Genomic DNA, 115,343 nt, shown 5'->3' with positions numbered 1-115,343 from the left:
ACCTAGCTTTTCTGCCAAAGCGTAACAAAGCGTCCCTTTCCCAGCACCACTAGGACCATCAACAGTAATAATCATTCCCATACAAATTATCCTTTCATTCTCAAAATTTTGCGCATTATAGTGAGAATTTGGTAATCCTGCTAATGTTAATATGGTATTAAAACAATCTTTATCATATTCTATATTCTTCTATTAAAACTATAACTAAACACAAATAGTAATAAAAATGTAAAAATGAAAACAAAATGTTAAATTTTATGAGACATTGATTCACATTTTCTTAAAATAGGTATATGCTTTTGTATATAAATCTATAAAATCATCACATCTTTTACTCTAACTCTGAGGGTATTTTATGCTGTCTCTTATTCTAAGTATTTTTCCTATCGTTTTACTGATTTATCTTATGGTAAAAAGAAATGCGCTACCTTCTTATGTTGCCTTACCTTGGATTGCGACATTAGTTATGGGTGTTCATCTTTTACACTTTAATACAGATATTGTCACTATTAGTGCAAATGTTGTTTCTGCAATTATTGCGGTACAAACACCTATTACAGTAATTTTTGGTGCGATTCTCTTTAACCGTTTCTCTGAAATTTCAGGCGCAACAAATATTATGCGAAAATGGCTAGGAAATATTAATCCAAATCCCGTTGCACAATTAATGATTATTGGTTGGGCGTTTGCTTTTATGATCGAGGGAGCAAGTGGTTTTGGTACACCAGCGGCAATTGCTGCACCTATTTTAGTGGGATTAGGTTTTCATCCATTAAAAGTGGCGATGTTGGCACTTATTATGAACTCAGTTCCCGTATCCTTTGGTGCGGTAGGTACACCAACTTGGTTTGGTTTTGGTGCTTTAAAATTATCAGAAAATATGATTTTAGAAATTGGGTCTATTACAGCATTTATACACTCCGTTGCTGCACTTATTATCCCATTATTAGCACTTCGTATCTTAGTAAATTGGGATGATATTCGTAAAAACATCGTATTTATCTATATTAGCGTACTGGGTTGTGTAGTACCTTATTTCTTGATTGCTCAAGTCAATTACGAATTTCCATCACTAGTTGGGGGGGCAATCGGCTTATTTATTTCTGTATGGACTGCTAATCGCAATATTGGTTTAGCAAAAGTAACAAATAACCTTGATAATAATGCGGTAAGTGCGGGAGAAATAGTTAAAGCATTATTCCCTACAGGTTTACTTATTGCATTTTTAATTGTGACTCGTATTCATCAATTACCATTCAAAGCAATGATGAATGACGCAACTATTTGGTTCTCAACCACATTAGGTTCGTTAGGATCATTTGAAATTAGCAAAGGTTTAATCTTTAGCTTAAAAAATATTTTTGGCTCAAATGTTTCATCAAGCTATAAACTTCTTTACGTACCCGCATTGATTCCATTTGTCATTACAGTACTAATTGCGATTCCTTTCTTTAAAATTTCCAGTTCAAATGTTAAACAGATTTTTGTATCAAGTTTACAACAATCTAAAAATCCATTTATTGCCTTAGTTGGTGCCTTAGTGATGGTAAACCTAATGTTAGTGGGTGGCGAACATTCAATGGTAAAAATTATAGGTAGAACTTTTGCTGAAATTTCTGGTAGTAACTGGACTATTTTCTCCTCTTTCTTAGGTGCGATTGGATCCTTTTTTTCAGGTTCAAATACCGTATCCAACCTAACATTTGGTAGTGTTCAACTTTCTACCGCAGAAACAACTGGCATTTCTGTCGCACTTGTTCTTACTTTACAATCTATTGGTGGGGCAATGGGGAATATGGTATGTATAAATAACATTGTAGCGGTAAGTTCAGTGTTAAATATTTCAAACCAAGAAGGCACAATTATTAAGAAAACCATTATACCTATGATCATTTACGGTATCATTGCTGCACTTGGCGCGCTGTTCTTAGTACCTTTATTTTATAATCTATAAAATTTACTCCAAAAATGACCGCACTTTTGCGGTCATTTCCTATTTTTTCTCTTTTTTACAGCAATTAAAAATTTAGTTGAAACCTTTGAAATGAACAATGACTCCAATCGTGGTTCTTATGTTTCTACTATCAAAACTAACCTTTAACCCATTAAAGTGCGGTTGATTTAGCGAATGAATTTATCCATTTAGCGAAAACTAAACTTTCTTTTTCTTTATTCCCCCGACATCTTTTCTCTCTAAAAAATTAATTTTTTTTCATTTTTTTAGAGTTTTATATTAACTTTAATAAAAAACTATTGAGTTTCACAAAATACAATAAGATAATGCGAATCTTTCTCAAAAAAAACAATAAGGATATGTAATGAAGAAGGTTATTAAATTAAATTTAATCACACTCTGCTTAATCAATACCCTTAGTGTTTCTATCGTTGATGCAAAAGCTGAAGAAACATTAGAGCAAATTGATGTAGTAGAAAAAAATGTCGCTAACGATAAAAAACCTTTTACGGAAGCAAAAGCGAAAAGTACCCGAGAGCATATTTTTAAAGAAACCCAGACTATCGATCAAGTTATTCGAAGTATCCCTGGGGCATTTACTCAACAAGATAAAGGCTCTGGCGTAGTTTCTGTTAATATTCGTGGCGAAAATGGGTTAGGTCGTGTTAATACGATGGTCGATGGAGTCACACAAACTTTTTACTCTACAGCCATGGACTCAGGTCAATCAGGTGGTAATTCTCAATTCGGTGCATCGCTTGATCCTAACTTCATTGCTGGTGTCGATGTCAATAAAAGTAACTTTTCAGGTTCTAATGGCGTAAATACCTTATCTGGTAGTGCTAATTTTAGAACATTAGGTGTTAATGATGTTATTACCGATGACAAACCATTTGGCATTATTCTGAAAGGAATGACAGGGAGCAATGCCACTAAATCCAATTTTATGACAATGGCTGCAGGCAGAAAATGGCTTGATAATGGTGGTTATGTTGGTGTGGTATATGGTTACAGTCAACGTGAAGTTTCACAAGATTATCGTATTGGCGGAGGAGAACGATTGTCTTCGCTAGGGCAAGATATTCTTGCTAAAGAAAAAGAAGCCTATTTCCACAATGCAGGTTATGTTTTAAATTCAGCTGGACAGTGGATTCCTGATCTAAAGAAGAACATTTGGTCTTGTAACCAGACAAAGCCTAAGTTAGCAGAGAACATAGGTGATGGTGTTAACTGTACATTTTATAATCGTTTTGATCCTAGCGCAAAAGATAGACAAGAAATTCTCAAAAAATTAGAACAACACGTAAACCCAGAAAATATACCAAAATTACAAGATGACATAAAAAAAACTGACAAATCATTTGAAGATAATAAAGATCAATATAGTGTTGCACCAATTGAACCTGGTAGTTTGCAATCACGCTCGCGTAGCCATTTGTTAAAATTTGAATATGGCGATGATAACCATACCTTAGGTGCACAAATACGTACCCTTGATAATAAAATTGGTTCTCGAAAAATCGAAAATCGTAATTATCAATTAAATTATAATTTTAATAATAATCGCTATCTTGATTTAAATCTAATGGTAGCACATAACTTAGGTAAAACCATTTATCCTAAAGGCGCATTCTTTTCTGGTTGGCAAGTAGAAGATAAATTAATTACAAAGAATTTGGCAAATATTATTGATATTAACAATAGCTATACTTTTTTATTGCCAAAAGAAATCGATTTAAAAACCACATTGGGCTTTAACTACTTTATTAATGAGTATAGTAAAAACCGTTTTCCTGAAGAATTAAGTTTGTTTTATAACAATAAATCACACTCCCAAGGAAACTATAGCTATTTAGGTCGCTTCCAAGGAAGCAAAAGCGGATTACCACAACGTTCAGTGATCTTACAACCTTCCGGTAAACAAAAATTTAAAACTGTTTATTTTGATACCGCACTTTCTAAAGGAATTTACCATTTAGACTATAGTGTCAATTTTACGCATTATGCATTTAACGGTGAGTATGTAGGTTACGAAAATACACCAATACAAATTAATGAACCTATTTTGCATAAATCAGGTCATAAAAAGGCATTCAATCATTCTGCTACATTAAGTGCAGAACTGAGTGATTATTTTATGCCGTTTTTCACCTATTCGCGCACACATAGAATGCCAAATATTCAAGAAATGTTCTTCTCTCAAGTATCTGATGTTGGCGTAAATACGGCATTAAAACCTGAGCAAGCTAAAACTTATCAACTTGGATTTAATACCTATAAAAAAGCTGTTTTTACAGAAGAAGATGTTCTAGGTTTAAAACTAGTGGGCTATCGTAGTTTCATCAAAAATTATATTCATAATGTATATGGTGTATGGTGGAGAGATGGCGTTGTTCCTGACTGGGCAGCTAATAATGGATTTAGATTCACCATTGCTCATCAAAATTATAAGCCTATTGTGAAAAAGAGCGGTGTTGAGTTAGAAGTAAATTATGACATGGGACGTTTCTTTACAAATCTGTCTTATGCATATCAACGAACAAATCAACCAACCAATTATGCAGATGCAAGTCCACGTCCTAATAATGCGTCAAAAGAGGATATTCTAAAACAAGGTTATGGTCTATCTCGTATCTCAATGTTACCTAAAGATTATGGAAGATTAGAACTTGGCTCTCGCTGGTTTGATCAAAAATTAACTCTTGGTATCGCAGCACGTTACTATGGGAAAAGTAAACGAGCAACCATTCAAGAAGATTATATTAACGGTTCTCAATTTGAATTAAATACGAGCCATAAACGAACTTATTATGCAATCAAGAAAACAGAGGAAATTAATAAACAACCGATTATTTTAGATTTGCATGTAAGTTATGAACCTGTTAAAGATTTAATTATCAAAGCTGAAGTACAAAACCTACTAGATAAACGTTATGTTGATCCTTTAGACTCAGGGAATGATGCTGCTTCACAGCGCTATTATTCAAGCTTAAATGATTCAATTTGTAGTAAAAATAATACTTGTGAAGATGGAGGAAAAGATAAATCTGTACTTTATAACTTTGCACGTGGAAGAACTTATATTCTGAGTTTAAATTATAAATTCTAATTAGCTCATATAAAAAGGCATAGCTTATTAGCTATGCCTTTTTAAATAATGATTAGGATTCAATTTTAGGATTTATTATCTTATTAAAAGATTATTACTACAGTCTATCAATCATCCCCAACACTAACACCGAAGACTGTTTTGCGGCCAACGGTAAGAACTCTTCAAAAGACATACTTGCTTCACCATCTCCTCCATCAGAAATTGCTCGAACCACCACAAAAGGCACATTAAACGCATAGCAAACTTGTGCAATTGCAGTGGCTTCCATTTCAACACCTGTCACATTCGGGAAATCTGCTTTTATTTGTGCAATTTTGTCTTCGCTATTAATAAAACTATCTCCAGAGCAAATTAAACCACGTTTTACTGATTGTCCTTGCTTTTCTGCAATTTCTTGAGCGAGATCTGCTAATTTTTTGTCGGATAAAAATGCCGCAGGATTAGCAGGCAACTGACCTTTTTCATAGCCAAAAGCGGTCACATCCGCATCGTGATAGCTTGTTTCATCAGAAATCACAATATCCCCCACTTTCAAGCCTTTTGCTACCCCACCTGCAGAACCAGTATTGATCACAAAATCTGGTTTGGCTAATTGCAATAATGCCGTCGTGCCAATTGCAGCGGCCACTTTGCCAATTCCTGATTGCAATAATGCAACATCTTTACCATTAATTTTGCCTTCAAAAATTACCGCACTTGCTACTTGAGTTTCAGTTATCTCTGCCATTAAATTTTTTAAAATTTCTACTTCTTGCGCCATTGCGCCAACAATTCCGATTTTCATCACTTTTGTCCCTGTTCTATTTTATTTACCAAAAAATCTAGCACAGCCACGCTATAGTCATCATTATAAAGCGTACTCGCAGTGAGTACATATTTTCCCCCAATGACAACGTAAGGATAGGTAAACACACCATATTCTTCCGTCAATTCAATCGCATCTTGAATTTGTTCTTTTACTCTTTCTGAATTTTCAGCCTGAATAAATAACTGTTTATCTAGACCTTGTTCTTCCGCCCATTGTTGAATTTTATTTGTCGAAGACAACTCTGCATAACGGGATTTTTCTGAAGTTTCAAACAATAAAACATTAGATAATTCCCCCGCACTTAATGCTTGCAAAGTATAAAAAATACGTGCGCTAAACTGGCTATCCGCAGTTGCAATAGGATATTGTTCCAACGCAACTTTATTTGTACGCATTTGACTATAAAGCTCCAAAATATCTTGCGCTGAAGAACATACGCGGCAATCGTAATCAAAAAAGAATTGAATCCGTATTTTTTTATCCGCTCTAAGTGCTTGTTCAATGGGTTCTTGATAAGAAAAATAATCCCGCCCATCTTCAAAATAAATTGTGTCCCGTGATGGCAAGTACGGAGAATTTTGTACTGAAAATTCTTTCTGATTGACTTCTGCTAAAACAAACGACGATAAAAAAAGCAAACAAAATGCCAACAGCCCTTTTAATTTCATTCTATCACTCATCTATCGGCTCAATATAATCTACCAATAATTGTACGCTACGATTGCCACGAAATTCGTTAATCTCTAATTTATAGGCTAAACGAGCCTGTTTAATTGAAAGATCAGGATACAATCTTGTATCAATATTAAACGCAACCGCATCTAATAAAACCCCGCCCTGTTTCGGTTCTAGCAACATTTTTAGATGATTTTTATTTTGCCCAATCGCGCGCTGATCCAAAATTTTAAATTCACCATCAAAGCAAGGCTCTGGGAAAGCTTGTCCCCAAGGGCCTGATGATTTTATCAGTTCCGCCGTTTCAAGATTAAATTCATTTGAATTTAATTCGCCATCGGTCCAAATTACACCTTGTAAATGTTCTTGATCAAGCCAATCGGCAACGGTTTGATTAAAAATATGTTGGAAATCGTCAAAGTGTTCTTCTCGAAGGCTTAAGCCCGCAGCCATCGCATGGCCACCAAATTTTAAAATCATATTAGGATATTGCGAATGAATACGCTCTAAAACATCACGCATATGCAAACCTTCAATAGAACGCGCAGAACCTTTCAAGACTCCCTCACCATCTTTCGCGAAGGCAATCACAGGACGGTGATATTGTTCTTTAATTCGAGAGGATACTATTCCCAACACACCTTGATGCCAATCTGGTTGATAAAGTGTAATCCCCGAAGGTAACTCTTTAAAAAGTGCGGTGAGATTTTGGCAAATTTCTAACGCCTCAAGCTTCATACCAGCTTCAATTTCTTTACGCGTTTGATTGAGTTGGTCAAGATCTAAAGCGAATTCTCTGGCTTTTAGCATATCATCCGCCAGTAAAAGCTCTACCCCAATCGACATATTGTCTAAGCGCCCCGCTGCGTTTAAACGAGGTCCGATACAAAAACCGAGATCACTTGAAGTAAACTGTTCAACATTACGGTTAGCCACTTCAGCCAACGCAACAATACCTGGACGGCAACGCCGTGCACGAATCCGCATTAAGCCTTGATAAGCAAGGATACGATTATTCTGATCTAAAGGCACTACATCCGCGATAGTACCCAATGCCACCAGATCGAGCAAGTCAGTAAAATTAGGTTGTGTTTCTGCAGTAAAAATACCGAGTTCTCGAAATTTTGCTCGTACGGCTAACATCAAATAAAACGCAACACCAACGCCCGCTAAGGATTTTGAAGGAAAACCACACTGACTTAAATTAGGGTTAACAATGGCATCAGCTGGCGGCAAAATTTCCGGTGGTAAATGATGATCCGTCACTAAAACTCGGACACCTTTCTCTTTCAAAAATGCAACACCGTCAAAAGATGAAACGCCATTATCCACCGTCATTAACAGCTGAACACCCTTTTCAATCACCATTTCAGCCACAGGAATACTCAAACCATAACCCTGTTCAAATCGATTTGGTACAAGATAATCCACATCCGCAAAACCAAGTTGTCTTAAAGCTAGCACACTCAATGCTGTACTAGTTGCACCATCAGCATCAAAATCCCCAACAATCACTATTTTTTGCTGTTGTTGGTAAGCTTCCACTAATAAATTTACCGCTTGCTCAATACCATATAGCTGATTTGGATTCAGCATTGATTTTAAAGTACGGTCTAATTCTTCGGTGTTTTGAATATGGCGTGCGCGATAAAGGCGATCTAATAACGGATGGTTTGAAACAGAATTTCCAATTGGAATTTCACGGCGTTTTATAAGTTTTTTCACTGGATATTAATTCATATCTAAAAGCAAAAAGCTGTTGAAATCAACAGCTCTTTTATCTATACTTTTCCCGTCGGTCAGGGCTTTTAACCCTGAATGCTGACAGGGGTTAAAAGCCCTACTGACCATTAGTCTAACTATTGTGTCAGCTAAGGATTTTAATAATGCCTAAATTATGTAGTTATATCATAGTCTTCGTATTGTTAATGCTTTTAAGCTCCCCAGCATATTGAGCATAACCGACTAAATACAAGGGGTAGGCATCTGCCCCTTGCTTTTCATTATAAAATCATTTCGCTGTTTCTTCAAGTGCGCTCAACAAATCAGCTGGTTTTAAATAACCGCCAATAAGCTCACCAGTTGAGGTAACAATACTTGGTGTGCCATTTACGCCAAATTGCGCGCCTAATTCATAATGCTTTTTCACAACATTTGGGGTTTTAACTTCTTTCGGTAAATTGCCTTTTTCTGCTTCATTTAAAGCAAAAACAGGATCTTTAGCCGTCCAAATTGCTTCCATTTGTTTTGCAGTTTGGTTATTCATACCCGCACGAGGGAAAGCTAAATAACGCACGGTAATACCAAGATCGTTATATTCTTTTAATTGCTGATGTAATAAATGGCAATAATGGCAAGTAATATCCATAAATACCGTCACAACATGCTTTTCATTTTTAGCGGGATAAACAATCATCTCATTTTTATAAGAATTAAGTTTATCTACTAAAATTTTACCCGCCACATCAACAGGGCCATTATTTGTGAGTTCGTAAAGTTTACCTTGGAAAGCATATTTTCCATCTTCCGTCACATAAAGTACGCCTTGATCTGTTACGGCAGTTTTGATACCTGAAATTGGCGAGGATTTTACATCAATATTTGATGCGCCAAGAGACTGTAATTTGCTTTTAATCGTGGCATCGTTTGCCATTGCATTAGCCGCAGCCATGCACAAAAGTGCGGTAAGAATTTTCTTCATTTTTTGTTCCTAAATTAGCTTAAGTAAGAAAGCCTGAAATTATAGAGAGATTGCTAATTTCTGCAAGGTCAAACTATCCAAAAATCAGAAAATAGCATATAATTCCACACTTTATTACACAGTGAATTTATTATGTTTGAAATCAATCCTGTAAAAAATAAAATCACCGACTTATCCGACCGCACTTCGGTGCTTCGGGGGTATCTTTGACTTCGATGCCAAAGTTGAGCGTTTAGAAGAAGTCAATGCGGAATTAGAACAGCCGGATGTTTGGAATGATCCAGATAAAGCCCAAGCGCTTGGTAAAGAACGCGTTTCTTTAGAACAAGTTGTAAATACCATCAAAAATTTAGAACAAGGCTTAGAAGATGTTGATGGGTTGTTAGAACTTGCCATCGAAGCAGAAGATGAAGACACCTTCAATGAAGCAGTTGCTGAATTAGATGAACTCGAACAACAACTCGAAAAATTAGAATTCCGTCGAATGTTTAGTGGCGAACACGATGCTTGCGATTGCTATGTGGACTTACAAGCAGGTTCTGGCGGTACGGAAGCTCAAGATTGGACAGAAATGTTGCTCCGTATGTATCTCCGTTGGGCTGAAAGCAAAGGTTTTAAAACAGAACTGATGGAAGTCTCTGACGGTGATGTAGCTGGATTGAAATCGGCAACGATTAAAGTGAGCGGTGAATATGCCTTTGGTTGGTTACGAACAGAAACGGGTATTCATCGTTTAGTGCGTAAAAGTCCATTTGATTCCAATAACCGTCGCCACACATCATTCAGCGCAGCATTTGTCTATCCTGAAATTGATGACGATATTGATATTGAAATCAATCCTGCTGATTTACGTATTGATGTTTATCGAGCATCGGGAGCAGGTGGGCAGCACGTAAACAAAACTGAAAGTGCGGTGCGAATTACCCATATGCCAAGTGGCATAGTTGTGCAATGTCAAAACGACCGTTCACAGCACAAGAACAAAGATCAAGCGATGAAACAATTAAAAGCGAAATTGTATGAGCTTGAATTACAGAAAAAAAATGCGGATAAACAAGCAATGGAAGATAATAAATCCGACATTGGTTGGGGAAGCCAAATTCGCTCTTACGTATTAGACGATTCACGCATTAAAGATTTGCGCACTGGTGTGGAAAACCGTAACACCCAAGCCGTATTAGACGGTGATTTAGATCGATTTATTGAAGCGAGTTTAAAGGCTGGGCTTTAAGCATGATTGGCTGGATAAGTAAAGACGCGTTACTTATCCCATCATAAGAAATAACCCCAAAGCGCGGTTATTTTTGAAGATATTTTTAAAGTTAAAATTAAAGGTAAACAACATGTCAGAACAAGAAGTTAAAGAATTAGATCTCAATGGCGAAATGCTCGTTCGTCGTGAAAAATTAGCTGCATTACGTGCAAAAGATAATGCATTTCCAAACAAGTTTCGTCGTGATGCTCTCGCACAAGATTTACACAATCAATATGATGCAGAAGAAGGTGAAATCTTAAAAGAGAAAGGCGTTGAAGTACAAGTTGCTGGCCGTATTATGACTCGCCGTGCAATGGGTAAGGCGACGTTTATCACCATTCAAGATATGAGCGGTAAAATTCAGCTTTATGTTGCACGCGATAATTTGCCTGAAGGCGTTTATAAAGATGACGTTGGTACTTGGGATTTAGGTGACATCATCGGCGTTAAAGGCACTTTATTTAAAACAAAAACCGATGAACTCACAGTGAAAACCACTGAAGTTCAACTTTTAACTAAAGCTCTTCGCCCATTACCAGATAAATTCCATGGTTTAACCGACCAAGAAGTTCGTTATCGCCAACGTTATTTAGATTTAATTTCTAACGAAGAATCTCGCCGCACTTTTATTATTCGTTCTAAAGTTGTCGCGGGTATTCGTGAATATTTCATTTCTAAAGGATTTATGGAAGTGGAAACACCAATGTTACAAGTGATTCCTGGAGGTGCATCTGCACGTCCTTTCGTGACCCATCACAATGCATTAGATGCGGATATGTATTTACGTATCGCACCTGAACTTTATTTAAAACGCTTAGTAGTGGGTGGCTTTGAACGAGTATTTGAATTAAACCGCAACTTCCGTAATGAAGGGGTTTCTGTTCGTCATAATCCAGAATTTACCATGCTTGAATACTACCAAGCTTATGCGGACTACCATGATTTAATGGATAACACCGAAGAACTTCTTCGTAAATTAGCAATTGATATTCTTGGTACTACTATTGTGAAATACGGCGAATACGAATTTGATTTTGGTAAACCATTCGAACGTATTACGTTACACGATGCAACGATTAAATATGGTGCAGACAAAGGTATCGTAAAAGAAGATTTATATGACTTTGATCGTGCAAAAGCCACGGCAAAACGCTTAGGTATTGAAGTACAAAAATCTTGGGGTTTAGGCAGCATTGTGAACGCAATTTTTGAAGAAGTGGCTGAACATCACCTAATTCAACCAACATTCTTAATGGCTCACCCTGCGGAAATTTCTCCACTAGCACGTCGTAATGATGAAAATCCAGATGTAACAGATCGTTTTGAGCTCTTTATCGGTGGTCGTGAAATCGGTAATGGTTTCTCAGAGTTAAATGACGCGGAAGACCAAAATGAACGTTTTGATGCACAAGTTGCAGCGAAAGAAGCGGGTGATGATGAAGCGATGTTTAAAGATGAAGACTTTGTTGTTGCGCTAGAACACGGCTTACCACCAACTGCTGGTGAAGGTTTAGGTATCGACCGTTTAGCGATGCTTTATGCAAATGCACCATCAATTCGTGATGTTATCTTATTCCCTGCAATGCGTCAGAAATAATAAAGATATAAACAAAAGCCACCATTTGGTGGCTTTTTTATCGAAACATAAAAAAGGGAGCTAATGCTCCCCTTATTTTTTAATGATTAACCATTAATAAATTTTTCACCTAATTCAATATCTGCACGTAAAGTCGGCAACATATTTTCTAAGGCTTGTTGTTCAAAATTGCTTAATGGGCCAATTGGTAAAATTTCTTCTACACCTTCTTTACCTAAACGAACTGGCTGAGAGAAGAAACGAGCATATTTTCCATCGCCTTCAACATAAGTACATTCAACAACTGTCTCGCCACTCAATCCTTTCACTAAAGAACGAGCGAAACGCGCTGCAGCTTGCGCCATTGAAAGCGTTGCAGAACCACCACCCGCTTTAGCATTGACCACTTCTGTACCAGCATTTTGGATACGTTTTGTTAATGGTTCGATTTCTTCTTCATTCCATTCAGAATATTGAACTTGAGAAAGTAATGGAAGAATAGTCACACCTGAGTGACCACCAATAACAGGAACGCTCGTACGAGAAACATTTAAACCTTTTAATTCAGCCACAAAAGTTTCAGAACGTAACACGTCTAAAGTTGTCACGCCAAATAATTTACGTTTGTCGTAAACACCTGCTTTTTTCAATACTTCTGCAGCAATCGCAACGGTAGTATTTACTGGGTTAGTGATGATACCAACGCACGCTTTCGGGCAAGTAATCGCGACTTTCTCAATTAAACCACGAACTATGCCTGCATTAATATTGAATAAATCTGAACGATCCATACCAGGTTTACGCGCAACACCAGCAGAAATTAATACAACATCCGCACCTTCAAGTGCAGGCGTTGGATCTTCACCAGAAAAACCTTTCACATTCACTGCAGTTGGAATATGGCTCACATCCACTGCCACACCTGGGGTAATAGGGGCAATATCATATAATGCTAAATCTGAACCAGCAGGCAACTGAAGTTTTAGTAATAACGCTAATGCTTGACCAATACCGCCTGCGGCGCCTAATACTGCAACTTTCATAAATACTCCTTATGTGTTAGTTAATTTAAGATGACCTGATTTTAAAATTTTCATCTCACAATTACAAACAGAGAAATATCATTCTATGATCTAGTTCACATTTCTGAGGTAATTTTTTCCTTCTCTTTGCTTTTATTCACATTCAAGTTGATGAAAATGAATTTTTATGCAATTCTTATGCAAATTTTTGACTATTGAAAAATAAAAATGACTGACAATTTAACTCGCGCTTTTAAAGAATTACTTAATCAAGAACGCTTTGGATCTCAAAGTGAAATTGTCGATGCCTTAAAGAAACAAGGCTTTACAGGCATTAATCAATCAAAAATATCAAGAATGCTCACCAAATTTGGCGCTGTTCGCACCCGTAATACCAAAATGGAAATGGTCTATTGCTTACCGGGTGAATTAAGTGTTCCTAATACCAGTAGTCCATTAAAAAATCTTGTATTAGACGTTGATTACAATGATATGTTAATTGTCATTAAGACTTCTCCAGGCGCAGCACAACTCATCGCTCGCTTACTTGATTCAATTGGAAAATCAGAAGGCATCTTAGGCACTATCGCAGGCGATGACACAATTTTTATCACACCAACACGTGGCACAAAAATTGTCGATTTACTCAAAAATGTTCAACGTTTATTTGAAAACGCGTTGTAATGAACATTTTATTAACTGGAGGCACGGGACTTATCGGTAAAGCACTTGTTGAGCAACTCTGCTTACGCAATGAACAAGTGACGATCTTAACGCGCTCAAGTACACCACACACCATCCCAAAGCAAAAAAACATCAAATTTATTACCGCACTTTCAGAACTCGATTTACAAGAACAGTTTGATGCCATCATCAATCTTGCTGGCGAGCCTATTTTTCATAAAGCTTGGACGACAAAGCAAAAATCGATTTTACGAGAAAGTCGTTTAAGCCTCACTACTCAACTGGTTGAATTCATTAATCAATATCAGCAACACCCTATTTTTATTTCAGGTTCAGCGAGTGGAATTTACGGCGATCAAGACGAACAAATAATTACCGAAGCAAGCAAAACAGCAAAAACCTTCACCGCACAATTATGCCAAGATTGGGAAGATATTGCGCGACAAGCTAATGCGAGGGTTTGTTTGATTCGAACAGGCATGGTCTTTTCTAAGAAAGGAGGCGCGCTTGCTCAAATGTTGCCTTTATACAAATGGGAACTTGGCGGCAAACTGGGCAATGGAGAGCAATATTTTCCCTGGATTGCTTTGGAAGATATGGTAAATGGCATTTTATTTTTACTCGATCATTCAGAGTGCCAAGGCTCATTTAACTTCACCGCCCCGAATCCCATAAAACAATATAAATTTAACCGCACTTTGGCTCGAATATTAAAACGTCCTGCCTTTGCAACCATTCCAAAATGGATATTACATTTCATTCTTGGCGAAAGAGCGAATCTATTACTCGAAAGCCAAAATGTGGTGCCTGAAAAATTACTCAACGCAGGATTCAAATTTAAATATTCTGATTGCGAAAACTATCTAAAAGACATCCTAAAAAACAAATAAAAAAATCACCGCACTTTTTTAATGCGGTGATTTTTATCGGACTAAATATCTAGCCTTATCGAAATTTATTGTTCATTATAAATTTCAAGATTAGATGCTTGTTTTTCTCGTTTTTTCTTTGCACTATCGTTCCGTTGACTTGCGATTTTCTCCAAATATTCTGGCGTGATGTCACCTGTAATATATTCGCCTGTGAACACTGAACAATCAAACCCTCGAATAGCCAGATTTTCTAATTGAACAGATTCGGTAAGTGCGGTCAAATCTTGGAAAATTAGTTTATCTACGCCAATCAAATGCGCAATTTCATCAACATTTCGACCGTAAGCGATCAATTCATTGCGACTCGGCATGTCAATACCATATACATTCGGATAACGAATTTCTGGAGCAGCAGAGGCGAAGTAAATTTTCTTCGCGCCAGCTGAACGAGCCATTTCAACAATTTGCTCAGAAGTTGTACCGCGAACGATAGAATCGTCCACCAATAAGACGTTTTTATCTTTAAATTCAGCTTTAATGGTATTCAATTTACGACGAACAGAACTAATACGCTGTGCTTGTCCTGGCATAATAAACGTACGACCAACATAGCGATTTTTCACAAATCCTTGGCGGTAAGGTTTCCCTAGTACGCGAGCAATTTGTAACGCAATATCTGTGGAGGTTTCAGGAACGGGAATCACCACATCAATATTATCAATTTCATCCGCCCATTCTTTTGCAATTTTTTGTCCGAGTTTTTCACCCATGTGAACACGTACAGCATAAACAGAAACGCCATCAATCGTTGAATCTGGGCGTGCAAAATAAACATACTCAAAAATACAAGGATTTAGCACCGCACTTTCGGCACATTGTTGCGAATAAAGCTCGCCATCAAACGTTACATAAACGGCTTCACCAGGGGCAATATCACGAACAAAGTCAAAACCCACAATATCTAAGGCTACTGTTTCAGAGGCAAACATATAATCAGTTTTGCCATTTTCTTCGCGTTTACCAAACACCAAAGGACGAATACCAAAAGGATCACGAAAAGCAATCATGCCATGCCCAATAATCATCGCTAAACAAGCATAAGCACCACGAACATCGTTGTGAGTTTTACGAACGGCATAGAAAATATCTTGTGGGTCGAGGTGATCTTGAGGAATATGATCGAGATGGTTAGCGAGAATATTAAGAAGAAGTTCAGAATCTGAATTTGTGTTTACATGATGGCGGGCAGTTTTAAAGACTTTTTCTTTTAACTCCACTGAGTTGGTTAAATTGCCGTTATGCACCAAAGTGACACCATAGGGAGAATTCACATAAAAAGGCTGAGCCTCTGAGACGCTAGAACTCCCCGCTGTAGGATAGCGAACATGCCCCAACCCAGCATTTCCTTGCAACCGTAGCATATGCTCTTGATGGAACACATCACTCACTAAACCGTTAGCTTTGCGTAAGCGGAAACAATTTTCATCGTCAACCGTCACAATGCCCGCAGCGTCTTGCCCACGATGTTGCAAAAGAGTTAATGCTACATAAATAGATTCATTAACCGGACTTTGGCTAACAATACCGACAATACCACACATTTTGTGTTCCTTATTGATTAAGCGTTGGATTTAAAAAACTTGAACTAGCCTGAAGTTGTTGAAAGAACCATTCAATAATAAAACCAAAGTGCGGTATTAATTGAGATTCTTTCCACCAATCAGTTTGTTCAAAATTGGTGAAGGTATCCATGAAAAATAATAACGCAGCGACAATCAGTGCACCGCGCACTAAACCAAAAGCCGCACCTAAAACACGATCGGTGCCACTTAAACCCGTCTTATCTACTAATTGACTAATCACATAATTTACTATGGCACCCACGATTAAAGTCAGTACAAATAAAATCCCGATTGCGGTTCCATTACGAATATAAATTGATTCAATTTGCGTAAGATAAGCGGCAAGATAAGGATAGAACTGACTTGCTACAATAAATGCCACAACCCAGCTACCGAGTGAAAGCACTTCGCGCACAAAACCACGTAATAAACTGACAAGAATAGAAAAAGCGATAATGCCAATAATAATGTAATCGATCATTAAAAAATCTCTCAATGAAAAACGGCCGTTTAAAACGACCGAGGTATTCTACAAAAACAAAGCCAAAAAGAAAACGTTTGCGTAAACTAAATTTCCTGCCAAAAAGCACGTTCAAATTTGCTTTGAGCTTTCTTTAAGACTTCTGCTAAATGTTGGTATGTCGGTTGATCTTGCACAAGAGGCAAGGGTTCATGTAGTTGTTTTAAGCGTTCGCAAATATCATAAAACCATACCGCACTTTGTTTTTCTAATGGCGAATTCGCACGCTTACCAAGCCAATAAAGACCTTGAAAAAGAATAAGCAAGGAAAAAAGTGCGGTCAAAACGGCAATAGAAAAGGCCATCAAATCATTTTTTGCATAAATCTGTTGCCACACCACTGCAAATACAGCAACAAAGGGCATGAATTTTTGTGCAAAATTCGTGGCTTTCATAATGCGGTTTTCTGGAAAAATAATCCCTAACTTAGCCTCCTGTGGCCAAGTATTAAGATAAATTTGTCCCTGTTTTAAAATGGAAAAAAATGCCATAAAAACACCTTTAAAAAACAACCGCACTTATCATACCCCAGTTTGCCTGAAATTGTCACCTTACTGAAAAAGTTTAATTTTTCAAAAAGTTCCATAAATCGTTGTCTTTTTATGCTGGGATGAATTTATTTTGTTTATCAAAAGGTGTATCCTATGCTAGTTTTTTTCAGTCCATCAGCAAGGTGGATTTCCATTAACTTTAATCAAATATAGGGTTCCCATGTCAAAACTTGTTCTTATCCTTAACTGTGGTAGTTCTTCACTAAAATTTGCAATTCTTGATCCTGCAACAGGTGAAGAAAAATTATCTGGCTTAGCGGAAGCATTTTTCTTACCAGAAGCTCGTATCAAATGGAAACTCAATGGCGAGAAAGGTAACGCAGATTTAGGCGCAGGTGCAGCTCATACTGAAGCACTTAACTTTATCACGTCTAATATCATGACAGATGAGCTTAAAAACTCTATCGCGGCAATTGGTCACCGTATCGTACATGGTGGTGAAAAATACACCCAATCTGTTATCGTAACTGATGAAGTCGTTAAAGGTATTGAGGATGCTGCACAATTTGCACCACTTCACAATCCAGCACACTTAATCGGTATTCACGAAGCATTCAACGCATTCCCGCACTTAAAAGATAAAAACGTAGTAGTTTTTGATACAGCATTCCACCAAACCATGCCTGAAGAAGCATTCCTTTATGCCCTTCCATACTCTTTATATAAAGAACATGGCGTTCGTCGCTACGGTGCACACGGTACTAGCCACTACTTCGTTTCTCGTGAAGTCGCTGAATATGTAGGAAAACCTGCAGACCAAGTCAATACGATTATTTGTCACTTAGGTAATGGTGGTTCTGTTTCTGTTGTGCGTAACGGTAAATGTATCGATACATCAATGGGCTTAACTCCGTTAGAAGGTTTAGTCATGGGCACTCGTTGTGGTGATATCGATCCTGCAATCGTATTCTACCTATACAAAACTTTAGGTATGTCTATGGAACAAATCGAAGAGACTTTAGTGAAAAAATCTGGTCTTTTAGGTTTAACTGAAGTAACAAGCGACTGCCGTTATGCTGAAGATAACTACGATGACGCATCTAAACCAGAAGCAAAACGCGCTTTAGATGTATACAGCTATCGTTTAGCGAAATATATCGGTGCTTATATGGCTGTATTAGGTGATGATCACTTAGATGCGATTGCTTTCACGGGTGGTATTGGTGAGAACTCAGCGCACGTTCGTGAATTAGCATTAAATCACTTAAAATTATTCGGTATTAAAGTGGATAACGAACGCAATCTTGTGGCACGTTTCGGTAAAGATGGCGTCATCACTACTGATGATTCCGCATTTAAAGCAATTGTTCTTCCAACTAACGAAGAATTAGTTATCGCACAAGATACCGCAAAACTTTGTTTCTAATTTAACAACAAGCTGCCGAATTTTTCGGCAGTTTTTATTTATAACATATACACATTAAGGTTTAACTATGTCTCGCACGATTATCCTTATCCCTGTAAGCACAGGCGTGGGTTTAACTAGCATTAGTCTAGGATTAATCCATTCTCTTGAACAAAAAGGCGCAAAAGTTGGTTTTATGAAACCAGTTTCTCAACCAAGCACAGGTGAAGATAAACTGGATCGCACAACCTCTATCATTCGCACCAGCACTAACCTTGAAACTTCTGAACCGTTTATGTTAAGCGTTGCGGAATCATTGATTGGCCAAAATCAGTCTGATGTGTTGTTAGAAAAAATTGTGGCAAATCACCAACAATTAACTAAAAACAACGATATCGTTGTAGTTGAAGGCTTAATTCCCACAAGAAAACACGGTTACGCAAATAGCATCAACTATGAAATTGCACAAGCATTAGATGCGGAAATCGTATTAGTTGCAGCACCTGCAACTGAAACCCCAACAGAATTAAAAGATCGTGTAGAAGCTGCAGCCTCTCTATTTGGTGGTAAAAACAATCCAAATCTTTTAGGCGTAGTTGTAAATAAATTTAATGCACCTGTTGATGAATCTGGTCGTACACGCCCTGATCTTACTGAAATCTTTGATTCATTCCAACACAGCCATGCTTGTGAAGCAGAAGTGAGCAAATTATTTGCAAATAGCTCAATCAAATTATTAGCTTGTGTGCCTTGGTCTGCAGATTTAATCGCAACACGTGCGATCGATTTAGTGAAATACTTAGGCGCATCAATTATCACTGAAGGAGATATTAACCGTCGTATCCGTGGTATCACTTTCTGCGCAAGAAGTTTACCAAATATGGTTGAACATTTCCGTGCAGGTAGCTTATTAGTCGCCTCAGCAGATCGTCCAGATGTACTTGTAGCAGCTGCTCTCGCAGCGTCAAATGGTATTGAAATCGGCGGTCTCTTATTAACTGGCGGTTACAAAATTGATGCTCAAATCAATAAACTTTGCCAACCAGCTTTTGAAAAAGCAAAATTGCCAATCTTCCGTATTGAAGGTAATACTTGGCAAACAGCATTAAATTTACAAAACTTCAACCTTGAAGTGCCCGTTGATGATAAAGAGCGTATTGAAAACATCAAACAATACACTAGCCAGCACTTTAATGCTGACTTTATCAATAACTTAGTTGCGGATTCTACTCGTTTACGTCGTTTATCCCCACCAGCGTTCCGTTTCCAATTGACTGAACTTGCTCGTGCGGCGAAAAAACGTATTGTGCTTCCTGAAGGCAATGAACCTCGTACAATCAAAGCAGCCGTACTTTGTGCAGAACGTGGCATTGCGGAATGTGTGCTTTTGGCAGATCCGTCATCAGTTCAACGTGTAGCTGAAGCACAAAGTGTTAAACTAGGTAAAGGGATTACAATAATTAACCCAGCAGACGTTCGTGAAAACTATGTTGCTCGTTTAGTTGAATTACGTAAAGCTAAAGGTATGACAGAAACCGCGGCTCGTGAACAACTAGAAGACACCGTCGTGCTTGGTACCATGATGTTAGAAGCAAATGAAGTGGATGGTTTAGTATCTGGGGCCGTTCACACCACTGCAAACACCATTCGCCCACCAATGCAAATCATCAAAACTGCACCGGGTAGTTCAATTGTTTCTTCTATCTTCTTTATGTTATTACCAGATCAAGTGCTTGTTTATGGTGACTGTGCGGTAAACCCAGATCCAACTGCAGAACAACTTGCTGAAATCGCAATTCAATCTGCTGATTCTGCGAAAGCATTTGGTATTGATCCAAAAGTCGCGATGATTTCTTACTCAACGGGTACATCTGGTAGTGGTGCTGATGTTGAAAAAGTGAAAGAAGCAACTCGAATTGCGAAAGAAAAACGCCCTGATTTATTAATCGATGGTCCATTACAATACGATGCGGCTGTGATGGAAGATGTGGCTCGCTCTAAAGCACCAAATTCACCAGTAGCAGGTAAAGCAACGGTATTCGTATTCCCTGACTTGAATACTGGTAACACGACTTACAAAGCAGTACAACGTTCTGCAGATTTAGTGTCTATTGGTCCAATGCTTCAAGGTATGCGTAAACCAGTCAATGACTTATCTCGCGGAGCCTTAGTTGATGATATTGTGTACACAATTGCCTTAACCGCAATTCAAGCAACACAATAGTTCAAGTAAAAACATAAAAGAAAATACCGCACTTTGCCCTAGGCAGTAAAAGTGCGGTATTTTTTTATAACGTTTTCTTACAAATCAACTAAAATCAAAATTGCGGCTTCGCCACCCCACTCCCTTGGCGCTTGACGTAATGCCCGCACTTTAGGATGTTGTACTAGCCAACGTGGAATTTGTTTTTTCAATGTAAAGGTGCCATAGCCCGTCATGATACTAGCACAATCAATATGCTCATTTTCACAAGCCAGTAAAAGTGCGGCTAATTCTTGCTTAGCTTGTTCACGGGTTAAACCGTGTAAATCTAAAAACAATTCTGGCGAAAAATCTCCACGACGAAGTTGTTTTAATAAATGGGAATCTTCCCCATCACGTAAATATTTCACAACACCATCATGCTCATTCAGTAACGGCTCATATTCATCAGAAAAATAGAACAATGTATCTTCTTTTGCTCGTAATTCTTTCAATTCTATTTTTTTCTGATCACGTTTTTGGCGTGGGGCAACAAAAGTATCTTGTTTAATTGGCTTAATGCCTTTGGTTTCCGCTCGGAATAAATCAAATTCGTCTTGCATTTTTTCTCATTAATTTCAAATTTTGCGTATCATATCATAGTTCTACATTCTCATCTGTGGTATAACTACGCCAAATTTTCATACCGAATTTTATGCTAACTTTTCTACTCACTTTTATGGAGAAATGCGATGGAAACCTCACATAACCAAGAATTAGTTGCAACTATCTTGGAAGATAATGTTGCAAACGAACTGCAAACCATCCAAGATTTTCTGCGTTGGACGTATAGCATTCTCAATCGATCTGATATTTACTTCGGGCAAGGGCACGATAATCCTTGGGATGAAAGCCTACAACTCGTTTTAAGTGGCTTACATTTACCCATTGATTTACCTACCGAATTATTTAACAGTCGATTAACCCCATCTGAAAAAGAAAGCTTAGTTCAACTTGTATTAACCCGAATCGAACAACGCGTACCAGTGGCATATTTAACAAATAGCGCGTGGTTCTGCGGTCACGAATTTTATGTCGATGAACGAACCATTATTCCGCGTTCTCCAATTAGTGCTTTAATTCAAGATCGCTTTGAAGATTTAATTTCACAAGAGCCGAATCATATTCTCGATCTATGCACAGGCAGCGGTTGTATTGCTATTGCTTGTGCTTATGCTTTCCCGAATGCGGAAGTGGATGCGGTAGATTTATCAGTTGATGCACTTAATGTCGCGGAGATCAATATTTCACGTCATCAATTAGAACATCGCGTATTCCCTATTCAATCAAACTTATTTGAAAATATTTTGGGACAAAAATACGATCTTATCGTGACCAATCCACCTTATGTGGACGCAGAAGATCTCGCCGATATGCCAGAAGAATTCCATTTTGAACCAGAGTTAGCCTTAGGTTCTGGCCATGATGGCTTAAACATTACCAAACAAATTTTGAAACAAGCGCCAAATTACTTAACTGAAAATGGCGTCTTGGTATGTGAAGTGGGCAATAGCATGGTAAGCTTAATTGAGCAATATCCTGATGTTCCATTTGAATGGGTAGAGCTTAAAAATGGCGGACTAGGCGTATTTGCTATTCAGCGTAAGGATTTAGTGAAATATCACGATCTGTTTTAATCTTTCAAGTGCGGTAAAATTTTAATATCAATTTCAACCGCACTTATAAAATTTATGGCGCGCGTTATTCAACGTGTGCTTTTCTTTTTTATCCTTTGGCTCTATGAATTTACAAAAACTTTTACTTACTCGGCGTTTCTTTTCCACCCTTGCTTTTTTTCTGTGCAAACGGTATTTCTGATTTATCTACAAAGTAAAGGATTAAGCAACAGCGAAATTGCCTTTTCCTTATCACTACTCTTTTTCTCAAACCAAGCCCTTTCCATTCTTGCTGGTATTTGAGGCAATCGTTATGGTTTAGCCAAAATGATGTTGCTCGGCTGTTTTTTAGATGTGATAGCTTATATTTTCTTTCTCGCAGCAGATAATTATTTATTACTTCTTATTGCGACCACTTGTTTTGGTTTAGGCAGTTGCTTATTTGGAACCAATGCCAAAGCCTGCTTACTTGTGTTGGCAGGAGATGAATACAAAGAAAAAACTCGCTTGCAAGGGAAATATCTAAAAGTGACCTCCATGTCATCCATGTTTGCGCCGCTTTTAGTCATCCCATTTATTAAATACGAACATATCGACTTGCTCATTTGGGTCTGTTTTTCAATGGAAGCCGTATTATTCGCCTTAATGGTGAAACCTTTCTATCAAATTCAAACCTTACAAACGTTGGTAAAATTTCGCTTTACACAAATCAAAGAAATTATTACAAAAGAATTTCTCATGGTGCATTTAATGCTATTTTTACCTCTTGCCATTGCAAGCTCTTTCTTTGTCATTTTCCCATTTTTATTTAACAATAAACTTGGCATGCCTGAACATTCACCGATAGCATTATTTGGCAACGGATTACTCACCGTGCTATTACAAAGCTATTTTTCCCGAAAAATTAATTTAACAATCAAACAAGCAACATGGGTTGCCCCTCTGTTGGCTATTGGAATTATCGTGCCTTGGTTTATCACCTTAAGTTATCTTTCCATATTTTCCGCCTATGCCTATCTCGTCATTTTTACAGTCATTGAAGTGTATGCCCTCACGGCGATGGCAAACTTATTAGTTAAATTTGATAATGGCACTAATCGTGGTTTTATTCTTGGTGCATCAAGATTATTACTTTCTATCGCAACAGTGATCGTCATGAACTTGGTACCATATTTATTTTTATTGTAACAAGTGCATTAATCAAATATACACAATACACCTTTATACATAAATAAATTGCACTTATTTACGATGTAAGTTAGACTGAGGAAGACTATAAATTCAAGAATAAGGAGATACCATGTCATTTTTATCTAAGACTCTTGGTGGATTATCAAAAGCTTACTATACTCGACAATTTCTATTTGGTTTAATATTCTTTATATTTATAGTTGCTATAAGCTATAACGGATATAATCACACTGGGAAAATATCTATTCTTGTAACAAATGCAATCCTAGGATTAATCTGCTTATTATTATATCCTTATTCTCGATTCGTTTATGAAAGTATTATCGAATATATTTTAGGTGATAATGTTTTTTCGTTAATGCACCTTTAATGCTTGTAACAAAACTAATCACAATGGCGATTTGTTTCATATTCTCAATTTTTATTGCACCAATTGGTTTAATATATCTTTATTTTTATCATTCAAAACAAGAAAAACTTCAAAATCAGAATGAACAATAAGAGTAAGAAAGGACGTTTAACGTCCTTTTCTCTATCACTTAATTTCAACAACTAATTTATCTAACGTCTAATTTCACGTTATCAAATAATTTTTTCACTGAATTGTTATCACGCAAACGCTCGGTTTTTTCCACGACGCTACGAGTTAAGTGCGGTGAAAAATATTCCATGAAATCGTACATATAATTGCGTAAGAACGTGCTATGTTTAAATGCAATATTCGTCATACTAGGGCGGAATAAATGACTTGCATCAATCGCCACAAGATCTGTATCTGATGGCGTATGAGCCATAGATGCCATAATGCCCACCCCTAAGCCTAAGCGCACATAAGTCTTAATGATATCGGCATCGGTAGCCGTAAAGACTATATTCGGCAAAATGCCTGCGCTATTAAAAGCGTAATCTAAATCAGAAACACCTGTAAAACCAAAAGTGTAAGTCACAAGCGGATATTTACCTAATTCCTCAATCGTCAATTCTTTCACTTTGGCAAGCGGATGCTCGGGCGTAACAATCACTGCACGATTCCACCAATAACATGGAATCTGAACCAAATCATCAAATAAATAAGGCGCTTCGGTAGTAATCGCCAAATCCACTTCACCTGACATTAATGCATCATGAATTTGTGTTGGCGAACCTTGGTGAATATGCAAACTTACATCAGGATATTTTTGGGAAAAACGTTCAATCACGCTTGGCAGCATATAACGTGCCTGAGTATTTGTCGTCGCAATACGTAACACACCGTGATTTGGCTGAGTATATTCATCCGCAATAGCACGGATACCTTGCGCTTTAACAAGTAACTCGCGTGCAATCGAAATAATCTTTTTTCCCGCCGGAGTAATCGATTTTATATGCTTGCCATGACGTTCAAAAATTTCTAGACCTAATTCATCTTCCAGCAACCGCACTTGCTTACTAATTCCAGGCTGTGATATATAAAGCGCATTAGCCGCTTCAGTTACATTTAAATTATGGTTAGCAATTTCAACAATATAGCGCAGTTGCTGCATTTTCATAAAAAAAGTCCTTATTTTTTATAACGTTTTCTAAGTTCAGAATAACGTTTTACCGCTTTACGAATTTGTCCAGATTTTGGACGACGACGTGGCTGTGTAACATCTAATTTCGTTTCAGTCTCAGCCGGTAATCCCACAAGCTCGCGCAAGTAATTGACGTTTTCAAGATCCATTTCTTCCCAGCCACCACGAGGCAAACCTTTCATCAGTTTGATATTACCGTAACGAATACGAATCAAGCGGCTGACTTGAATCCCTTGTGATTCCCACAAACGGCGAACCTCACGATTACGTCCTTCCATCAAGGTTACGTCATACCATTGGTTAATACCCACACCACCTGTAAATTTAATTTCTTTAAAATTAGCAGGACCATCTTCAAGCTGAACGCCCTTACGTAAACGCGCTAACATTGCATCATCCACTTGACCAAATACACGCACGGAATATTCACGTTCAACTTCACGGCTTGGGTGCATTAAGCGATTTGCTAATTCACCATCAGTAGTGAAAAGCAACAAACCCGATGTATTAATATCTAAACGCCCCACCGCAATCCAACGAGAGCCTGTTAAACGTGGCAAACGATCAAACACTGTGGCACGCCCTTCTGGGTCGCTACGAGTACAAAGTTCACCTTCAGGTTTGTAATACATTAACACGCGGCAAATTTCTTTTTGTGCGTGGCTAAGATTAATGATTTGACCATCAATACGCACTTTCACGCCAGAATGTACATCAATGCGATCGCCTAAAGTCGCAATTTTACCCTCTACGCTCACTCGGCCTGAGGCAATCATCGTTTCAATTTCACGACGAGAGCCTTGTCCAGCACGCGCTAAAACTTTCTGTAATTTTTCGCCCTCTACTTTAGGTTGATTCGAGGCTTTTACAACAGGTTTCGCTTTTGGCTTAGATAAAAATTTGTTGTCAGAATTAACCGCACTTTTTTTCGTATTTGTCGTTTCTACTCGTACGGTACGAGACACTGAACGTCTATCATTTTTAGCTGGAAAATCACTTTTCTTTGCTGAATCTTTGGAAAAGTGCGGTTGTCTTTGAGTTTGTTTTTGACTAGGTTTCATTGTTTTCCTTAAATAATGGAAAGGTCGCTTTCACAAGCGTCTATAAGTTAAATAAAAGGAGCAGTACTTCCACTTCCTTCGCGCAAAATCACTGGCGATTCTTCCGTTAAATCCACCACTGTTGTAGGCTCTTGTCCTAAATATCCACCATGAATAATTAAATCGACTTGGTGTTCCAAACGATCTCGAATTTCCTCAGGATCAGATTGCGTGGTATGTTCTTCACCTGGCAACATTAACGAACAAGATAAAATCGGCTCACCTAACGCTGAAAGTAAATCTAAAGCGATCTTATTATCTGGTACGCGTAAACCTATGGTTTTACGTTTTGATGTCATTAAACGACGCGGTAATTCTTTCGTTGCAGTAAGAATAAAAGTATAACGCCCTGGCGTATTATTTTTAATCAAACGATAAGCGGTATTGCTCACCGTTGCGTAAGTTGAAAGTTCCGACAAATCACTACACACCAACGTAAAATTATGTCCTTCAGGCAATTTACGAATCGCCACAATGCGATCCATTGCATGTTTATCGCCCATCATACAGCCTAAGGCATATCCCGAATCAGTCGGATACACAATCACACCGCCTTTTTGTAAAATCTCTACGGCTTGATTAATCAGGCGCGCTTGTGGATTTTCAGGGTGGATATAAAAAAATTGGCTCATCTGTTTCTTCCTTAAAAAGTGTGCGCTGATTATAGCAGTTTTGCGCGCACTTTATAATGGCGAGCATATAAAAATAAAGGCGTAGAGAGTCAATCTACGCCTTGTCAAACCAAAGTGCGGTTAATTTTCTAAAGTTATTTTAATACCTTTCTCAAGGCTGCACCAATTTCAGCGAGACTTTTTACACAGGTTACGCCTGAGGCCTCAAGTGCTGCAATTTTTTCTGCAGTAGTGCCTTTTCCGCCACTAATAATCGCACCCGCATGTCCCATCCGTTTGCCTTTTGGCGCCGTAATACCCGCAATATAGGCTACCACTGGTTTAGTGACCTTATCTTTTATGAAGGTTGCCGCTTCTTCCTCTGCGGAACCACCGATCTCGCCAATCATCACAATGGCTTCTGTTTCGGGATCTTGTTGAAATCTTTCGAGAATATCAATAAAACTAGAACCTGGAATAGGATCGCCACCGATACCCACACAAGTAGATTGTCCAAAGCCTTCATCTGTAGTTTGTTTTACCGCTTCATACGTTAAAGTACCAGAACGAGAAACAATCCCCACTTTGCCTTTTTTATGTATATGTCCCGGCATGATGCCGATTTTACATTCATCAGGCGTAATCACCCCCGGGCCATTTGGCCCAATCATCACAACGCCAGTTTCATTTAATTTTTGTTTTACCTTAAGCATATCCAATGTAGGGATGCCTTCAGTAATACAGACAATTAACTGAATCCCTGCATCAATGGCCTCAATTATGGCATCTTTACAAAATGGTGCTGGCACATAAATGACGGTCGCTGTTGCTCCTGTATTTTCGACGGCTTCACGAACCGTATTAAATACAGGCAAACCAAGATGAGTAGTTCCACCTTTATTTGGTGATACGCCACCGACTAATTGCGTTCCATAGGCTAATGCTTGTTCAGAATGAAAAGTCCCTTGTCCACCAGTAAAACCTTGGCAAATCACTTTGGTATTTTTATCAATTAAAATCGCCATTAGTGTTCTCCTTTTGCTGCATTCACGGCTAATTCTGCGGCTTGTTGTAAACTGTGTGCGGTAAGAATATTAACGTCGCTTTCCGCTAAAATTTGGCGACCGATTTCAGCATTCGTTCCTTCTAATCGTACAACCACAGGCACTCTCACGCCCACTTCATTTACTGCAGCAATCACGCCTTCAGCAATCAAATCACAACGAACAATGCCACCAAAAATATTCACTAAAATCACCTTCACTGAAGGATCGGTTAAAATGATTTTGAACGCTTCAGCAACCCGCGCTTTCGTTGCACCACCACCCACATCAAGAAAATTCGCAGGTTTCCCACCATAGAGTTTCACAATATCCATGGTTCCCATTGCAAGCCCTGCCCCGTTTACCATACAACCAATGTCGCCTTCTAAAGCCACATAGTTTAACTGGAATTTTTCAGCTTCTGCTTCACGAGCATCATTTTGAGTTAAATCTTGCAGAGCTAAGAGATCTTTATGGCGAAATAAAGCGTTATCATCAACAGATATTTTGGCGTCGAGACAAACCAAATTGCCTTGTTTAGTTAGAACAAGTGGATTGACTTCCACTAAAGATAAATCTTTTTCTAAAAACAAACGAGATAAGCCCATAAAGATATCGGTAAACTGTTTGTTTTGCGTACCACTTAACCCTAATTTAAACGCTAATTCACGGCCTTGATAAGGCAATCCTCCAAATAAAGGATCAATGGTGACTTTGTGAAGTAAGTGCGGTGAATTTTGCGCGACTTCTTCAATATTCATTCCACCGGCAGGAGAAACAATAAACACCACTTTTTGAGAGGCGCGATCAACAACCGCACTTAAGTAAAATTCTTTATCAATATCGCAAGTTTCTTCAAAATAAATCTGGTTTACTGGCTGACCCAATTTATCCGTTTGAAAAGTGACTAAACGTTGTCCTAGCCATTTTTCTGCAAAAGATCTTGCTTCCTCTACATCCTGTACCAATTTAACGCCACCTGCTTTACCACGCCCACCCGCATGAACTTGGCATTTCGCTGCCCACTTATCGCCTGAAAGTTGAGCCAGTACCAAATCTACCTCATCAACAGATTGATAAACCGCCCCATTTTTTACGGGTAATCCATAATGCTCAAATAGTTGTTTTGCTTGGTATTCGTGTAAATTCATTCGCGACATCCTTTTGGGTTATGAAAACAATTCACTCAAGGTTTTAATGCTATATGTACCGTGATTTCTTCACGATCGTGATATAAATGTTTTGCTTGAATATCAAAATTTAAATTCTGCTCAGCCAACATAACAGCCAAGTTTTCTAAACATAATATCACTTCTTGATAGCGTTTTTTCATGGGTAATTTTAAATTGAAAATCGTTTCTCGGCACCAACCATTCAGCAACCATTTGCCAATCAATAAAGAAATACGACTTGGTTGTTCCACCATATCACAGACTAACCAATCCACTTTTTTCCTTTTAGGCGGCTGAAATTTAAAACCATCTTCCGCGCAATGTTCAATGCGCCCCGTATCATGCAAACTCGCCGCCATTTTTCCGTGATCAACTGCATAAACAAATAAACCGCGTTTGACTAATTGATACGTCCAACCGCCTGGGCAAGCCCCTAAATCAACACCAATCATATTTTCATTTAAACGTTTATTCTCTTCTTTACGCGGAATAAAAGTCAAAATAGCTTCTTCTAGTTTTAACGTAGATCGACTTGGTGCATCTGCCGGAAATTTTAAACGAGGGATTCCCATAAAATGAGAGGAATGATTATCTACATAAGAATATCCCACATAACAGCAATTCGGTTTTACAAAAAAACAATGTAAAAATTGACCGCACTTTTGAGTCGCCTTTGCAGAAAGCCAACCTTGTTTTTTCAATGCCTGACGTAAAGGCACGGTAAATTTACGACAAAAAGTGGAAAGCTCCTTCGCTTCATTTGTGTCTGCAGTTTCTACAAAAAGCTCGCTAGATTGAGCAAAATTAATTTGTTGTGATAATTCTTCAAACGCAGCCACGATGGGACTAATACGATCAGCGGGATCTAAATCTTCCAATAAATCGGAAATAACCATCATCTGACGAGCAAAAATCAAACGATTAAAAGGAATGTCTCGAGCAAGGCGATCAGCCTCATCAGGTTGATAACATTCAAAAATGACATAGCCCGAATTATCTTGTACTCGTGCAAAACCAAATACACCTAAATTGCTTGCTTGATCGGTGATCTCTGCGGCGACTTCTTTCTCAAAACCAGGGCGACAATATAATGCGAGTTTATTCATTTTCTTCTTGTTTAATTGAGTTAATAATCCACTGACGGAATGCTTGAATTTTTTGGTCATCAAGGCGATCAAGATGATTGACCACATAAAATGATTTTGGATCAGGCAAATTGGTTGGCAACACCACTGTTAAGGAGCCATTTTCAATTTCTTGCAAGGCTAATAAGCGATTAGCTAATACAATGCCTTGCCCATGAATTGCTGCCTGTAACGCCATAAATGTATGGCTAAATAACGGCCCTTGCTGAATATTTAAATCATCTAACTGTAAATGATTTGCCATCGCTTGCCAATTATCACGTGTATGAATGTGAATTAATGTGTGTTTTTTTAAATCTTCAGGCTGAATAATTGGATTTTCGGCTAACAATTCGGGTGAGGCTAAAATCAATAAATTTTCTTCGCCAAGACGATCCACTTGGAGATTCTGCCAATTTCCTAAACCATAATAAATAGCAAGATCAATTTCTTTATTTAACAAGCCTTCATCTTGATCCACGCCTGTTAAACGAACCTCAATTTGCGGATAAAGCTGATTAAATTCACTTAAATGTGGCACGAGCCATTGGATACCAAAAGTTTGTGGCACGCTAATATTTAAATGCGGATCCGTTTTTAACGTTAACAATCGTTCTGTTGCTTCATTTAAGCGGCGCAGAATTTTGTTAATATCAACAAAATAAGCTTTTCCCAGCTCTGTTAATTCTAAAGAACGATTCTTTCGCTTAAATAATTCAATTCCTAAGAACTCTTCTAATAATTTAATTTGATGACTAACGGCCGCTTGTGTCACACAAAGCTCATCTGCCGCTTTAGTAAAACTTAAATAGCGAGCAGCTGACTCAAAAGCTTTTAACGAATTCAACGGTGGCAAACGTTTATACATAAGTATTTCCATTCATAAAATTTTTGTCTATAATAGACAAGATTTAATTCGGATTAGTTTTTCTAATACTTCAAATAAAAAAACGTCATTTGTCCTTTCCTACCCTTTTTCCTTACAATACAACCATACTTAATGATTGGTAATTCCTTACTAGTTAATGAGTTTCGGACTTAAGTATGATGTTGTGTTTGCATATAGTTCGGGTAACCGAACTTGAGTAACAAAATCAAGTTACTCATTTACTTCCTGTATATTTAAACCTTATTGGTTAAACGCTGCTATTCTTGAGTAGCGTTTTTTCTTCCTGATTCTATCACAGTTACATCTTGATTTTCTGATCGACTTCACAAATTTCACAATTATTAGTTAATTTTCTAGAAATTAACCAATTTTGAAAATTTAAGATTCAAATTCCCATAATAATGATGTAGATTAACCCCTATTTCATTCATAAAAATAAATTAAGGAAGCAAAATGAAAGACTTAGACTGGAATAACCTTGGTTTTAGTTATATCAAAACAGATTATCGTTTCATCGCTCACTGGAAAGATGGCAAATGGGACGAAGGCAAACTCACCACAGACAATACCTTACATATTCACGAAGGTTCTACCGCACTTCACTATGGTCAACAATGCTTTGAGGGCTTAAAAGCTTATCGTTGTAAAGACGGCTCAATCAACTTATTCCGTCCACAAGAAAATGCAAAGCGCATGCAGCATACTTCGGATCGTTTACTCATGCCACAAGTGCCAACAGAATTATTCATCCGTGTATGTAAAGAAGTAGTGAAAGCAAACGAAGAATGGGTCGGACCTTACGGCTCTGGTGCAACCCTATACTTACGCCCATTCTTAATTGGCGTAGGTGAAAACATCGGTGTGAAAGCTGCGCCAGAATTTATTTTCTCTGTATTCTGCTGCCCTGTTGGCGCCTATTTCAAAGGTGGTTTAACACCATCTAACTTTATTACCACAGAATACGATCGTGCTGCACCAATGGGAACAGGTGGCGTAAAAGTGGGGGGTAACTACGCTGCAAGCCTTCTGCCACATGTATTAGCGGCAGAACAAGGTACGCCAGAACGTAAATTCGCTGATGCCATTTATTTAGATCCAAAAACTCACACTAAAATTGAAGAAGTCGGTGCGGCAAACTTCTTTGGCATCACAAAAGACAATAAATTCATCACACCAAAATCAGAATCTATTTTACCAAGTATCACCAAATACTCTCTTTTACATATCGCAAAAGAACGTTTAGGTATGGAAGCAATTGAAGGCGATGTTTATATCGATCAGCTAGATCAATTTGCTGAAGCGGGTGCCTGTGGTACTGCAGCAGTAATTTCACCCGTTGGTGGAATCCAACATAAAGGCAAATTCCACGTGTTCTATTCTGAAACTGAAGTGGGTCCAGTAACACGTCGCCTTTATGAAGAGCTCACAGGCATCCAATTCGGTGATGTCGAAGCGCCTGAAGGCTGGATTGTGAAAGTAGAATAATAACAATCCGCACGTAAAACGTGCGGTTTTTAGGCTCCTCTATAAGGGCCTATACTTCACAAGCCCCTCAAGGGGCTTGTGAGAACTGACAACCGCGTCTAATTATTTCCTTGATTACCCCTTAAAGGGGTCAACATGTTCTTTCGTTGATAAATTATCTTGAACCATATCTTCTTTTTCTTGGTTTCTTATATAATCCTCTACCACTTTTGTATTTAACCCTACTGTGCTTACAAAAAATCCTTTCGCCCAGAAATGCCTATTTCCATATCTATATTTTAAGTTCGCGTGTCTTTCAAAAATCATCAGCGCTGACTTCCCCTTCAGATAGCCCATAAAACCTGATACTGATATTTTAGCTGGGATTTTTAAGAGCATATGGATATGGTCTGGCATTGCATGCGCTTCTATTATCTCCACATTTTTATAGTCACATAACTGCCTCAATATTTGACCTATATCTGCTCTTAACTTTCCATAAATTGCTTTTCTTCTATACTTCGGGATAAATACAATGTGATACTTACAGTTCCATTTTGTGTGTGATAGACTTGAATCGTCACTGGTTTTACTTACCATGATAATCCTCCTATATGTTGAATTTTGGTTGTCAGCCTTGTTCATTATATAGCGAGGATTTTTTCTGTTCATCGCTTAAGCTATTTGGCTCCATACGCATAGTGTATGGTTTTTATAGCCAGACTTTTGGCTGGCTATAAGAAATAAATGCGGTGAATTTTCACCGCATTTTCTTTTTTCATCTTATTCCATTTTACTATAAATCATTCGTTTCAATTCTTTTTCAACATAAAAAATCTCTTTTATTATCTTTTTACAGACAATGCTTTCATAAAAAGAAAATGAACTGGGATTATATCATTAACGTTTTTCCGCGATTTGTACATGCAACATTAATGACACTTTCTCTCTCCTTTTGGGGAATCTTACTTTCGCTGATTATCGGCACAATTTGTGCAGTGATAAGTACTTACCAAGTGAAATCATTAAATTGGCTAGTTAAAAGCTACATTGAGCTTTCTCGTAATACCCCACTTTTAATTCAAGTGTTTTTCCTTTATTTCGGCTTATCTAAAGTTGGCATTAAATTAGATGGATTCACTTGTGGTGTGATTGGATTGGCTTTTTTAGGTGGGAGCTATATGGCTGAGGCCATTCGCGAGGGATTAGAAGCAGTCTCAAAAGGGCAAATAGAATCTGCTCTCAGCATCGGTTTAACACCTTTTCAAGCTTTCCGCTATGTGATTTTACCTCAAGCCTTTGCCATTTCTATGCCAGCTATTGGAGCAAACTGTTTATTTTTAATGAAAGAAACCTCCGTTATCAGCGCAGTTGCTGTCGCAGAATTAATGTTTATTGCAAAAGAAATCATTGGTATGGATTACAAAACAAATGAGTCCTTATTTTTATTGATTATATTTTATCTAATTATTTTATTACCTATGTCAATTTTGATTCGCTATTTAGAAAAACATACTCGGAGAGCAAAATATGGGGCTTGAATTATTATTCCAAGGTAACCAATTAAACCGCTTACTCCATGGGCTTTGGATTACCGCTGAAATTGCATTTATTTCAGTATTTTTTGCTTGCTTCTTAGGGATTATTTTAGGCGTACTCATGACAAGTAAAAACAACCTTATCAAAGCAATTACAGGCTTTTATCTTGAATTTGTACGCCTTATTCCATTATTAGTGTTTCTGTTTCTTGCCTATTTTGGATAGGCAAAATGGTTTGATATCCATTTAGATAGTGTCACTGTTTGTATTCTTGTCTTTATTTTTTGGGGAACTGCAGAAATGGGGGATCTCGTGCGTAGTGCGCTTACTTCCATTGAAAAGCATCAAATTGAATCGGCTTACGCCCTAGGCTTAACGCCCTTGCACACTTTCATTTATATTTTACTTCCTCAAAGCCTAAAACGAGTGACACCAAGTATGATTAACTTATTCACACGTATGATAAAAACCAGTTCACTTGCCATGTTAATTGGTGTGGTTGAAGTTATCAAAGTTGGCCAACAAATTATTGAACATTCTCTTTTCACTAATCAATCCGCTGTCCTTTGGATATACGGTGTAATTTTCTGTTTATATTTTGTAATTTGTTATCCACTTTCATTATTTTCTCGTTACTTAGAAGCGCGTTGGGAAAATTAAGGAACCAAAATGGCATTACTAGAAATCAAAAATCTTGTTAAAAATTATGGCGATGTAGAAGCATTAAAAGGAATAAGTTTTTCTGTCGAAAAAGGGGAAGTTGTCGTAATTTTAGGACCATCTGGCTGTGGGTAAAGCACTTTTTTACGCACACTAAATGGCTTAGAACCAATAAAGAGCGGTCAATTATTACTGCAAAATGCAGGCATACTTGGCAAAGACATCAGTTGGGTAAAAGCGCGCCAACGTATTGGTATGGTGTTTCAAAGTTATGAATTATTTGCTCATTTATCAGTGATCGACAACATTCTACTTGGACCATTAAAAGTACAAAAACACGATCGTGCTGAAGCAGAAAAACAGGCAGATGAATTACTCAAACGAGTGGGATTATATGAGCGCAAAAATTCCTATCCACGCGAGCTTTCAGGTGGGCAAAAGCAACGCATAGCCATTGTGCGCACCTTATGTATGAATCCTGAAATTATTCTATTTGATGAAGTGACCGCTGCATTGGATCCAGAAATGGTACGCGAAGTACTCGATGTTATTTTAGGTCTAGCCAAAGATGGCATGACAATGTTGATTGTGACACATGAAATGAATTTTGCACGTCAAGTCGCACATCGCATTGCATTTATGGATAAAGGTCAAATCATCGAACAAGCCAAGCCTGAAGATTTCTTTACGAATCCGACCACGGATCGGGCGAAAACATTCTTAAATATCTTAAACTATGAACCAAGAGGGACAAACTATAAAGAAAACATTTAAAAAATTAACCGCACTTTTTGCCACGGCAGCACTTGCTTTCGGATTATCGGCCTGTAACGATAAAGAACAAACCAAAGAGACGAAACAGGCTTCTGTAATTGAACAAATCAAACAAGCAGGCAAAGTACGCATTGGCGTATTCAGTGATAAACCACCATTTGGCTATGTGGATGCCCAAGGAAAAAGCCAAGGGTTTGATGTGGAAATCGGTAAAGCGATTACGAAGGATCTATTAGGCGATGAAAATAAAGTGGAATTTGTGCTTGTAGATGCAGCAAACCGCGCTGAATATTTACTTTCCAAGAAAGTAGATATTATTCTAGCGAATTTTACTGTCACCGCAGCACGTAAAGAAGTGGTTGATTTTGCGAACCCTTATATGAAAGTTGCACTTGGCGTGGTGTCTAAAAATGGTGAGGTCATCACAAACCTTGAACAATTAAAAGATAAAACCCTGATTGTGGATAAAGGGACTACCGCTGATATTTTCTTTACTAAAAATTATCCCAATATCAAATTACTTAAATTTGAACAAAATACCGAAACCTTTGAAGCATTACGTGACGGACGTGGTGATGCACTTTCTAATGACAACACCTTCTTATTTGCTTGGGCAAAACAAAATTCAGGCTACACAGTAGGCGTAAGAAGTTTTGGCGATCAAGATGTTATTGCTCCTGCAGTACGCAAAGATGCGTCAGATTTACTCAATTGGTTAAATACTGAAATTGTGAAACTTTCTAAAGAAGGCGTATTAAAACAAGCCTATGAAAAAACATTATTGCCAGTTTATGGCGATAGCGTCAGCGAAAGCGATATTGCGGTTCAGTATAAATAATAGATATGGATAAAAGGTGCTGGGAAACCAGCACTTTTTTGAATAGAAATTAGACTAAAATCAACCGCACTTTTTTATTGATTTAATCCCCATTGACGAGAATCTTTATCAAATTTAACACCTGAATGAGAATCTTCTGCGCCGTTAAAATACACATCTTTATTCGCACAAGCTGAAATAATCAACACGCCTGCGATAATGAATAACCATTTTTTCATAAGTAAACCTTTTTGCTAAATTAAAAAACGTGCGAATTGTAGCACAACGACGCCACATCCCAACGAAATATTTTGCTTTCCTTGCCATCATTGACCCCTCTCACCAAAGCCAAGCTCCCCTTCTTTACTGATAAATTTGACTTATTGAACTATTAAAAAACGTAAGAAATTTAAACCGCACTTTAAATTAAATAAAAAATTTCTTATTACCTCTTGATCGATATAAATTTATGTATATAATGAATCTTGTTTTAGATACTAGATAGTAATTTAATAGTAATGAAACTTGGCTAGTGCATTCCCCCACTCCTTCGCACTAGCCATTTTTTTTAGAATTTTGTACCATATCCCAACTTTTTCCAATCAACGATTCATTATGAATAATCTCGAACTTGAACAACTCATTAATCAAAAACTTTCTTCTGATAAAATCAATGACTATGCGCCCAACGGCTTACAAGTAGAAGGTAAAACAAAAATCAAAAAAATCATTACTGGCATAACGGCGAGTCAGGCTCTAATTGATTACGCAATCAGTCAAAACGCCGATGCGATTTTGGTTCATCATGGCTATTTTTGGAAAAGTGAAAACCCTTGTATTCGAGGAATGAAAGGCAAGCGAATTAAAGCCCTTTTAGTGAACGACATTAATTTATATGGCTATCATTTGCCATTAGATGTGCATCCAGAATTAGGCAACAATGCGCAATTATCCAAACTGCTCGACATTGAAAATTTACAACCATTAGAAAAAGGTGCTGTAAGTATTCCTGTTTGGGGCGAATTAAAAGAACCGATGACAGGTAAAGACTTTGCAGAAAAAATAGAAAAAGTGTTAAATCGAAGACCGTTAATTTGCATTGAAAACGGACCGCACTTAATCCGAAAAATTGGTATCTGCACCGGTGGCGGACAAGGTTATATTGATCTTGCGGCAGAACAAGGCTGCGACGCATTTATTACCGGTGAAGTGTCAGAGCAAACGATTCATTCTGCCCGTGAGCAAGGATTACATTTTTTCTCTGCAGGTCATCATGCAACAGAACGATATGGCATCAAGGCATTAGGTGAATGGTTGGCGAAAGAATATGGCTTTGATGTAGAATTTAAAGATATAGATAATCCAGCGTAAAATACAAAAGTGCGGTAAAAATATTTCTTTTTTAACCGCACTTTTATCTTCTGAAATTATCGTTTAAACATTCCGCCTAAACCGCCAAGACCACCTCCTAAGCCTCTTCCCATTAAGCCTTGCATTCCACGCATCATTTTAGCCATACCGCCTTTACGCATTTTCTTCATCATGCGTTGCATTTCGTCGAATTGTTTAAGTAATTTATTAACATCTTGCACTTGAGTGCCAGAACCTAATGCAATACGACGACGGCGAGATCCTTTGATAATATCTGGGTTGGCTCGTTCTTTTAAGGTCATGGAGTTAATGATTGCTTCCATTTTGACAAACATTTTGTCATCTACTTGATTTTTAACGTGATCAGGCAAATTTTTTGCACCCGGTAATTTCTCAAGCATAGACATCATGCCGCCCATTTTTTTCATTTCAATAAGCTGCTCACGGAAATCATCTAAAGTGAAATCATCGCCTTTCTTGAATTTTTGCGCCATTTTTTCGGCTTTTTCACGATCAACAGAACGTTCAAGATCTTCGATAAGGGAAAGCACATCGCCCATGCCCAAAATACGGGAAGCGACACGGTCTGGATGGAACGGCTCAAGCGCTTCCGTTTTCTCACCCACACCCAAGAATTTAATTGGTTTACCTGTGATTTGACGAATCGATAACGCCGCACCACCACGCGCATCACCGTCCACTTTCGTCAAAATAACCCCTGTAAGCGGCAATGTTTCATTAAAGGCTTTTGCCGTATTGGCGGCATCTTGACCAGTCATCGCATCAACAGTGAAAAGGGTTTCGATTGGATTTAACGCTGCATGGACTTGCTTGATTTCGTCCATCATTTCTGTATCAACGTGTAGGCGACCCGCCGTATCCACAATCAACACATCATAGAATTTCAGTTTAGCATCAGCAAGTGCCGCTTTAGCAATATCAACTGGGTTTTGTTTAACATCCGATGGGAAAAAATCCACGCCAACGGATTGAGCCAAGGTTTCAAGTTGCTTAATCGCAGCAGGGCGATATACGTCGGCAGACACCACTAACACTTTCTTTTTATGGCGTTCACGCAAGAATTTTGCTAATTTACCTACGCTGGTGGTTTTACCCGCACCTTGTAAACCCGCCATTAAGATAACCGCTGGTGGTTGGGTTGCAAGGTTTAAACTCTCATTCGCTTCGCCCATGGCTTTTTCAAGCTCACGCTGAACGATTTTTAAGAACTCTTGCCCTGGCGTTAAGCTTTTATTGACTTCTTCCCCAAGCGCGCTTTCTTTTACTTTTGCGATAAATTCACGCACCACAGGTAAAGCAACATCAGCTTCAAGTAATGCCATACGCACTTCGCGCAAGGTTTCTTTAATATTATCTTCCGTTAAACGACCTTTTCCTGTGATATTACGTAAAGTTTTGGAAAGGCGATCCGATAAATTCTCAAACATGGTTAACAATCCTGTTTTTCTTAAAAAATTGCGCTGATTATACCGAAATTTAGGCGTTTTTCATCATTTCAAATGAAAATGGCTTTTTGAGTAAGCAATTTCATAAAGAAAGCATAGGAGATAAGGAAAAAGAATGATTATTTAGCCAATTTCGGGTATCATCCTACCCACTCTTGGCTATTTGAGTAGCCATTTGATTTAGCAAAATCAAATAACAGGTAAAAAGTGCGGTGAAAAATGACCGCACTTTTTGTTGATTAACGAACAAAAGGATTTTCCCTTGGACAGTATTCCCCTTAGTACTTTATTTATTATTCTCATTATCTGTTTAGTGTTATCTGCATATTTTTCTGGCTCAGAAACTGGGCTACTCTCTCTCAATAAATATCGTCTTCGTTTTCTATCTGAACAAGGCAATAAAGGCGCCCAAAAAGCAGAAAAACTGCTAGAAAAGCCAGATACCTTGTTAAGCTTTATTCTTATTTTTAATAACCTTGTGAATATCAGCGCATCGGCGATTGCGACCATGATTGGTATGCGTTTATACGGTGATGCAGGCGTAGCGATTGCAACGGGGTTACTCACTTTCGTGATGCTTGTCTTTTCTGAAATTTTCCCTAAAACGGTGGCTGCAATGCATGCGGAAAAAGTCAGTTTTGTGTCCAGCCATATTTTGACGGTATTACTTAAAATCTTCTACCCGCTAGTTTGGTTGATGAATATTTTTACCAAATCATTAATGCATTTGGTGGGATTAAAACCCGATATGCAAAAACAAGTAATTAGCCGTGAGGAACTTCGCAGTATCGTATCAGAAGCGGGTGAAGCCACACCTGATGAACAACATCCACAAATGTTGCTTTCTATTTTAGATATGGAAACCGTCACCGTTGATGACATTATGGTTCCGCGCAACGAAATCGGCGGCATTGATATTGATGATGACTGGAAAGCCATTATGCGCCAGCTCAATCACGCAGCACACAACCGCGTGGTGCTTTACAAAGGCAGCCTTGATGAACAAGTGCTTGGCATTTTGCGCGTGCGTGAAGCATTCCGCTTACTACTTGAAAAAAATGAATTTACCAAAGAAACCTTAATTCGTGCTACGGATGAAGTGTATTTCATTCCTGAAAGCACGCCATTAAAAACGCAACTTGCTAACTTCCGTGCAAATAAAGAACGCATTGGCTTAGTGGTGGACGAATACGGTGATATTAAAGGTCTTGTAACTTTGGAAGATATTTTGGAAGAAATCGTTGGTGATTTTACCACTTCCACTGCCCCAAGTATTGACGAAGAAGTAACTCAACAATCTGATGGTTCCATGATTATTGATGGCTCTGCCAACCTACGCGATCTCAACAAAATGTTTAACTGGGAATTGGATACAGAAGATGCCCGTACATTTAATGGTTTAATCCTAGAACACTTAGAAGAAATTCCCGATGAAGGCACGGTTTGCGAAATTGATGGCTTGCAAATTACCATTCTTGAAGTGGGCGATAATATGATTAAACAAGCGAAAGTCGTCAAACTTTAATCATAAAAACTCAGACAAATTGAACCGCACTTAGAGTTAAATATCTCTCAAAGTGCGGTTTGTTTTTAAAAGTTTTTCTCAAATTTCAATACCACTTCATTCTGTTTATAGCGATATAACATTTCTACGTTACTCCGATGATTTGTATGAATAAAATTGACACTAGGCAAAATATTGTAAAATTTGAATTTAGGAATGGCAAATGTAAACAAATATTTTTGTTCATTGTCTTTTCTTGTTTTTCCTAAAAGTGCATTATAATCTTGATAATCTATTTTTCTAAAAATACCTTGCGCAGTAATATCAATTCCGCTTTCAAAACTTTTATTAATACCTATTCTTACCCCCTTTCTAGCATATTGATCAATTTTTGATTCTGTTGAAAACTTTTTCGCATAATCCAATCCACCAAATAAAATCCAATCATTTGGTAAGCGATAAACTAAAGTAGAAAAGAAAGAGAACATTTTTCCATCTTGATAAGATAAATTACGATCTTGATATTTTTCCCATTTATATTCTGTTTGCAAAGAAAAGTATAAATTCGGATTAAAAATCTTTGAATAAGAAATATTAAACCCTTTTCTTTCGCTATACCAATGATGATAGGCTCTTGTTTTTTCAATTAAAGGATAAAGATCTAATTGATTTTTTTGATCTTTAAAACGGTATCCTAATCCAAGTGATATATTATGTTCCGTAAATTCTGATTTTTTAGGGTAAAACTCACCATAAGCTAATCCTTTAAAAATAATGCCTTGATTATTTAATATTTCAGTATATTTATTTAATACAGCTTCATAACTAAATCCCGTGCTTTTTTGAATAGTTGGTCTAGTTCGTGTAAATTCTAATGTACCAAGATAAGAATTTTCGACAATTTCTTTACTAGTTTCATTGCCAGATTGATTTAAATTAGAATTATAAATTGTGCCAAAAGAAAGGGAACCTTGCCACGATTGGCGATAATCAAGTTGTGATAAATATTGGTTTACTCGTGCCATTACATTTGGTTGTTGTGGCAATGCTATCTGATTAAAAAGAATTTTAGATTGATTGTTTTGCCAGTTTAGAAAATAGAGTTTAGCTAAATCTAATTTTCCGCGTGTGAAATCGGGTTCTTGTTGAACAAGTTGCTCGTAAAGTTGAATGGCTTTTTTGGTATTTCCTTGATTAAATGCAATATTCGCTTCTGCAAATAAAATCATTCCTTGTTCTGCTTGTGGAAATTGTTTATAACGGATTAATAAATGTTGAATATCATTCGTTTGTTTGTGATTAATTGCGAGAAAAAGAGCGGTCATTATTTCTTCTATATTATTACTCACCTCAAATTCTTGGTTGTTTATTGTTAATGTAGTAAAGAATTTATCTTGTTGAATAAATTGTTGTTCTTGTCGTTGTTGATTTAATTGAGATTGTTGCTGTAAGCGGAAATCTTTTTCTTGATTTTCGGCAAATACCAAGAAAGGAATAAAAAGAAAAATAAAAGGGAATTTCGACATAAAACATCCTGTTTACAGTAAGGCTTGCTTTCGCAAGCCTTTTGTTTATTAAACTTAATTTTTAGTACCGCCAAAGGCTGTATTGTATTCAGGTTTTGAAGCAAAGGTTGCCATACCTGCTAAGCCTTCAGCTTTCGCACCATAGAAACGACCTTCTGATTTACCAGTTACTCCTTCAGCTTTAGCTATTCCTTCAAAAGTTGCATTTGTTTTATCAATTTTACTCTCAATAGAAAGAGATAAATTAGGTTTGCTTAAATAACCACTAATACTAGCTCTTTCAAAATCAACATCAAATGTCCCCTTCATTAATCGACTATTAAAGTTTCCGTACTTATTAATACCTTCCACTGTATAAGTGGCTTTACCACTTGGTAAGGTTTTTGTTGGATCTGAACCAGCATAATAAACACTGACATTTTTAGCCGCACTTGTTGCTGCATCTACATTTTCCCATTCACCATAGTAAGTATCTTGATTTCCCACTTGCTTAAAGGATAAACGACCTAATCCACGATGATCCGGCATAATAAGTGTTAGATTTGGCATTTTATTCATTTTAGCCACAATTACACCATTTTTATCTTTTTTCGCTACCCCTGTAAGGTGTGAAATCCATTTATCGGCACGTTCTGCCATTTTTTCAAAAGATTGTCCTTTATTATTTGCTGTTTTACTTAAGGCAGCTGGATCATTAGGAATACGACTGTCATATATCTCAACGCCAGACTTTCCATCTTTTTCTCCCGCCTTGATTTTTATATATCGAGTTTGATTTGTATCAGTTGATGCATTTCCCACTACTTGTGCTTGCGCAACGCTTACTACACCACATACTACCGCTGCTAAAATTGTCTTATTAATTACAGACATAGTTTTTCTCCTACTTGAGATGTTGATATAAATGAAATTCTTTTGAATTTCACGGTTTAGAAATAATTAAAATCTTGCGGTCATACCTAATTTTATAGTTCTTCCTGGAGCTGGCATTGTTGAACGAGTAATAGGGTCAAGATAATATCGATCAGTTAAATTTGTTCCAACTAATTCAATTGTGAAATTATCATTCACTCGATAATTAATATAAGCATCAACAACTAATACTGGATTCCAGCGATTAGTTTCTCCACTTGCCCACGTAATTCCTGCTTTTCTTAATGACTTAGCACGAGTATCCTTTACTTGAGAATGATATAACCAGCGTGATCCAAGTTCTAATTTTTCATCTAAAAAACGTAATCCTAAATTAGCTGTAATTGAATATTTTGGCAGTATAGTATTCTTTAAATACCCACTTCCATTTCCTCCATTAACACAATAAGGTATTTTTTTAGAGACTCCTTGATTTTCATGATAATTAAATATTTCAAAACTATTATCACAAAATTTATTTTTTAAATTATAAACTACGCCTAAAGTTGCGAATAAATTGCCTTGATCGTAGCGAGATTGAAATTCTATTCCTGACAAAATTCGCTTATCAAACTGTTGCAAAGTATAATTTGAATCTCTATCAAAAATATTTTTTGTCAAATTATGAAAATAGTTTAAACGAACATCAGCACGTCTAGCGTTAGGTAGAAAACCTTTTAAATCATGGACATATCCAATTTCAATATTTTTACTATGCTCAGGTTTTCTTTTATATAATGGAGTAATTGCATCAAGAGAATATCCTATAGTATCCTCAAAAATACTTGGCATACGTTTTGTTTCAGTATAGCGGGTATATAAACGAATATTATCTGTAATAAATGCAGTTATTCCAAAAGATGGAGACCAAGCGTGAGCTGTACGTTGTGCCTTTTTCATTTTTTCCCATTGCTCTAGTGTAGGTGTAATCTTGTTAATTTCTGAATTTACTCTTTTAATAACTTTTTCCATTTTTCCTGTATATGCGTTATATTGCTCTTCAGTTAATTTATCTTGAATCAATTGTTTAGCCTCTTGATTACTTTCTAAATCAAATTTACCATACGCATTTCTCTTTATAGAAAAGGTTTCTTTCTTTTCTTTATTATTATCTATAATATCTAATATCATTGGATCAACATTAACATCTTTAGGCTCCTCAGGTTTCGTTATATTATTTTCCTTTAGTTTATTTTCAACATATTCTTTTTCTTTTTTATGATAAATCTTATAATCCTCATCATATTTTTCATTAAGGGGAAATTCACCTGTATCAGGATCAATCTCACAGGTTCCATCATCTTCAAGTAAACAATATTTAGGATCCTTATCATTTGGTTGATTTGGTCGATACTCCTTAGTAAATTCGTATTCTTTTTTATTATAATATTCGAGAGCTTTATTATATTCTTCTTTTGATTTTTTATATTTATTATACTCATCAACCATTTCTTGTGTTATTTTATGTCTCTTTACTACTTCTAATAATATCTCTCCGCCATATTTCACATCTCCTCTCATCTTATCCTGTAATAACTTAATTAATCCATCATCTCGAGATTTATAATGAGTATATTTTGCTCCAGCATCTAAAATTAACCAATCTACTGGGTTATACTGAAAATTAAATCCTATATTTAATTCTTTTCGTTTCCCCATCCGTTCTCCACTAATATAGTTATCAATGCTATTACAATAAATTTGACTATGCTCCTTTGAACCATTTCCAAACCCACCTTCCCCAGCATTACAAAGTTTTTTTACATCCCCCAATTTTTGGGCATAAACATTAGTTGAATTTAAATCTTCCCATTTATAAGCTGCCATCACATCTAAATTTAATTTTTTATGCAACTCAAAACGGTTACTGGCATTTACACCATAATGGTTATCTTTCGCCCATTGCGCTTGGGCTTCTTGGGTATTAAATAAGCCATAAAGATTTGGCGTTTTTGTATTAGATGTATAATATTTTCTCCATGCTTCTTGTACTTTTTTCATATACTCAGATACTGCGCGTAAATAATTTTCATTGTAGCAGGCTTCTCCTGGGTAGCAGGGGGCAGGCTTACCACCAATATTCAAACCTTTACCATTAAAATCGTTGTCCCTTGCTAAGACATCAGCTGGGGAAGCACCAGAAGTATTGGTTTTTGCTTTGTTAAACACCGCATAAGCACCAAAAGCAAAATTAATCCAGCGGTTATTTTGTGGGTTGTATTCAAAGTGAGTATCCACGGCGGTTTGTTTTACATTGGCAAGTGGCCATTGCAACACCGTGCCTTGTTGGTAACCAGTTTGCCATAAACGTGAAGGCATAATTTCACCGTAAATCATATCGCTATGACGCACGCCGAATTTTAGTTTGGTCTCATCATTAAATTTGAATGTAGCTTTACCTAAATAAGATTTGGATTCAAAAGAAGTATTCGGCACTTCTTTTTTCGGTGTGTAAACGGTAGCAATCCAAGGAATATAAGGATCATCAGTAGTGTAATTTGAACCGAAGTTATGGATTTTGTCATAGTCCCAAATTGTCATCCCCTCACCATAATTATGCCCACCTTTTGAACCCGCAAAATAATTTCCTTTATTGCGATAAGCATAAGCAACTAAGCCTTCAAAATGCTCATCTTTTGTTGCGATGGCTAAGCGATAGGCATTGTCATTAAAGAATTTATTGCGACCTTGAGATCGTGCAGGATATCGATCCGACGTTTTAAAATATGCTGCATATTCTCCCGCAGTTACATCTTCTGGATGTTCTAAACTCCGGTAATCGACACCAATAGGAATAGGATAACCACGTTGCTTAATAGAATTATTAGCTGTTTCAGCTTTAAATTCGATACCAAATTTTTCACCTTTTTTAATAATGTCATCAGGTTCTAATGTGGTAAGACGAATTGTACCCGCTGCGCCACTATCTAAAGTGCGGTTCAAATTTGGGCCTTTTTCAACAGTAACACCGCTAATTAAAAATGGATCAAGATAGTTACGGTTGCTCACCCCCGCAAAACCACGCCAAACAGTGATCGCTTGTTCTGTGCCATCAACTAAAACAGGAATTCGACCTTGTCCCTGTACCCCACGAATATTAGGATCCAACGCACCGCTATTGCGTGCATCACCACTATATACACCCGTTGTGCCTGTCAATAAATCCGCTACAGAATGACCTTTGTAAGTTTCAATTTCTTTCTTGCTTTTATATTCGGTTACTTGGTTTTCTGAAAACATTTTATCTTTACCTGCTTCGGCTTTACTTTCAGAAGTACCCAAAACAGAGATCGTATCAAGCTGATTTATTTGTGGGGAAGCATAGATACTTTGATGAATAAGCAAGGTGAGAGGACATAGCATAAAGGAAAATTTATGTTTCATTTTTCGAATCTCCTTATCAAACGATAAAAATTATCAATTAAGAATAATCCTATTTTTTCATATAATCAAAGAAAAATTATTTATTTTGTGATCGATATAACAAAATTTTTCACTAAAAAATTTTTGACTTAAATCATAAGTGCGGTTCTTTTTTTTGGGAATTTTTCAGAAAACATTTTTATAATTCTTTCTAGGTATATTTTGATAGAAGAAGAAAGATATGGAACACGAATATCAACGGGCGGTGACTCGCGTGTGCGTACAAACGGCACTGCTCTTGTTACAACATGGGGCAGAAAGTACTGTGGTGGTACAAATGGCGCAGCGTTTAGGCATCGCACTTGGCGTAGAAAGTGTAGAATGTGCGCTTACGGCAAATGCGGTGGTGCTGACGACCTTATCAGATAATCATTGCATTACCACCGCACGAAAAAATACAGATAAAGGCATTAATATGCAAATGGTCACTGATGTTCAGCGCATTGTGATTGCCGTTGAACATCATCTGTATGACTTAGAAATCGCACAAAGAAAACTGGATCAATTAAAACCGCTTAAATACAACCGATGGTTAGTTGTATTCATGATAGGCTTATCTTGTGCGGCGTTCGCCCATTTATCTGGCGGAGACTGGGTGATTTGTGGCATCACCTTTATGGCGGCAGCCATTGCAATGTTTGTGCGACAAGAATTTTCTAAACGGCACTATAATCCCCTTATCGTCTTTTCCATCACCTCTTTTGTCGCCTCACTGATTTCTGGCGTGAGCTTGAAATATAACTTAGGTAATGATCCTCAAATTGCCTTGGCATCTAGTGTGTTATTACTTGTGCCAGGGTTTCCTCTGATTAATTCTTTGGCTGATATATTAAAAGGTTATGTCAATATGGGATTAGGCCGTTGGACAATTGCCACTATTCTCACTTTTGGCGCATGTCTTGGTATTGTATTCGCGTTAAGCGTATTACATATCACAACTTGGGGGCATTAAAATGTTATTAGATATAACAATATTTATATTGAAATTATTCGATGATATGTTATTTGCCGCAATTCCAGCTGTGGGCTTTGCTTTAGTATTTAATGTTCCGCCCAAGGCCTTAAAATATTGCGCAATTTTAGCCGCACTTGGGCATGTGACACGCACATTATTACTGCATATTAATATGCCTATTGTATTTGCCACATTCTTTGCCACTTGCGTGATTGGATTTTTAGGCGTGCATCTTTCCCATCGTTATTTAGCCCATCCCAAAGCCTTTACCGTTGCCGCAATTATCCCGATGATTCCCGGTGTTCATGCTTATAAAGCAATGATTTCAATGGTACAAATTCACCATTTCGGCTTTTCCGATGCTTTATTTGAACAAATGATTAGTTCCTTTATTAATACCAGTTTTATCCTAGGCGCAATAGTATTTGGATTGGCTTTACCGGGCTTATTGTTTTATCGACAAAAACCGGTGGTGTAACCTAAAACAGTGCAACAAAAAAACCGGCATCAGCCGGTTTTTTTACTATTCTTGTGATTTTTTCTTGAGATATTCATAAAGCTCATCTTTAATCCGTAATTTTTCTTTTTTCAAAGCCTCAATTTCCATATGAGTGGCGAGCTGAATGTTTTCCTGCATATTCTTAATTTCATGATCTAATTCGTTATGCTTTTCAAAAAGACGATCGAAATAAGCATCATTACTTTTAAGTTTGGTGATTAATTCTCGGTATTCGGGAAACATAGCGTTGCTCCTATAGTGGTTTTAACTGGTTTCAGTTTACTACATTCGCCCCAAATAAACAGAAGACGATCTTAAAAATTTGACAACGATCACAAAAATTTATTTCTTGCAAACAGCCCTTTATTCTTTTGCTTTTTTATTTCTTCCAGCACATAAAATCAGCATAGCTAACAAACTAAGAATAATTCCAAAGCCAGCACCAATACCCGTTGAGATAACATAAGGTTTCTCTGCCATCACAAGATTAGGCTGTTGAACAAAATGAAATGCCACCAAATTATTATCTAAGGGTTGAACAGATTGCATCATTTTCAATTTGTTTTCCCAAGAAACGTCAATTTTAGCGTCGGCAGCATTTTTCACTTGTTCAAATAAAAATTTCCATTTTGTAATCAATTCATTATTTAATGTCTGAGTACAGTGTATTTTTCTTTATTTTCAGAATCTTGCTTTTCCTTCAGCTTTTAACTGGTTTATTTCAACAACGTGCGATAGAATAAAACCGTTTTCATTTCAACGAAAAAAGCAAGGAAATACCATGATCGATCCAAATTTACTCCGTAATAATTTAGCGGAAGTCGCAGAAAAATTAAAAGTAAAACGTAACTTTATTCTTGATACAGAAAAACTCACCTCATTAGAAGAACAACGCAAGAACTTACAAGTCACCACAGAAAACTTACAAGCTGAACGTAATACTCGCTCCAAAGCCATTGGTGCAGCCAAAGCGCGTGGTGAAGATATCGCGCCATTATTGGCTGAAGTGGATAATATGGGTAACCAATTGACTGAAGCAAAAGTACAATTAGATGCGGTACTTGCAGAAATCAATCAAATTGCATTAAGTATTCCAAATCTACCAGCAGACGAAGTGCCATTAGGCAAAGATGACACCGAAAATAAAGAAATCTTACGTTGGGGCACTCCGCGTTCATTTGATTTTGAAGTGAAAGATCATGTCACTTTGGGTGAAGAAACAAATGGCTTAGATTTTGCCGCAGGGGCTAAATTAGCGGGTGCTCGTTTCGCTGTGATGAAAGGTCAAATCGCAAAAATGCACCGTGCATTAGCACAATTTATGCTAGATCTTCACACTGAACAACATGGCTATTTAGAAACCTATGTGCCTTATTTAGTAAATCACGCAACACTTTATGGAACAGGTCAATTACCAAAATTCGGTGAAGATTTATTCCATACTTTAGCCTTAGAAGGCGAACAACCTTACGCATTAATTCCAACTGCAGAAGTGCCAGTCACTAATTTAGTGCGTGACGTGATTATTGATGAAGCAGAATTACCAATAAAAATGACCGCACATACGCCATGTTTCCGTTCAGAAGCAGGTTCTTACGGTCGTGATACTCGCGGTTTAATTCGTATGCACCAATTTGATAAAGTGGAAATGGTACAAATCGTTGATCCAGATAAATCAATGGAAGCACTCGAAGAATTAACTGGTCATGCGGAAAAAGTATTGCAATTATTAAATCTTCCGTATCGTAAAGTTCTACTTTGCACAGGCGATATGGGCTTTGGCTCTTGCAAAACTTACGACTTAGAAGTTTGGGTACCAGCACAAAATACTTATCGCGAAATTTCTTCTTGCTCAAATATGTGGGATTTCCAAGCTCGCCGTATGCAAGCACGTTGTAAAGCAAAAGGGGATAAGAAAACCCGCTTAGTGCACACCTTAAATGGTTCTGGCTTAGCTGTTGGTCGTACTTTAGTGGCTGTGCTTGAAAACTATCAAAATGCAGATGGTTCAATCACCGTGCCAGAAGTACTGCGTACATATATGGGCGGATTAGACGTTATCGGAAAATAATCCTTCTATAAAATAAAAAAGCGTGGATTTTCAAATTTCCACGCTTTTTTATTAAGCTATTTCAACGACGACGTCAGATTCTAATTTAGAGTTTAATTTACCCACTTCATATAAATCAATCCCCGCTTCTTTGGCTATTTCAATGACCGTTTGAACGCTATTAGGCTCAACTGCCACTAATAAACCGCCAGATGTTTGAGGATCGCACAAAATCGCTTTTTGTTCTTCCGTTAATAAACCCACTTTATGCCCATAACTTTCAAAATTACGCCCTGTTCCACCCGAGACGCAACCTTGAGCAATATAATCTTTTACGCCGTCCAAGGTTTTAATTTTGTCCGCAAAAACTACCGCACTTAGATTTGAACCTTCACAGATTTCAATTAAATGACCAAGTAAACCAAATCCTGTGACATCCGTCATTGCTGTTACGCCATCCACTTGGGAAAATTGGCTGCCAATGTAATTCATTTGGAACATAGCGGCAGTAGCTAAACCTTGATGTTCTGGTTTTAGTTTTCCTTTTTTCTCCGCCGTCGTCAAAATACCGATACCAAGCGGTTTCGTCATATAAAGCTTACAACCTGATTTTGCAGACGCATTACGTTTAACTTTTTCAGTGTCAATCACGCCTGTCACCGCTAAACCAAAAATAGGTTCGGGTGAATCAATGGAATGTCCACCCGCCAAAGCAATACCCGCTTGATGGCAAGCAAAACGACCGCCATCAACAATTTTCTGTGCAACTTCTGCAGGTAATACATTAGTTGGAAAACCTAAAATAGCGATTCCCATAATCGGCTTACCGCCCATAGCAAAAATATCACTGATGGCATTGGTTGCGGCAATTCGTCCAAAATCAAAAGGATCATCTACAATCGGCATGAAAAAGTCTGTGGTACTGATAATTGCAGTTCCATTACCAAGATCATACACCGCTGCATCGTCTGCGGTTTCATTGCCAACGAGCAAATTTGGATCATAAAATTTTTCCAGTTCTGAATGTAAAATTGTCCCTAACACCTTAGGCGAAATTTTACAGCCTCAACCTGCACCATGGCTGTATTGCGTCAGCCGAATTTTTTCTTCCATTTCTTATTTACCTTGTTGAATATTCGTTTTCGAGAATCTGCTCTTATATTTACCTGACATATTATAAGACCTTCTATTATATTTTATCCAAAATAAAATAGGGAGGATAACCTCCCTACCTAAAATTGGGTTACTTTATTTAACGATTATTGGTGCCCAAGCAAATCCAAATGCAACACCAGCTATAACACCTAATAATGCAGGCAACATAAATGGATGATTTAAAATATATTTACCAACTCTAGTAGTTCCTGTCGTATCCATTTCCATAGCTGCCAATGAAGTAGGATAAGTTGGTAAAAGAAAAATACCAGTAACTGCAACGAAAGATCCTAAAATAGCCCAATTAGGTACTCCTAGTGCAACTGCAAGAGGTATAATTAATGGGGTTGTAGAACCTTGGGAGTATAATAGTGCACAAGTAAAAAACAATACTGGTGCAAGTAGCATTGGATATGTATGTAATACATCTCCTGCAATTTCTTTAATATTTCCTAAATGAGCGTCAACAAATGTAATACCTAATGTAACGATCCCCAAAATAACTGCTACGGAGCTCATTCCTGATCTAAATGTTGAATTTGTAACAACGGCTTCGGGTTTCGTTTTACTTGTTACTAGCATCAAACAAGCCGAAGTGAGCATTACTACAACGATAATATCTCTTGTTCCCATAGCTTTACCACTTTCATACACAGGTCTTAAAGACGGTAGTGTTGCAAATAATACAATAACAACTGTAGCCAATAAGAAAATTAGTACTGAAATCTTAGCTGATTTAGGTGTATCACTTGTTTTATATTCTGTCTTAGAAACTAATCCATCTTGTAAATGTTGTAAATACACAGGATCATCTTTTAACTCACAACCTTGTTTAGAAGCTACAAATGCAGCTACCATTGAAGCCACAAAAGATACAGGTAAACAAACGGCCATAACTTGGAAAAATGTAACAGAATTATTTTCCATAATAGTGATCATTGCTGCCATTGCTGCACTAATTGGTGAGCCTGCAACAGCTAACTGAGATGATACAACCGCTCCAGATAAAACTCTGGATGGTCTAATTCCAGATTCTTTTGCAACTTCAGCAATGACAGGTAATGTAGAAAAAACAATAAATCCAGTACCTGCAAAAATGGTCATTAACCAAGTAATCATTGGCGCAATAAAATTTATATGTTTGGGATTTTTACGCATTAATCTTTCTGCGTAATTAACTAAGAATGCCATTCCCCCTGTAGCTTGCAATGTTGCTGCTGAAAGAGATACAGACATTATGATCAAAATAACATCTATTGGAACAGATCCTATTGGTAGTCTTAAGCCCAACGTTAAGATAGCAAGTCCAAGACCACCAAATAAACCAATGGCAATACCTCCAAATCTAAGGCCAAGTACAATAGAGGCTAGAACAACAAAAATTTCAACCCAGACCATAGTCATCTCCTTAATCAATGAGTTTGATACCAACGAATAGCAGCTCTAACTAATGCTGCTGTAGAATCCTCATAAAGTGTAGGTTGCTCTCTCATTGCATTTTTTAGGATCAATGGGATTTCCGTACACCCTAGAATAATTACTTCTGCACCGTAACGAATAAGTTCATCACGTTGTATTAACATTAATTCTTCAGCTTTTTGAATCTCTCCGCTCTTATATAAATAAATACTTTCCATGACCGATTTTTGATGTTCTTCATTGGGAAGAAGACAAATTAATCCATATTTTTCTAATGTTTTCTGATATAACTTTGTTGCTAAAGTAGCATCAGTAGCAAGAATACCAATCTTTGTTTTACCCATTTGTAGAACTTCATTAATTGTTGAATCAATAATATTTAACATATCAACATGACATTTCTCTTTTAGTTCATCATACCAATAATGCGCAGTATTACAGGCAATTAGGATACATTTAGCACCCGCATTTTCTAACCCATAAATGCGTTCCTCCATTGCAAGTAGTGGTGATTCTCCTCCACGCAAAATGGAAGTTGTACGATCGGGAATATCAGGAATAGACGAAATAACAAGAGGAATATGTTCTTGATCACAATGAGCTGGTGTAAATTGAATAAATTTCTGAAACATATCTGCCGTTGCTGCTGGCCCCATTCCACCTAAAATACCAATAATGTTCTTCATAAGAAAAATTCTCCTATTTATCTTTGGGTTATTTATTTTTAACAAAATCTAATGAAATAAGAGAAATGCAACAAATCGCACACCAATGCAAATATTGCATAGCATAAATTATACATATTACAAATGTGCAAAATAATGATTTAAATCAATACGATAAAAAACAAAAAGTGATAAGCTATTACATATTTAAGAATAAGGTATGCAAAATTAACATAGGAAGAAATAATAAATGAAAAATATTGAAACAAAATGGTTGGAAGATTTTTTAATACTGGAAGATACACGCAATTTTTCACAGGCAGCAGAACATAGAAATTTATCGCAATCAGCTTTTAGCCGGAGAATAATTTCTCTTGAAGAATCTATTGGTGTAAAACTCTTCGATAGATCCTCTGTCCCACTTCAACTTACAGAAGAAGGAAAATTATTTCATTCGCAAGCTAGAAACCTTTTAAAACAGTTACAGTATAATCTTGATGAATTATTAGGGCAGAATACACAAAAAAAACCGAATATAACTTTTGCAGCTGCGCATTCCCTATCTTTATCTGTAATGCCAAAGTTAATTCATGATATTGGTCAATCACATCAGAAATTTATTTATTCCGTTGAAGCAATTGATGTTGATCAAACAGTAAAAACTTTGGTTGAAGGAAAAAGTGATTTTATTTTTTCATTTTATGATGATCTATTACGTCAAGAACCTTTTTTATCAAAAGAAATATTAGAATCAAATCTATATCCTGTAAGTGCATTAAATAAAGATAAAGAACCTGAATTTTCTTTTTCTAAAGAAGAGACCCCATTACTTAATTATACAAAAAATTCTTATATGGGAAGATTGGTAAATAGAAAACTAAATCTCTACTCACATCTTAATTTTAGAACGATTTTTGTTTCTTCTATGAGTGAGTTATTAAAAAATATGGTTTTAAACAAGCAAGGAGTAGCTTGGTTACCAGAGTACTCAATAAAAGAGGAACTAAGGCAGAATAAACTAGTTATTCTTGATGATAATGAACTGATTATTCCAATAAAGGCATATATCTATCGAATAAATACAAGATTAAATATGTATGCCGAGCAATTTTGGGAATCTCTAGATAATAGAAAATAATCTAATCGTAAAGATCTTCGCCATCTTTCCTTGTACGCAATAATTGCAAAATCCAAACATATTGCTCTAGTGCTGGCGTAACAAAAGATTCTATTTCTTCGTTCATTGCTCGGGCTGATTGTTCAGGATCATCACTTAAATTCATTGCAGGGTGAATTTCCATTTCATATTTTCCCGTTTCAGCGTTATAACGAGGAAACATTGGAATGACAACGGCTTTAGAAAGTTTTGCCATTTTATTTAATCCTGGCAATGTCGCTTTATAAGTCCCAAAGAAATCAACAAATACGCTTAGCTCCGTACCAAAATCTTCATCTGGTAAGTAATAACCCATTTCGCCTTTACGAACATGATTTAAAAAAGGTTTAATGCCATTTTGGCGAGCATGCATTTTACCGCCGAAACGTTGGCGTGTAATCGTCCAAAGCCAATCCACCAATGGATTACGGTGTGGATTGTACATAGAAGTCATTGGCATGCCTTGAGTATGCAAAATAATGCCCGATGCATCAATCGCCCAGCCATGTGGCACCATAAGAATAATATTCTTGCCTTCAGCTTTTGCCTGTTCGATATGTTCAAGACCGATAAATTCGCTACGTTTTTGCAAATGTTTCTTTGAACGGATGGCAATCTCACCAATACCAAACATAACTTGTGCAACAACCGCAAACATTTTATCAATGACTTGCTCACGTTGTTGTTCAGTCCAATGAGGGAAACAATATTGCAAATTAGTTTGTGCGCGCGTACGCTGTTTCTTTGCTTTATGCCCAATCCAAATACCTAATTTTCCCGCCAATTTATCGCGTAGACGAAAAGGCACAAATGCTAACAACAATAAAAAGAAAATACCGAGCCAAATTCCCCAATATTGAGGCTTTAAATACGACCATGAAAAGTGCGCTTCATAGCCCACTCTCGCCGTCAAACGTAAATTTTGTTGATTATCCGACATAATAAAATGAAATTAATTTTAACCGCACTTTTACGAGCTTTCCGAATTAAAAATGAAACCAACCCTGATCGTAAACCATTTTAGCTGTCATCATGAAAGATATAATAACAACCATTGGGCGAATCAAGATTTTACCTTTCGTCATCACCATTTTGGCACCTAAGTTTGCGCCTAAAATGCTCCCAGCCATCATCACGAAACCCACTTTCCAAAGAATTTGCCCGCCAAATAAGAAAAATATAAAAGCAGCGAAGTTAGAAGTAAAATTCATCACTTTGGCATGCGCCGTTGCTTTCTGAAGATTAAAACCTAGCAAAGTGACGCAAGCTAAACTCATAATTGACCCAGCACCAGGACCAAAGAAACCATCATAAAAACCTAAAAATGGGCTAACTAAAAGACCAAATAACAGATAACTTAATCGTTGTTTCCGATCTTCATCACCTAATTTAGGGGTAAATAAAAAATATAGACCAATGGCTAAAATCAGAAAAGGCAGAATTTTTTTGAAAATCGCCACGTCAATTGATTGAATCAATAATGTACCTAGGGCAGAACCTAAGAAAACCCAAATCAAAATAAACCAAATATCGCGTAAATTGACCGCTCTTTTTCGCAGAAAATAAAAGCTTGCAGATAATGCCCCTCCCACTGCTTGCAATTTGTTGGTGCCTAACGCCATTGCTGGTGGCATACCTGTCATAAGCAACGCTGGAATGGTGATTAATCCACCACCGCCAGCAATTGCATCGATAAATGATGCGACAAAACCAACACAAAATAATATTGCTAAAAGATCAATTCCGATATCCATATTGATTTACCTTAATTCTATTCTAACCATTCACTCCGATTCGGTGAGTTCAAAATTTGTTGGCACAAAAACGGTTCTGGTGGTGCAACTTTAGGTTTACTCACTGAAGTGCCTGGTTTTGGCGGCTCAAACCAAGAATATAATTCGTCTCCACAACCATCACCGGGAGGAACGGGGGCTTGATTTTCACAATAAGACGCATCAGCTGGGCAAGTTAAACGAACATGAAAATGAGAATCGTGACCATACCAAGGACGAACTTTGTGTAACCAACCGCGATCATTGCCAGCGGTTTGGCATAATTTTACCTTAATCGCAGGATTAACAAAAATACGCGTCACACTTGGATCTTGCGCGGCTAATTTGATTAACGTCGCATGATTGCTATTCCACACGCGCTCATCTACTCGTTGTGCCTTTCTATCTACAACTAATAAACCTTTACCATCAGAATTCAGTGCATCGGCATCTGACATTTCGCCCATTCTTAACCAAATATCCGCATCTAATCCCATCTGATGGCTAGCATGGCCAGTTAAAAATCGTCCGCCACCTGGCATGGCAATATCTCCCACTAACATCGTTGGCAACCCAGAAGCTTTAGCGCGTTGTCCCAAACGTTCAAGATACTGAATCATATTTGGATGGCCATAATAGCGATTGCGATTCATACGAATTACTTGGTAACCTTCCCCTTTCGGCGGTAATGCTTGTGCTCCAATAATACACCCGTTGGTATAACTTCCAATAGGTTTTGCTTTCCCATCGTCACTTGGAATAGGACGTTTCACTTTTTGCCAATCGAGAGGAGATGCAACAACGTTCAGAGAGAAAAGTGCGGTAAAAATTATGGTTGTTTTTAATAAAATTTTATTCATTCTAAGGTTTTACCTTGAGTAAGCATATCCTCAGTCTTACCGTGGGTAAGTATATCCTAGGTTTTGCTATGGGTAAGTATACCCACGGTTAGAAAAATAGTTCCCCTTTGGGGAACTTTACACCCTATCCCAAAGGGGTAATATCAAACTAACCTAGGGTACACTTACCCTAGGTTCAGTCCTATTGAAGAACTATCCATTTACCCTAAAGAATTAACCTAGAGTATACTACCCTAGGTACAGGATTATTTACACTGTGCCTTAAAACATAATAGATGATCTAATAAGACAATTGCCATCATGGCTTCTGCGATGGGTACAGCTCGAATCCCCACACAAGGATCGTGTCGACCTTTTGTTACAACTTCTACGGATTCACCATTAAGATTGATTGAACGGCCAGGTATCGTAATACTTGAAGTCGGTTTTAGCGCAATCGTGGCGATAATCGGTTGACCAGAACTAATTCCCCCTAAAATGCCACCGGCATGATTGCTTTCAAATCCATCGGGGGTCATTTCATCACGATGTTCGCTTCCACGTTGTTCAACCACTGCAAAACCATCGCCAATTTCGACGCCTTTTACTGCATTAATTCCCATTAATGCATGGGCAAGAGCCGCATCTAAACGGTCAAATACTGGCTCACCTAATCCGACTGGAACATTTTCTGCAATAACGGTAAGTTTTGCGCCAATAGAATCCCCTTCTTTTTTAAGTTCACGGATCAATTCATCGAATTTTTCTACCGCACTTTCATCAGGACAAAAGAATGGATTGCTGTTTACCTTTTCCCAATCAATGTCTCCGATGGTCTGCGGCGCAATTTTCACATGACCGATTTGACTTAAAAAACCGCGGACTTCAATACCAAAATGTTCGCGTAAATATTTTTTTGCAATCGCTCCCGCTGCCACTCGCATCACTGTTTCACGTGCTGACGAACGCCCACTGCCACGATAATCACGGATTCCATACTTTTGCTGATAGGTAAAATCTGCATGACCAGGGCGAAAACGATCTTTAATCTCGCCATAATCTTGCGAACGCTGATCACCATTTTTAATGATCATTCCAATACTTGTGCCTGTGGTTTTTCCTTCAAACACACCAGATAAAATTTGAACTTCATCGTTTTCACGGCGCGGCGTGGTATATCGAGATGTCCCGGGTTTACGACGATCTAAATCTGGCTGAATATCGTTCTCTGATAATTCAAGATTTGGCGGTACCCCATCAACGATACAGCCTAATGCAATACCATGTGACTCCCCAAAAGTTGTCACACGAAAAAGTTGTCCGATTGTGTTACCAGCCATAATTTCTCACTTATTTTTTTACTTCAATAAAAGGCATTTCTTCGCCAGTATCATTATTTTTGATAAAAACATCAAGTTGGTTAAATGCAATATCAATATTGTTTTCTGCAAAGAGCTCATTAATACGGCGATTAAGTGCATCAATCGTATTTGTACGTTCAGCAAGTTGAGCAACATAAACGCGCAATTCGTGATCCAAGGTGCTGGCACCAAAACTCAAGAAATAGGCTCTTGGTTCAGGATCCTTTAATACTGTTGTCTGCTCATTTGCGGCTTGTAGCAATAATTTCTTCACTAATTCAAGATTAGAACCATAAGCGACACCAACATTGATCACTAAACGCGTCATAGTGTTAGAAAGTGCCCAGTTAATTACCTGCCCTGTTACAAAAGATTTATTTGGCACAATCACTTCTTTACGATCAAAATCAATCAACGTAATTGCACGAATACGAATTTTTGCAACGGTCCCGCTCACGCCATTAATTGTAACGGTATCGCCTACTCGAATTGGGCGTTCAAATAACAAAATAATACCAGAAACAAAGTTAGCAAAAATCTCTTGCATACCAAAACCAAGGCCAACAGAAAGTGCGGCGAATAACCATTGTAATTTTGACCAAGACATACCCAAGGTTGCAAATGCCCACGCGCCACCAATAGCGATAAAAATATAAATGAGCAACGTCGTAATGGTATAGGGCGTACCTTGTGAAAGATTCACGCGAGAGAAAATCAATACTTCTAAAATACCCGAAATGTTACGTACCAATACATAAGTAATCCCTACGATAACTAAGGCAACAAGAAGATTAAATAAAGTAATGCTTTCTGTCACTGTACCTGCTTCAGTAGTTGTTGTTTGCTGCCATAAGGTCACTTCACGCAAATAACTTGCCACCGTGACAAGATCTGACCAAACGTAATAGAAAATTCCAATCAACGCAGTCCAAATAAAGAGATCAGCAAAACGTAATAATTGACTACGCACTTCATTTAACGCTAAACCTTCTTCTTTTTCATTCAGAACAACAACATCATCGGATGTCGAACCATCATTAAAGCCTGCTTGTTTTTGACGGAGTTTTTCTTCTAAACGACGATGAGCCAAGCGACGAGAAGATACAGTAATACCACGATAAATAACTTGACGAATTAACCACCACACACACCATGCGATATAAGAATTAATCAGATGCTGTATTAAATTCAACGCAGTGTAATAGTATCCCAATGCGACTAATAGCACTAAGCCAACAGGAATAATCTGTAAACCAAATTGAACAATTTTGACGATAATGTGGTTATGGTTTTTTTTCTCATCTTCGTAAGAACGTAGCACATTCTTGAAACGTGGGGCGATGATAATAATGCAAAACAGCAATGAAACAATCGTATTTACTTGTCCAATCACATCATTTGCTAAACCATAATCAGTTACGTTACTAAATACTGATGTATTCAGTAATAAAACAACTGCTACAACAATACGTTTAATTACACTTTGAAAACGCACCGCACTTTGTTGAGAAAATTCAAAGTGGCGGACAAAAACCCCATTCGGGCGGAATAAAGAAAGCCAAAACGTGAAGAACCACCAATAGCCCGCCATACTAAACGACCAATCCCAAAACTCAGTTGGATTTTTCATAAAGAAGAGACCAAGCATTTGACAAATGGCTAAAAACCATAAAGTTCCAGAAAGCGTTAAAAATGCAGTAAGCAATAAAGCTTGTGGAGTATTCCACTGATTACCATATTTTAATCGGTTAATTTCGCCGTTAATTTTTGACAGATGTTGTTTGATGCGATCTTTAAATTTAAAAATAGCGCCACCCACGACAAACAAGCCCAAGCAATACATCAATAAGTAAGGCAAGTTACTGTAATTTGTTGGTAAACCAATTTTTTTTACAATGCCATCAACTTGCGCCATAAATGCTCGAGGCAATTCAGCAAACCAATCTAAATTGATCGGATTATTACTCTTAACCCAGAAACTTTGTTGCTCCAATTTTGATTGAATTTGATCACTAATTTGAGTAATTTGTTGCTGAGTAAGCTCTAAAGAAATGGCTAAATTAAGTTGATTATTCAATGATTTAATTAAGTCAGAACTCATTTTACGACGCTCAGTCAATAAATTAGTTAATTGTATTTTTTCGGTGTTAGTAAATTTTTCACCTTCATCTGATTCGACTTTAGCAATATACGCGTCTAAATCATAAAGCTCATTACGTTTTTGAGTAATATCGAAAATTTGAACACGCAAATCCGCAATTTGTTTTGATAAACCTTGAATATTTAAGTTCGTCGGTAATTTTTGTTTTTGTTGCTGGATAATACGAGAAAGCACCAACGTACCTTGTAATGCGCTAATTTGCTCCTCGATGGTATGTTGAGTTTGAGTTAAGCTATCAAACACATTACGCATTCTTAAATCATCTTGCGTCAAGATGTTCGTCTTTTCCGTTTGTTGCAACAAATATTGACTCAACTCTGCATTACGTGCCAATTCTTTCTGAATATAAGCATTTTTCGCACTATTTTGTTGCTGTTGCTGAACTTGTTCGACTTGGTTTTGAGTTTGCGCCAAGTTTTTCTGATTAATCACTTCTTGGATCGCCACAATTTGTTGTTGTAGCCGTTGCAAACGAGCATTCAACAAATCATAACGGCTTTGATAAAGCAATGTCAGCTGATCGCTATTTTTCAATAAATCTTGGTTGTAAGCGTTTTTTAAATCAATCAACTGTAATTCTATTTGATTTTTTTGACGTAAAGTTTTTGTAAGATTGCTATCGGCTAATTGTTGATTAATTTCTTGTGTGCGTTTCAAATTCTCAGTAAGACTGGTTTGTGCACGCTCAGATACAGAACTTTGCCCCGCTAATTGAATATTCACTTTACTTAATGCAGTTTGGGTTTCCTGCTGTTGAACATTAAGTTTGCTTAATGTAGCCTGTAAATCTGCTAAATTTTGAGCTTGATAATCGACTGATTTAGATTGTTCTAACTGCTTCTTAAACGCCAATAAATCTGCATTATTTTTCTTAATTTCACTATCAGCATGGGCTAAAACATCATGTAAATCTTCATTATTTTTTTGTTGAGTTTGAATGAGTTGCAATAAATCTAAAGAGGTTTGCAATTCATTAATAAGCGCAGTTTTTACATCACCGTCAGCCATTTTTTGTGCATCGGCTAAATCAGTAGTGAGTTCTTGCTCCGTAGGTAATAATATTTTGCTTTTGTTTGCAGCAAATGTTGGATGCACCGTCGCCCAACCAATTAAAGCTGTAGCTAAAAGTGCGGTAAAAAAACGTGATGTTTTCATAAGTTACCTGTATTTTTTATTGTTCGTTTATTTGTTTTGCTAACCAATCGGCAAGCACTTTACGTGATATTTTTATTGCGCCAGCAGATAAATCTACTGGTAATTCATAATAAGCTATTGGCTGTTTAAAGCGAGCCAATTTATCTTGTAAAAATTCAGTGAGTTTTTCGACCGCACTTTGATTAAAGGGTTCATTCAAAGCAACAATCGCAACTGGGCGATAGCCAAATTCATGATCGGCTTTGGGCAAAACAAAAACTTGTTTCACCATAGCATTTTTCAGCATCACTTGCTCTATTTCTTCTGGCTGAATATTTTCACCGCCAGAAATAAACATATTATCAAGTCGTCCGATAATAACCAGCTCGCCCTCTTGCAAAATACCTTTATCTTTTGTCTGAAGCCAGCCGTCGCTATTCGTTAATGGAAAAATTTGTCGTTTTTTCCAATATCCCATCGCCAAACCAGCGCCTTTTAGCCAAACTTCATCATTCACCAAACGATATTCTCGACCTAATAACGGTTGCCCTACGCCTTGTTTTTCATCAGATTGTTTAGCAAAAACCGTAGACGCCATTTCCGTCATGCCGTAGCCAGAATAAGTTTCGATGCCATATTTCACCATTTTCTGAGTAAGTTCTGTCGGAATATGCGCACCGCCCAGTAAAATATGACGCGTAGAAAATGAAATACTCGGATTTTCCTGTAAATAATCTAATAAACGCTGTAATTGCGTTGGCACAAGAGAAACGTGAGTCGCCTCCAATAATGAAGCATAAAAATCCGTTTTCGGAAAATGCAATTCAGCGCCACAACTCAACCAACGCCAAACAATACCTTGTCCTGAAACATGATATAACGGCAAGGAAAGTAACCAAGAATGTTCGCTATCAAACTTCATCAATTCGCATACGCCCTTCGCATTATCTAAATGTGCTTTAACATTATGCACTACCGCTTTTGGCAAACCTGTCGAGCCAGACGTGAGCGTCATTGTAGCTGGGCGAAAGAAATCAGCTTTTTGTATAACTACATCAGCTTTTGGAAAATCCCTCAAATCTTCATCAGAAAAACAAAAATCGATGTGATGAACATTACACAATTCTGTAATTTTTTCTTGAGGAAACGCAGGGTTAATACCTAGAATTTTTGCATCCAGTTGGATTGTAGCAAGATATAAAAATAAAATGTTCTCTGTATTTTTTCCAACAAAAGCAACCGCACTTTCTGGATTTACACCTTTATTTAGTAAGAAGGAAACGGTTTGATTCACTTTCTCGGCTACTTGCGCCCAATTAAAAATATCGCCCTGTGCAGTGCGCAAGGCGATTTTATGAGAAAACTTAGGGTGGATAGCAAAGGCTTGCCAAGGATACATCATTAATTTACCGTGAAATATGCCCGCACTTCGTCAATTAAACTTTCAGGCAAATCCATTGATTGCATTGCGCCTTCCAACATCAGCATTTTACGGCCACTGTTTGTATTAGTAATAACCCAATAAGGCGTATCTGGAATTTGTTTTGGTTTTGTATGATTGCCAGTCATTAACAATGTTGCTTCATCGCGTGCAAAATAAACTCGCGTACGACCTTGCAAAGATTCTGTGGCTTGCGCAAAACTCTCAGGATTAGTGCGATAAAGCACGCGCAGAATGGCTAAGAAACGCGTAACAGCTTTACCTTCTTCTTGAAATTCTGTCGAGTTCAACAACGTTTGAACTTTTTCTACGATCTGATTAATTGCAGTTATCGGCTGTTTTTTCGTCGGTTTTACACTTTCTGACTTAGCTGGTTCAGTCTGTACTTCTACTTTTGATTCTGTTTTTTCGTTATTTTCAGCTGGAGCAAATGTTAAGTCATCGGCGAAAACACTCGCATGTGCTGGTAAATTAAGCAAACGGCGTAAAATATCCGAAGCACTTTCCCCAATAGAGCGGGTTTGGCTCGCAATGTATTGGTATAATTCTTCATCAACTTCAATGATCTTCATTTTTTTCTCTCTGTTTGCTAGAATTTTTTTAATTATAGCGACTTCTTTACAAATTCTCACGCAAAAATTATGGCAAATTCATTGCTCAATTATCAATTTCATCAAGTAAAACAAACGATTAATTCTCCAACTTTAGTTTTTATTCACGGTTTATTCGGGGATATGAATAACCTTGGCATCATTGCGAGAGCTTTTAGCGAAAATTACAATATTTTACGCCTAGATCTGCGAAATCACGGCCATAGTTTTCATTCGGAAAAAATGAATTATCAACTTATGGCTGAAGATGTTATCGCGGTAATTCGCCACTTAAATTTATCCAAAGTGATATTAATTGGCCATTCTATGGGGGGAAAAACCGCCATGAAAATCACCGCACTTTGCCCTGAATTAGTCGAAAAATTAATTGTAATTGATATGTCCCCCCTGCCTTACGAAGGATTTGGACATAAAGATGTGTTTAATGGCTTATTCGCTGTAAAAAATGCAGCCCCTCAAACTCGTCAAGAAACTAAACCACTCTTAGAAAAGGAAATTGACGATCAGGATGTCGTGCAATTTATGCTGAAATCTTTTAAACCCAATTCACCTGATTATTTTCGCTTTAATCTCACCGCACTTTTCAACAATTACGCTAACATTATGGATTGGGAAAAGGTGCATGTACTCACGCCGACGCTGTTTATCAAAGGCGGAAATTCTTCTTATATAAAAATAGAGAATAGCGAAAAAATTTTAGAACAATTTCCTCATGCGACGTCTTTTACTATTAGTAGTTGTGGGCATTGGGTGCATGCTGAAAAACCTGAATTTGTTATACGTGCGATAGAGCGATTTGTAAATAAGAATTAATTAATTTAAATGAGAATACTTTTGTAGTATACTCCCACATAATTTAGGGTATATTCCCTTATTTATAATCAATACGTTAAATTTTAAAAGGAAAGAAAAATGGCAGTTGTTGGTCTATTTTATGGCAGTGACACAGGCAATACCGAAAACATCGCGAAAATGATCCAAAAACAATTAGGTAATGACTTAATCGATATTCGTGATATTGCAAAAAGTAGCAAAGAAGATATTGAAGCATACGATTTCTTACTTTTCGGTATTCCGACTTGGTATTACGGCGAGGCACAAGCTGACTGGGATGATTTTTTCCCAACGCTAGAAGAAATCGATTTTACAGATAAACTCGTAGGTATTTTCGGCTGTGGCGATCAAGAAGACTATGCCGATTATTTCTGCGATGCTATCGGCACCGTGCGCGACATCGTAGAACCGCACGGCGCAATCATTGTGGGTAACTGGCCAACTGAAGATTATACTTTTGAAGCATCAAAAGCATTGTTAGAAGATGGAACTTTCATTGGGTTGTGTATTGATGAAGATCGCCAACCTGAACTCACGGCAGAACGTGTAGAAAAATGGTGTAAACAAATTTACGATGAAATGTGTTTAGCCGAGCTCGCTTAGAATTTTTCACATAAAAGGAAGGGAACTTTATGTCTGAAGAAAACATTAAATTACTTAAAAAAGCTGGATTAAAAATCACTGAACCTCGTTTAACGATTCTTAGCTTAATGCAAGAACACAAAAACGAACATTTCTCAGCTGAAGATGTTTACAAAATCCTGCTTGATCAAGGGAGTGAAATTGGCTTAGCGACCGTTTACAGAGTATTAAATCAATTTGACGAGGCTCATATTCTAATTCGTCACAATTTTGAAGGGAACAAATCTGTATTTGAGCTAGTACCAACTGAACATCATGATCATATTATCTGCGAAGATTGCGGAAAAGTATTTGAATTCAGTGACAATATCATCGAACAACGTCAACGTGAAATTAGCCAACAGTATGGTATTAAATTAAAAGCACACAGTTTATATCTTTACGGTAAATGTAGTGATATCAATAAGTGCGATGAAAACAATTCAAATAAATAACATAACTAAGGCGACCCAATGTCGCCTTTCTTATATTCAAATTTTATCCTAAAAAATAACCTCTCTTTTTTAAAGTGCGGTTATTTTCTATTTGAAATTTTGAGCATTAATAAACACCTTGTGCCAACATAGCATCAGCGACTTTAACAAAGCCTGCTACGTTTGCCCCTACCACATAATTGATATTTTCTTGTCCTTCAATCGTACCGTATTTTTTACAGTTTGCGTGGATATCTAACATGATTCGATGCAATTTTGCATCCACTTCTTCTGCAGTCCAATACAAACGTTGTGAACTTTGCGCCATTTCTAAACCAGAAGTTGTCACACCACCAGCATTAGCCGCTTTACCAGGTCCAAATAATACACCTGCAGCCTGTAACGCTTCTGTTGCTTCAATGGTAGTTGGCATATTGGCACCTTCAGCGACCAATCTCACGCCATTTTTAATTAAACGTTGAGCATCTGAAAGTTCTAATTCATTTTGAGTTGCACAAGGAAGCGCAATATCAACTTTGACTTCCCAAGGGCGTTTACCTTCAAAATATTGTAAACCAAATTGTTCTGCATAATCTTTTACTCGACCACGTTTTACATTTTTAATTTCTAAAAGTGCGGCTAATTTTTCAGTAGTAAATCCCTCAACATCATAAACATAGCCTGATGAGTCAGAGCAAGTCACCACTTTTGCACCAAGCGATAATGCTTTTTCAATGGCATATTGCGCCACATTACCAGAACCAGAAACTGATACAACTTTACCCGTAAAACTATCGCCTTTTTCAGCCAACATGGCTTGAGCAAAATAAACTAACCCATATCCCGTTGCTTCTGGACGAATTAAACTCCCACCAAAAGATAATCCACGCCCAGTAAAGACACATGCTGCTTGGTTTGATAATTTTTTCATATAGCCAGCTAAATAACCAACTTCGCGCCCACCAACACCAATATCACCTGCAGGCACATCAGTATCCGCCCCGACATGGCGATACAGTTCAGCCATCAATGCTTGGCAAAAACGCATGACTTCAGCATCTGATTTCCCTTTTGGATCAAAGTCTGAACCACCTTTTGCTCCGCCCATAGGCAATGTAGTTAAAGCATTTTTAAAAATTTGCTCAAAACCTAAAAATTTTAAAATAGATAAGTTTACTGATGGATGGAATCGCATACCGCCCTTAAATGGACCAATTGCACTATTAAATTGCACTCGGAATGCACGGTTAACTTGCACCTGACCATTGTCATCGGTCCAAGCTACACGGAATTGAAATGCACGTTCAGGCTCGACTAAACGTTCTAATAATCCCTCTGAACGATATTTAGGATTAGCTTCTAAAAAGGGCCAAATAGAAGTAAATACTTCTCTCACCGCTTGTAAAAACTCAGGTTGATGACCATCACGTTGAGCGACTTGTGCTAAGAATGCATCTAAGGAAGTAACTGTTGACATAATGAATTTCCTTCTTTGTTGTTGATGTTGTGTGTATTGTGTTTTTTATTATGTTCGCCTCATGGGGCGCACTGACAATATGCAATGACTGATTTAACGTTGCAATAATTTTCATGAAGGAAATTTAAAGAAAAACAAAATGGAAAGAAATTATCTAAAAAACCACCACATTTATTAAATAAAAAATAAAAATAAAGATAATAATCTAATAAAATGATGATGTTTTAGGTGAAAATACGAAACTTTTACTAAGCTATAAATCACATTTATTCGTGAATAAAGAAAAGATATTGTTTTATGAAAAAGCAACGCGACAATATCATCAATGAAATAAAAAAGGGGCTAAGCCCCTATTTAATATATTAATCGATTCATTATTCTGTTTTTTCTGATTCATCGTTGTTTTCAACCGCACTTTCATCGTCTTTTGGTTGATAAAAACGAGCTACTAATAGACCAAGTTCAAAGAGCAAGCACATCGGCACCGCGAGTAAAGTTTGAGAGACAATATCAGGAGGCGTTAAAAGCATACCGATAAAAAATGCTCCAACGATAATATAAGGACGTTTTTCGGAAAGAGCCTTCACAGTGGTAACGCCAGTCCAGCAAAGTAGAATGATAGCTATCGGTACTTCAAAACACACCCCGAACGCTAAAAACAATGCCAAAGCAAAATCTAAATAACTGCTGATGTCTGTTGCAATAGCAACGCCTTCTGGCGCAGTTTGTGTAAAGAAACTAAATACAAACGGGAAGACAACGTAATAAGCAAAAGACACGCCACAATAAAATAAAATCGTACTTGAAAATAGCAACGGATAAATCATCCGTTTTTCATGTTGATACAATGCAGGCGCAACAAAAGCCCAAATTTGATAAAGCAAATAAGGAACAGAAATAAAAACAGCAACAATCGCTGTCAATTTAATTGGCGTAAAGAAAGGCGTTTGAATATTGGTTGCGATCATCGTCGCACCTTTTGGCATAACAGCCGTTAAAGGTGCAGCAACGAAATGATAAATATCATTGGAAAAATACACCAATGCGACAAAAACCAATATCACACAAATCACACAGCGTAATAAACGGTTTCTTAACTCAACAAGGTGTGTAATTAGAGGTTGAGATTCATCCACATTACTCATAAAAACTCGCTATGATTCAGTTTTTGAAGATTGAGATTTTGGTGCTGGAGCGATTTCAATCTCATCTGGCGGATAATAATCAGATAAACGCTCAGTCAATTCTGCCTGCTCGTGGGCTTCAAGTGCGGTTAAATCTGCAGGTGTTTTTTCTGCTTCAGGTAAAGTTTCTGTAGAATCCTCAGTTAATGCTACATTTTGAGGCTTTTCTACATTTTCAGCCGCACTTTTAATTTCTTTAATTTGCTCTTCCACTGTTGTACCAGCTTGAGCCGCTTTATCTTCTAGCTCTGCTTTCATTTTATCTGCTTGAGCTTTTAATTCTTCTACCGTTTTACTCAATTCTGGTGAAAGGGTTTGTAAGTTTAAAGATTCAGCTTTTTTGATACTATCCTGTAATTCTTGCAATTTTAGTTCTTGTTTCAACTCATTTTGCACATTGGCAGCTAAACCACGAATCGTTTTCACCCAGCCCATCACTGTGCGAATAGCGACAGGCAAACGCTTCGGCCCTAGAACAACTAGACCAACCACCATTAACAACACAAGTTCTGAAAAACCAATATCAAACACGGATTAAGCCTGTTCTTTCTCTTTTGTAGTTTCAGTTTTTGCAGATGTTGCATTATTGTCAATAGACTTAAATTCTGCATCTTTTGCTTTTTCGTCATCTTGCATTGCTTTCTTAAAGCCTTTCACTGCTGCGCCAAGATCTGAACCCGCATTTCTTAATTTTTTCGTACCAAAAACCAATAAAATGACCACTAATAAGATAATCATTTGAGCAGGGGATAAACCAAACATAATAAACTCCGTTCTGTAGAAAAGAAAAAATTTGGGTCGGAATATACCCTTTTTACCCACGTAGAACAATAGCTATCGGGGATTATTTTCAATTTATCACAATATTAATGATAAAACGCAATATATAATAAACTAAAAATGGCTAAAAATTTCTTTCTAGCCATTTCATACTTATTTCCAAATGCGGGAATCAAATATTTTCTTACGCAATTCAGGGTGGTCGTCAATTTTAAACTCTGGTGTTTTTCCTTCTTTAAGCTGGCGTTGATAATCCTTCATCAATTTCCATACGATTGGCGACAACATCAAAATTGCGATCAAGTTAATGATTGCCATGACTGCCATTACCGTATCTGCGAAATTCCAGACCACATTGCCTGAACGAACCGAACCAAAATACACGAAGAATAGCACCATTAAACGGAACAAAAATACAAACCAAGGTTTATTTTTGATAAAACGGATATTGCTTTCCGCATAAGCATAGTTGCCAATAATAGAAGAATAAGCGAATAACAATAAGATAAACGCTAGGAAATGCATCCCAAATTCGCCTATGTGGTATTGCAAGGCATTTTGCGTAAGTGAAATACTTTTTAGCGTTTCGCTACCATAATTATTTGAAAGCAAAATAATCACGGCAGTACAAGAACAAACAATCATGGTATCAACAAACACACCCAACATCTGTACTAAGCCTTGACTAACAGGATGCTTAACGTGAGCTGCCGCTGCCGCATTAGGCGCAGAACCCATACCAGCCTCGTTAGAGAATAGTCCGCGTTTAATTCCCATCATCATTGCTTTTGATACCAGAGCACCAAACATTCCGCCAGCTGCAGCATCAAAACTAAATGCACTTTGAATGATACGATGAATCACGGAAGGGATCATATCAATATGCATGCCAAGAATAATCACCGCCATAATCAAATAGAAAAGCGCCATCATTGGAACCAGACTACTCGAAATAATCGCAATACGCTTAACGCCACCGAAAATAATAAGTGCGGTCAAAATTACTAATGAAATACCGACATATTCCCCTTTCCAATTCCACGCATTGCTGGTTGCTTCCACAATGGAGTTAGCCTGCACAGAATTAAATGCGAAACCAAATGTAAAAATTAATGCAAGTGCAAAAGCCACCGCCATACAACGTGATTTTAAACCTTGCACAATATAATAAGCGGGACCACCACGGAATGAGCCATCTTTATCTTGAATTTTAAATAATTGAGCAAGGGTAGATTCAGCGAAAGCACTCGACATACCAATAAATGCCGTTACCCACATCCAAAACACTGCGCCTTCGCCTCCCAAGGCGATTGCCGTTGCAACCCCACCAATGTTACCCACACCAACGCGGCTCGCAAGACCTGTCGTAAACGCTTGAAAAGGTGTTAACGAACTGCCCTCCACCGCACGACCAAACCACATTTCACGAAGGCTTGCTGGGAATAAACGGAACTGAACAAATCCTGTTGTAATGGTAAAAAATAGACCAGTCCCAAGCAAAATAATAATTGTGGCATCCCATAAAGGTCCATCAAGGTGTGCGACTATCCAAGTTAGCACTTCTTCTAACATTTTTGAAAATTCAAATTCCATAATCATCCCTCAAGCGATAAATAATTTGATTGTATGGGTTTTTAATGAAAAGGCGAGATTTTTTAATAATTTCACTAAAGAAAAGAAACACAAACAAGAAAAAATCTAATAATTTTAGAATATTCTAAATATTTTTCAAAAATAAAGGGCGTATTATTTGAACACGCCCACTAGTTTGTTGAATTATTTGGTTAAAAACAACGCTGCCGCACCACGCACACCACCGGAATCGCCGTGTTTTGCTTTTTTAATTGGCGGAACTTTTGCTGTCCGCATTAAATGAGGCGGGAGTGCTTTTGGTAAGGCCTCATAAAGATAGTCAAAATTAGATAATCCACCACCTAACACAACCATATGCGGATCAAATGCCGTAATGATATTGCCAATAGAAATCGCCGCCAACTCAACAAAAAGATTCACAAAATCTACCGCACTTTCATTACCTTGATAGAACAAATAAATAATTTCACGAGCAGATAATGTTTCGCCTTTCAAATCTTGATAAAGCATTTCAAAACCGCGACCAGACAGATAATTATCCAAACAAGCCTTGTTGCCACAACCGCATTGATAAATTGGGGCCTTATCCCATCCCAATAATTTCAAGGCATGATAATTTAGTTGTAAATGGCCAAGCTCTCCCGCTATTCCCACTTGACCTGAATGAACTTTACCGTTTAAAACAAAGCCACCACCAAAACCAGTTCCAAGAATTAAACCAAGTACAGTCGGATATTGCTGATTTTCCGCATCCCATGCTTCAGATAACGCAAAACAATTTGCGTCATTTTCTGCCCGCACTTCACGGCCTAAACGCACAGACAAATCGCGTAAAATTGGTTTATTATCTGCCACACGAATATTAGTAATTTCGGCTAATCCAGTTTGTTGATTCACAAAACCAGGTACGCCCAAACCTACGGTGCCCACCTCACCAAACTTTTCATCAGCACGATTCACTAAATCCACAATCGTATTAAGCCATTCCTCATAGTCAGTTTTAGGTGTTGGTACCCGTTCAGAATATAATTTTTCTAATTTTTCATTGAATACGGCAAGCTCTATTTTCGTGCCACCAATATCTAAACCATAATACATAATCTGCTCCTTTATAAAGAAGTGCGGTTAAAATTAGCCAAAATTTTAACCACACTTAAATCATTATTTTATGACGAAGATCGCCTTTTTCTTTAAAAAGGCAAAAATAATGCTATTAATCAACCATGCCAGCAATGTCGCGACTAATAAATCTATTGGGTAATGCATGCCTAATCGTACACGGCTAATCAACATCAATAAGCCCCACACCGCAATGCCCGCCACCAGCAATTTTGCTTTAAAAGAACGGTTACCTAATAATTGAGTAAAGCCAACAGCAAGCATCAGCCAAGTTGCTGCAAAAATCGTATGTCCTGAGGGAAACGAATACCCTGTTTCATTTTCATAATGATGAACTAACCAAGCTGGTGTGATAGCATCCATCGAATAAAAATCCTTAGCGATTTCTGCACGCAAAGTGCAGTCATTTTTATAAAAGTTTTCAGGCGTTGAATGAGTTTGCTCAGCTAGATAAACGGTGAACGGACGAGGTTCTTCAAACAATGCTTTTGCCCCCGTTTTTGCTGCTTGAGTGGCAATAACTGAAATCCCCATCACAATTACGCCTAATAGCCATTGTTTTGGGTTTTTAAATAAAAACGCGAACAAAAGCGTAAACAACACACAGGTGATCAACGCATAAGGTACACTACCCGTTTCAGTGAGCAAATAAAGCCAATAATCAGCTTCAGTTAATTGGCTATTGCCATGCCACTGATAGGAAATACCCCAAATAAAAAATGGTACAAGACAAAGTAATAACGTATATAATGACAACCTTTTAAACATGCTCGCCCCTTAATAATAAAAAATAATGCGCGCATTCTAACAGAAATGACTACGAATAAGGATCACTTTATGGCAAAAATTCAGCTAGTTGCGCAAGCCAATTTACCTACTGAATATGGTATTTTCAGAATGGTGGGATTTGAATTTCCAGATACCAAAAAAGAACATGTAGCTTTAATAATGGGTGATATTTCTAATGTTGATGAACCTGTGTTAGCACGCATCCATTCTGAATGTTTAACTGGCGATGCACTTCACAGCTTAAAATGCGATTGTGGGTTCCAACTGGCGACAGCATTAAAACAAATTCAAGAAGAAAGTCGTGGTGTCTTAATTTATCATCGTGAAGAGGGCCGCGGAATTGGTTTGATTAATAAAATCCGAGCATATTCTTTACAAGATAAAGGAATGGATACGATTGAAGCCAATCTTGCTTTAGGCTTCAAAGCAGATGAACGTAACTTCGAAGTCTGTGCCGATATGTTCGAGCTACTTGGTGTAAAAAAAGTTCGCTTGATGACCAACAACCCAGAAAAAGTAGAAACCATGAAAAAAGCTGGTATCAACGTGGTTGAACGAGTTCCTCTTAATGTGGGAGAAAACCGCTACAACACAAAATATCTTGATACCAAAGCGAAAAAAATGGGGCATTACATTGTGCATAACAATGATGAACAACATTTAATGACCTGTCCACATTGCCAAGAAGAGATTATTTAATAAAATAATACATGTAAAAAAAGCCATACTGTTATATTGAACAGTGTGGCTTTTTTATTTAAACTTTATGCCATGGAATAATCAAAAGATTTTTTAGCATATTGCTAAAAACGAGAAACCCCGTCTCGTATTCCAAAGATCGGGGCTTATCAGGAGTAAGTAAAATGAAAAAAACGCTCTTTTTCATTTTCTTGATTATCTGTTGTTTAGTTAGCTGTTCTGGTGCAGTTATCTAAGATAATCGCTACGGGGACGATGTCGGAGTTGTCCCCAATGCCTCCAATCTTAAAGAATTATCTCCTTAATTGCAAGCGCGATTACTAATTTTTAACCTTTCGCCACAAATCTTTACTATAAATAGTTCCAACAGAATTTACTTGTGCGCCCATTATACTTGGCGCGAGATAAACTGGCATACTATATTGAAAAATGGGTAATACTAAATATTCTTGTTGAACTATCCCTTTTAATTTCGCGTAATTTTCTAACCGCACTTTTTCGGATGTTGTCGTCATTGCACTTTCAAATAAACGATCAAATTCTGCATTTTTATAGCCATTTTTGTTATCAGGGCTTTTTGAATAAAACAAATTTAAGAAAGCGACAGGATCATTAAAATCAGCACACCAGCCAGATCGAATTAATTGAAAATCGCCTTTTGTGCGAGCTGTTTGCAATTCTTGCCAACTCATTCCTTGATTTTCAACTCGTAATAAATCTGATTGCGATAATTGGCGATTTAATCGCGTTGCAATGGTTTGATTCAGAGACGAATCATCATAACGAATGCGTAATTTCAACGGGTGAGTTTCACTAATTTGATTTTTGGAAAGAAGCTGTTCTGCAACAACGGGCTCCCAAACAGATTCTTGCTCACCTAGCATAGATTTAGGCAAAAAAGTATTACTTGGATGAAGATGGGTAATATCGGCAACCAAATTTTTCGTAGAAACCATCGAAGCAATCGCTTTTCTTACCGCACTTTTTTGCAACATAGGATCGGCAAGATTAAACTCATAGAAGTAAGTACAAAGTTGCGGATAATCTTGGATATTCTGATCAGTTTTTTTCGGATTCAATACCACATCAAAATCGGACAAATCTGCATCTGCTGTAATTTTTTGATACTTCACTTGCTGAAATATTACTTTTTCTTTTGCCCAATAATAAGGATTGGCTGTTAAAATGTACTGATTTTCAGCCTGACTGTGTAACTGATAGGCACCATTGCTGATAAGGGTTTCAGTCGATTTCGTATAGCGAGGCAAAAGGCTGATATGCGCCAACATAGAAGGTAAATATGACGATGCTTTATCTAACTCAATGCGTAAAGTGCGGTCATTTTCGGCGAATAATCCAAGCGATTCAACAGTTAGCGCCTTTTCCAATACTGCCTTCGCATTTTTCAGATTCATGAAAGCCAAATAATTTTTAAGTGGACTTTCAGATTGGGAAAGAGCTTGCCAAGATTGTACAAAATCAGAAGCAGTCACAGCTTCACCATTTGACCATTTGGCATTTTCACGCAAAGTGACAATCCATGTTTTATTATCTTTAGTTTGCCAGCTTTCTGCTACGGCAGGAATAAGATTACCTTGCGCATCATAAGCCGTTAAACCTTCAAACAGATCGCGTAATAATTGCGTTTGTTCTTCGCTTTGTGCTTGCCAAGGTTGCAAAGTAAGATCGCCATAAACACCGCGTTTTAATTCAGCTCGGTTAGATTCCAATTGAGTATTTTTCGGTGCCTCAACTTGTGGCAAAACAGTCTTGGGATTATCCAATTTATCACAAGCTACCACCGTAAAAATAATGGAAAAAATAACCGTACTTCGCTGGCACAAAGCTAGAAAATTATTCATTTTCAGTTTTAATCCAAAACAAGAAGAACCAATACTTAATACAAATCAATGCAGCAATAACGCTACGCCCTATTACGCTTGGCGTGAAATAAAAACCAATAAGTAACATTGTGGTCGAAAAACTCAAAATATAAATTTTGGTATTTTTCTTTAATGATCGATTTTCATTAAAAGACTTAAGATGTTTTTGATAAATACCTGTGCCTAAAAACCATTGTTCTAAGCGTTTGGAACCTTTTGCAAAGAAAAATAAAGTAAGTAATAAAAAAGGCGTGGTCGGTAAAATAGGAAGGAAAATTCCAATGATGCCAAGTGCAAGAGAAAGAAAACCTAAAACAATGTAAATAAACTTCATAATGTTCCTAATAAAAAGAAAATGCGAACCATTATTACTGATTTTTTAGATTTTTCAACCTTGATATTATAGAATTTGCCGTCACATAAAAAGTAGTTTTCAAAAAAGGAACATTTATGTCTATGTCAAATCCATTACTTAACATTCAAGGCTTACCGCCATTTTCACAAATCAAGCCAGAACATATTCAACCAGCTGTTGAAAAATTAATTCAAGATTGTCGCAATACGATAGAACAAGTGTTAAAACAACCGCACTTTACTTGGGAAAACTTCATTTTGCCTTTAACGGAAACCAATGATCGCTTAAATCGTGCTTGGTCACCCGTTTCTCATCTCAATTCAGTAAAAAATAGCACTGAATTACGTGAAGCCTATCAAGCGTGCTTGCCTTTACTTTCTGAATACAGCACTTGGGTTGGTCAGCATAAAGGGCTTTATAATGCCTATTTAGCATTAAAAAACAGCGCTGAATTTGCGGACTATTCTATTGCGCAAAAGAAAGCTATTGAAAATTCACTGCGTGATTTTGAACTTTCAGGCATCGGGCTTTCAGAAGATAAACAACAACGTTATGGCGAAATTGTGGCGCGCTTATCGGAATTAAATTCACAATTTAGCAATAACGTATTAGATGCCACCATGGGTTGGGAAAAACTCATTGAAAACGAAGCAGAAATTGCTGGCTTACCTGAATCCGCACTACAAGCGGCTCAACAATCTGCCGAAAGTAAAGGATTAAAAGGCTATCGTTTTACGTTAGAAATCCCAAGTTATTTGCCTGTGATGACTTACTGTGAAAATCGAGCATTGCGTGAAGAAATGTACCGTGCTTACGCGACACGCGCCTCAGAGCAAGGCCCTAATGCTGGCAAATGGGACAACAGTAAAGTCATGAAAGAAATTCTTACATTACGCGTGGAATTGGCGAAATTACTCGGTTTTAATGCTTACACCGAACTTTCACTTGCCACCAAAATGGCAGAAAATCCACAACAAGTGCTTGATTTCTTAGATCATCTTGCCGAACGTGCTAAACCACAAGGCGAAAAAGAATTACAAGAATTGAAAGATTACTGTGAAAAAGAATTTGGTGTCACTGAACTTGCGCCCTGGGATATTAGTTTTTACAGCGAAAAACAAAAACAACATTTATACGCCATTAATGATGAAGAACTTCGTCCATATTTTCCTGAAAACCGCGTGATTTCAGGACTGTTTGAATTGATTAAACGCATTTTCAATATTCGTGCGGTCGAACGCAAAGGCGTGGATACTTGGCATAAAGATGTGCGCTTCTTTGATTTAATTGATGAAAACGATCAACTCCGTGGCAGTTTCTATCTTGATTTATATGCACGCGAACATAAACGTGGTGGCGCGTGGATGGATGATTGTATTGGGCGCAAACGTAAACTGGATGGCGGCATTCAAACTCCTGTGGCTTATTTAACTTGCAACTTCAACGCCCCTATCGGTAATAAACCAGCGTTATTTACACATGATGAAGTCACCACGCTATTCCACGAATTTGGTCACGGCATTCATCATATGCTCACACAAATTGATGTCTCCGATGTGGCGGGAATTAACGGTGTGCCTTGGGACGCAGTGGAATTACCAAGTCAATTTATGGAAAACTGGTGCTGGGAAGAAGAGGCTTTAGCGTTTATTTCAGGGCATTACGAAACAGGCGAACCTTTACCAAAAGAAAAACTCACGCAATTATTAAAAGCAAAAAATTTCCAAGCCGCGATGTTTATCTTGCGCCAGCTTGAATTTGGTATTTTTGATTTCCGTTTGCATCACACCTTTGATGCGGAAAAAAACAATCAAATATTAGAAACACTTAAAGCGGTGAAATCACAAGTTGCCGTCATAAAAGGCGTAGATTGGGCAAGAACCCCGCACAGCTTCAGCCATATTTTTGCCGGGGGCTACGCCGCAGGTTATTACAGCTATTTATGGGCAGAAGTGTTATCGGCTGATGCTTATTCACGCTTTGAAGAAGAAGGTATTTTCAACCCAATCACCGGCAAGTCATTCCTGGATGAAATTCTCACGCGTGGTGGCTCAGAAGAACCAATGGAACTCTTCAAACGCTTCCGTGGTCGTGAACCGCAATTAGATGCGTTGTTAAGACATAAAGGAATTATGAACTAATACACCAAACTATAGGGCATGCACAACATGCCCTTTCTCAAATATTTTCCGCTAAAAAAGCCCTTTATAAAAACATTGCAAATTTCAACTGCACTTTATCAAGACAAACTGCAAACGAGACATTATTTTTACAAATAGCAGCAAGATAAACTCATAGAAATTCACGCAGAATAGACTAATTTCCTGTATAATTTTTCACATCTTTATTTAACTCATTACATAAAATATTTTGAGGATTTTATGACAATAGCAATGCAACAACGCGCTGAACTTCAACGACGCATTTGGCAAATCGCTAATGATGTACGCGGTTCCGTAGATGGTTGGGATTTTAAACAGTATGTTTTGGGTACACTTTTCTATCGTTTTATCAGTGAAAATTTTGCCAACTATATTAAAGGTGGAGATGATAGCGTTGATTATTCCGCTTTTAATGATGACAACCCTATTATTGCTGCCATCAAAGAAGACACCATCAAAGCAAAAGGCTATTTTATTTACCCAAGCCAGCTATTTAAAAATGTCGTCGCAACAGCCAACACTAATCCGAATTTAAATACAGATCTAAAAAGCATTTTTACAGATATCGAAAACTCCGCTACTGGCTTCCCTTCCGAACAGGATATCAAAGGCTTATTTGCTGATTTTGATACCACCAGCAACCGCCTAGGTAATACCGTTGCCAATAAAAACAGCCGCCTAGCAGCCGTATTAAAAGGCGTTGCCGAGTTAGATTTTGGTGACTTTGAAGATAATCATATTGATTTATTCGGTGATGCTTACGAGTTTTTAATTTCCAACTATGCTGCTAATGCTGGTAAATCGGGAGGCGAGTTCTTTACACCACAATGCGTTTCCAAGCTGATTGCTCGACTGGCTTTATATGGACAAGACAAGGTCAATAAAATTTATGACCCGGCAGCAGGTTCAGGTTCTTTATTGTTGCAAGCCAAAAAACCATTTGATGAACACATCATTGAAGAAGGATTCTTCGGGCAAGAAATTAATCACACCACATACAACCTTGCCCGTATGAACATGTTTTTGCATAACATCAACTATGACAAGTTTGATATCACCCTTGGCAACACCTTAATGAATCCTCAATTTGGTGAGGATAAACCCTTCGATGCTATTGTCTCTAACCCGCCTTACTCAGTGAAATGGATTGGCTCAGACGATCCGACGTTAATTAACGATGAACGCTTTGCCCCCGCTGGCGTGCTTGCACCAAAATCCAAAGCGGACTTTGCCTTTATTTTGCATGCGTTAAGTTATCTTTCGGCAAAAGGTCGCGCCGCGATTGTCTCCTTTCCTGGCATTTTTTATCGCGGCGGTGCGGAGCAAAAAATTCGTCAATATTTGGTGGATAATAACTATGTGGAAACGATAATTGCCTTAGCGCCAAATCTATTTTTTGGCACCAGTATTGCAGTGAATATTTTGGTGCTTTCCAAACATAAACCCGATACTCAAACCCAATTTATTGATGCTAGCGGTTTATTTAAATCCGCCACCAATAACAACATTTTAGAAGAGGAACATATTGAGCAAATTCTCAAATTGTTTGCCGATAAAGAAGATGTACCGCATTTAGCCAAATCCGTGTCCTTTGAAGACATCGTTAAAAATGACTACAACCTTGCGGTGAGTTCTTATGTGGAACAAAAAGACACCCGAGAGGTGATTGATATCGATAAACTCAACGCTGAAATTAAACAAACTGTTGCTAATATCGACCGCTTGCGTGCAGAAATTGACAAGATTGTGGCGGAGATTGAGGGGTAAAACACCATGAAAAACAACCGCACTTTTTTAGAAAAATTATTGGATGGGGCTGAGGTTGAGTGGAAGCCTTTAATTAAAGTAGCCTCTTTGACAAGAGGGAGAGTTATATCAAAGGAGTATTTAGCTAATAATTTAGGAGATTATCCGGTATATAGTTCTCAAACTGTAAATAATGGTGAAATTGGAAAAATAAATTCATTCGACTTTGATGGAGAATTTGTTAGTTGGACTACTGATGGTGCTAATGCAGGAACAGTATTTTATCGGTCAGGAAAATTCTCAATCACAAATGTTTGTGGTTTGATAAAAATTCAAAATAACCTAGAACTAAACTATAAATTTTTATTTTATTGGCTTTCAATTGAAGCAAAGAATCATGTTTATTCAGGTATGGGAAATCCCAAACTAATGAGCCACCAGATGGAAAAAATCCTAATCCCCATCCCCCCACTCCCCGTCCAAACCGAAATCGTAAAAATTTTGGACGCATTGACAGCACTCCCCAGCGAGCTTACCAGCGAGCTTATACTACGCCAGAAGCAATATGAATACTATCGAGAAAAATTATTATCTTTTGATAGTTTAGAACAATTAAATTCGGGGGGGGGAAGAAGAAACTTATTGATGTATGTATCAATATCTTCTCTGGCAAAAATAAAGAGAGAAATGATAACGGGCTGTATCCAATTTATGGATCAACTGGAATTATTGGGAAAACCAACAAAAAAGAATTTTCTAATGAACAAATTTTGATTGCTCGTGTTGGTGCTAATGCTGGCTATGTTCATATCGCTAAAGGGGAATATGATGTTTCGGACAATACCTTAATTGTTCAAAATAATGAGAATATTGATCTTAAGTTTCTTTATCATACTTTGGTTAATATAAAGTTAAATCAATATGCAAAGGGTGCAGGGCAACCACTTATTACAGCTGGACAATTAAAATCAATGGAGATAAATGTTCCCTCACTCGAAGAACAACAACGCATCGTTTCAATCCTAGATAAATTTGAAACCTTAACCCATTCCATCACCGAAGGCTTACCTTTGGCGATTGAACAAAACCACAAGCAGTATGAGTATTACAGAGAATTATTACTAAATTTTAAACAATAAGAAAATATGCCAAAAACATTAAAAGAATGGAAAAGTTTTGATGACCAACTCTCGCAATTAAAAACACGTGGGCTTGTTATTGAGAATGACTTAAAATCCTTAGGTTATTTAAAAACAATTGGATATTATCGTGTTAGTGGCTATCTTTACCCTTTTCGCCAAATAGATATTTGTAATCCTGAGAAAAAATTAGACCGCTTTATTGAAAATACATCTTTTACTGATATAAAACAACTTTACCTTTTTGATAAAAAATTACGACAATTAGCACTTGATGCTTTAGAAAGAATTGAAATCGCTATGCGTGTGAATATTGCTTATCAATTAGGAAAATATCATCCGCTCGCCCACAAAAAAAGTGAATTTTTTGATTCTAATTTCCGACATTCAGAATGGTTAGATAAGCTTGATAGTTTAATTCGCCGAGAAGGAAAAACAAGTTTTGTAAAACATCATTTAGAACAATACGAAGATCTACCTATTTGGGTATGCTGTGAAGTTTGGGATTTTGGCACAATGTCAAAACTTTATAGTGGGATGAAAAAAGAAGATAAAGACAATATTGCTAAAATATATCATTTAAAAAGTGGAAGACATTTACAAACGCATCTTCACGCTTTTAACATCATTCGCAACATTTCTGCACATCATAGCAGATTATGGAATCGTTCTATTCCTGTAAATGCAACATTAAAAGGGCTAAATGACCCACAGTGGAAAATGCTTTCAACGAAACAAGTATTCGTATATTTTTGTTTAATGAAAAGAATGTTAGATATTATTTGTCCAAATTCAACGTGGGGAGAACGTTTTTTAGCGGTTCTTGATGAATTTCCTAAGGTGCAAAATAATGCAATTTCAATAAGAGATACAGGATTAGTTATTGACCTAAAAGAATGGAATCTATGGAAAAAATGGCCCCTAGCCTTGTGAATCCAACCACTTGAGTTGGCAAAGCCAGGGGAACTGTTGGCACGCATAGTATAAAAATATGGATCCGAGGTCAAGTTCTTTAGTTAAAACTAAAGTTTTCTTGATTAATATTTAAACTATAAAAATTACGACTGGAAAATATATTCAACAAAAATGAGATTATTATTCAATAACTTATAATAACTCAAGTTATTCAGTATTACTGCATAACTGAAAAATATACTAAGGAGCCATTCATGACCTAATACAAAACCATCGCTGAATCCAATAATTTTATCGTTTTAGATCAATATAATAAATTTGTGGAAGAGCCTAACGCTGGTTACCAAACGGAAGGGAGCCTTGAGCGTGAATTTATTCGTGATTTACAGGCGCAAGGTTATGAGTATTTACAAGGGCTTAATAATCACGATGAACTGGTTAAAAATTTACGCATTCAATTACAACGGTTGAATAACGTGGTTTTCTCCGATGTTGAATGGCAACGTTTTTTAGAGGAATATTTGGATAAACCGAGCGATAGTCTGATTGAGAAAACCCGTAAAATTCATGATGACTATATTTATGATTTTGTGTTTGATAATGGACACATTCAGAATATTTATTTGCTTGATAAGAAAAATCTTGCCAATAACGCCCTGCAAGTTATCAATCAATTTGAACAAACCGGCAGCTATGACAATCGTTATGATGTGACAATTTTGGTGAATGGTTTACCCCTTGTACATATTGAATTGAAAAAACGCGGTGTAGCCATTCGTGAAGCCTTTAATCAAATTCATCGCTACAGCAAAGAAAGCTTCAATAAAGAAAATTCTCTCTTTAAATATATTCAGATTTTTGTCATTTCTAATGGCACAGATACTCGCTATTTTGCTAATACCACCAAACGCGATAAGAACAGCTACGACTTCACAATGAATTGGGCAACGGCAAAAAATACTCTGATTAAAGATTTAAAAGATTTTACCGCGACCTTCTTGCAAAAACATACCCTGCTCAATGTATTGGTAAATTACTGCGTGTTTGATGTTTCCGATACCCTATTGATTATGCGCCCGTATCAAATTGCCGCCACTGAGCGTATTTTATGGAAAATCAAAAGTTCTTATTTGGCTAAAAATTGGAGCAATAAAGAAAGCGGAGGCTATATTTGGCACACCACCGGTTCAGGAAAAACGCTCACTAGCTTTAAAGCCGCACGCCTTGCAACGGAATTAGACTTTATTGAAAAAGTATTCTTCGTGGTTGATAGAAAGGATTTGGACTATCAAACTATGAAAGAATACCAGCGTTTTTCACCAGATAGTGTGAATGGTTCGGAAAGTACGGCTGGGCTAAAACGCAATATCGAAAAAGACGATAACAAAATTATTGTTACTACGATTCAAAAACTTAATAACCTGATGAAATCGGAAGATAAATTGCCAATTTACGATAAACAGGTTGTCTTTATCTTTGATGAATGTCATCGTTCTCAATTTGGTGAAGCGCAAAAAAATCTAACGAGAAAATTTAAAAAATACTATCAATTTGGTTTTACTGGCACGCCTATTTTTCCAACTAACGCATTAGGTGCCGAAACTACAGCCAGTGTTTTTGGCATCGAACTTCACTCTTACATTATCACCGATGCGATTCGTGACGAAAAAGTGCTGAAATTTAAAGTAGATTACAATGATGTTCGCCCGCAATTTAAGAGTATTGAAACCGAAAAAAATCTTGAAAAACTGACCGCACTTGAGAAGAAACAAGCCTTTTTACAACCTAAACGCATCGAGCAAATTGCACAATATGTTTTAGATAATTTCAAACAAAAGACCCATCGCTTTAATGCTGGTAATAATGGATTTAATGCGATGTTTGCAGTAAGTAGCGTAGATGCTGCTAAAGCTTATTATCAAACTTTTAAACAGTTACAAAGTGCGGTCAAAAATCCATTTAAAATTGCAACAATCTTTTCGTTTGCCACTAATGAAGAGCAAGATGCGATTGGCGATATTGTCGATGAAAGTTTTGAAGTGGAAGCGATAAACTCCTCGGCTAAGGAATTTTTAAAATCTGCCATTGATGATTACAACGGCTATTTTGCTACCAATTATGATGTGGATGCGAAATCGTTCCAAAACTACTATCGTGATCTCGCCAAACGTGTCAAAAACAAAGAAGTGGATTTATTGATTGTCGTTGGAATGTTTTTAACCGGTTTTGATGCCCCAACCTTAAACACGTTATTTGTAGATAAAAACTTACGTTACCATGGTTTGATTCAAGCTTACTCTCGTACAAACCGCATTTACAACAGCACCAAAAGTTTTGGCAATATCGTCACTTTCCGCGATTTAGAACAAGATACCATTGATGCGATTACCCTTTTCGGTAAATCCAATACGCGCAATATCGTATTAGAAAAAAGTTACCAAGAATATATGGAAGGCTTTACCGATGCAGGTGTCGCCCGTCGAGGGTATTTAGAGGTTATTGCTGAATTGCAAGAACGCTTCCCTGATCCAGATGTAATTCAAACAGAAAAAGACAAGAAAAACTTTGTAAAATTATTTGGTGAATATTTGCGAGTTGAAAATATTCTGCAAAACTATGATGAGTTCGCTGCTTTACAAGCATTTCAATCGCTCGATACCAGCGATGCAAAAGCCGTTGAAGCCTTTAAAGAAAAATATTATTTAACAGATGAAGCTTTTTCTGAAATACAACCAATTGATATGCCAAGCGAACGTAGCATTCAGAATTACCGTTCGACTTACAACGATATTCGGGATTGGCTCCGTCGTCAAAAAGATGGCGAGGAAAAAGCAAAATCGACCATTGATTGGGACGATGTGGTGTTTGAAGTGGATTTATTAAAATCCCAAGAAATCAATTTAGATTACATTTTAGAATTAATATTTGAGCACAATAAAAAAACTAAAAACAAATCTGAGCTTATTGATGAAATTCGTGCCATTATCCGCTCCAGCCTTGGAAATCGAGCGAAAGAAAGTTTGATTGTGGATTTTATTAATCAAACTGATTTAGATAACATTGCCGATAAAGCTGGCATTATTGAGTCATTCTTCCAATTTGCCCAAAAAGAGCAACAACAAGAAGCCAATGAATTGATAAGTACCGAAGGACTTAATATTGAAGATGCCAAACGTTATATTAACGTGTCATTACAACGTGGATATGCAAGTGAACAAGGTACAGATTTAAATGAGGCGCTTCCTAAAATGAGCCCACTTAATCCACAATACCTCACTAAAAAACAGAGTGTTTTCCAAAAAATATCCGCATTTGTAGAAAAATTTAAAGGTATTGGTGGAAAAGTTTAATATATCAACAATTACATCCTGTAGATTGTTCCGAAAAACTGCTCTGCTGGATGTAACTATTATTTGTTCATAATAAAAATTCATTAATGTTCACAAAATTTAGCTAAATCTGCTACATCTTCTAACCACTGATTTCCAATTTCATCAATCAATTCCCCACAATTAAAAACATCAGAATTTTTAGCCGCACTTTCTAAAGTATCCGCTAATTGACGTAAATGATTTAACCCTACCGATGCCGCTGCGCCTTTAATTTTATGGGCAGTCTCTTCTATTTCTTTCATATTATCTTTTGATAATTGAGCCAGATAATTTGGCATCGTTTGTTTGAATAAAGATAAATTTTCTAAAATTTGGGATTTTCCAAGCGTTTCTATCAGCGCTAAATCAAACTGTTCTGAAAGCTCATTATCATCATTCATTTCTATAATAGATTCACTTTCATCCGCAAAAAATTGCTGTAGACAATGGTGTAAATCCTTAATTGAAATGGGTTTGCGTAATACGCCATCCATGCCCATTTCTAAATATTCTTGCTCGCTTTGCATAACATTGGCAGTAAAAGCAATCATTGGCGGTAAAAAATCATAAATACCGTTCTCATAGTTCTCTCGCAAATATTGGGCAATTTCAAAACCACTCATATCTGGTAATTTAATATCTAGCAATAGAATGTCGTAAACATTTTTCTCAAATAAAGTGATCGCCTGCTTGCCATTTGTCGCAACATCAACATGATGTCCAAGTTTTTCTAAAATAGTTTTCGCAACCATAATATTGAGGTCAACATCCTCCACTAAAAGAATGGTCAAGGATGGAATATTTTTCTTAACGAATTCTTTTTCAGAAATTTCTTGAGCATGGAGAGTAAGATGGAAAGTAGCGCCCTTTCCTCGCTCACTTTCAACCGTTAAGTCCCCTTCCATTAACTGAGCGAGATTTTTAGAAATAGCCAGCCCAATTCCGCTACCCGCACTTTGCTGACGACTTTCTTTCACTTGATAATACATTTCAAAAATATGTTTTTGTTCTTCAGGTGAAATCCCCATTCCTGTATCTTTCACAATAAAATGATAACAATCCTGATTCCTCAGGATTTTCAGAATAATATTTCCCTGATCCGTAAACTTCACCGCATTACTAATTAAGTTCCACAAAATTTGGCTCAAGCGCACACGATCAAGATTCAACCAATTAGGCAAATTAGGTTCAAGCTCTAAAGAAAAAATAAGATTTTTTTGTTTAGCGAGGAAACTAGCAAAATTATAAATATCGTTTAATAAGGCGGGGAAATCTGTTGGCTGGCGATTTAATTCAATTCGGCTGGCATCGATTTTTTCCAAATCAATAATATCGCTAAAAATATAGCCTAAACTGACCGCACTTATGTTAATAGTTTTTAAATAATTACGCTGGCGATCATCTAATTCATCATCAAGTAAAATCTGGCTAAGCCCCACAATCCCATTCAATGGCGTGCGCAATTCATGGCTTATTGTGGCAAGTAAGGTACTTTTATCACGGCTATTTTTTTCTAACTTTTCTAATGCTTGAGATAATTTTTTCTGAGCAGCAATTCGCTCAGCGACCTCATTTTCCAATCGATTAACCGAGCTAGAAAGATCAAGACGAGAATGTTCAAGTTTTTCGACCAATAAAGTGAAAAAATAAATAACAAAAGGCGCAGTGAGTAAGCCAAAAGTTACCGAACGAAAAATATCTACCCAAGATATTTGATGAACAATAAATAGACTAAATAAAATCTGAGTACAAAGGGCTAAAACCGCGAGAATCATCACGCCTAAAAGAGAAAAACGAAGGCGCCCAAGACGAATAACCCAATCCACATAACTCTGAGCAAAATATTTGAAATTTTTCATCAAATCTCCTAAAACATTATTATCGTTATAAAAAAGCCTGCACATACAGGCTTTATTATATCCATAAAGTAAAAGAGATTGTTATTACTATGTGTGCGTAAGAAATGAAAAACTTAGTCTTTATTAATTATCTGTTTGACTAAAATTTGTAATTCAGGAATAACTTGTTCTTCAAACCAAGGATTCTTTATTATCCAAAGCTGGTTGCGAGGGGAAGGATGCACAAGAGTCATAAAGTGCGGTAAGAATTGACGATAATTTTTAACAGTGTCAGTTACATTATCTTTATTTTCAGGTAAATAATATTTCTGTGCATATTGCCCAATAAGAATAGTGAGCTGAATATTAGGTAGATGCTCTAAAATCATTGGATGCCATTTTTCTGCGAAACCTTGACGAGGTGGTAAATCACCAGATTGACCTTTTCCTGGATAATAAAAATCCATAGGAAGAACCGCAAATATCCCAGAATTATAAAAATAATCGTAATCCACACCTAGCCAATTACGCAGACGATCACCACTTTTATCATTCCAATATAAACGAGATTGCTCAGCTTTTAATCCCGGAGCTTGACCTACAATATTAATTCGGGCTGTTTTAGGCGCCGAAAATAAAGGGAAAATTCCACGTTCTGTAAAATCTTTATTTTGAGGATCAGCGATAATACTTGAAGTTATTTCGTCTAAATTTTTAAGCATAATGGATGAGATTAGAAAACGAGTATATGAAGTCTATTTGAAAAAATATAAAAAATCAAAAAAGTAAAAAAACCAGTCAATCAACTGATAGCTCATTTTATTCTCTTACTTTTTCTATCTTATATCTTATGATGAATCAGTGAATGTTGGATTATGAAAAGGCAGAAGAAATTATGTAATTAACTGACTTTTTAGCGGTATATCGCCAAACCAATGACATTAATGTTGCGGAAACCTATCACTATTTTTCGGCTGAATGAGATGCAGATTTTGTAATAAAAAGGACAAAATAGTCAATAGAAATCCCACTTCAGTAGGATTTTTTAAAAATACCGCCTTTTTAAAATTCCGTGTGAGAATTGCATAAAACAATTTAGTAAGAAGCACTTTTCTCTTTCATCCGTAGCACCCCGCTATAATTTTTGGCAAAACTTGTTCAAGTTTTCTCATTAGAGTGATTACTATACCACACAAAGACTTGTTTTTTATTGTCATTTATTTAGAATTAGAAAAAATCAATACAAATAATTATCGTCAAGATTATAGTTTATGTGCAAAAATTTTTTAATCAACGAATGTGTCTTTTTATTAATAATCGGAGCTAGTATTCAACCGAGTGTAGCAGCAAATCTAAATTCTTCGAATATAGATGAGTTATTACCTATTATTGTGAACACTGACGAGGATAATAATAAACTACCTGGTCGTTCAGTATTAAAACAGAAAAATATCGAACAACAACAAGCTGACAATGTAGCGAATTTAATTAATATTTTACCAGGTGTGAATATGGCAGGTGGGTTTCGCCCTGGCGGACAAACATTAAATATTAATGGAATGGGCGATGCTGAAGATGTTAGAGTTCAGTTAGATGGTGCTACAAAAAGTTTTGAAAAATACCAACAGGGTTCTATTTTTATTGAGCCTGAATTATTAAGAAGAGTAACAGTAGACAAAGGAAATTATTCTCCTCAATATGGTAATGGTGGTTTTGCTGGAACGGTAAAATTTGAAACTAAGGATGCTAGGGATTTCTTGCAAGAAAACCAGAAAATAGGTGGTTTTTTAAAGTATGGAAATAATAGCAATAATAACCAAAAAACTTATAGTACTGCACTAGTTTTACAAAATGAACAAAAAAATATTGATTTATTATTATTTGGTTCTGTAAGAAATGCTGGTGATTATAAAAGACCCGATAAGAGCAAAATTCTTTTTTCAAAAAATAATCAAAAAACTGGATTAATAAAAGTAAATTGGCAAATTTCACCCGAGCATTTACTCACATTATCGAGTGTTTATGGTATTCATAAAGGCTGGGAGCCTTTCGCAGCGAAAAGAGATATCCTACCTAAACCGAGTTCGAATGATATAATGCGCTATGGTGCTGATATTGCTTGGAAACGTAAACTGGTTTATCGAGATCAAAAAGATGAAAATTACACATTAAAATACAGCTATCTACCTGAAAATAACCCATGGATTAACTTATCTACTCAGTTCAGCTACAGTAAAACCACACAAAATGATACTCGCCACGAAAAAGCCTTTTCTGTATTTCTGGGTACACTCGGTAATCAAAGCTGGATAACTTATTCAGATCTTACTTTTGATATAAATAACACAAGTACTTTTAATATTAAAAGTACTCGGCATGAACTATTATTTGGTTTGCAATGGTTAAAAAACACAAGAAATACTTTAATGTATCACAAGGAGAAGATGAAAGATAAAACCTATAATTATGGCTATTTCCAACCTTATTATATGCCTTCTGGACGTCAATATACACAGGCGTTTTATTTACAAGATCAAATAACATGGAAGAATTTAATTTTTAGTACAGGGATGCGTTATGACCATATCAATAATATAGGGCAGAAAAATTTAGCACCACAATATAATGATATATCTGCGGGGCATAATTATAGTCAGAAAAATTATAATGGTTGGTCTTATTATTTAGGTTTAAATTATGATGTAAACCATTATTTAAGTTTATTTACAAATTTTAGTAGAACTTGGCGTGCACCTGTTATTGATGAACAGTATGAGACGCAATTTAAGCAATCTTCTGTGCCTGCAACCTCTTTAAATTTAGAAAAAGAAATGATTAATCAGACCAGAGGAGGAGGAATTGTTACGCTTAATAATTTATTTCAAGAGGATGATACCTTTCAATTTAGAGCCACTTATTTTTACCACCGTGGTAAAAATGAAATATTTAAAACCAGAGGAGTTAATTGTGTAGGCAATGCTGCAGATACCAATAATAATGTTTGTCCTAAAATCATTGGAAATTATCGTAATTTGCCAGGTTATGTTATTCAAGGCGCAGAGTTAGAAGCTTATTATCAATCCACTTATTTATTTGGTGAGCTAACATATTCTTATGTAAAAGGAAAACGTGACACCTCACCAAGAAACCCATGGGGTAAAATCTCAACATGGATTGCAGAAATTCCCCCTAGAAAGGCAACTGCTACTTTAGGTTTCAATGTTCCAAAATATTATCTCACAGTAGGTTGGCGTGCTGAGTTTGTAAGAAAACAAGATCGATCGCCATTATCTGGTGACCCGAAAGCATCATATTGGTCATTACCAGCTTCAAGAGGATATAGCCTACATAGCTTATTTCTTTCTTGGACTCCTGAAAAAATTAAAGGTATGAATGTTAAGATTACAGTGGATAATTTATTCAATCGAGCATACAACCCTTATCTAGGCGAATTGGCTTCTGGAACAGGTAGGAATATCAAATTTAGCCTATCTCAGAAATTTTAGAATATAGCCCGATTGAATGTAATCGGGCTATATCATAACTATATCTAGACAAAGCCTACTACACAAGATGGAACTATAAGTACCTATATTCTTTAGAGAAAAGCAATTTACGGCAAATTGAGAGTTAATATAGGAGATATATTAAGACAATTACATCACTATAAGAATGTAGAGATAATAGGTATAATTCCCTATACTAATTTCATTGTTCTTTGTAGAGCAAATTTAAGTAATAAATCCAAAGATACATACAATATCTGAAATTATAGATGAGTATTAAAATTATGTTTTATCCCCTTACTTTCATAATAGGAGCTAAACTCACCTAATTGTTTAAATATAATTTTATGCCCAGTATCTAGCTTAACAACAAAGTCAATGTATATTTCTTCTTGTTTTCCTTTCTTTCTGATTAATATCATTAGCTTTCATAGATATCACTGTCCCAAACGATACTCCATTGTTCTAATTGGCTTTTCTACTATAGGAATATCATCAGAACAAGCCATAAAGAAAAGAGCTAAAGCACCGGCATTATGTAATAAGTTTTCAATAATTTGCTGTCATTTTTCATATAACACCAACGTATCTTTATAACATTGTGGTTTACTTAAATTACCTTTTGCAACAAGTTTCAACTCCCATATCAGCATCATTGTGATCTCTCTTGTTCTAAATTTATAGCAACTATCTAAATAGCAAAGAGTACGAACTGCATAGCAGTTATACTTCCTTTATTATTTGTAGATGTAGGGGCTATTACATTTGCTCTTAAAGTGCGGTTGGTCTGGAGAGATTTTTTACGACGGTGCAACAAGTTTACAAAGAATAGGAAAAAAAAGCAAAAACCCCAGCTTTTCAACTGGGGTTCTTATCTTTTATTCTACTCTGCTTCATTCTATTTATGTATTTGGTAACCTGGCGGTGCCCTACTCTCACATGGGGAAGCCCCACACTACCATCGGCATTACAGCGTTTCACTTCTGAGTTCGGTATGGTGTCAGGTGGTTCCACCGCACTATCGCCGCCAGGATAATCCTTTGATAACTCGTCTTTTCTCTTTTATCTTTCGCTACTCAGCTCTTACTCTACCTTTCACTCGTTCTTATTGGCCACAAGCTGAACTCAATTTTCTTTCTATTACGTCTTCTATATTTAATTTGTTTGTCTAGTCTTCTCTTTTTCGCTCTTTTCCAAAAACACTTGAGCGTTGTATAGTTAAGTCCCTCGGGCAATTAGTACAGGTTAGCTCAATGACTCACATCACTTACACACCCTGCCTATCTACGTCTTAGTCTTAAACAACCCTTACAGATTTATAATCTGGGAGAACTCATCTCTTGGCAAGTTTCGTGCTTAGATGCTTTCAGCACTTATCTCTTCCGCACTTAGCTACCCGGCAATGCGTCTGGCGACACAACCGGAACACCAGTGGTGCGTCCACTCCGGTCCTCTCGTACTAGGAGCAGCCCCAACCAATTCTCCTACGCCCACGGCAGATAGGGACCGAACTGTCTCACGACGTTCTAAACCCAGCTCGCGTACCACTTTAAATGGCGAACAGCCATACCCTTGGGACCTACTTCAGCCCCAGGATGTGATGAGCCGACATCGAGGTGCCAAACACCGCCGTCGATATGAACTCTTGGGCGGTATCAGCCTGTTATCCCCGGAGTACCTTTTATCCGTTGAGCGATGGCCCTTCCATTCAGAACCACCGGATCACTATGACCTACTTTCGTACCTGCTCGACTTGTCTGTCTCGCAGTTAAGCTTGCTTATACCATTGCACTAACCTCACGATGTCCGACCGTGATTAGCAAACCTTCGTGCTCCTCCGTTACTCTTTGGGAGGAGACCGCCCCAGTCAAACTACCCACCAGACACTGTCCGAGACCACGTTTCGTAATCTTCGTTAGAACATCAAACGTTAAAGGGTGGTATTTCAAGGACGCCTCCACAATCACTGGCGTGACTGCTTCAAAGGCTCCCACCTATCCTACACATCAAAATTCAATGTTCAGTGTCAAGCTATAGTAAAGGTTCACGGGGTCTTTCCGTCTAGCCGCGGGTACACCGCATCTTCACGGCGATTTCAATTTCACTGAGTCTCGGGTGGAGACAGCCTGGCCATCATTATGCCATTCGTGCAGGTCGGAACTTACCCGACAAGGAATTTCGCTACCTTAGGACCGTTATAGTTACGGCCGCCGTTTACTGGGGCTTCGATCAGGAGCTTCTCTTTCGATTACACCATCAATTAACCTTCCAGCACCGGGCAGGCATCACACCCTATACGTCCACTTTCGTGTTTGCAGAGTGCTGTGTTTTTAATAAACAGTTGCAGCCAGCTGGTATCTTCGACCGGTTCAACCTTCGCCCGCGAGGGACTACAATCTACGCCGGCGCACCTTCTCCCGAAGTTACGGTGCTATTTTGCCTAGTTCCTTCACCCGAGTTCTCTCAAGCGCCTGAGTATTCTCTACCTGACCACCTGTGTCGGTTTTCAGTACGGTTTAGTAAAGCCTTTCGCTTAGTGGCTTTTCCTGGAAGTGTGGTATCAGTTACTTCAGCTCCGTAGAGCCTCGTCATCATCTCTCAGTGTTAAGGAAGTCCGGATTTGCCTAAACTTCCCACCTACCAACTTAAACGCACATATCCAACAGTGCGATAACCTAACCTACTCCGTCCCCACATCGCAGCTTTACCAAGTACAGGAATATTAACCTGTTTCCCATCGACTACGCTCTTCAGCCTCGCCTTAGGGGCCGACTCACCCTGCCCCGATTAACGTTGGACAGGAACCCTTGGTCTTCCGGCGAACGGGTTTTTCACCCGTTTTATCGTTACTTATGTCAGCATTCGCACTTGTGATACGTCCAGCATGCTTCTCAACACACCTTCTTCCGCTTACACAACGCTCCCCTACCCAACAGACTTTCGTCTGATGCCGCAGCTTCGGTGCTATATTTCAGCCCCGTTACATCTTCCGCGCAGGCCGACTCGACTAGTGAGCTATTACGCTTTCTTTAAATGATGGCTGCTTCTAAGCCAACATCCTAGCTGTCTAAGCCTTCCCACTTCGTTTCCCACTTAATATAGACTTTGGGACCTTAGCTGGCGGTCTGGGTTGTTTCCCTCTCCACGACGGACGTTAGCACCCGCCGTGTGTCTCCTGAGTATCACTCTTTGGTATTCGTAGTTTGCATCGGGTTGGTAATCCGGGATGGACCCCTAGCCGAAACAGTGCTCTACCCCCAAAGGTGTCCGCTCAAGGCTCTACCTAAATAGATTTCGGGGAGAACCAGCTATCTCCCGGTTTGATTGGCCTTTCACCCCCAGCCACAAGTCATCCGCTAATTTTTCAACATTAGTCGGTTCGGTCCTCCAGTTAGTGTTACCCAACCTTCAACCTGCCCATGGCTAGATCACCGGGTTTCGGGTCTATACCTTGCAACTAGACGCCCAGTTAAGACTCGGTTTCCCTTCGGCTCCCCTATTCGGTTAACCTCGCTACAAAATATAAGTCGCTGACCCATTATACAAAAGGTACGCAGTCACCCTTTCAGGCTCCCACTGCTTGTACGTACAAGGTTTCAGGTTCTATTTCACTCCCCTCACCGGGGTTCTTTTCGCCTTTCCTTCACAGTACTGGTTCACTATCGGTCAATCAGGAGTATTTAGCCTTGGAGGATGGTCCCCCCATCTTCAAACAGGATATCACGTGTCCCGCCCTACTTCTCGTTAACTTAGTACCACAGCCTGGATGTCGAGTACGGGGCTATCACCCTGTGTCGCTAAGCTTCCCAGCTTATTCCTCTATCTCTGCTGCTATCATTAACTGGCTCTTTCGCTTTCGCTCGCCGCTACTGACGAAATCTCGGTTGATTTCTTTTCCTCGGGGTACTTAGATGTTTCAGTTCTCCCGGTTTGCCTCACTTACCTATGGATTCAGTTAGTGATAGTAGATTCTTCATCTACTGGGTTTCCCCATTCGGATATCTTGGATTAAACGCCTCTTATCGACTCATCCAAGCTTTTCGCAGATTAGCACGTCCTTCTTCGCCTCTGATTGCCAAGGCATCCACCTTGTACGCTTAGTCACTTAACTATACAACCTCAAATGCTTTCAACCACTTTAAGTTTTCACTTGAAAGTGCGGTCAATTTGATGCGTATTTTCATTCAACTAAACACTTGATTGCTTTTGTTCAATCAAGATTTTATGCAAAACAGTTTTATTTCAGTTTTCTTTTCAGTTTACTGTTTACTGCCTTGCCTACTCAGACTTTCTCTCGAAAATCTCTTGTTTTCAGCTTGTTTCCAATTTTTTAAAGAACAGTAAGATAATCTAACAAAGTTATCTTTAATTGGCGTCCCCACGGGGATTCGAACCCCGGTTACCGCCGTGAAAGGGCGATGTCCTAGGCCTCTAGACGATGGGGACATCAATTAAAGATACTCTATCATATTTCTTATCTTTCAACGTTGCTTTCGCTTCGTTTCAAATCTTGTCTATAACTATCAGCCAATCTGTGTGAGCACTCGCTGTCTCTCGTCTTGGGTAAGGAGGTGATCCAACCGCAGGTTCCCCTACGGTTACCTTGTTACGACTTCACCCCAGTCATGAATCATACCGTGGTAAACGCCCTCCCGAAGGTTAAGCTATCTACTTCTGGTACAACCCACTCCCATGGTGTGACGGGCGGTGTGTACAAGGCCCGGGAACGTATTCACCGCGACATTCTGATTCGCGATTACTAGCGATTCCGACTTCATGGAGTCGAGTTGCAGACTCCAATCCGGACTTAGACGTACTTTCTGAGATTCGCTCCACCTCGCAGTTTCGCCACCCTCTGTATACGCCATTGTAGCACGTGTGTAGCCCTACTCGTAAGGGCCATGATGACTTGACGTCATCCCCACCTTCCTCCAGTTTATCACTGGCAGTCTCCTTTGAGTTCCCGACCGAATCGCTGGCAACAAAGGATAAGGGTTGCGCTCGTTGCGGGACTTAACCCAACATTTCACAACACGAGCTGACGACAGCCATGCAGCACCTGTCTCATGGTTCCCGAAGGCACTCCCGTATCTCTACAGGATTCCATGGATGTCAAGAGTAGGTAAGGTTCTTCGCGTTGCATCGAATTAAACCACATGCTCCACCGCTTGTGCGGGCCCCCGTCAATTCATTTGAGTTTTAACCTTGCGGCCGTACTCCCCAGGCGGTCGATTTATCACGTTAGCTACGGGCACCAAGCTCTAAGCCCAATCCCCAAATCGACAGCGTTTACAGCGTGGACTACCAGGGTATCTAATCCTGTTTGCTCCCCACGCTTTCGCACATGAGCGTCAGTACATTCCCAAGGGGCTGCCTTCGCCTTCGGTATTCCTCCACATCTCTACGCATTTCACCGCTACACGTGGAATTCTACCCCTCCCTAAAGTACTCTAGTTACCCAGTCTGAAATGCAATTCCCAGGTTAAGCCCAGGGCTTTCACACCTCACTTAAATAACCGCCTGCGTGCCCTTTACGCCCAGTTATTCCGATTAACGCTCGCACCCTCCGTATTACCGCGGCTGCTGGCACGGAGTTAGCCGGTGCTTCTTCTGTATTTAACGTCAATGACGTGTACTATTAGCACACATCCCTTCCTCAATACCGAAAGAACTTTACAACCCGAAGGCCTTCTTCATTCACGCGGCATGGCTGCGTCAGGGTTCCCCCCATTGCGCAATATTCCCCACTGCTGCCTCCCGTAGGAGTCTGGACCGTGTCTCAGTTCCAGTGTGGCTGGCCATCCTCTCAGACCAGCTAGAGATCGCAGGCTTGGTGAGCCTTTACCCCACCAACTACCTAATCCCACTTGGGCTCATCTTATGGCATGTGGCCCGAAGGTCCCACACTTTAATCTTTCGATATTACGCGGTATTAGCTACAGTTTCCCGTAGTTATCCCCCGCCATAAGCCAGATTCCCAAGCATTACTCACCCGTCCGCCACTCGTCATCAAAGAAGCAAGCTTCTTTATGTTACCGTTCGACTTGCATGTGTTAAGCCTGCCGCCAGCGTTCAATCTGAGCCATGATCAAACTCTTCAATTCAAGTTCAATCGCTCAATATACTGCTTAGCTATAAATAAAACACTACTTAAAAAGTAATTATGAATTTTCAGTTAAGCACCTATTAAGACTTCAAAATTAAAAAATATTTTAAAACAAGTCAATCAACAAGTGCCCACACAGATTGTCTGATACATTGTTAAAGAACAAAATAAAGTGGTCGGCGAGATAGGATTTGAACCTACGACCCACTGGTCCCAAACCAGTTGCGCTACCAAGCTGCGCTACTCGCCGTCAGATCTTATAAAGATAAGATGGGGTGGCTAATGGGATTCGAACCCACGACAACTGGAATCACAATCCAGGGCTCTACCAACTGAGCTATAGCCACCATTAAAAGTTGTTATTGCACTGACCTGGCGCGCTCGACAAGATTCGAACTTGCGACCTTTGGCTCCGGAGGCCAACGCTCTATCCAACTGAGCTACGAACGCGTTATTGCGTCGTTGCGGGGGCGTATGTTAATGATTTAATAAAACCTTGTCTAGCACTTTTTGAAAAAAAATGTTTGAGCGATAGTTTTTTATTCAGTTTGTTTAAAATTCACTATCTTTTCGACTATTTTTACAACTTAGCAAATCATTATATATGTTGAATCATCCAACAATTATGAATTTGTTTATTACGTTCAAAATCTAGCGGTAACGTTTTATGCGAAATTTCTACCGCACTTAAACCTAATTCTTCCAACGCAACTAAATTCATTTTGAATCCACGTTTATTATTCGAGAAAACAATTGTGCCATTATTCGACAAAACTCGTTTTAGGTTGCTCATTAATTTCACATGATCTCGTTGAACATCCCAACTCTCTTCCATACGTTTGGAATTCGAAAACGTCGGTGGATCCACAAATATCAAATCAAATTGACGATCACATTTTTCTAACCATTGAAGGCAATCTGCTTGAATTAATTTATGTTGTTTACCTTCAATATCATTCAAAATAAGATTTTGCTCCGCCCAATTAAGATAAGTATTGGACATATCAACGGTAGTTGTCGATTTAGCACCACCAAGTGCTGCATGGACAGTTGCTGAGCCAGTATAAGCAAATAAGTTTAAGAAATCTTTACCTTTTGCCAACTCACCAATCATTTTTCTTGTTAAACGGTGATCTAAGAATAAGCCAGTGTCTAAATAATCCGTCAAATTTACCCAAAGTTGCACGCCATATTCATTCACATAAAAGTATTCACCTTTATTGGCTAATTTCTCATATTGGTTGGTACCTTTTTGTTTCTGACGAACTTTGAGGATCAACTTATTCGTTTCGACACCGGTAACGTGCAAAGTTGCAGTAACCGCATCCAATAAACGTTGACGCGCTTTATTTTCATCAATATTTTTCGGCGCTGCATACTCTTGCACAACAATGTAATCTGCATAACGATCGACAGCTAAATTATATTCAGGCAAATCGGCATCATATAAACGATAAGCGTCTAATCCTTGCTGCTTTGCCCATTTACTAATTTTCTTAATATTTTTTTGTAATCGATTAGCAAAATCGGTTGCCACCTCCGAAGTGCGGTTAAATTCCAGTTCATTTTCAGCTGGAATTTCGTCAGATTTTCGTTCTGAAACTTGATAATTCTTCTGCACACAATCTAGTGGGCCATTTTTTGCTTTAAACTGTCGACTGGCACGCATTCTCAAATAATCAAGCAATGTCGATTCGCTACTAAAAACAGAAACATTCCAACCGCAAAATTCTTTTTTAAGTCTTTGCCCAAATACAGAATAGAGCGCGATTAAAGCGGGTGTTGTACCTAAACGTTCACCATAAGGTGGATTACAGATAACCGTACCGACTTCATTTAAACGAGGATTTTTCAACGCTGCAACATCACCTTGTTGCCATTTAATTAAATGTGAAACACCTGCATTTTGTGCATTCTTCTGCGCCTTTTTTAATACACGGTGATCGAGGTCAAATCCATAAAAGTGCGGTTGAATTTCACTTTGTTTTTCTTCTGCTAATTCAATCGCTTCATTTTTTACTTTTTCCCAAACGGATTGATTATGCGCTTTCCAAAAATCAAATCCCCAATGTAAACGATAAAGTTGCGGCGCAATTTTGGCTTCCATTTGTGCTGCTTCAATTAAAAGCGTGCCAGAACCACACATTGGATCTACTAATGGAGAACCCGCTTGCCAACCTGAACGCATAACAATTGCAGCCGCTAAAGTTTCACGTAAGGGCGCTTGACCGGCATCCTCACGATAGCCTCGCAAATGTAATGCTTCTCCACTTAAATCTAAAGAAATCACTAAATTTTCACGGTTCAAATAAGCATGGATACGCATGTCCGGATGAATTTTATCTACATCAGGGCGAGTTTTACCTTGACGTTCAAAGTAATCGACAATTCCATCTTTAACGCGCATCGCACCAAATTGAGTATGACGAATTTCTTGATTGGTTCCATTAAAATCGACAAAGAAGGTAACTCGTTCATCAAATTGTGCTAACCAATTAAAGCCTGAAACAGCCGCATAAAGATCCAAATCACTGTAAATCTTGGTTTCAATCAAAGGAAATAAAATGCGTGAAGCAAGGCGTGACCAAAGCAAAGTGCGGTATAAGGTTTCGTCATCAGCTTGATAATGAACGCCACCTTGAACCACTTTTGCCTCTTGCGCACCAAGTTCAGTGAGTTCAACTTTTAATAATTCTTCAAAGCCACGAGAAGTCGTTGCAAATAATTGTTTCATTTAGGTACCGATTTTGAAAATTTTGAGGGATTATAGCATAGAAAAAGATGCTCTAATTGAGATCATCATTGCGAGTTAAACCGTGAAAAGAAAAGCCCTGATTTTCTTAAATCAGGGCTGTAGAATTTGTTGGTTGCGGGGGTCGGATTTGAACCGACGGCCTTCGGGTTATGAGCCCGACGAGCTACCAAGCTGCTCCACCCCGCGTCTGATGCAATGTACTATACGCTATTAATATTTTTTTGCAAGAATTAAACAAAAGTTTATGTTTCATTTGTTAATAAAATGTTCAATATGAGTTTTTATTAATCAGCTTGGCTAAATAACACTGGTCGTTTTGAAGGATTTTTGATAGCGTATGCAGCTTTATTTAAGCTTATTTAGGATTAAAAATGTCAGTTCGAAAATTTTTCTCATTAAAAACATTTTCTATTGCAGTGACAACCGCACTTTTAGTTGCCTGTGGTTCTTCTAATACAACAAAAACTCAAATTCCCACCACCTCAAATGGCAGCGATCCTCAACAATTTGGTGCGAAATATTCTGGTCGTAATTACCAACAAGCTGTGTTTATGCCAGTTTCTCAAGTTGAAAACCAAAGTGCGGTCATTAATCAGGGCGATTTTTTAACTCAACTTTCAAATGTACAAAGTTATGCAAGCAAACTATCTGATCGTTTCTATAGCAACTATGAAAAAATTACGAATTGGGTACTTTCTGGCGCCAATGTAAGTGAGCTTTCTAAATTTGGTATTCACCCGCAAATTATGCGTGGGTTCGATGGATATCAAAATGTTTTGATGACAGGCTACTACTCTCCTGTCCTTCATGCACGCCGTTCACCGCAAGGTCAATTCCAAAATCCAATTTATCGCATGCCAGCAAATAAACGTTTTAGCCGTGCGCAAATCTATGCCAGTGCATTAGCGGGTCAAGGATTAGAATTAGCATATAGTGATTCCATGTTAGAGAACTTTTTACTTGGGGTACAAGGCAGCGGTTATGTAGATTTTGGTGATGGCAACCTTAATTACTTCGCTTATGCAGGACAAAATGGCTTTCCTTACACAGCTGTTGGCCGTTTATTAGTTGAAGATGGTGAAGTACCAAAAGAGAAAATGTCTATTCAAGCAATTCGTGAATGGGGCAATCGTAATCCTTCTCGTGTACAAAGTTTGTTAGAACGTAATTCTTCTTATGTATTCTTTAAAAATGATCCGAGTGGCAAAGTAAAAGGTTCTGCTGGCGTACCACTTGTACCAATGGCTTCGGTAGCATCAGATCGTAACGTTGTACCATCTGGTACTGTTCTTTTAGTCGAAGTGCCTGACATTGATAATAACGGAAACTGGCTTGGTACACACAAATTGCATTTAATGGTTGCACTTGATGTGGGTGGTGCGGTGAAAGGTCACCACTTTGACTTATATCGTGGCATTGGTGATCAAGCAGGTCATATCGCAGGATTATCAAAACACTATGGCCGAGTATGGGTGTTGCAATAATGGCTCCAGTGGACAATTATGAGCAGCGATTTGGCGGTATTGGTCGACTTTATACACCTGATGGACTCGCGCGCTTACGCAAAGCCCATATTTGCGTAATAGGCATTGGAGGCGTGGGATCTTGGGTCGTAGAGGCCTTAGCACGTTCAGGCATTGGTGAGCTCACATTAATTGATATGGATGATATTTGCGTCACGAATATCAACCGCCAACTTCCTGCGATGAGCAGCACAATCGGCAAATTAAAAACTGAAGTCATGTCAGAACGAGTAAAATTAATTAACCCAGAATGTACCGTCAATATTATTGATGATTTTATATCATCAGAGAATCAATCGGATTATCTCAACCGAGGCTATGACTATGTCATTGATGCCATTGACAATGTGAAAACTAAAGCATCGCTGATTGCTTATTGTAAACGTAACAAAATTAATGTGATTACTATTGGTGGTGCTGGCGGTCAAACTGATCCAACCCAAATTCAAATTGCCGATCTTAGTAAAACCATTCAAGATCCACTTCTAGCCAAAGTGCGGTCAGTTTTACGCAAAGATTACAATTTTAGCCAAAATCCAAAACGCAAATTTAGTATCGATGCGGTATTTTCAACACAACCTCTAATATTCCCACAAATGACTGAAGGTTGTGCAATTTCTGCCACAATGAATTGCGCAAACGGATTTGGCGCAGCCACGATGATTACGGCAACCTTTGGTTTTTTTGCTGTTTCTCGTGTAATCGATAAATTACTAAAGAAAAAATCTTAATCTCCTCTTGAAAATGCACATTGACCATAAATGCGCATTTTTTATCGAATGAAACCTATTTACTTTGAAAATGAAAAATTTTCCCTCGTGTTCCCTATAAAATCGTTGCAATTTATATAAAAAGGCGTACTCTCTTTCCCTTTGAGAATTATTACCAACAAGTAAGGAAACAGAAATATGAAAAAACTTTTAAAAATTAGCGCCATTTCTGCCGCACTTTTAAGTGCGCCAATGATGGCGAATGCCGATGTATTGGCATCAGTAAAACCTTTAGGCTTTATTGTTTCATCTATTGTAGATGGCGTAACTGGCACACAAGTCCTTGTTCCTGCAGGCGCCTCTCCGCATGACTACAATTTGAAATTATCTGATATTCAAAAAGTAAAATCTGCAGATTTAGTTGTATGGATTGGTGAGGATATTGATTCATTTTTAGACAAACCAATTAGCCAAATTGAACGCAAAAAAGTGATTACCATTGCCGATCTTGCGGATATTGAACCTTTATTAAGTAAAGCTCACCACGAGCATTTCCATGAAGATGGCGATCACGATCATAAATATGAGCATGAGCACAAACACGAACATGAACATGAACACAGCCATGATCATAAGCACGAGCATGAACACCACGATCATGACCACGATCACCATGATCATGACGAAGGTTTAACGACAAACTGGCACGTTTGGTATTCTCCAGCTATCAGCAAAATTGTTGCACAAAAAGTAGCTGATAAATTAACTGCACAATTCCCAGATAAAAAAGATTTGATTGCTCAAAATCTTGCAGATTTTAACCGCACTTTGGCAGAACAAGGTGAAAAAATTACGGCACAACTTGCGAATGTTAAAGATAAAGGTTTCTACGTTTTCCACGATGCTTATGGTTATTTCAACGATGCTTATGGTTTAAAACAAACGGGTTACTTCACCATCAATCCATTAGTTGCACCAGGTGCAAAAACTTTAGCTCACATTAAAGAAGAAATCGCAGAACATAAAGTAAATTGCTTATTCGCAGAACCACAATTTACGCCGAAAGTGATTGAATCTTTAGCACAAAATACTAAAGTCAATGTAGGACAACTCGACCCAATCGGCGATAAAGTTAATTTAGGCAAAAATTCTTATGCAACATTCTTACAATCTACCGCAGATAGTTACATGGAATGCTTAGCTAAATAAACCTTTCTAAAAACAATGACCGCATATAAAAGTGCGGTCATTTTCTTATAGCTAGACAAAAGTCTGGCTATAAAAACCATACGCTATGCGTATGGAGCCAAATAGCTTAAGCGATGAACAGAAAAAATCCTCGCTATATAATGAACAAGGCTGACAACCAAAATTCAACATATAGGAGGATTATCATGGTAAGTAAAACCAGTGACGATTCAAGTCTATCACACACAAAATGGAACTGTAAGTATCACATTGTATTTATCCCGAAGTATAGAAGAAAAGCAATTTATGGAAAGTTAAGAGCAGATATAGGTCAAATATTGAGGCAGTTATGTGACTATAAAAATGTGGAGATAATAGAAGCGCATGCAATGCCAGACCATATCCATATGCTCTTAAAAATCCCAGCTAAAATATCAGTATCAGGTTTTATGGGCTATCTGAAGGGGAAGTCAGCGCTGATGATTTTTGAAAGACACGCGAACTTAAAATATAGATATGGAAATAGGCATTTCTGGGCGAAAGGATTTTTTGTAAGCACAGTAGGGTTAAATACAAAAGTGGTAGAGGATTATATAAGAAACCAAGAAAAAGAAGATATGGTTCAAGATAATTTATCAACGAAAGAACATGTTGATCCCTTTAAGGGGTAATCAAGGAAATAATTAGATGCGGTTGTCAGTTCTCACAAGCCCCTTGAGGGGCTTGTGAAGTATAGGCCCTTATAGGGGAGCCTAAAAACCGCACGTTTTACGTGCGGATTGTTATTTTCTAAATTTGATATTTAGTTTTGTCTCCAATATCAAAATGCAAAGGCATTCGCCATTTTTGTATCGCTAAAACTAAAAGTAATACGCCAGAAATAATAGAAAAAATACGTAATGCTGTAATATTATTTAACACCCACGAAAACCACAAGCAAGCCACAAATATCGGCTGTAAATTTAGCAAAGGTACGCGGAAACAAAAATATTCTTTAAAACACAAACCACCTAAAGTAAGTAACGTACCGCCAAGAGCCAAAGCGGGATAATGATTAATATAAAAAAGTAATCCTATCCAAGTAGCAAATTGAAAAAGCAATCGGAAGGATTTGAGATAAATATGTAATGAAGAGGCACAGCAAGTTGCCGCAATTAATATAAATGTGAGCGATAAATCTGGATACCAACTCATGGCAAGAATAGCCAACGCCGCTATCACAAAGCCAGTGCGATAAATAATGACAGTCAGATTATCTAAAAAATCCATCGGTGATTTAATATGTGGATCAGCCATTCTACAAAGATTCCTTTTATAAATTACAAATTAAAAAATAGGTGTTACGTCAACTCAATAAAAAGTGCGGTCAACTTAAAAACATTTTCTAAATTAACCGCACTTTGATTATTTCTGTTTAAGCTTATCAAGAATTTTTTGATGAATGCCACCAAAACTGCCGTTAGACATCACCAAAATATGATCTGTAGGTTGGGCCTCAGCAACAATCATATCGACTAATCGATCTAAATTTGCATTCCAATAAGCAGGTTGTACACATTGGTTTGCAATATCTGCAACTTCCCAAGGAAGCTGTTCTGGTTGAAGCATAAACACTTCATCAGCTCGGCCAAGCGCAGGCGCAATTTCATCTTTATGAACCCCCATTTTCATTGTGTTAGAACGAGGTTCAAGCACTGCAAGAATTCGCACGCCACCACCCACTTTATCTCGTAAAGCGGTTAGCGTAGCAAGAATAGCTTCTGGATGATGAGCAAAATCATCATAAACGGTGATGCCATTAACTTCGCCTTTTACTTCTAAACGACGTTTAGCATTTACAAAAGATCCTAATGCTTTACATGCATCTTCAATAGACACACCCGCATGATGAGCAGCTGCGATTGCCATTAAAGCATTATGCATATTATGTTGTCCGACTACATTCCATTTTACTTCTGCCACTTTTTCACCATGATGGAAAACCGCAAAATGTGAGGCATCATTTGTAATACGCTCAGCAAACCACTCATTATCTTTTCCTAAAAATTGTTGTTGTGACCAACATCCCAATACCAGAGTTTCCTTTGCACTTTGTTCACTCGCCGAACTTAGTACCAAGCCATTTGCAGGAATGGTTCGAATCATATGATGAAATTGGCGTTGGATCGCTTTGAGATCATCAAAAATATCTGCATGATCAAAACTAATGTTATTTACGATAAGTGTACGCGGATTGTAATGGATAAATTTTGAACGTTTATCAAAGAAAGCTGTATCATATTCATCAGCTTCAATAACAAAATAAGGGCTCTCTCCTAAACGAGCTGAAATGCCAAAATTACCTGCAATGCCACCGATTAAAAAGCCTGGTTTTAAGCCATTTTGTTCTAAGATCCACGTTAGCATGCCTGTTGTAGTTGTCTTCCCATGCGTACCAGAAACTGCCAATACCCAACGATCTCGCAATAAATGATCATGTAACCATTGAGGACCAGATGTGTATTTCAAATTATTTTCCAACACATATTCGACGCAAGGATTACCACGTTTCATCACATTACCAATGATTACCATGTCAGGCGCAGGTTGTAATTGTGCAACATCATAATTTGGAATAATCTGAATATCTTGCTCTTCTAAAAAAGTGCTCATTGGAGGGTAAACATTAGTATCGGAACCTGTCACGTGATAACCCATTTGTTTAGCAATCATCGCCACGCCGCCCATAAATGTGCCACAAATACCTAAGATATGAATATGTTTCATTGTACTTCTCTACTTATCAAGGAAAATGAAAAGTATAATAAAACAACTTCTATGAACTTTCAAAATAAAAGACTGTCATAAAGGCTCACATGGGCTATAATTGAGCCTTTAAAAAACGAGTACAACTCAACAAACAAAATATAATGAAGGAATTTACAATGAAATTTAATAAATCTTTTCTCTTTGCAAGCATCATCGCAGGTTCAATTGCATTAACAGCTTGTAACGATAAAGAAGAAAAAGTAGCAGAAAAACCTGCAGCAACAGAAACTACTCAACCAGCTCAACAAGCAGTACAACAACCTCAAGTAAAAACGGATGATTTAGTCACTCAAGCAAATGCAGAGTTCCTAAAAGTTGTGAATGTAAAAGTAACAAATGTTTCTGTAACAGATGATTTAAAATCGTTTTCTATCACTTATGAAATCACAAACTTAAGTGATAAAGCTATCTTAGAAGCACAATGGTTAACTGTTTATAAAGAAAATAACCAACCATTCTATGTGGCAAATCTTCCAGCATTACAATTTGGAAAAACAATTGCACCAAAATCTAGTGAAACGGTAACATTATCAACAACTGAAGAAGCTGTGCTTTCTCAAATTCGCCCGCACTTGCAACAAGGGAAAAATATCCAAGTAGATATTATCGGGACTTCAGTACATTTTGCTGACGGTTCGAAAATTGGCTTAGTGTCAGAGCAAAAATAATCCTATAAAAAAATGCCTGTGTAAAACAGGCATTTTTTTATCCGCACTTTCAGGCAATTCGCTCAAATCCAGCTTTTAAATCTGCAATCAATTCATCTACATCTTCAAAGCCAATATGCACACGAATTAACGAACCTGTAAGGTTACGTTTAATATTTGGACGAATATGGGCAATTTCTTCAGGTTGATTACAAAGAATTAAAGACTCAAATCCTCCCCATGAATAAGCCATAGTGAAAAGTTGAAAATGATCCATGAAATTTGAGACTTGTTCCGATGTCAATCGCTTAGTTAATTCAAAAGAAAATAAACCGCTGCTACCACTAAAGTCTCGTAAAAAAAATTCATGACCAGGGCAACTTGGTAAAGCTGGATGGTACACAGTTTTTACTTCTGGTTGCTCACTCAACCATTTTGCTACTTTAATACTGCTTTCCTGATGTTGTTTTAATCGTACCCCCAATGTACGAATACCACGAGCGGTCGTATAAGCAGAATCCGCATCCACCATTTGCCCCATCAAATAGGAATGTTCTCTAAGCTGATCCCAAGTTCGCGCATTCGCAACGGCAGTACCAATCATAATATCTGAATGACCCACTAAATATTTCGTACCAGCTTGAATAGAAATATCAATGTCATGCTCTAACGCTTTAAATAGAACACCTGCCGACCAAGTATTATCAATCATAATCACAATATTAGGGTTCACCGTTCTTGCAACCTTCACAATAGTCGGAATATCTGGAATTTCCATTGTGATAGAACTCGGTGCCTCCAAAAAAAGTACTTTTGTATTCGGTTGAATAAGCGTTGCAATACCAGCACCAATAAGTGGATCGTAATAAGTTGTATCGATCTGCATTTTTTTCAGCACAATATTACAGAAATCTTGGGTTGGCTCGTAAGCTGCACCACTCATTAATACATGATCGCCAGTTTTTACAAAAGAAAGAATCGAATTAGTGACAGCAGCTGCACCACAAGGATAAAGATAACAACTGGCTCCCCCCTCCATTTCGCACATTAAATCTTGTAACGCAAAATGTGTTAGCGTCCCTCTTCTGCCATAAAATAATTCGCCTTTTGCTCTATGTTGAGTTGCGTGTTTTTTATCTTCAATACTGTCAAATACTAATGAAGAAGCTCGCTGTAAAACGGGGTTTACCGATCCTTGTGAAAAACGTTTTTTACGCCCTGCATGGACAAATGTTGTTGAGAGATTGTGTTGTTGCATATTTCCACCTTATTTTAGATAAGATTAATTGCTTTAATAGATAAAATCGAGTATAAAAATGTCGGCGTTTCAAATAGAATCTCGTCGCTATTTTGTGTGGCAAAACTTCAACTTAACTTTATATAGGAATTATGACTATGGTATTAGTAACCCGTCAAGCACCAGATTTTACTTCATCTGCTGTATTAGGCAATGGCGAAATCGTTGATAACTTCAACTTTAAAAAACACATTGCTGGAAAAGCTGCAGTAATCTTTTTCTACCCATTAGACTTTACCTTTGTTTGCCCTTCTGAGTTAATCGCATTTGACCACCGTTATGAAGAATTCAAAAAACGTGGCGTAGAAGTAGTTGGTGTTTCTATCGACTCTCAATTCACTCACAATGCATGGCGTAATACACCAACTGAAAATGGTGGTATCGGCCAAGTTAAATATGCATTAGCGGCAGACGTAAAACACGAAATTGCTCAAGCATATGGTATTGAACATCCAGAAGCAGGTGTTGCATTACGTGCATCATTCTTAATCGACAAAAATGGCATCGTTCGTCACCAAGTAGTAAATGATCTTCCATTAGGTCGTAATATCGATGAAATGTTACGTATGGTTGATGCATTACAATTCCATGAAGATCACGGTGAAGTTTGCCCTGCTCAATGGGAAAAAGGTAAAGAAGGGATGAAAGATAACCCTGAAGGCGTTGCAAAATACTTAAAACAAAACGCTGATAAACTTTAATCCGTAATTATTTACAAGAAAGCCACATAATGTGGCTTTTTTTATATTCTTAGATACTTTAGAATAGGTGTATCTCTAACACCAAGAGCGGTTCATTTCTATGAAATTTAATATTCCTATTTTCCTAACGATGTTTCGTGTAATCCTAATTCCGTTTTTCGTGATTGCATTTTATTTACCTATCGAATCCTCCCCTTTTATTACTACATTCATATTCTTTATTGCCGGTGTTACTGATTGGCTTGATGGTTATTTGGCTCGTAAATGGAAACAAACTACAAGATTTGGCGCCTTTTTAGATCCTGTTGCGGATAAAGTAATGGTTGTCGCAGCCTTGGTTCTCATCGTTGAATATCAACACTCCCTTTGGATTACGATTCCTGCCATTATTATGATTTCTCGGGAAATTATAATTTCTGCATTACGTGAATGGATGGCAGAACTCGGAGAGCGTAGTAAAGTCGCTGTCTCTTGGTGGGGAAAATGGAAAACAACCGCACAAATGTTAGCCCTAGGCGGATTATTATGGCGTTACAATAACTATATGGAAATTGCCGCTATAATCTTGCTTTACATCGCAGCCATTTTAACAGTATGGTCAATGATCCAATATTTACAGGCAGCAAAAGGTAGCCTACTAGATGACCTAAAACTCTAATTCTGGATAAAGTGCGGTATTTTCTACCGTACTTTTATTATTTTGTCTTATTTTTAATCAAACAAAGTTTTTTTTTATTTTTTCATTTGACACAAGACTATAAAACCGTAAAATACGCCCCGTTGTCACGCAGTAATGCTGATTAGTGATAAATGCGGGAATAGCTCAGTTGGTAGAGCACGACCTTGCCAAGGTCGGGGTCGCGAGTTCGAGCCTCGTTTCCCGCTCCAATTTGCCCGAGTGGTGGAATCGGTAGACACAAGGGATTTAAAATCCCTCGCCTTTCGAGGCGTGCCAGTTCAAGTCTGGCTTCGGGCACCATTTAAACACCAATCCAAAGATTTTAAAATTTACTTTAAAATCATCTAATTGGGTCGTTAGCTCAGTCGGTAGAGCAGCGGACTTTTAATCCGTTGGTCGAAGGTTCGAATCCTTCACGACCCACCACTTAAAAATAAATCAAGCACCGAAAGGTGTTTTTTTATTGCCTAATATCTGGTACTACTTTGCAAATTACTGGCTTATTGAAAAATAGCTATTCTCTCTATCCAATCTAAAATAATTAATATATTTTATTGCTACGTATATTTTCTAAAATAAAATAGCGCCTGAAAATCAAGCGCTATCCAAAATACAATAAAATTTACCGCACTTTATTACTTCAATAAGTAAGCCCGTAGTTGTGCAAAATCATTATCCATTTCATCAGAAAGCAATGGTAGCTGGTTATGTTTATCCAGAGCTTCAGGTAATGAAAGCTGAATACCAAGAATTCGTTCGACAGATTCTTTAAATTTTGCAGGATGCGCTGTACATAGGAAAATCCCTGTTTCACCCGCTTTAAGTTGATCTTTCAGCACTTGGTAAGCTATCGCACCGTGAGGTTCACAAACATAACCTTCAGCATTCATCGCTTTTAAGGTATCTTCTGTTTCGCTATCACTTAGCATCCCCGAACCTAAATCACTTAAATTCCAACCATTTCGTTTAAATAATTCTTCCACTCTCGGCCAGTTATTTGGACGACTAACATCCATTGCATTAGAAAGGGTTGCAACTGTCGTTTTAGGATCCCAATTACCTGATTTCAAGTAACGTGGCACCGTATCATTTACGTTTGTTGAGGCGACAAAGCGTTTTATTGGCAAGCCTAAGGTTTTTGCAATTAATCCCGCAGTTAAGTTACCAAAATTACCACTTGGCACAGAAACCACAACATTATCACATTTTTCTTTTGGCAATTGTGCGACAGCCTCAAAATAATAACAAACTTGAGCTAATAAGCGGCTAATATTAATAGAATTTGCAGAGTTAAGCCCGATAGCTTGGCGCAATTCAGCATCATCAAAGGCTTGCTTAACTAAAGCCTGACATGCATCGAAATCAGCGTTAATCGCAACAGTACGAATATTCCCACCTAAAGTACAGAATAGCTTTTCTTGTAATGGGCTGATTTTACCTTTTGGATAAAGGATAACTACATTAATATTTTCTAATCCATAAAACGCATGTGCTACAGCAGCTCCAGTATCGCCAGACGTAGCCGTTAGAATGGTGATTTTTCCATCACCACGAACTGCTGCAAGTGCCTGAGCCATAAAACGGCCACCAAAGTCTTTAAATGCTAATGTAGGCCCATGAAATAATTCAAGTGCATAAATATTATCTTCCACTTTTTCTAACGGTACGGTGAAAGTAAACGCATTTTTCACCATCTCATCTAACGTTGCTTTCGGTAATTCTTCACCAATTAATGCACCTAGAATTTTTTGGCTACGCTCCACAAGAGGCAATTCAAGTAATTCATCAATGTTATTAAGTTGAGGAATAACTTCAGGAAAGAATAAACCTTGATCCCGACCAAGTCCTTGACGAACAGCCTGAGAAAAAGTGACTTGTTCTTCGGGATGTTTGATATTGTATAAATTCATATTTAATCCGTTTTTAATTTAATTTTATCTATTTAAATTATACTTATTTAATTTCTCTTGCGCCTTCGTTATCAACCTTACATACATGCACAAAACCTTCATTATTTTGTAAATAATGATTCTCTAAATAAGTTGAAAGTTTAATTGCAGTTTGTAAATCTGGGGCAATAGAGAAAATCGTTGGGCCTGAGCCAGAAATACCTGTGGCAAGTGCACCTAAATCGCGTGTAGCTTGTTTTACTTCAGCAAAATTAGGTAGCAGAGATTCACGATAAGGCTCAGCAATGACATCTTTCATCATAATCGCCGCAAGGTTTTCCTGATGGGTATGACAAGCATGCACAAAGCCACCTAAATGACGACCATGGGCAATCACATCTTGTCGAGTATAGCTTTTCGGTAAAATTGCACGAGCTTCAGCAGTAGAAACTTCAATTCCTGGATACGCCAACACCCAATACCAATTATCAAAAAATGGCAATTTTTGACAAATATTGCCTAACGATTGCACCATAAATTGCACACCGCCAAGATAGCAAGGTGCGACATTATCATAATGGATTGAACCAGAAATACGACCTTCCAATTCTCCCATCATTTCAAGCAACTCCATTTTCGAAAAAGGTTCATCATGAAACTGATTTAATGCCACTAAGGCAGCAACAATAGAACAAGCACTAGAGCCTAAACCAGATCCAATAGGCATATTTTTTTCGAGCGTTAAACGCAAGGGCTTCAGATTTCCTCCGCGTAATTTTAATTGCTCGCTAAATAGCACATAAGCTTGGTAAACAATATTTTTTTGTGGTTCTTTCGGTAATTTACGAACAAAATACCCCGCACTTTCTAACTCAAAACCACTTGAAATAGATTCTATTTGAACCACATCACCTAACAATGAACCATCAATAGGAGAAATCGCAGCGCCTAAAGTATCGAAACCTACGCTAATATTCGCGCTAGATGCTGGGGCGTAAATTCTTAACATTGGGAATCCTTATTAATGTTGTAATGTTCTTAAAATATCTGCAAAGATACCTGCCGCCGTCACCGCATTGCCTGCACCATAACCACGTAATAAAAGTGGGATAGGTTGGTAATAACGAGTATAAAATGCCAAAGCATTTTCACCATCTTTCACTTTATAAAGTGGGTTATTCTGATCGACTGAAACAATAGATACTTTACATTTACCTTCGCAAATTTTTCCAACATAACGCAATACTTTGCCTTCAGCTTTAGCAGTGGAAACTCGAGCTTTAAACTCTTCATCAAGCTGTGGCAACATTGCCATAAATTCATCTGCAGATTTTCCTTCAGAGAAGCCTTTTGGCAATACACCTTCAACTTCAACATCTGAAAGTTCAAGCTCAATTCCTGCTTCACGAGCAAGAATTAATAATTTGCGCGCTACATCTTGTCCAGAGAGGTCATCACGAGGATCAGGCTCAGTAAAGCCTTTTTCACGCGCAAGTGCGGTGACTTCTGAAAGAGAAAGTCCTTCCTCCAATTTACCAAAAATAAAGGAAAGGGAGCCAGATAAAATGCCTTCAAAATATTCAAGTTCATCACCTGCAGCAAGTAAGTTTTGAAGATTTTCAATTACTGGCAAACCCGCGCCCACATTCGTTTCATATAAGAATTTATGTTGGCTTGCTTGAGCGTTTTGGCGTAACTCATTGTAATAAGCTAATTCTCGTGTATTCGCTTTTTTATTTGGCGTGACTACATGGAAACCTTCTTTTAATGCACGAGCATAAAGCCCCGCTACAGATTCGGCTGAGGTACAATCTACAAATACTGGATTCACTACATGATGTAATTTAATGAAAGAAAGCAATACATCAAAATCTGATGGCTGAGTCGCATTTTCTAAATCGGTTTTCCAATCATCTAAACACAATCCATTTTCATCGAGCAACATGCGGTTGGAATTCGCAATAGCACAAACTCGAATTTCAACATTCTTCTTTGCTAGATACTCCTTTTGACGCTTCACCTGCTCAATTAATTCTCCGCCAACTCCACCAACGCCGACTAAAAACATATCCACTACTTTTTTATTATTGAAAAGAGCCTGATGGGTAGCTTTCACCGCTTCAATCGCTTTATTTTGCGGCACAACGGCAGAAATTGAACGTTCACTAGAACCTTGTGCAATCGCCACAATGCTAATATTTGCCTGTGCTAACGCAGAGAAGAAACGAGCAGCAATGCCTTTCGCTTGCTTCATTCCATCGCCCACCACAGAAATAATGGATAAATCTTTAATCACTTCAATTGGTTCTAATTGATGTTCATTTAATTCATTAGAAAATTCAATTTCTAGTACAGTTTTCGCTACTTCTGCAGATTTCACAGGCACACAGAAACTAATACTATATTCAGACGAAGACTGAGTAATTAAAATAACTGAAATGCCTGCGCCTGACATGGCTGAAAATACGCGAGATGCCATGCCTACCATGCCTTGCATACCTGGGCCTGATACATTAAACATCGCCAAGTTATCTAAGTTAGTGATACCTTTGACTTGTAAACCTTCTGATTTCACATTGCCATCAATAATCGAACCTGGCGCAGAAGGATTTCCTGTATTTTTAATGACACAAGGAATATTTTGTGGCAACAATGGGCCAATTGTACGAGGATGAATCACTTTCGCACCGAAATAAGAAAGTTCCATTGCTTCACGATAAGAAAGAGTTGGTAATAAACGTGCATCAGGTACTAAACGCGGATCGCAAGTATAAACGCCATCCACATCAGTCCAAATTTCGCATACGCTTGCGCCTAAACAAGCGGCTAAACAGGCTGCAGAATAATCTGAACCATTACGACCGAGCAGCACCAACTCACCTTTTTCGTTACCTGCAGTAAAGCCTGCCATAAGCACCACTTTATCTTTTGCGATACTTGCTGCATCAACACGTTTTGTTGATTCTTCAATTTCAACAGAAGATTCAAGGTAACCGCCTTTTGCCAATAATTGTTTGACAGGATCCACAATATGTACGCTATAGCCACGCGCTTCAAACCACCCCTTCATCATTGCGATAGAAAGTTTTTCACCACGGCAATCAATTGTCGCTTTAACTGCATCTTCTACTTTTCCTGCCTGACGAATTTCTTCTAATAATTCTTTGATTTGAGCAAATTCAGCATCAATAAGCGCCTTGGTGCCATTTAAGTCGAATTGATTATTTTCGGCATGCAAGCCATTGATGATATTATAGAAAATTTCGATTGCTTCGTTGAAATGTGTATCGGTTGGTTGATTTAATGCAGCTTTTTCAGAAAGGGCGACGAGATGATTAGTTATTTTGGCTGGTGCGGATAAAACACCGGCTGCCTGCTCTTCTAAATGAGCTTGCTCGATCAATTTCGCTGCTTGGGAAAAACGTTCTGGATTTGCAAGCGAAGTGCCGCCAAATTTAAGTACGCGCATGATTGGTTCTCCTAGAGATATTGTGTTTTTAAATTTATAAAAAAACCCGCTATTCAGTTGAATCGCGGGTTTTCTGTATCCTGTTTTTTGGTGCACTAACCCGCGCCATTAATCATAGTAATGGTCATCATAATGGTGGTAATCGTGCTAATGATTACGGATAAAGTGCGGTGATTTTTCATTATGTTTTATCTTGAAAAATGAATGTGTAAAGAAATACCGAAATTTCCCGAGCTTGTCAAACAGAAAGTAACAAATTTTTCAGAAATTTTCTCAGTAAATAAATTTCGTGTAAACTAACCGAACTTTTATAAAGGAGAACCTATGGATATCCAGCATAATCTCAACCTAATTCATCAAAAAATTGAAACGGCTTGCAAAGAAGCTAAACGCAATCAAAATACCGTAAAATTACTTGCCGTATCTAAGACCAAACCTATTTCCTCGATTCTTTCAGCTTATCAAGCTGGACAAATAGCCTTTGGAGAAAATTATGTGCAAGAAGGTGTAGAAAAGATCCAATATTTTGAATCTCAAGGTATTAACCTTGAATGGCATTTTATCGGTCCATTACAATCGAATAAAACCCGTCTCGTTGCAGAACATTTTGATTGGATGCAAACGCTTGATCGAGCAAAAATTGCAGATCGTTTAAATGAACAACGACCAACTAACAAAGCACCGTTAAATGTCTTGATTCAGATTAATATCAGCGATGAAGAAAGTAAATCTGGCATTCAACCTGAGGAAATGCTAACACTGGCAAAACACATCGAAAATTTACCACACTTATGCCTACGTGGCTTAATGGCAATACCCGCACCGACCGATAAAATCGCTGAACAAGAAACCGTGTTCAGAAAAATGTCAGATCTATTTGAACAACTAAAACAAGCCTTACCTAATCAACAAATTGACACACTTTCTATGGGAATGACGGATGATATGCCGAGCGCAATAAAATGCGGTTCTACTATGGTACGTATTGGTACTGCGATTTTTGGTGCAAGGGATTATTCAAAATAAATCTAAACAACCCTAGTAAAAAAATTATCGTAAAAAAAACGAACCGCACATAAAAGTGCGGTTCGTTTTTTTATGTTATTTTTGACTACATACAGCAATAAAATGTAATTTATGTTCGGGATCATTGAAGGTTTTGAACATTCTTTTAAATTGCTCACGATTTTCCGCTTTCATAGCATTACGGATGA

90 protein-coding genes, 8 tRNA genes, 3 rRNA genes, 5 pseudogenes and 1 other annotated feature (2 of these 107 cut by a window edge) are annotated in these 115,343 nt (G+C 37.7%); of the genes and pseudogenes, 44 read left to right on the top strand and 62 right to left on the bottom strand.

The window, feature by feature from the left end; genetic code table 11:
• Positions 1-81, bottom strand: the 5' end (the start) of a protein-coding gene (cmk, locus tag AC6H0A_RS00830) for a (d)CMP kinase (RefSeq protein ID WP_005642182.1). It extends 597 nt beyond the left edge of the window; only the first 81 of its 678 coding nucleotides appear in the window; its start codon is at positions 79-81; its stop codon lies off the left edge, out of view.
• A 274-nt stretch (positions 82-355) separates the two neighbouring features.
• On the opposite strand from cmk, the gene AC6H0A_RS00825 reads away from it, so the two are divergent.
• Together AC6H0A_RS00825 and AC6H0A_RS00820 are read left to right on the top strand one after the other, a co-directional pair.
• Entirely contained in the window at positions 356-1,954 is a 1,599-nt protein-coding gene (locus tag AC6H0A_RS00825; RefSeq protein ID WP_005642183.1) for a lactate permease LctP family transporter, read from the top strand.
• Between the two features lie 364 nt (positions 1,955-2,318).
• Entirely contained in the window at positions 2,319-5,063 is a 2,745-nt protein-coding gene (locus AC6H0A_RS00820; protein ID WP_005642184.1) for a TonB-dependent receptor domain-containing protein, read from the top strand.
• A 97-nt stretch (positions 5,064-5,160) separates the two neighbouring features.
• On the opposite strand, the gene AC6H0A_RS00815 is transcribed toward AC6H0A_RS00820, so the two are convergent.
• The 4 genes from AC6H0A_RS00815 to dsbC form a co-directional block, all read right to left on the bottom strand.
• Entirely contained in the window at positions 5,161-5,850 is a 690-nt protein-coding gene (locus AC6H0A_RS00815) for a 5'-methylthioadenosine/adenosylhomocysteine nucleosidase (RefSeq protein WP_005642185.1), read from the bottom strand.
• Entirely contained in the window at positions 5,850-6,542 is a 693-nt protein-coding gene (locus tag AC6H0A_RS00810; protein WP_080567421.1) for a thiol:disulfide interchange protein DsbA/DsbL, read from the bottom strand. Before AC6H0A_RS00810 ends, AC6H0A_RS00815 begins: the two co-directional genes overlap by 1 nt.
• Positions 6,543-6,546: 4 nt before the next feature.
• Positions 6,547-8,274 (bottom strand): single-stranded-DNA-specific exonuclease RecJ, encoded by a 1,728-nt coding sequence (gene recJ, locus AC6H0A_RS00805; RefSeq protein WP_005642189.1) that lies wholly within the window; start codon positions 8,272-8,274, stop codon positions 6,547-6,549.
• Positions 8,275-8,560: 286 nt separating this feature from the next.
• Positions 8,561-9,250 (bottom strand): bifunctional protein-disulfide isomerase/oxidoreductase DsbC, encoded by a 690-nt coding sequence (gene dsbC, locus AC6H0A_RS00800; protein ID WP_179230985.1) that lies wholly within the window; start codon positions 9,248-9,250, stop codon positions 8,561-8,563.
• Positions 9,251-9,382: 132 nt separating this feature from the next.
• On the opposite strand from dsbC, the gene prfB reads away from it, so the two are divergent.
• A protein-coding gene (gene prfB, locus AC6H0A_RS00795) for a peptide chain release factor 2 (RefSeq protein WP_100185028.1) occupies positions 9,383-10,481 on the top strand; the annotation gives its coding sequence in 2 pieces (ribosomal slippage) (positions 9,383-9,457 and positions 9,459-10,481; 1,098 coding nt in all).
• 112 nt (positions 10,482-10,593) lie between these two features.
• Positions 10,594-12,102, top strand: coding sequence for a lysine--tRNA ligase (gene lysS, locus AC6H0A_RS00790; RefSeq protein ID WP_179230986.1), 1,509 nt, complete (start codon positions 10,594-10,596; stop codon positions 12,100-12,102).
• An 86-nt stretch (positions 12,103-12,188) separates the two neighbouring features.
• Here the strand turns inward: lysS and mdh are convergent, their stop codons facing one another.
• Positions 12,189-13,124, bottom strand: coding sequence for a malate dehydrogenase (gene mdh, locus AC6H0A_RS00785; protein ID WP_005642195.1), 936 nt, complete (start codon positions 13,122-13,124; stop codon positions 12,189-12,191).
• Positions 13,125-13,331: 207 nt separating this feature from the next.
• Between mdh and argR the strand changes: the two genes are divergently transcribed.
• Entirely contained in the window at positions 13,332-13,787 is a 456-nt protein-coding gene (gene argR / locus AC6H0A_RS00780; RefSeq protein ID WP_005638679.1) for a transcriptional regulator ArgR, read from the top strand.
• Positions 13,787-14,677, top strand: coding sequence for a TIGR01777 family oxidoreductase (locus AC6H0A_RS00775; protein WP_005642197.1), 891 nt, complete (start codon positions 13,787-13,789; stop codon positions 14,675-14,677). Before argR ends, AC6H0A_RS00775 begins: the two co-directional genes overlap by 1 nt.
• 65 nt (positions 14,678-14,742) lie before the next feature.
• Here AC6H0A_RS00775 and purF read toward each other — a convergent pair whose 3' ends face one another.
• The 3 genes from purF to yfbV form a co-directional block, all read right to left on the bottom strand.
• Entirely contained in the window at positions 14,743-16,260 is a 1,518-nt protein-coding gene (gene purF, locus AC6H0A_RS00770) for an amidophosphoribosyltransferase (protein ID WP_005642199.1), read from the bottom strand.
• 10 nt (positions 16,261-16,270) lie between these two features.
• On the bottom strand, positions 16,271-16,762 hold the full coding sequence (locus AC6H0A_RS00765; RefSeq protein WP_005642201.1) for a CvpA family protein: 492 nt from the start codon (positions 16,760-16,762) through the stop codon (positions 16,271-16,273).
• A gap of 86 nt (positions 16,763-16,848) precedes the next feature.
• Positions 16,849-17,292 (bottom strand): terminus macrodomain insulation protein YfbV, encoded by a 444-nt coding sequence (yfbV, locus tag AC6H0A_RS00760; protein WP_044232996.1) that lies wholly within the window; start codon positions 17,290-17,292, stop codon positions 16,849-16,851.
• A gap of 220 nt (positions 17,293-17,512) precedes the next feature.
• Here yfbV and AC6H0A_RS00755 point away from each other — a divergent pair, with 220 nt between their 5' ends.
• A complete protein-coding gene (locus AC6H0A_RS00755; protein WP_005642205.1) occupies positions 17,513-18,718 on the top strand; it encodes an acetate kinase in 1,206 nt (401 codons plus the stop codon).
• A 67-nt stretch (positions 18,719-18,785) separates the two neighbouring features.
• On the top strand, positions 18,786-20,921 hold the full coding sequence (gene pta, locus AC6H0A_RS00750; RefSeq protein WP_005642207.1) for a phosphate acetyltransferase: 2,136 nt from the start codon (positions 18,786-18,788) through the stop codon (positions 20,919-20,921).
• A 77-nt stretch (positions 20,922-20,998) separates the two neighbouring features.
• On the opposite strand, the gene smrB is transcribed toward pta, so the two are convergent.
• Entirely contained in the window at positions 20,999-21,502 is a 504-nt protein-coding gene (smrB, locus tag AC6H0A_RS00745; RefSeq protein WP_005642209.1) for an endonuclease SmrB, read from the bottom strand.
• Positions 21,503-21,631: 129 nt separating this feature from the next.
• Here smrB and prmB point away from each other — a divergent pair, with 129 nt between their 5' ends.
• Complete coding sequence (gene prmB, locus AC6H0A_RS00740; protein ID WP_005642211.1) at positions 21,632-22,576, top strand: 50S ribosomal protein L3 N(5)-glutamine methyltransferase; 945 nt, start codon at positions 21,632-21,634, stop codon at positions 22,574-22,576.
• A 103-nt stretch (positions 22,577-22,679) separates the two neighbouring features.
• Positions 22,680-23,743 (top strand): annotated as a pseudogene (locus AC6H0A_RS00735) (MFS transporter).
• A gap of 560 nt (positions 23,744-24,303) precedes the next feature.
• Here AC6H0A_RS00735 and cysB read toward each other — a convergent pair.
• The 7 genes from cysB to AC6H0A_RS00700 form a co-directional block, all read right to left on the bottom strand.
• Positions 24,304-25,275 (bottom strand): HTH-type transcriptional regulator CysB, encoded by a 972-nt coding sequence (gene cysB / locus AC6H0A_RS00730; RefSeq protein WP_005642215.1) that lies wholly within the window; start codon positions 25,273-25,275, stop codon positions 24,304-24,306.
• An 11-nt stretch (positions 25,276-25,286) separates the two neighbouring features.
• Positions 25,287-26,360, bottom strand: a complete 1,074-nt coding sequence (rluB, locus tag AC6H0A_RS00725; RefSeq protein ID WP_005642217.1) for a 23S rRNA pseudouridine(2605) synthase RluB — start codon at positions 26,358-26,360, stop codon at positions 25,287-25,289.
• Positions 26,361-26,407: 47 nt separating this feature from the next.
• Positions 26,408-27,031: an L-threonylcarbamoyladenylate synthase gene (locus AC6H0A_RS00720; protein WP_005638700.1), complete on the bottom strand. Its 624-nt coding sequence runs from the start codon at positions 27,029-27,031 to the stop codon at positions 26,408-26,410.
• A gap of 134 nt (positions 27,032-27,165) precedes the next feature.
• Positions 27,166-28,035 carry a succinate--CoA ligase subunit alpha gene (sucD, locus tag AC6H0A_RS00715; RefSeq protein WP_005642222.1) on the bottom strand — a complete coding sequence of 290 codons (870 nt, stop codon included), beginning with the start codon at positions 28,033-28,035 and terminating at the stop codon, positions 27,166-27,168.
• Positions 28,035-29,204, bottom strand: coding sequence for an ADP-forming succinate--CoA ligase subunit beta (sucC, locus tag AC6H0A_RS00710; protein WP_005642223.1), 1,170 nt, complete (start codon positions 29,202-29,204; stop codon positions 28,035-28,037). Before sucC ends, sucD begins: the two co-directional genes overlap by 1 nt.
• Positions 29,205-29,239: 35 nt before the next feature.
• Positions 29,240-30,331, bottom strand: coding sequence for a 23S rRNA (cytidine(2498)-2'-O)-methyltransferase RlmM (gene rlmM / locus AC6H0A_RS00705; RefSeq protein ID WP_005642225.1), 1,092 nt, complete (start codon positions 30,329-30,331; stop codon positions 29,240-29,242).
• Positions 30,324-31,217: a transcriptional regulator GcvA gene (locus AC6H0A_RS00700; RefSeq protein WP_005642227.1), complete on the bottom strand. Its 894-nt coding sequence runs from the start codon at positions 31,215-31,217 to the stop codon at positions 30,324-30,326. Before AC6H0A_RS00700 ends, rlmM begins: the two co-directional genes overlap by 8 nt.
• A gap of 474 nt (positions 31,218-31,691) precedes the next feature.
• Here AC6H0A_RS00700 and AC6H0A_RS00695 point away from each other — a divergent pair, with 474 nt between their 5' ends.
• The gene (locus tag AC6H0A_RS00695) at positions 31,692-32,723 is read left to right on the top strand and encodes a branched-chain amino acid aminotransferase (protein WP_005642229.1); all 1,032 of its coding nucleotides are present in this window, start codon (positions 31,692-31,694) and stop codon (positions 32,721-32,723) included.
• 114 nt (positions 32,724-32,837) lie between these two features.
• Here AC6H0A_RS00695 and tnpA (AC6H0A_RS00690) read toward each other — a convergent pair whose 3' ends face one another.
• Entirely contained in the window at positions 32,838-33,302 is a 465-nt protein-coding gene (tnpA, locus tag AC6H0A_RS00690) for an IS200/IS605 family transposase (protein WP_005639541.1), read from the bottom strand.
• A gap of 281 nt (positions 33,303-33,583) precedes the next feature.
• On the opposite strand from tnpA (AC6H0A_RS00690), the gene AC6H0A_RS00685 reads away from it, so the two are divergent.
• The 4 genes and pseudogenes from AC6H0A_RS00685 (at position 33,584) to AC6H0A_RS00670 (ending at position 36,513) form a co-directional block, all read left to right on the top strand.
• Positions 33,584-34,243, top strand: a complete 660-nt coding sequence (locus AC6H0A_RS00685) for an amino acid ABC transporter permease (RefSeq protein WP_070046998.1) — start codon at positions 33,584-33,586, stop codon at positions 34,241-34,243.
• Positions 34,233-34,901: pseudogene (locus AC6H0A_RS00680) on the top strand (amino acid ABC transporter permease). The gene AC6H0A_RS00685 and the pseudogene AC6H0A_RS00680 overlap by 11 nt, the downstream one beginning before the upstream one ends.
• Positions 34,902-34,910: 9 nt before the next feature.
• Positions 34,911-35,675, top strand: a pseudogene (locus AC6H0A_RS00675) (amino acid ABC transporter ATP-binding protein).
• Positions 35,659-36,513 (top strand): cysteine ABC transporter substrate-binding protein, encoded by an 855-nt coding sequence (locus AC6H0A_RS00670; protein ID WP_497512653.1) that lies wholly within the window; start codon positions 35,659-35,661, stop codon positions 36,511-36,513. Before AC6H0A_RS00675 ends, AC6H0A_RS00670 begins: the two are co-directional and overlap by 17 nt.
• Before the next feature lie 74 nt (positions 36,514-36,587).
• On the opposite strand, the gene AC6H0A_RS00665 is transcribed toward AC6H0A_RS00670, so the two are convergent.
• On the bottom strand, positions 36,588-36,731 hold the full coding sequence (locus tag AC6H0A_RS00665; protein WP_005639531.1) for a hypothetical protein: 144 nt from the start codon (positions 36,729-36,731) through the stop codon (positions 36,588-36,590).
• Between the two features lie 376 nt (positions 36,732-37,107).
• On the opposite strand from AC6H0A_RS00665, the gene AC6H0A_RS00660 reads away from it, so the two are divergent.
• A complete protein-coding gene (locus AC6H0A_RS00660; RefSeq protein WP_005639529.1) occupies positions 37,108-37,863 on the top strand; it encodes a Nif3-like dinuclear metal center hexameric protein in 756 nt (251 codons plus the stop codon).
• 56 nt (positions 37,864-37,919) lie between these two features.
• On the opposite strand, the gene ffh is transcribed toward AC6H0A_RS00660, so the two are convergent.
• The gene (gene ffh, locus AC6H0A_RS00655; protein ID WP_005639528.1) at positions 37,920-39,311 is read right to left on the bottom strand and encodes a signal recognition particle protein; all 1,392 of its coding nucleotides are present in this window, start codon (positions 39,309-39,311) and stop codon (positions 37,920-37,922) included.
• A gap of 280 nt (positions 39,312-39,591) precedes the next feature.
• On the opposite strand from ffh, the gene AC6H0A_RS00650 reads away from it, so the two are divergent.
• Entirely contained in the window at positions 39,592-40,854 is a 1,263-nt protein-coding gene (locus AC6H0A_RS00650) for an HlyC/CorC family transporter (protein ID WP_044232004.1), read from the top strand.
• Positions 40,855-40,919: 65 nt separating this feature from the next.
• On the opposite strand, the gene AC6H0A_RS00645 is transcribed toward AC6H0A_RS00650, so the two are convergent.
• The 3 genes from AC6H0A_RS00645 to AC6H0A_RS00635 all read right to left on the bottom strand — a co-directional run bounded on the left by AC6H0A_RS00645 (position 40,920) and on the right by AC6H0A_RS00635 (position 46,655).
• The gene (locus AC6H0A_RS00645) at positions 40,920-42,359 is read right to left on the bottom strand and encodes a porin family protein (RefSeq protein WP_005639524.1); all 1,440 of its coding nucleotides are present in this window, start codon (positions 42,357-42,359) and stop codon (positions 40,920-40,922) included.
• Between the two features lie 54 nt (positions 42,360-42,413).
• Positions 42,414-43,232: a hemophilin gene (locus AC6H0A_RS00640; RefSeq protein WP_005639522.1), complete on the bottom strand. Its 819-nt coding sequence runs from the start codon at positions 43,230-43,232 to the stop codon at positions 42,414-42,416.
• A gap of 66 nt (positions 43,233-43,298) precedes the next feature.
• On the bottom strand, positions 43,299-46,655 hold the full coding sequence (locus AC6H0A_RS00635) for a TonB-dependent receptor domain-containing protein (RefSeq protein ID WP_005639520.1): 3,357 nt from the start codon (positions 46,653-46,655) through the stop codon (positions 43,299-43,301).
• 220 nt (positions 46,656-46,875) lie between these two features.
• Between AC6H0A_RS00635 and AC6H0A_RS00630 the strand changes: the two genes are divergently transcribed.
• Together AC6H0A_RS00630 and AC6H0A_RS00625 are read left to right on the top strand one after the other, a co-directional pair.
• On the top strand, positions 46,876-47,646 hold the full coding sequence (locus AC6H0A_RS00630; RefSeq protein ID WP_005639517.1) for a threonine/serine exporter family protein: 771 nt from the start codon (positions 46,876-46,878) through the stop codon (positions 47,644-47,646).
• 1 nt (position 47,647) lies between these two features.
• Positions 47,648-48,127, top strand: a complete 480-nt coding sequence (locus AC6H0A_RS00625) for a threonine/serine exporter family protein (protein WP_005639515.1) — start codon at positions 47,648-47,650, stop codon at positions 48,125-48,127.
• 45 nt (positions 48,128-48,172) lie between these two features.
• Here the strand turns inward: AC6H0A_RS00625 and AC6H0A_RS00620 are convergent, their stop codons facing one another.
• Positions 48,173-48,391, bottom strand: coding sequence for an HP1242/YdcH family protein (locus tag AC6H0A_RS00620; protein WP_005628252.1), 219 nt, complete (start codon positions 48,389-48,391; stop codon positions 48,173-48,175).
• Positions 48,392-48,511: 120 nt separating this feature from the next.
• Entirely contained in the window at positions 48,512-48,787 is a 276-nt protein-coding gene (locus AC6H0A_RS00615; protein WP_253181218.1) for a hypothetical protein, read from the bottom strand.
• Positions 48,788-48,929: 142 nt separating this feature from the next.
• Here AC6H0A_RS00615 and serS point away from each other — a divergent pair, with 142 nt between their 5' ends.
• Positions 48,930-50,219, top strand: a complete 1,290-nt coding sequence (serS, locus tag AC6H0A_RS00610) for a serine--tRNA ligase (protein ID WP_179230885.1) — start codon at positions 48,930-48,932, stop codon at positions 50,217-50,219.
• A gap of 51 nt (positions 50,220-50,270) precedes the next feature.
• On the opposite strand, the gene selD is transcribed toward serS, so the two are convergent.
• From selD to cuyB, 3 genes are all read right to left on the bottom strand, one after another.
• On the bottom strand, positions 50,271-51,311 hold the full coding sequence (selD, locus tag AC6H0A_RS00605; protein ID WP_080567370.1) for a selenide, water dikinase SelD: 1,041 nt from the start codon (positions 51,309-51,311) through the stop codon (positions 50,271-50,273).
• A gap of 135 nt (positions 51,312-51,446) precedes the next feature.
• A complete protein-coding gene (locus tag AC6H0A_RS00600; protein ID WP_005639508.1) occupies positions 51,447-52,751 on the bottom strand; it encodes an anaerobic C4-dicarboxylate transporter in 1,305 nt (434 codons plus the stop codon).
• Positions 52,752-52,765: 14 nt separating this feature from the next.
• Positions 52,766-53,458 (bottom strand): cysteate racemase, encoded by a 693-nt coding sequence (gene cuyB / locus AC6H0A_RS00595; RefSeq protein ID WP_005639506.1) that lies wholly within the window; start codon positions 53,456-53,458, stop codon positions 52,766-52,768.
• 229 nt (positions 53,459-53,687) lie between these two features.
• On the opposite strand from cuyB, the gene hypT reads away from it, so the two are divergent.
• Entirely contained in the window at positions 53,688-54,575 is an 888-nt protein-coding gene (gene hypT / locus AC6H0A_RS00590; RefSeq protein WP_005639504.1) for a hypochlorite stress DNA-binding transcriptional regulator HypT, read from the top strand.
• 1 nt (position 54,576) lies between these two features.
• On the opposite strand, the gene lpxM is transcribed toward hypT, so the two are convergent.
• The 7 genes from lpxM to seqA form a co-directional block, all read right to left on the bottom strand.
• Positions 54,577-55,533, bottom strand: coding sequence for a lauroyl-Kdo(2)-lipid IV(A) myristoyltransferase (lpxM, locus tag AC6H0A_RS00585; protein WP_005639502.1), 957 nt, complete (start codon positions 55,531-55,533; stop codon positions 54,577-54,579).
• A 46-nt stretch (positions 55,534-55,579) separates the two neighbouring features.
• On the bottom strand, positions 55,580-56,347 hold the full coding sequence (locus tag AC6H0A_RS00580) for a TSUP family transporter (protein ID WP_005639500.1): 768 nt from the start codon (positions 56,345-56,347) through the stop codon (positions 55,580-55,582).
• A 17-nt stretch (positions 56,348-56,364) separates the two neighbouring features.
• Positions 56,365-57,225, bottom strand: a complete 861-nt coding sequence (mepA, locus tag AC6H0A_RS00575) for a penicillin-insensitive murein endopeptidase (RefSeq protein ID WP_005639498.1) — start codon at positions 57,223-57,225, stop codon at positions 56,365-56,367.
• 245 nt (positions 57,226-57,470) lie between these two features.
• A complete protein-coding gene (gene aroC, locus AC6H0A_RS00570; protein WP_497512219.1) occupies positions 57,471-58,544 on the bottom strand; it encodes a chorismate synthase in 1,074 nt (357 codons plus the stop codon).
• A gap of 10 nt (positions 58,545-58,554) precedes the next feature.
• On the bottom strand, positions 58,555-61,881 hold the full coding sequence (gene mscK, locus AC6H0A_RS00565; RefSeq protein ID WP_005639494.1) for a mechanosensitive channel MscK: 3,327 nt from the start codon (positions 61,879-61,881) through the stop codon (positions 58,555-58,557).
• A 16-nt stretch (positions 61,882-61,897) separates the two neighbouring features.
• Positions 61,898-63,259, bottom strand: coding sequence for an o-succinylbenzoate--CoA ligase (gene menE / locus AC6H0A_RS00560; RefSeq protein WP_044232033.1), 1,362 nt, complete (start codon positions 63,257-63,259; stop codon positions 61,898-61,900).
• A 2-nt stretch (positions 63,260-63,261) separates the two neighbouring features.
• Positions 63,262-63,873, bottom strand: a complete 612-nt coding sequence (gene seqA, locus AC6H0A_RS00555; protein WP_005635399.1) for a replication initiation negative regulator SeqA — start codon at positions 63,871-63,873, stop codon at positions 63,262-63,264.
• 69 nt (positions 63,874-63,942) lie between these two features.
• On the opposite strand from seqA, the gene AC6H0A_RS00550 reads away from it, so the two are divergent.
• The 3 genes from AC6H0A_RS00550 (at position 63,943) to fur (ending at position 65,822) form a co-directional block, all read left to right on the top strand.
• Positions 63,943-64,725, top strand: coding sequence for an alpha/beta fold hydrolase (locus AC6H0A_RS00550; protein ID WP_005639487.1), 783 nt, complete (start codon positions 63,943-63,945; stop codon positions 64,723-64,725).
• A 99-nt stretch (positions 64,726-64,824) separates the two neighbouring features.
• Complete coding sequence (gene fldA, locus AC6H0A_RS00545; protein WP_005639485.1) at positions 64,825-65,349, top strand: flavodoxin FldA; 525 nt, start codon at positions 64,825-64,827, stop codon at positions 65,347-65,349.
• 29 nt (positions 65,350-65,378) lie between these two features.
• Complete coding sequence (fur, locus tag AC6H0A_RS00540; protein ID WP_005639483.1) at positions 65,379-65,822, top strand: ferric iron uptake transcriptional regulator; 444 nt, start codon at positions 65,379-65,381, stop codon at positions 65,820-65,822.
• A 106-nt stretch (positions 65,823-65,928) separates the two neighbouring features.
• Here fur and gdhA read toward each other — a convergent pair whose 3' ends face one another.
• From gdhA to AC6H0A_RS00505, 7 genes are all read right to left on the bottom strand, one after another.
• Positions 65,929-67,278, bottom strand: coding sequence for an NADP-specific glutamate dehydrogenase (gdhA, locus tag AC6H0A_RS00535; protein ID WP_005639481.1), 1,350 nt, complete (start codon positions 67,276-67,278; stop codon positions 65,929-65,931).
• A 374-nt stretch (positions 67,279-67,652) separates the two neighbouring features.
• On the bottom strand, positions 67,653-68,423 hold the full coding sequence (gene tatC, locus AC6H0A_RS00530) for a twin-arginine translocase subunit TatC (protein WP_005639479.1): 771 nt from the start codon (positions 68,421-68,423) through the stop codon (positions 67,653-67,655).
• 9 nt (positions 68,424-68,432) lie between these two features.
• On the bottom strand, positions 68,433-68,993 hold the full coding sequence (tatB, locus tag AC6H0A_RS00525) for a Sec-independent protein translocase protein TatB (RefSeq protein WP_005639477.1): 561 nt from the start codon (positions 68,991-68,993) through the stop codon (positions 68,433-68,435).
• 3 nt (positions 68,994-68,996) lie between these two features.
• The gene (gene tatA, locus AC6H0A_RS00520; protein WP_005629124.1) at positions 68,997-69,224 is read right to left on the bottom strand and encodes a twin-arginine translocase TatA/TatE family subunit; all 228 of its coding nucleotides are present in this window, start codon (positions 69,222-69,224) and stop codon (positions 68,997-68,999) included.
• A 171-nt stretch (positions 69,225-69,395) separates the two neighbouring features.
• Positions 69,396-70,835: an alanine/glycine:cation symporter family protein gene (locus AC6H0A_RS00515; RefSeq protein ID WP_005639475.1), complete on the bottom strand. Its 1,440-nt coding sequence runs from the start codon at positions 70,833-70,835 to the stop codon at positions 69,396-69,398.
• Between the two features lie 183 nt (positions 70,836-71,018).
• Positions 71,019-71,933 carry an N-acetylglucosamine kinase gene (nagK, locus tag AC6H0A_RS00510; protein WP_070046999.1) on the bottom strand — a complete coding sequence of 305 codons (915 nt, stop codon included), beginning with the start codon at positions 71,931-71,933 and terminating at the stop codon, positions 71,019-71,021.
• 63 nt (positions 71,934-71,996) lie between these two features.
• On the bottom strand, positions 71,997-72,722 hold the full coding sequence (locus AC6H0A_RS00505) for a phosphatase PAP2 family protein (RefSeq protein ID WP_005639472.1): 726 nt from the start codon (positions 72,720-72,722) through the stop codon (positions 71,997-71,999).
• A 69-nt stretch (positions 72,723-72,791) separates the two neighbouring features.
• On the opposite strand from AC6H0A_RS00505, the gene ribA reads away from it, so the two are divergent.
• Positions 72,792-73,442: a GTP cyclohydrolase II gene (gene ribA, locus AC6H0A_RS00500; protein ID WP_005639470.1), complete on the top strand. Its 651-nt coding sequence runs from the start codon at positions 72,792-72,794 to the stop codon at positions 73,440-73,442.
• 320 nt (positions 73,443-73,762) lie between these two features.
• Here ribA and AC6H0A_RS00495 read toward each other — a convergent pair whose 3' ends face one another.
• On the bottom strand, positions 73,763-75,304 hold the full coding sequence (locus tag AC6H0A_RS00495; protein WP_005639468.1) for a peptide ABC transporter substrate-binding protein: 1,542 nt from the start codon (positions 75,302-75,304) through the stop codon (positions 73,763-73,765).
• A complete protein-coding gene (locus AC6H0A_RS00490) occupies positions 75,297-75,659 on the bottom strand; it encodes a YbaN family protein (RefSeq protein ID WP_005639466.1) in 363 nt (120 codons plus the stop codon). Before AC6H0A_RS00490 ends, AC6H0A_RS00495 begins: the two co-directional genes overlap by 8 nt.
• 122 nt (positions 75,660-75,781) lie before the next feature.
• Between AC6H0A_RS00490 and prlC the strand changes: the two genes are divergently transcribed.
• The 6 genes and pseudogenes from prlC (at position 75,782) to AC6H0A_RS00460 (ending at position 84,992) form a co-directional block, all read left to right on the top strand.
• Complete coding sequence (gene prlC / locus AC6H0A_RS00485) at positions 75,782-77,821, top strand: oligopeptidase A (RefSeq protein WP_044232032.1); 2,040 nt, start codon at positions 75,782-75,784, stop codon at positions 77,819-77,821.
• A gap of 240 nt (positions 77,822-78,061) precedes the next feature.
• A complete protein-coding gene (locus tag AC6H0A_RS00480; RefSeq protein WP_005639463.1) occupies positions 78,062-79,609 on the top strand; it encodes a type I restriction-modification system subunit M in 1,548 nt (515 codons plus the stop codon).
• Between the two features lie 6 nt (positions 79,610-79,615).
• Positions 79,616-80,185 (top strand): annotated as a pseudogene (locus AC6H0A_RS00475) (restriction endonuclease subunit S); the annotation flags it as partial.
• 14 nt (positions 80,186-80,199) lie between these two features.
• A complete protein-coding gene (locus AC6H0A_RS00470; protein ID WP_371316044.1) occupies positions 80,200-80,727 on the top strand; it encodes a restriction endonuclease subunit S in 528 nt (175 codons plus the stop codon).
• A 6-nt stretch (positions 80,728-80,733) separates the two neighbouring features.
• The gene (locus AC6H0A_RS00465; RefSeq protein WP_005639460.1) at positions 80,734-81,660 is read left to right on the top strand and encodes an Abi family protein; all 927 of its coding nucleotides are present in this window, start codon (positions 80,734-80,736) and stop codon (positions 81,658-81,660) included.
• A 254-nt stretch (positions 81,661-81,914) separates the two neighbouring features.
• Entirely contained in the window at positions 81,915-84,992 is a 3,078-nt protein-coding gene (locus AC6H0A_RS00460) for a type I restriction endonuclease subunit R (protein ID WP_371316043.1), read from the top strand.
• 83 nt (positions 84,993-85,075) lie between these two features.
• On the opposite strand, the gene AC6H0A_RS00455 is transcribed toward AC6H0A_RS00460, so the two are convergent.
• Both AC6H0A_RS00455 and AC6H0A_RS00450 read right to left on the bottom strand, forming a co-directional pair.
• Positions 85,076-86,872 carry an ATP-binding protein gene (locus tag AC6H0A_RS00455; protein WP_044231995.1) on the bottom strand — a complete coding sequence of 599 codons (1,797 nt, stop codon included), beginning with the start codon at positions 86,870-86,872 and terminating at the stop codon, positions 85,076-85,078.
• Positions 86,873-86,985: 113 nt separating this feature from the next.
• The gene (locus AC6H0A_RS00450; protein ID WP_005639455.1) at positions 86,986-87,573 is read right to left on the bottom strand and encodes a uracil-DNA glycosylase family protein; all 588 of its coding nucleotides are present in this window, start codon (positions 87,571-87,573) and stop codon (positions 86,986-86,988) included.
• Between the two features lie 549 nt (positions 87,574-88,122).
• On the opposite strand from AC6H0A_RS00450, the gene AC6H0A_RS00445 reads away from it, so the two are divergent.
• Positions 88,123-90,357, top strand: coding sequence for a TonB-dependent hemoglobin/transferrin/lactoferrin family receptor (locus tag AC6H0A_RS00445; RefSeq protein WP_005639453.1), 2,235 nt, complete (start codon positions 88,123-88,125; stop codon positions 90,355-90,357).
• 96 nt (positions 90,358-90,453) lie between these two features.
• Positions 90,454-90,537: pseudogene (locus AC6H0A_RS00440) on the top strand (IS200/IS605 family transposase); the annotation flags it as partial.
• Positions 90,538-91,273: 736 nt separating this feature from the next.
• On the opposite strand, the gene rrf reads toward AC6H0A_RS00440, so the two are convergent.
• The 9 genes from rrf to AC6H0A_RS00395 form a co-directional block, all read right to left on the bottom strand.
• A 5S ribosomal RNA gene (gene rrf / locus AC6H0A_RS00435) occupies positions 91,274-91,389 on the bottom strand.
• A 182-nt stretch (positions 91,390-91,571) separates the two neighbouring features.
• Positions 91,572-94,468, bottom strand: a 23S ribosomal RNA gene (locus AC6H0A_RS00430).
• Between the two features lie 259 nt (positions 94,469-94,727).
• Positions 94,728-94,803, bottom strand: a tRNA-Glu gene (locus AC6H0A_RS00425).
• A 118-nt stretch (positions 94,804-94,921) separates the two neighbouring features.
• Positions 94,922-96,461: ribosomal RNA gene (locus tag AC6H0A_RS00420) — 16S ribosomal RNA — on the bottom strand.
• Together the 16S, 23S and 5S rRNA genes with 4 tRNA genes alongside form the textbook arrangement of a ribosomal RNA operon.
• A 175-nt stretch (positions 96,462-96,636) precedes the next feature.
• Positions 96,637-96,713: transfer RNA gene (locus AC6H0A_RS00415), tRNA-Pro, on the bottom strand.
• Positions 96,714-96,734: 21 nt separating this feature from the next.
• Positions 96,735-96,810 (bottom strand) — tRNA-His (locus AC6H0A_RS00410).
• Positions 96,811-96,836: 26 nt separating this feature from the next.
• Positions 96,837-96,913, bottom strand: a tRNA-Arg gene (locus AC6H0A_RS00405).
• A gap of 148 nt (positions 96,914-97,061) precedes the next feature.
• Positions 97,062-99,197: a bifunctional 23S rRNA (guanine(2069)-N(7))-methyltransferase RlmK/23S rRNA (guanine(2445)-N(2))-methyltransferase RlmL gene (rlmKL, locus tag AC6H0A_RS00400; protein WP_005643846.1), complete on the bottom strand. Its 2,136-nt coding sequence runs from the start codon at positions 99,195-99,197 to the stop codon at positions 97,062-97,064.
• 130 nt (positions 99,198-99,327) lie between these two features.
• Positions 99,328-99,404, bottom strand: a tRNA-Met gene (locus tag AC6H0A_RS00395).
• A gap of 185 nt (positions 99,405-99,589) precedes the next feature.
• Here AC6H0A_RS00395 and mltA point away from each other — a divergent pair.
• The 4 genes from mltA to tnpA (AC6H0A_RS00375) all read left to right on the top strand — a co-directional run bounded on the left by mltA (position 99,590) and on the right by tnpA (AC6H0A_RS00375) (position 103,310).
• A complete protein-coding gene (gene mltA / locus AC6H0A_RS00390) occupies positions 99,590-100,702 on the top strand; it encodes a murein transglycosylase A (protein WP_005643843.1) in 1,113 nt (370 codons plus the stop codon).
• On the top strand, positions 100,702-101,472 hold the full coding sequence (gene tcdA / locus AC6H0A_RS00385) for a tRNA cyclic N6-threonylcarbamoyladenosine(37) synthase TcdA (protein WP_005643840.1): 771 nt from the start codon (positions 100,702-100,704) through the stop codon (positions 101,470-101,472). The genes mltA and tcdA overlap by 1 nt, the downstream gene beginning before the upstream one ends.
• Before the next feature lie 177 nt (positions 101,473-101,649).
• A complete protein-coding gene (znuA, locus tag AC6H0A_RS00380; RefSeq protein WP_179231043.1) occupies positions 101,650-102,660 on the top strand; it encodes a zinc ABC transporter substrate-binding protein ZnuA in 1,011 nt (336 codons plus the stop codon).
• Positions 102,661-102,845: 185 nt separating this feature from the next.
• On the top strand, positions 102,846-103,310 hold the full coding sequence (gene tnpA, locus AC6H0A_RS00375) for an IS200/IS605 family transposase (RefSeq protein WP_005639541.1): 465 nt from the start codon (positions 102,846-102,848) through the stop codon (positions 103,308-103,310).
• Positions 103,311-103,428: 118 nt separating this feature from the next.
• On the opposite strand, the gene AC6H0A_RS00370 is transcribed toward tnpA (AC6H0A_RS00375), so the two are convergent.
• Positions 103,429-103,935 carry a DUF2301 domain-containing membrane protein gene (locus AC6H0A_RS00370; RefSeq protein ID WP_005643827.1) on the bottom strand — a complete coding sequence of 169 codons (507 nt, stop codon included), beginning with the start codon at positions 103,933-103,935 and terminating at the stop codon, positions 103,429-103,431.
• A 108-nt stretch (positions 103,936-104,043) separates the two neighbouring features.
• Positions 104,044-105,405 (bottom strand): UDP-N-acetylmuramate:L-alanyl-gamma-D-glutamyl-meso-diaminopimelate ligase, encoded by a 1,362-nt coding sequence (gene mpl, locus AC6H0A_RS00365; protein WP_005643829.1) that lies wholly within the window; start codon positions 105,403-105,405, stop codon positions 104,044-104,046.
• A gap of 158 nt (positions 105,406-105,563) precedes the next feature.
• Here mpl and AC6H0A_RS00360 point away from each other — a divergent pair, with 158 nt between their 5' ends.
• On the top strand, positions 105,564-106,115 hold the full coding sequence (locus tag AC6H0A_RS00360; protein ID WP_070047009.1) for a hypothetical protein: 552 nt from the start codon (positions 105,564-105,566) through the stop codon (positions 106,113-106,115).
• A gap of 49 nt (positions 106,116-106,164) precedes the next feature.
• Here AC6H0A_RS00360 and metC read toward each other — a convergent pair whose 3' ends face one another.
• Positions 106,165-107,352 carry a cystathionine beta-lyase gene (metC, locus tag AC6H0A_RS00355; RefSeq protein ID WP_005640784.1) on the bottom strand — a complete coding sequence of 396 codons (1,188 nt, stop codon included), beginning with the start codon at positions 107,350-107,352 and terminating at the stop codon, positions 106,165-106,167.
• 137 nt (positions 107,353-107,489) lie between these two features.
• Here metC and AC6H0A_RS00350 point away from each other — a divergent pair, with 137 nt between their 5' ends.
• From AC6H0A_RS00350 to AC6H0A_RS00330, 5 genes are all read left to right on the top strand, one after another.
• Positions 107,490-108,092 (top strand): peroxiredoxin C, encoded by a 603-nt coding sequence (locus AC6H0A_RS00350; RefSeq protein WP_005640782.1) that lies wholly within the window; start codon positions 107,490-107,492, stop codon positions 108,090-108,092.
• Positions 108,093-108,192: 100 nt separating this feature from the next.
• Positions 108,193-108,750: a CDP-diacylglycerol--glycerol-3-phosphate 3-phosphatidyltransferase gene (gene pgsA, locus AC6H0A_RS00345; RefSeq protein ID WP_005625600.1), complete on the top strand. Its 558-nt coding sequence runs from the start codon at positions 108,193-108,195 to the stop codon at positions 108,748-108,750.
• A gap of 154 nt (positions 108,751-108,904) precedes the next feature.
• Positions 108,905-108,980 (top strand) — tRNA-Gly (locus AC6H0A_RS00340).
• A 4-nt stretch (positions 108,981-108,984) separates the two neighbouring features.
• Positions 108,985-109,071, top strand: a tRNA-Leu gene (locus tag AC6H0A_RS00335).
• Between the two features lie 50 nt (positions 109,072-109,121).
• Positions 109,122-109,197: transfer RNA gene (locus AC6H0A_RS00330), tRNA-Lys, on the top strand.
• A 209-nt stretch (positions 109,198-109,406) separates the two neighbouring features.
• Here AC6H0A_RS00330 and thrC read toward each other — a convergent pair.
• Genes thrC through thrA form a run of 3 tightly spaced genes read right to left on the bottom strand, consistent with a single transcriptional unit; the run spans position 109,407 to position 114,129 of the window.
• The gene (gene thrC, locus AC6H0A_RS00325; protein ID WP_005643010.1) at positions 109,407-110,681 is read right to left on the bottom strand and encodes a threonine synthase; all 1,275 of its coding nucleotides are present in this window, start codon (positions 110,679-110,681) and stop codon (positions 109,407-109,409) included.
• A gap of 43 nt (positions 110,682-110,724) precedes the next feature.
• Positions 110,725-111,669 carry a homoserine kinase gene (thrB, locus tag AC6H0A_RS00320; RefSeq protein WP_005638998.1) on the bottom strand — a complete coding sequence of 315 codons (945 nt, stop codon included), beginning with the start codon at positions 111,667-111,669 and terminating at the stop codon, positions 110,725-110,727.
• 12 nt (positions 111,670-111,681) lie between these two features.
• Entirely contained in the window at positions 111,682-114,129 is a 2,448-nt protein-coding gene (gene thrA, locus AC6H0A_RS00315) for a bifunctional aspartate kinase/homoserine dehydrogenase I (RefSeq protein ID WP_005643013.1), read from the bottom strand.
• A gap of 35 nt (positions 114,130-114,164) precedes the next feature.
• Positions 114,165-114,283 (bottom strand) — a sequence feature (Thr leader region).
• 170 nt (positions 114,284-114,453) lie between these two features.
• On the opposite strand from thrA, the gene AC6H0A_RS00310 reads away from it, so the two are divergent.
• The gene (locus tag AC6H0A_RS00310; RefSeq protein ID WP_005643015.1) at positions 114,454-115,155 is read left to right on the top strand and encodes a YggS family pyridoxal phosphate-dependent enzyme; all 702 of its coding nucleotides are present in this window, start codon (positions 114,454-114,456) and stop codon (positions 115,153-115,155) included.
• Between the two features lie 75 nt (positions 115,156-115,230).
• Here AC6H0A_RS00310 and AC6H0A_RS00305 read toward each other — a convergent pair whose 3' ends face one another.
• On the bottom strand, positions 115,231-115,343 hold the 3' portion of the coding sequence (locus tag AC6H0A_RS00305; protein ID WP_005639884.1) for a class I SAM-dependent methyltransferase. Its footprint extends 643 nt past the window's final position; 113 of the gene's 756 nt are visible here — the last part of the coding sequence; its start codon lies off the right edge, out of view; it ends in the stop codon at positions 115,231-115,233.

The sequence above is a fragment of the Haemophilus sp. THUN1692 genome (genome assembly GCF_059704395.1).
This window is presented reverse-complemented; position numbering and strand designations above follow the sequence as displayed.

What these genes read in the sequence shown, in the direction of transcription:
- AC6H0A_RS00825 (WP_005642183.1), top strand. Translation starts at nt 356, where the DNA reads ATGCTGTCTCTTATTCTAAGTATTTTTCCTATCGTTTTACTGATTTAT.
- AC6H0A_RS00685 (WP_070046998.1), top strand. Translation starts at nt 33,584, where the DNA reads ATGAACTGGGATTATATCATTAACGTTTTTCCGCGATTTGTACATGCA.
- AC6H0A_RS00310 (WP_005643015.1), top strand. Translation starts at nt 114,454, where the DNA reads ATGGATATCCAGCATAATCTCAACCTAATTCATCAAAAAATTGAAACG.
- sucD (WP_005642222.1), bottom strand. Translation starts at nt 28,035, where the DNA reads ATGGCGATTTTAATTGATAAAAATACCAAAGTGATTTGCCAAGGTTTT.
- rluB (WP_005642217.1), bottom strand. Translation starts at nt 26,360, where the DNA reads ATGAAACCTAGTCAAAAACAAACTCAAAGACAACCGCACTTTTCCAAA.
- AC6H0A_RS00765 (WP_005642201.1), bottom strand. Translation starts at nt 16,762, where the DNA reads ATGATCGATTACATTATTATTGGCATTATCGCTTTTTCTATTCTTGTC.
- mdh (WP_005642195.1), bottom strand. Translation starts at nt 13,124, where the DNA reads ATGAAAGTTGCAGTATTAGGCGCCGCAGGCGGTATTGGTCAAGCATTA.
- thrC (WP_005643010.1), bottom strand. Translation starts at nt 110,681, where the DNA reads ATGAATTTATACAATATCAAACATCCCGAAGAACAAGTCACTTTTTCT.
- seqA (WP_005635399.1), bottom strand. Translation starts at nt 63,873, where the DNA reads ATGAAGATCATTGAAGTTGATGAAGAATTATACCAATACATTGCGAGC.
- AC6H0A_RS00580 (WP_005639500.1), bottom strand. Translation starts at nt 56,347, where the DNA reads ATGGATATCGGAATTGATCTTTTAGCAATATTATTTTGTGTTGGTTTT.
- rlmM (WP_005642225.1), bottom strand. Translation starts at nt 30,331, where the DNA reads ATGAATAAACTCGCATTATATTGTCGCCCTGGTTTTGAGAAAGAAGTC.
- AC6H0A_RS00480 (WP_005639463.1), top strand. Translation starts at nt 78,062, where the DNA reads ATGACAATAGCAATGCAACAACGCGCTGAACTTCAACGACGCATTTGG.
- sucC (WP_005642223.1), bottom strand. Translation starts at nt 29,204, where the DNA reads ATGAATTTACACGAATACCAAGCAAAACAACTATTTGAGCATTATGGA.
- prlC (WP_044232032.1), top strand. Translation starts at nt 75,782, where the DNA reads ATGTCAAATCCATTACTTAACATTCAAGGCTTACCGCCATTTTCACAA.
- tnpA (WP_005639541.1), top strand. Translation starts at nt 102,846, where the DNA reads ATGGTAAGTAAAACCAGTGACGATTCAAGTCTATCACACACAAAATGG.
- yfbV (WP_044232996.1), bottom strand. Translation starts at nt 17,292, where the DNA reads ATGGCATTTTTTTCCATTTTAAAACAGGGACAAATTTATCTTAATACT.
- rlmKL (WP_005643846.1), bottom strand. Translation starts at nt 99,197, where the DNA reads ATGAAACAATTATTTGCAACGACTTCTCGTGGCTTTGAAGAATTATTA.
- nagK (WP_070046999.1), bottom strand. Translation starts at nt 71,933, where the DNA reads ATGTATTATGGTTTAGATATTGGTGGCACGAAAATAGAGCTTGCCGTA.
- znuA (WP_179231043.1), top strand. Translation starts at nt 101,650, where the DNA reads ATGAAAAAACTTTTAAAAATTAGCGCCATTTCTGCCGCACTTTTAAGT.
- AC6H0A_RS00370 (WP_005643827.1), bottom strand. Translation starts at nt 103,935, where the DNA reads ATGGCTGATCCACATATTAAATCACCGATGGATTTTTTAGATAATCTG.
- AC6H0A_RS00360 (WP_070047009.1), top strand. Translation starts at nt 105,564, where the DNA reads ATGAAATTTAATAAATCTTTTCTCTTTGCAAGCATCATCGCAGGTTCA.
- dsbC (WP_179230985.1), bottom strand. Translation starts at nt 9,250, where the DNA reads ATGAAGAAAATTCTTACCGCACTTTTGTGCATGGCTGCGGCTAATGCA.
- tatC (WP_005639479.1), bottom strand. Translation starts at nt 68,423, where the DNA reads ATGAGTAATGTGGATGAATCTCAACCTCTAATTACACACCTTGTTGAG.
- AC6H0A_RS00665 (WP_005639531.1), bottom strand. Translation starts at nt 36,731, where the DNA reads ATGAAAAAATGGTTATTCATTATCGCAGGCGTGTTGATTATTTCAGCT.
- AC6H0A_RS00660 (WP_005639529.1), top strand. Translation starts at nt 37,108, where the DNA reads ATGAATAATCTCGAACTTGAACAACTCATTAATCAAAAACTTTCTTCT.
- mepA (WP_005639498.1), bottom strand. Translation starts at nt 57,225, where the DNA reads ATGAATAAAATTTTATTAAAAACAACCATAATTTTTACCGCACTTTTC.
- mpl (WP_005643829.1), bottom strand. Translation starts at nt 105,405, where the DNA reads ATGAAACATATTCATATCTTAGGTATTTGTGGCACATTTATGGGCGGC.
- AC6H0A_RS00450 (WP_005639455.1), bottom strand. Translation starts at nt 87,573, where the DNA reads ATGCTTAAAAATTTAGACGAAATAACTTCAAGTATTATCGCTGATCCT.
- AC6H0A_RS00720 (WP_005638700.1), bottom strand. Translation starts at nt 27,031, where the DNA reads ATGAGCCAATTTTTTTATATCCACCCTGAAAATCCACAAGCGCGCCTG.
- AC6H0A_RS00695 (WP_005642229.1), top strand. Translation starts at nt 31,692, where the DNA reads ATGAAAGACTTAGACTGGAATAACCTTGGTTTTAGTTATATCAAAACA.
- mltA (WP_005643843.1), top strand. Translation starts at nt 99,590, where the DNA reads ATGTCAGTTCGAAAATTTTTCTCATTAAAAACATTTTCTATTGCAGTG.
- AC6H0A_RS00505 (WP_005639472.1), bottom strand. Translation starts at nt 72,722, where the DNA reads ATGTTTAAAAGGTTGTCATTATATACGTTATTACTTTGTCTTGTACCA.
- AC6H0A_RS00620 (WP_005628252.1), bottom strand. Translation starts at nt 48,391, where the DNA reads ATGTTTCCCGAATACCGAGAATTAATCACCAAACTTAAAAGTAATGAT.
- fldA (WP_005639485.1), top strand. Translation starts at nt 64,825, where the DNA reads ATGGCAGTTGTTGGTCTATTTTATGGCAGTGACACAGGCAATACCGAA.
- pgsA (WP_005625600.1), top strand. Translation starts at nt 108,193, where the DNA reads ATGAAATTTAATATTCCTATTTTCCTAACGATGTTTCGTGTAATCCTA.
- AC6H0A_RS00455 (WP_044231995.1), bottom strand. Translation starts at nt 86,872, where the DNA reads ATGAAAAATTTCAAATATTTTGCTCAGAGTTATGTGGATTGGGTTATT.
- hypT (WP_005639504.1), top strand. Translation starts at nt 53,688, where the DNA reads ATGAAAAATATTGAAACAAAATGGTTGGAAGATTTTTTAATACTGGAA.
- ribA (WP_005639470.1), top strand. Translation starts at nt 72,792, where the DNA reads ATGGCAAAAATTCAGCTAGTTGCGCAAGCCAATTTACCTACTGAATAT.
- AC6H0A_RS00640 (WP_005639522.1), bottom strand. Translation starts at nt 43,232, where the DNA reads ATGTCTGTAATTAATAAGACAATTTTAGCAGCGGTAGTATGTGGTGTA.
- AC6H0A_RS00700 (WP_005642227.1), bottom strand. Translation starts at nt 31,217, where the DNA reads ATGTATAAACGTTTGCCACCGTTGAATTCGTTAAAAGCTTTTGAGTCA.
- thrB (WP_005638998.1), bottom strand. Translation starts at nt 111,669, where the DNA reads ATGTTAAGAATTTACGCCCCAGCATCTAGCGCGAATATTAGCGTAGGT.
- tnpA (WP_005639541.1), bottom strand. Translation starts at nt 33,302, where the DNA reads ATGGTAAGTAAAACCAGTGACGATTCAAGTCTATCACACACAAAATGG.
- AC6H0A_RS00490 (WP_005639466.1), bottom strand. Translation starts at nt 75,659, where the DNA reads ATGAAGTTTATTTACATTGTTTTAGGTTTTCTTTCTCTTGCACTTGGC.
- tcdA (WP_005643840.1), top strand. Translation starts at nt 100,702, where the DNA reads ATGGCTCCAGTGGACAATTATGAGCAGCGATTTGGCGGTATTGGTCGA.
- AC6H0A_RS00635 (WP_005639520.1), bottom strand. Translation starts at nt 46,655, where the DNA reads ATGAAACATAAATTTTCCTTTATGCTATGTCCTCTCACCTTGCTTATT.
- serS (WP_179230885.1), top strand. Translation starts at nt 48,930, where the DNA reads ATGATCGATCCAAATTTACTCCGTAATAATTTAGCGGAAGTCGCAGAA.
- ffh (WP_005639528.1), bottom strand. Translation starts at nt 39,311, where the DNA reads ATGTTTGAGAATTTATCGGATCGCCTTTCCAAAACTTTACGTAATATC.
- tatA (WP_005629124.1), bottom strand. Translation starts at nt 69,224, where the DNA reads ATGTTTGGTTTATCCCCTGCTCAAATGATTATCTTATTAGTGGTCATT.
- AC6H0A_RS00445 (WP_005639453.1), top strand. Translation starts at nt 88,123, where the DNA reads ATGTGCAAAAATTTTTTAATCAACGAATGTGTCTTTTTATTAATAATC.
- mscK (WP_005639494.1), bottom strand. Translation starts at nt 61,881, where the DNA reads ATGAAAACATCACGTTTTTTTACCGCACTTTTAGCTACAGCTTTAATT.
- AC6H0A_RS00600 (WP_005639508.1), bottom strand. Translation starts at nt 52,751, where the DNA reads ATGGTCTGGGTTGAAATTTTTGTTGTTCTAGCCTCTATTGTACTTGGC.
- AC6H0A_RS00630 (WP_005639517.1), top strand. Translation starts at nt 46,876, where the DNA reads ATGGAACACGAATATCAACGGGCGGTGACTCGCGTGTGCGTACAAACG.
- prmB (WP_005642211.1), top strand. Translation starts at nt 21,632, where the DNA reads ATGGAAACCTCACATAACCAAGAATTAGTTGCAACTATCTTGGAAGAT.
- AC6H0A_RS00755 (WP_005642205.1), top strand. Translation starts at nt 17,513, where the DNA reads ATGTCAAAACTTGTTCTTATCCTTAACTGTGGTAGTTCTTCACTAAAA.
- cuyB (WP_005639506.1), bottom strand. Translation starts at nt 53,458, where the DNA reads ATGAAGAACATTATTGGTATTTTAGGTGGAATGGGGCCAGCAGCAACG.
- fur (WP_005639483.1), top strand. Translation starts at nt 65,379, where the DNA reads ATGTCTGAAGAAAACATTAAATTACTTAAAAAAGCTGGATTAAAAATC.
- argR (WP_005638679.1), top strand. Translation starts at nt 13,332, where the DNA reads ATGACTGACAATTTAACTCGCGCTTTTAAAGAATTACTTAATCAAGAA.
- AC6H0A_RS00815 (WP_005642185.1), bottom strand. Translation starts at nt 5,850, where the DNA reads ATGAAAATCGGAATTGTTGGCGCAATGGCGCAAGAAGTAGAAATTTTA.
- pta (WP_005642207.1), top strand. Translation starts at nt 18,786, where the DNA reads ATGTCTCGCACGATTATCCTTATCCCTGTAAGCACAGGCGTGGGTTTA.
- AC6H0A_RS00495 (WP_005639468.1), bottom strand. Translation starts at nt 75,304, where the DNA reads ATGAATAATTTTCTAGCTTTGTGCCAGCGAAGTACGGTTATTTTTTCC.
- AC6H0A_RS00550 (WP_005639487.1), top strand. Translation starts at nt 63,943, where the DNA reads ATGGCAAATTCATTGCTCAATTATCAATTTCATCAAGTAAAACAAACG.
- purF (WP_005642199.1), bottom strand. Translation starts at nt 16,260, where the DNA reads ATGTGTGGTATTGTCGGTATTGTTAGCCAAAGTCCGGTTAATGAATCT.
- AC6H0A_RS00625 (WP_005639515.1), top strand. Translation starts at nt 47,648, where the DNA reads ATGTTATTAGATATAACAATATTTATATTGAAATTATTCGATGATATG.
- metC (WP_005640784.1), bottom strand. Translation starts at nt 107,352, where the DNA reads ATGCAACAACACAATCTCTCAACAACATTTGTCCATGCAGGGCGTAAA.
- AC6H0A_RS00465 (WP_005639460.1), top strand. Translation starts at nt 80,734, where the DNA reads ATGCCAAAAACATTAAAAGAATGGAAAAGTTTTGATGACCAACTCTCG.
- cysB (WP_005642215.1), bottom strand. Translation starts at nt 25,275, where the DNA reads ATGAAAATGCAGCAACTGCGCTATATTGTTGAAATTGCTAACCATAAT.
- AC6H0A_RS00515 (WP_005639475.1), bottom strand. Translation starts at nt 70,835, where the DNA reads ATGGAATTTGAATTTTCAAAAATGTTAGAAGAAGTGCTAACTTGGATA.
- lpxM (WP_005639502.1), bottom strand. Translation starts at nt 55,533, where the DNA reads ATGTCGGATAATCAACAAAATTTACGTTTGACGGCGAGAGTGGGCTAT.
- aroC (WP_497512219.1), bottom strand. Translation starts at nt 58,544, where the DNA reads ATGGCTGGTAACACAATCGGACAACTTTTTCGTGTGACAACTTTTGGG.
- thrA (WP_005643013.1), bottom strand. Translation starts at nt 114,129, where the DNA reads ATGCGCGTACTTAAATTTGGCGGCACTTCGCTTGCAAATCCAGAACGT.
- AC6H0A_RS00350 (WP_005640782.1), top strand. Translation starts at nt 107,490, where the DNA reads ATGGTATTAGTAACCCGTCAAGCACCAGATTTTACTTCATCTGCTGTA.
- smrB (WP_005642209.1), bottom strand. Translation starts at nt 21,502, where the DNA reads ATGCAAGACGAATTTGATTTATTCCGAGCGGAAACCAAAGGCATTAAG.
- AC6H0A_RS00775 (WP_005642197.1), top strand. Translation starts at nt 13,787, where the DNA reads ATGAACATTTTATTAACTGGAGGCACGGGACTTATCGGTAAAGCACTT.
- lysS (WP_179230986.1), top strand. Translation starts at nt 10,594, where the DNA reads ATGTCAGAACAAGAAGTTAAAGAATTAGATCTCAATGGCGAAATGCTC.
- AC6H0A_RS00645 (WP_005639524.1), bottom strand. Translation starts at nt 42,359, where the DNA reads ATGTCGAAATTCCCTTTTATTTTTCTTTTTATTCCTTTCTTGGTATTT.
- menE (WP_044232033.1), bottom strand. Translation starts at nt 63,259, where the DNA reads ATGTATCCTTGGCAAGCCTTTGCTATCCACCCTAAGTTTTCTCATAAA.
- AC6H0A_RS00820 (WP_005642184.1), top strand. Translation starts at nt 2,319, where the DNA reads ATGAAGAAGGTTATTAAATTAAATTTAATCACACTCTGCTTAATCAAT.
- AC6H0A_RS00810 (WP_080567421.1), bottom strand. Translation starts at nt 6,542, where the DNA reads ATGAAATTAAAAGGGCTGTTGGCATTTTGTTTGCTTTTTTTATCGTCG.
- gdhA (WP_005639481.1), bottom strand. Translation starts at nt 67,278, where the DNA reads ATGTCAACAGTTACTTCCTTAGATGCATTCTTAGCACAAGTCGCTCAA.